The following is a 115,343-nucleotide window of genomic DNA, read 5'->3' as shown; positions in this document are numbered from 1 at the left end:
AGCGCGCAAGCAATCAGCTCTATGATCGGAATTGATTTCAAAGCGAGTCTGTTGCCACAAGACAAAGTGAACTATGTTGAGCAGCTTTCTCAACACGCCAATGTCGCCATGGTGGGTGACGGCATCAACGACGCGCCAGCAATGAAAGCATCCAGTATTGGTATTGCGATGGGAGGCGGCACTGACGTAGCGCTTGAAACTGCGGATGCTGCGATTACTCACAACCGATTGGTTGAACTTGCGGGTATGATTGAACTGTCCCGCGCTACGCTGAAGAATATCCGTCAAAATATTACCTTGGCACTTGGCTTAAAAAGCGTGTTCTTGGTGACAAGTTTGCTTGGTATCACTGGCCTTTGGGTCGCGGTGTTAGCAGATAGTGGGGCGACAGCCATTGTCACTTTGAACGCGTTGCGCTTGTTGAAGTTTAAGTCTCAGTCAAACGCATAAAGACTATCAGCCCCATGAATTTGATTCTGGGGCTGTTTTTTATGCAACGCTTTTCGATAAAACACGACAAAGTGTGATCAATGCTTGTTTTGCGTGTAATTGTTATGTGTTTTGCGATTGCCATTGTGAGGTTGATCACTATAAGGCAATGCTGAGTCGGCTAGAGTAAGCTCTGTACCCGATGAATGTATAGAGCAAGCGAATAGAACATACGGTTCGACTTGCCGAAATAAGGAGCCCCCTATGTCTCAAGCTGTTTTCCACCTAGGTGTTACTGAAGCGGATCTTGCTGGTGCAACATTAGCAATCATTCCTGGTGACCCAGCGCGTGTTCAAAAAATCGCTGAAGAAATGGAAAATCCAGTATTTTTAGCAAGCCACCGTGAATACACGCTTTACCGCGCTGAATTGGATGGTAAACCAGTTGTCGTTTGTTCAACAGGTATTGGTGGTCCATCAACCTCGATTGCTGTTGAAGAGCTTGCTCAGCTTGGTGTACGTACATTCCTGCGTGTTGGTACGACTGGCGCGATTCAACCAGACGTAAACGTTGGCGATATGATCGTTACCACAGGTTCTGTTCGTTTAGACGGTGCGAGCCTACACTTTGCTCCAATGGAATTCCCTGCAGTTGCTGACTTTGAAGTTGCGACAGCAATGAAAGCGGCAGTTGAAGAATCAGGCGCAGCAGTTCACATGGGTGTGACAGCTTCAAGTGATACTTTCTACCCAGGTCAAGAGCGTTACGATACCTTCTCTGGTCGCGTAGTTAAGCGTTTCCAAGGCTCTATGAAAGAGTGGCAAGACATGGGCGTGTTGAACTTCGAAATGGAGTCTGCAACGCTACTGACAATGTGTGCAAGCTCTGGTCTTAAAGCGGGTTGTGTTGCTGGTGTCATCATCAACCGTACACAGAAAGAGATCCCTGACCACGCAACGCTAAAAGAGACAGAAGCTCGTTCAATCAAAGTGGTTGTTGAAGCAGCACGTAAAATGCTTTAATTACTCTAAAGATTACAGAAAACAGCCGCCCTTGGGTGGCTGTTTTTTTATGCATGTTGGTTAACCACTGAAGGCTACTCTGGGCAACGGTTGATACAAGCTCTCTGTCATATCCGACAACATTTGGTCATAGACCTGCGAGATGATCAAAGAGATGTCGGTAGTCAATAAATACAACTCTCTCACCTCCATCGTAATCTCATTACACGAACCAATTTCGGTCAGCATGTGCATCGACTTTGAGCTGACTGGAGACGCTAACGCTAGCGGGCTGATGATCGACATCTGGTTGAGCTTACGCTTCATTTTCTCACAGTAGTATTTCACTCTCAGCATGCCTTCCGGATAGTGGCAATCCTGAATGGCAATTCGTAGCTGTGTCAGCACTTCCATACTGTCGAGAACCTGCTGCCAGTTGAGGTGGTACTCATCACTCAAATCTTCTCGACCCGACTCGATCAACCAAGCAATCGCAATTTCATCCATTAAGAATAAACAGTGACGGATGGTTTTGCCGTGTACTACCTGATTACGGGCAACCGAATTATTCTGCCAATCTTTATTGAGTGACTTAAGCTTAAGCTGCAAAATCCGGTACATAGGTTTGTTCTCAAAGTGAGCGATAGCGATCAGCTCGCTCGACTTTGCCATCATCGAATCGTAGGTTTCCTCTAGCTGTGGTGTCATGTCAAACTTGTCGGTCTTGCTCAGAATCAGATGGGTGATCGAACGATGTTGTCGGCTAAGTAACAACAGTTGGCGCAGCAGAACTAAGATTTCGTACTTGCGCTTCAGTGATGATTGGCGCTGTTTAGAAAAGTGAAAAAGACCCGCCAAAATGATGAGAGAAATACTGATTGAAATAAGCACGAACATAACCAACTCCTTGTTATTTAGTCGCTACAAAGAGCAGAGCAGTATTAGTGCCATGTTTTTATTGATTTTAAATCAATAGTTTATATTCTACGGTCCTAATTTTGAGAGAAAAATTGGTGCAACAAAGAACTATAGAGGTGAGTGAAAAAAAAAACCCCCGCCATAAGGCAGGGATTGAGAGGTTATGGATTGGTTGGCGAATTACATTACGCGCATACCAGGCTGAGCGCCTTCGTGTGGCTCAAGAATCCATAGCTCGCTACCACCAGGGCCAGCGGCTAGGATCATGCCTTCAGACATACCAAACTTCATCTTACGAGGTTTTAGGTTAGCGACCATGACGGTGAGCTTGCCTTCTAGCTCTTCAGGTTTGTACGCTGACTTGATGCCAGAGAACACTTGACGAGTTTCACCACCAATATCCAATTGGAACTTAAGCAGTTTGTTTGCTTTTGGCACTTCTTCACAAGAGATGATGCGAGCGATACGCATATCTACTGCAGCAAAAGCGTCGAACTCAATCTCTTCAGCGATAGGATCTTTGTCTAGCTCAGTTTGGCTAGCCTTGTTCTTTTCCGCTTCGGCTTTTTCTTTCGCTGCCATTTCTGCCGCCGCATCTTCTTTTGACGCTTCGATCATCGCTTCGATGTTCTTAGGATCAATACGGTTGAACAGTGCTTTGAACTTAGTGATCTCGTGAGCCGTTAGAGGTGCAGCGATGTTTTCCCATGTCAGTTCTTGGTTTAGGAACGCTTCAGTACGCGCAGCAAGTGCTGGCATCACTGGTTTTAGGTAAGTCATCAGTACGCGGAACAGGTTGATACCGACAGAACAGATTTCTTGTAGTTCCTGATCTTTACCTTCTTCTTTCGCGACAACCCACGGTGCTTTTTCGTCAACGTATTGGTTTGCTTTGTCAGCCAGTGCGGTGATTTCACGAATTGCACGGCCAAATTCACGCGTTTCGTAAAGCTCAGCAATACGGTCAGCAGCAGCTACGAACTCGTTGTACAGCTCAGGCTCTGCAAAGTTGTCAGACAGCTTGCCTTCAAAACGTTTTGCGATGAAGCCCGCGTTACGTGATGCTAGGTTAACGATCTTGTTCACAACGTCAGCGTTTACGCGCTGAGTGAAGTCTTCAAGGTTAAGGTCTAGGTCGTCGATACGGCTGTTTAGCTTCGCTGCGTAGTAGTAACGTAGACATTCTGGGTCTAGGTGCTCTAGGTAAGTGCTCGCTTTGACGAAGGTACCTTTAGACTTAGACATTTTCGCGCCGTTCACCGTTACGTAACCGTGGACGAATACGTTGTTCGGCTTGCGGAAACCAGAACCCTCTAGCATTGCAGGCCAGAATAGGCTGTGGAAGTAAACGATGTCTTTACCGATGAAATGGTAAAGCTCTGCTGAGCTGTCTTTGTTCCAGTACTCATCGAAGTCTAGGTCGTCACGCTTGTCACACAGGTTTTTAAAAGAGCCCATGTAACCGATAGGTGCGTCTAGCCATACGTAGAAGAATTTGTTCTTCTCACCTGGGATCTCGAAACCAAAGTAAGGCGCATCACGTGAGATATCCCACTGTTGCAGACCAGATTCAAACCACTCTTGCATCTTGTTCGCAGTTTCAGCTTGTAGCGAGCCAGAGCGAGTCCACTCTTTTAGCATGCTTTCAAACTGAGGTAGGTCGAAGAAGAAGTGCTCAGAATCCTTCATGACTGGAGTTGCACCAGAAACGGCAGATTTCGGATTGATCAGTTCTGTCGGGCTGTAAGTCTCACCACAGTTGTCACAGTTGTCACCGTACTGGTCTTCAGACTTACATTTCGGACAGGTACCTTTTACGAAACGGTCCGGCAGGAACATCTCTTTTTCTGGATCAAACAATTGAGAAATCGTGCGGCTAGAAATAAAGCCGTTTTTCTTCAGTTCAAGGTAGATGTGCGAAGCCAGCTCGCGGTTCTCTTCTGAGTGCGTGCTGTGGTAGTTATCAAAGCTGATATCAAAGCCAGCAAAGTCTTTCTGGTGTTCTTCGCTAACTGCGGCAATCATTTCTTCAGGAGTAATACCCATCTGTTGCGCTTTAAGCATGATTGGCGTGCCGTGAGCATCGTCAGCACAGATGAAGTTTACAGTGTTGCCACGTAGGCGTTGGTAACGAACCCAGATGTCTGCTTGGATGTGTTCAAGCATATGACCAAGGTGAATCGAACCGTTAGCGTACGGAAGGGCACAAGTTACCAGCATTTTCCTTGAAGGAAGGTTTCTTGGATCGTTTGCCATACTTAATATTCGCTTTTCTTGATAGGTATAAAAATTTTTGATGGATAATACTACCCCATGAGCTGATTAACTCCAAGGTGTCAAAGGGGTGATTACCTTAGTTTTTTCAGGGTTCAGTACTGACCTTGCTAGTGGTAGCATAGTGCTCAAAAGGAGGACCTATGCGTCAGTTCACTTCAAAGCAAGACTTTTGTGATTGGTTAAACCAATTTCAACACCCATGCCTAACAGAGCAATGGGCTTCACAGCCAAATGTCGTCAGCGTTGAAACGCAAGGATTTGCAATTGCGATTCCATTTGCTGCCAATTCACTGGTCGAAGAGTTATCTCACTGGATTGCGAACCAGCAACAAGCAGGCGCTGCCCCCGCGTTTGAATGCCAAATTGCGGTTAAGCCTAAATCGCTAGAAACCCACGTCGCGGCTGAAGTCAAAGGGGTGAAAAACATCATCGCGGTGACGTCTGCCAAAGGTGGTGTCGGCAAATCGACCACATCAGTTAACTTGGCTCTTGCGATTGCTCAATCAGGAGCGAAAGTCGGCTTGTTGGATGCCGATATCTATGGTCCTTCTGTCCCGATGATGATGGGCGAAATGAACGCTAGCCCACAGGTGCGAGACAATAAGTGGATGCAGCCAATCGCGGCGCACGGCATCTTTACTCAGTCGATTGGTTACCTCGTATCGAAAGACGAAGCGGCAATTTGGCGCGGGCCAATGGCAGCTAAAGCATTAGCGCAGCTATTGAATGAAACCGAATGGCCTGAGCTGGACTATTTGATCATCGATATGCCACCGGGTACGGGTGACATTCAGCTATCGTTAGCGCAGCAAGTCCCAGTGACCGGCGCTGTGATTGTAACTACGCCACAAGACCTTGCATTGGCAGACGCACGTAAAGGCGCGGCGATGTTTGAGAAAGTCCAAGTGCCCGTCATCGGGTTAGTGGAAAACATGAGCTACCATATTTGCAGTCACTGCGGGGAGAAAGAGCACATCTTTGGTGCAGGTGGTGCAGAGAAAATGTCTCAAGAATATGGACTTGACTTACTCGCACAAATCCCACTGCATATCTCGATGCGTGAAGACATCGATAACGGCAAACCAACCGTTGTTTCACGTCCAGATTCAGAACACGCTCAGCAATATAGGCAACTTGCCCAGTCAGTGTGTGCACGCCTGTATTGGAAAGGTAAAGAGAAGCCAGATTCGATCATGTTTACTATGGTTGAATAGCCGTTGCACTGATTATGATTGATTTCCACCGCTGATGTCGTCGCTCAAGTGATGAAAACGGTGGTGGAACTTTCAGCGATTTTGCGATCGGCTTATGCACCGAGTTCTGCTTTTTATATAGTGTAATCGTTTGCTTTAAATCTGGTTATTCCAATTGGAATAAAACCGTTAATCCTCTCTAGTAACTCCCCCCCGAACTCCCTATAATCAGGCGGTTTACCTAATTTACACTAATACAATGTGCGCTTAGTAGCGTACTGCTAGTATTAGCTTATGACACCAATTCAATTCATCGGGTGCAAGAATAATGTCTGATAATAATCAATGCGTAATCGTCGGTATTGCTGGCGCGTCTGCTTCAGGAAAAAGTTTAATCGCTAGTACTATTTACAATGAACTACGCGAAAAAGTGGGCGATCATCAAATTGGTGTAATTAAGGAAGATTCCTACTATAACGATCAAAGCCACTTGAGCATGGAAGAGCGTGTAAAAACTAACTACGATCACCCGAACGCGATGGACCATGAACTGCTTTGTGAACACCTTGAAAAATTGACAAAAGGTGAAGCGGTTGAAGTACCAGAGTACAGCTACTCAGAGCATACTCGTACTGAAGTAACAACCACCATGACACCAAAGAAAGTGATCATCCTAGAAGGCATTCTATTGCTGACTGACCCTCGTCTTCGTAACCTCATGCACGCGACCGTGTTCATGGACACTCCACTCGATATCTGTCTGCTACGCCGTATCAAACGTGACGTTGAAGAACGTGGTCGTACGATGGAATCGGTACTTAAACAGTACCAACAAACGGTTCGTCCAATGTTTATGCAATTTATTGAACCTTCTAAACAGTACGCGGACATCATCGTTCCTCGTGGCGGCAAAAACCGTATTGCGATCGATGTGCTGAAAGCTCACATTGCAAAACTTCTGAAAGCTTAAGTTATAATTCGAGCTAAACGCTTTATTTTTTTGAATATAAGTGGCACTTTAGGTGCCACTTTTTTTATGGTTTTAAGACATTTCTTAATGACCACTTATACTTGGAGTGGATGTATTTCTCACGCGTCACTCACCAAGCAAGGATAATGCTGATGAAGAAACTGTTCCTATTTATTGCAATTCCTGTTGTTGCTGTGATCGGTGCGCTGCTTGCACTGGTTCTGCTGGTAAACCCAAATCAATTCAAGCCGCTAATTGTTGAGCAGGCAAAGGCTCAGACCGGTTTAGATTTAGTCATTGAAGGTGATATCGGCTGGCAATTTTTCCCTGCGATCGGCCTAGAGATCGGTAAAACAGAATTGCGTAACCCAGAAGGGTTTAGCAAACCGAATATGTTCAAAGTGGACAGTGTCGTCGTAGAAGTGTCGGTGACCCCACTGCTGAGTAAGCAACTTGAGGTCGGTAATATTGTGCTCGACGGTGCTGAATTCTCAATGGAAACACTGAAAGACGGCACGAAGAACATCGACGCCCTGACCAAAGCACAATCGGCACAAACGACAGAAGAAACACCGCAGCCTGCAGCCTCTGAAGCGCCAGCGCAGACGACAGAAGACAGCTCTGCGAAAGGCGAGGAATGGAGTATTAACCTTGCGGGTGTCACCATTTCAAATGCGGCAGTAGAAATTCTGGATAAGCAAGCCGGTACGTCTCTGAAGCTTTTCGATGTGTCGTTGAGTTTATCTGAGTTCGCCTTCGACCGTTGGACTCACGTTGAGTTTGCGGCAAAAGGCGAGAACAACCAACAGAAGTTTGCTACACAAGGTGAAGCGGAGTTCCGTTTAGCCAAAGGCATGGCTGACTACGCGCTGCGCAACATTAAACTGGATAACAGCTTTAGCGACCCAGCGACAAAAATGGACAGCATCAAGCTAGCGTTAGATACGTTTGAGTTTGATAAAGTCAACGCGCTGACTTACTCAGTAAAAGGTCAAGCGGCTGAATTGGCGATCGACATGAAAGGTGCAGCGTCACTGACGGTTGATAAAGAGATCTCTAAAGTCGAGATGGGTGGTCTGAATTTTGAGGCAAACCTTGAAGGTAACTCTTTACCGCAATCACCAATGAAAGTGGCACTTAACTCTGATCTTACCTTTGACCTGACCAACAGCCACCTTGCTTTAGTGCTTAAAAAGCTCACGGCGAACGCGCTGGAGTTTGACGGCAAAGCGGACGTTACGTTAGGCGATATTCCTAGAGTACGCTTCTCGCTTCATAGCCCAAATATTGATTTGGATGAGTTCTTAGGTATGAATCAAGGCGGTGAAAAAGCGTCGGGTTCAGGTGAAGGTTCGACAGCGAAGGGCGGCGAACAACCTGCGAAAGAAGAAGTTGAACCAGACCTGTCTGCTTTGAAAACGCTGGATGTTAAAGGCGATATCAAGATTGATAAGTTCAAAGCGAACAACGCTAAGATGCAAAACGTGAAAGCCAGCTTCAGCGTTAACCGCGGTGTGGCGGAGTTGACATCATTCACTTCAAACCTTTACCAAGGTTCAATCAGTGCAAGCGGTAAGCTAGACGCGCGTAAATCGCCAGCGACCTACAGCATTGTTAACCGTGTCCAAGGTGTGTTGGTGCAACCGCTACTTATCGATGTGGCGCAGAACGACAAATTGGAAGGGACGGGTAACATCGACATGAACCTTGCTGGTCGTAGCCTCAAACCGAGTGCAATCCAAGAAAACCTCGCGGGTACCGTGTTGGTAAACTTTGCCGATGGTGCCGTGAACGGCATTAATGTTGCTCAGATGATTCGTACCAACTACGCGAAAATCAAAGGTCAAAAACTGGACGATAAAGAAGGCGTTCAGAAGACAGACTTTAGTGCGCTAAAGGCGACACTGAAACTGGATAAAGGCAACATCGTGACTAATGATATGACCATGCAGTCGCCACTACTGCGTATTCGCGGTAAAGGTAAAGCTAACTACATTAAGCAAGATGTCGACTTTACGGTTAGCACTTCTGTGGTTGGTTCGCTGGAAGGCCAAGGTGGTAAAGACATCGATGAGCTACGCGATGTGACGATTCCAATCAATGTCTCGGGTAGCTGGGATGATCCTAAGTTCAAGCTGGTCTTTGATGATGTGTTGAAGCAGAAAGCGGAAAAAGAGCTTGAGCGCGGCCTAGAAAAACTGGACGAGAAGCTTGGCGAAAAAATCAAAGATGAGAAAACCAAAGAAGCGGTAGATAGCTTAATCAAAGGTCTTTTCAACTAAGATTCTTAAGATAGAAAAAGCGGCGTTCTTAACCAAGAACGCCGCTTTTTTATTTGGCTTGTGCTCGTCGTTGTTTACCAGTCAACACCTTTGAGTGCCTTTACGCCAGATTCGAAAGCGTGCTTAACGTTCTTCACCTCTGACACGGTATCGGCCATTTCAATTAGCGTTCGGTGCGCACCGCGACCAGTAATCACCACGGACTGCATTTTAGGGCGGTTATTCAGTGCTTCGACCACTTCGTCTAAGTCGATATAACCGTAGCTCACCATATAAGTTAGCTCGTCAAACAAGATGACATCAATAGAGTCGTCTTGCAGCATGCGCTTACACTCTTGCCAGACACCTTGCGCTGCCTCGGTATCGGCAGCTTTGTTCTGGGTTTCCCACGTAAAGCCAGTCGCCATCACTTGGAACTCAACGCCGAGCTTTTCTAGTAGATTGCGTTCACCGTTGTCCCAAGTGCCTTTAATAAACTGCGCGACTGAACATTTTAGACCGTGTCCTACCGCACGCGCGATGGTACCAAAGCCCGATGTCGACTTGCCTTTGCCGTTTCCGGTGATGATGAGTAGCAGGCCTTTCTCTTCTTGAGCGGCCGCGACACGCGCATCCACCTGTTCTTTTACTTTCTGTTGGCGAGCTTTGTGACGGGCTTCTTTGTTGTCTTGTGCCGACATAGCAAATCCTTTTAAATTTAGCAAAACTGCACCTATCATAGCGTATACCGCTAAGCGCAAAAACCATTGGTTCTAAAGGGAAATTATGAAAAGAATTTTGGTCGTCTGTATGGGTAATATCTGCCGCTCGCCGACGGGAGAGGCGGTGTTACGTGCTAAAGCTCATGAGTTGGGCGTCGACGTAGAAGTGGATTCCGCTGGAACCATAGGCTATCACGAAGGGAATCCGCCGGATCCTCGTTCTAAAGCGGCGGGGGAAAAGCGTGGATACTCGTTTAGAGGCATTCGAGCTAGACAAGTCACCCGTGCTGACTTCGAAGATTTTGACTTAATTTTGGCGGCTGACAAAAGTAACCTTGCGGATTTGCATAATCGCTGCCCGGAAGCGCATCAACATAAACTTAAGTTATTTTTGAGCTACGCAGAGAGCCAATATGATGAAGTGCCCGATCCTTACTATGGTGGGGACAAAGGATTCGAGCTGGTGTTGGATCTGATTGAAGATGCCAGCGAGCGATTACTAAAAAGCTTATAGCCTTTGGGAAAGGCTACGCAGCCATCACCCGCCCACTGAAATAGTCATTCGAGACGATGTACTCTGTATTGCGGATTAGCTCGTCTCTGATTTCTGCCCAGTGGAGTGAATTCTTTTCGACCCCAGGGACAACACCGCCAACGCGAATGTTGAATGGTGTCAGTTGTTTTGCCCAGCTTTGGGTAAAACCGGCAACCATTGAAGTCGCGTTATCCAATCCGGAAAGATCTTGATAGTCGTTATGTGAAATGACATTGACGATCACACCGTTTTTCTTCTCTTCACGCATACGTTCTGCGGTCGCTTGGCCAAAGGTAAACAGTGTCGCGGCCATCAATGCAAGACTCTGTGTAAAGGCATCACTGGCGGCGTGGTCAAAGATGTTTGGCATTGCTTCGACCGTGATGGCGTTAATTAATACGTCTGGTGAACGGTGCAGCTCATGATCAATATATTCAAACAGAGCGGAAACAGACTCTATCGAATGGTCATTGATCGGAAATTTATGGATATGAGAGGAGACTTCATGACAAAGTTTGTAGGTGTCATTGAACTGGGAAGACTCTTTATCACATAGCACTATCGTCGCACCTAAGGTCGCAAAGTGGTAGGCGAGTGTGCTCCCGAGCTGAGAGCCGGCAGATGTGATTAATACTACCGAATTAGTAATATTCATTGGCTTTCCCCTAAGACCAATCCACACTTTATTGTTCACCTATCATGGTAGATGGATGGGGATTTAGATGTGAATAACATCAAAGTTAATCAATACGTCATAATGATAAAGTTGTTTCTTTGCGGTCTTTCACACTACGTAGGTCAATTACTGTATCGATACGAAAAATGATGCAGTGAGTTTGTGATCTTAATGGAAAACTTACTTCTGCACTTGACGCTCTACGTGTGAGCAGAAATTTGGAAAGTGCGTTGCGCTTCAACCAGTTTGTTGTACAAATCCGCAGGTAGTAATTGTTTAGGTTCGGCTTCGCTTAACTTTCGGCGTTGATGTCCCGAAAGGTTATGGTACAACTCTTCTGGCAGATCATGGGTATCTTCCGGTAAGTAGGCGAGAACTTCTGGTTTTAGGTAATGGCTGAGCTTTGCGCTCGGCAGACCCGACGCATGAAATAAGTTGGCTTGCTGGGCAGAAATCTCGTACGAGCTTTGGTCAGAGCGCAGTGGTTGAGGTGTCTGCAACTCAAACCTTTGGCGTAGCAGTTGATCAGTAGTATTGACGGCTTCGATCTGCTCAACTGGCGTGTTGTCACGTACGTCATCCGAAAACATCGACAGGATCAGCGCAAAATCAGCGCGACGTCCTTCATGAACAGCATGGTTGATACCATTGCCGAACTGAAGTTCGTTGATAATCGTTGCTTTGTCTAAAGTATGGACTTGCATATACACCCTCGTTTGATGCTTTTATAGCGACTCAAAGAGAAGAAACTTTAGTGAAATTAATCGTTAAAACGACTCAATCGCTCAAAGATTGCCCATCAAATGTTTATCAATAGGCAAAGCAGCCTAAAGCTTAGTTAAAGTTGAATATTGCTATCATCGCGTCCCGTTACAAGCCGTTCCAATCTCGCCTAACGCCATCCTCCGTGTATCCAGATTCTCACTCATTTCTTGAGCAAGGTGTTTAGGTTTAGTGGTTGTTTTCTAAACCTATTTTTATCTCTACCTGGGTAATTCATATCTTAAATATGAGAATGCCAACACAATTACTCAGGGAAATAAACTATGCGTCGAATAAATTCGTTATATAACAAATGCTTATGTTTGTGTGCGGTCGTTTTTGAAACGTGCTAAATCACGGATTTTGACAGCATGTTTTGCTATTTTGTCCACTAGATAGTGACAAAGTATTAAAAGTATTGCCGCTGGTAATAAGCGAAGTTAGGAGTGTTTATGGACGTAGAAGTATCTCGCCAAACCGCAAAAGTGGTAGAAGTCGTTGGTGACGTTATTGTGGTCAAAGTCGATGGCAGTCCGCGCAGAGTTACCGAAGGCGATGTGATTCAAAAGAATGAAATTGTCATTACGATTAATCAGTCTAGTGTACTGGTAGACACCTCCGAGCACTTGATCGCACAGGGTCAGAACTGTGTAGGTTGTGGCAACGAACAAGGAGGTTGGGTTAGCACTCCTGTTTCAGGTGAGTTGAGCGTTGATCCACAGCAACTTGCGAATGCAGCGACGGACGAAATCGATATCGCGGCGATTCAAGAAGCGATTCTCGATGGTGTCGACCCGACCGAATTACTCGAAGCAACCGCAGCGGGTGGAACCGTAACAGGTTCGGCTAATGCTGGGTTTGTTACCATCGAATACAATGGTGCAGAAGTGCTTGCGAGTACTTTCTTCGAAACCCAAGGCATTCCGCGAGATGAGTTTAATCAGCGTGATGAGGATGGCCGTTCATTGGCGTTTGCTGCTGGTGGTGAAAGCATCAGTGGCTCTCTTGTCGAAGGCTCAATCTCTTTAGAAACCTATCCGCAATCCGTGTCTAGTTCGGTCATTATCTCCGCAGGTGACCTGCCGCTTGATGCCACCTCTTTTGTACCACAAACACTCTCGCTCTCTTCACTACTGACTGAGCTCAATAGCGATATCACGTCAAACGGACAGGCTGTTTCGTTTACTTATGATGCGGCGGAAAACGCGATCGTTGGTGTGTCTCAAGGAGAAGAAGTTTTGCGTATTGATATCGATACGCAAAACGTCGGCAAAAACGTCAACTTAGAATTGACCACCTCGATATTTCAGCCTATTGACCATCTGCCGTCAGTCGGTGGAGGCCAAGTATCGTTCTCAAACGACCAGATTTCCATTCAGTTTAATATTGAAGGTAAAGACAGTGGCGGCAACTTAATTCAAGCGCCGATCAACGCTCAAGTGACGATTGGCGACGGGCCAGATCCTCAAATTGACGCGACATCGAGTGTTGAGCTTTCGGAGTCAATGCTTGAGCAAGGTTCGTCTCCTAGTGGTGGTGCGGTGTTTGTCACGGACACTATCTCTTTCAGTGAAGGTGGCGACTATATCAACCACTTCCGCCTTGAAAGCAGTGAATTTAACACGGACGGAGCGCTGACTTCAGGCGGTTTGACGGTGCAATTGCGTGAAGAGCCTGCCGATTCTGGCGAGTACCTAGGCTTTACCGTTGACCCATCGACAGGCGCTGAAACTGACATTTTTACACTGAATTTCAACGCAAGTGTCAAAGGCCAATACACCTTTACTTTGCTTGAAGCGCTCGACCATGCTGATGCCAGCGGTAATAACATCTTAAGTTTTGACTTACCTGTGTATGCGGTCGACAGCGACGGTGATGACTCGGTAATGAAGCCGCTGCAAGTGACGATTGAAGATGACGTTCACCTGATGCAAGGTGGCAATTGGACGATTGTCGAACCGACCCTTGGCACCCTAGAGGCTGAAAGCACCGCGACAATGGAGCTTTTTTCAGAGCAGAGCGCGGACGGAGCCATCATCACGAAAATCATGTTTGGCAATGAAACCAGAACGCTGGATTTGGATGCCTCAGGTGAACAAGCCTTTGGCTTTACCGAAGGAACGTTGTACATCACTCTCGAAGGCAGAATGCGTTTTGAGCCAGCCAGCGATTTAGACCATTCGAGCGGAGACATCGTTAAAACCATCGTAGTGACCTCAAGCGACTTTGATAACGATGCGCAAACGACGACGGTCACACTGACTATCACAGACGGTGCGAACCCGATTATCGATACGGTTCCAAGTGTGAGCGTGTCTGAGACACTCCTTGCCGACGGCTCTATCGGCGGTGCAACCCCCGTGTCATCGACGAATACCGTTAGCTTTACCGAAGGCAGCGACCATATCGACCATTTCCGTCTTGATACCAGCCAATTCAACACCGATGATGCGCTGACTTCTGACGGACTCGTCGTGCAATTGCGTGAAGAGCCTGTCGACTCAGGTAAGTACCTCGGCTTTACTATTAACCCATCGACCGGCGCAGAAAACCCAGTCTTTACGTTGGACTTTGATGCGAGTGTCAAAGGTCAATACACCTTCACCTTACTTGAGGCGCTAAACCACGCCGATGCCAATGGCTACAACACCTTAAGCTTTGATTTACCTGTTTATGCGGTCGATAGTGACGGTGACGAGTCGGCGACTAAGCCACTGAAAGTGACGATTGCAGATGATGTTCCCATCATTGATAACCTCGCCAGCGGTAGCGAATTAAGCGTTGATGAGAAAGAAATCAGCGGAGGTTCGCAATCTGCCGGCTCGACTTCCATTGCGCAAGGTTGGTTTGAAACCACCCAAGGTGCCGATGGGGTTGTGGCTTATCAACTGACTAACATTAGCAATACCGAAAGCGGTCTCAAATCCGGCGGGCTAGACGTCACCATTTCTACAGTGGCTGGTAATGCTGTGAGTACGGCTTATCAGGGCGTAGCGGGTAATCAGGTTATCTTCACCCTTGAGTTGGGCGATGACGGTCATTACACCTATACCCAATTTAAACCGCTAGACCATGCACAAGACTCAGACAGCCTGACAATACCATTCGAAGTGGTGGCGATTGATGGCGATATGGATGCTTCGGGCGCTATATCTTTACCGATTGAAGTTCTCGACGATCAGCCAGTGGTGATAGGAGAGCCGACAGGGGATAAGCGCGTCGATGAAGATGACATTTCCGCTATCGGTTCGGACCAGAATCAATCCACGCAAATCTCGGGCAACTTTACTCTGCTTGAGGGCGCGGATGGTGTGGTCGAATATGAACTGACCGATGCAGATACCATCTTATCCGGATTAACCTCGGGCGGAGAACCACTTGAGTGGGCGGCGGTAGAAACCAGTGGCACTACGTTTGTCTACACCGCACAAACCAGTTCGGGTAGTGACGTGTTCACCATGACGTTTGATACGTCAGACAACAGCTATACCTTCACGTTATTGAAGCCACTAGACCACGATGACGCTAATCAACAGAACGAACTAGAGATCAACTTTACCATCAAGGCAAATGACTATGATGGTGACCAAAGCTCGGTAATAAACCTACCGATCACGGTCGTTGATGATGTCCCAACCCTGACGACACAAACTATCACCCGAATAGAGGGGCAGGGTTATAACGGCTCTAAAATCGATATGTTTGCGGCAGAAACAGATAAAGGCGCAGACGATGCGGCGTTAACTCAGATTGAAGGGACGACCTCAGATGGCTCATCGATCGTGTTTGGTGGTACTGGCGGCGTGTACTCTGATTCGGTTGAACTGTCTGATGGTATACAGACCATTAATGTCTATCAACAAACCGACGATGGTAATGGTGGCCAAGAGACCCGTCAGCTGGGTATTTTACGCATCAACTCAAATGGTGAAGTGGAGTTCAGAGCCAACAACTATCTTGAGCACGATGGTGATGAGATTAACTTTACCGTCAAACTCACCGCAACCGACGGAGACTTAGATACCTCGGTTGCTCCGCTGGATATCACCATTACCGATAGAGAGTCACGACCAATCGCACTTAAAGTGACGACATTTGAAGATGCGGGACGCGATTCGAGCATCACATACGTAAGTGGTGATGAACCCGCGTTCGAAAACGCGCAAGATAACCAGACTGATTTGCCAGACGCGCCAGTCAAAGTAGCGTTACAAGTGAACTTGTATGACCAAGATAATGGAGAGGCAATCGGTGCGCTAACGCTGAAAAATGCCAATAAACACCACGGAACTTTCTATTATGAGCAAGATGGTGAGTTCCACAAGTTAGAGGTGACGTCTGGAAAAATAGTGATGGATGGGTCTCTGCTTGAACAGAGCTTCTCATTAAGCGGTAACAACACCATTGCGACGATAGAAAACCTCTATTTTGTGCCGGATCGCAACTACTCTACTGGTGAGAACGGCATTAAGATCAACTATCAACTGCAAATCGACAACAATGGGATTCCTGATCATAACGTCAATTCAAATTTCCGAATTGAAGTGGAAAGTGTCGCAGACATCGCCACGTGGAACGACTCTCAAAGCACTTATCAATACCAAGTGACTGAGGACCAGAGCAATGTTGAGCTCAAACTCCTCGCGGAAACACAAGATATCAGTAACCCAGAAACCATCAGTTATCAACTTGAAATCATCGAGGGTGAAGGGAAGTTTGAGTTGTTCATCGGCAACACGCTTATTACCCCACAAGACGGTGTTTATACCGTTTCTTCCAGTGACATTGATAACGTAGAAATCAATCCGATAGATAACTTCTCGGGTCAGATCCGCCTTGAGGCAACGGCTGTTACTGAAGAAACCGTCAACGCCTACAACGACGGCACAACCGATAAATCTACCGCGCAATCTGAAGCGAAAGAGATAGTGATTGATGTGCGTCCATCCGCTGATGCTGGCCGCTTTAGTGTCAGTCGCATTAAGATCAACGAAGACAACATCGCAGATCCAAACTATATCGGTGATGAGCCGAATTATGAGCCGTTTACTCTTGATGAAGTGATCGCGATGAACCCGTCTGTCGATGTGGATGGTTCTGAAACACTCTACGTGCGTATTTCAAATATTACCGAGAATGCAGAGCTAAATTGGGTCGGAGCGGGCGCTGATCAAATTACCGCCATCACAGTTGATGGTGTTGAGTATTTTGAGGTTCGATACGACCAGTTGAGCAACGTCGAAGTCAATCCTGAGCTACACAGCAACAAAGACTTTAGCTTTAAGGTGACGGGTGTAGTGAAAGACAGCGCGACCTTATCGGACGGCACATTGGACGTTGACGTCAAAGTTCTCGGAACGAAAACCGTCAATGTTGAAGTAAAAGGTGTTGCTGATATACCACAAGGTCATGTTACCGGTTCGCAATGGACAAAGTTCAGTGAAGGTGACGTTTCAGGGATTGAAACCACGATTCAGGAAAATGGTGAAGCGGAAATCGATTTTAAGATTGTTTCCGGTGAAGTTTTTGATAAACCAAGCGACAGCTCTGAATCGATTACGGTGTTGTTATCCAATATTCCAGACGGAGTGGTGATTGAAGATGGCAACGGTTCGGGGATCAATCTGAACTTTGTTGGTTACGAGAAAGGGGCAGACGGCAAACCCGATATGTCGAAACCTATCTATGAAGCCGATATCACCGATTTAAATGCCAATTCCGGCATTGTGATTAAACCAACGCACTCATCAACTGAAAATATCACGATTATCGGGACGATCGTGGTGACTGAAAATGACGGGCATACGCTGACGTTTGAAAAAGAAATTCGCGTCAATGTGGAACCGGTGATTGATACCTCACTGACATACACCAATCGTAGTGTTGGCAAAGAAGACTCCGCGATCAATATCGGTTGGCACCCGAAAGGTAGTGACTACTCAGATAGCGATGAACATTTCACCTCGATCACGATTAATGGTGTACCGGATGGTGCAACAGTCAATATCAATGGCAACGTGGATTGGAATTTTGACAGTTCGACGGGAACCATCACCATTGCGCCGTTGGACGGTCAAACACCTGAAGAGTTTACACAGATCGCACTGAGCAACAACTTTGTTCAGATCACACCGCCGGCTGACTCAAGTGCAGACTTTGACCTCACGACAGTCGTCGAGATTGAGGAGCGTGACCACGAGTACACCAGCGACACAATCGTTGGCGAAGGTGGTCGAGTCACCGCGACTATTACTGGTGATGTGCACGTTGTGGTTCGTCCGATTGTCGAGCCAGAAGACAGTAAAAATCGCTTAGTGGTGTCGGATGAAGCAGGCACGACGGAATACAGTAGTCTAGTTGCCGATGCCAACGGCCAGCTCCGCTTCACTATCAACAGTGATAACGCCCAAACTGACGGCTCAGGGAACGAAGTGTGGGACGGCGAGTATGTCATCAAATACAACGAAACCGATGCCTCATCTGTTGAGCGCGTAGAAGATGTGGTTATTCAACTGACCAATACTGATGGCTCGGCTCTTTCTGATGCGGTGCTGACGCAACTCGTGGTGACTGGTGCCGCATACGAAGGCGAAGGGCGTTGGGTTATCATCAACGAAGAGGCATTCAGTATCAGCGCACCGAATGGTTTAGACCTTGATGGCAACGCAAACAACAACAGCACAAGTAACGTCAACGATATTTCGCTGACGATTTACACCAGAGTACTGGATGAGGGCGAGGATACCAACGAGCAAACCGCGAAAGTGGTTAGAGAAACGTCGATTGACCTCTCGTTCCCTGAAGTCATTATTGGCAATGACCACGTTGCAGCGGAAATCAGTATTCAGGCTGATACTGTGGTTGAAGGCACCGAAGATACTCAATTAGACCTTGGACCGTATTTAGAAAGTGCGATCAGTTTTAATGCCGCCGATGATTCAGCCGATGAAGTCACGATTGTAATCGATAAGACTGTGACCATCGACGGCGTTGAGTATCCGATTTCTATCTCTGGCAGCGAAGTGGATTTCGTTAATGGCAAATTTGTCTTCCAAACAGGCATTTCATCGACGGGTGTTGCTGGTGCATTGGACGGGCTGCTGCTCAACTTGCCAGAGGACTATTCAGGTGACTTCAGATTACCGTTCACGGTGATCACGACTGATATCAGCTCCGGCGATGAAAACGTTCAAACCGGTGATGTAATTATCAAAGTGAATCCGATTGCGGACGTCAAAGATGGCATTGATTCGGAACCGGAAATGACTTTCAATGTTGTCGGATCATTAGATGCCAACATGAATCCGATTGACCAAGATGGTCAAGCTGGCGCCGACCGAGTAGGGTACGAAGACAGTTATATTCAGCTCAACTTGGGCTATCAGATCGTTGACCAAGTAACGGGTGTCGAAGGTGGTCACGAAGTTCTTTCTGGTATTACGCTCACTCTGGAAGATTCATCGATTGGCGAGTTTTATGACCAATCGGGCAATGCTTTAGGTTCAACCCTATCATTGAGCGAAAGTGAGATTGAGAATGGAGCGTTAGATAACATCCTCTTTAAACCAGCAGACAACTATCCAACTGGCAACGACGATAATACCGTAAGCATTCTGGTGTCGGGAACCGTAACGGATACCGCGACGTTTAATGAATTGGGTACCAGCGCGGAGCACTCAGATAACTTCTCGACCAGTGTGAGCTTTGACGTTGTTCCTGTTGTGGATAGTGTCACTGTCTCCGGTCCGGGAACAGACCCAAGCCAAGCGATTGAGATTAGCGGTAATGAAGATGAGTCCATCTCATTAGGCAATTCAGGAACAGTGTCTATCGCACTCAGTGATACCGACGGCTCTGAATCGTTCGTCTCAATTACCTTTACCAACGTGCCTGATGGCTTCTTGTTCAGTGCTGGCTCGGCAAGTGGGTACGTAGTAAAAAATAACGGCGGCGGTACTTGGAGCGTTAAATTACCAGCAGATGCAGGCGAAACACTCGACCTGAGTGCGATTAGCGTGCAACCACCGAAAAACTTCAGTGGTACGGCAGAGTTTGGTGTCACCGCGTATATCGAGGAATCTTTGCTGGGTGTGCCAACGCCAGTCACAAATCTACCTAAATTTGTACTGACGGTGACGCCCGTTGGTGATGCCGTCGATAGCGATCCAACCGATTCTGTTGAGGGCACAGAAGGCAGCAATATCGACATTGCTATTGATACGTCAACCTTAGACAACACCTTGTCTGCGACTGGCAACGGCACGTACAGCGAAAACGCGCCAGAAACGCTTCGTATTGAAGTGTCGAATGTGCCGGAAGATGCGCAGATTTTCTATCCAGATGGAACGACGTTGGCGACGTATAACGCGGTAAATGATGTTTGGACGTTGGATGTACTCGCGCAACAAATCGATAAGATAGTGTTTAACTCCGGTGAACGTAACAGCGATAATGGCAATGCCTTGGGTATTGATGGTCCGCTGCACATCTCTTTACAGGCAGTGGATAGAGACGCACAAGGTAACGAATATCTTGGTGCGAAGAGCGAGTTTGATGTTGAGCTTACGGTTGACCCTGTTAATGACCAACCGACATTCGTCAACGTCAGCGATCTAGCGACGACAGAAGATGTGGTCGGTGGTGTTGCGATTGACCAGTTCCAAATCGCCGACATCGATGTCATTTATGATGACCCAGACGCGACTTATACGCTGACACTTCAGGTGGATAAAGGCACTCTTGAAGCGAGTAGCTTTCCGGATGTGAGCTTTGCACTAAAACCAGACGGTAGCTTAGTCATAAGCGGTAAGCTGGCGGACATTAACACCGCGCTTGCCAATGGCGTCGTTGTTTTTACCCCAGATTCAAACAGCAATGATCTCAACTCGGGTGGTCCTGTTTTGGTGACGGCGACGGTCGATGATGGCGGCAACAATGGTGCGGTTGACCCAACTGATACATCAACCTCGAACAGCAATACCACTACCTTTGAGATCAATGTAACCGAAGTGAATGATCAGCCAGTTGCCGGAGACCTAGACTTGGGCGAAATCGACGAAGATGGCTCAATCCAGATCACCGCTGCGCAACTGATTGCTGCAAGCAGTGACATTGATGGCGATACACTGAGCGTGACTTCCATTACCGTGCCGGCAGAGCAAGGTGAGTTGATAGCAAACCTAGATGGTGTGTCGTGGACGTTTAACGCCAAGCCGAACTTTAACGGTGAAGTAACTTTCAATTACGTGATTGAAGACAATGGCACCACTAATGGGGTGAACGACTTCTTACAAGATACTGGCTCTGCGACACTGACGGTCAATGGCGTCAACGACGCGCCGATCATTGATTCTTCTTCAATCACCACACAAGTAGAAGAAAGTTCGGCTCAGCTTATCAGCGGTATTAACGTCAGTGATGTCGACTACGTTGATAGCGATGCCGATGATTTGATGATCGTCACTCTATCCGTGGATTACGGTACGCTTTCGGTTTCTCAAACCGCACCAGAGGAAGTGACGGTTACGGGAAACGGCACCGACTCTATTACGTTAACGGGTTCGTTGGCGGCGGTGAATGCGCTAATCGATACGCCAATTGCTCCAAACGGCGTCTTCCTCGACGCGAGTTACTCGCCAGTCGATACGATTAATTTAACCGTAGTGGCGAAAGACAACGGCAATCCTTCTGGAATTGCGATTGAAACAAGCACTGTGAGTTATCCGATTTCGGTGACACCCGTTGCCAACGCGCCGACGCTAAAAATTGACCCAGCGACTTTGTATGTGAGAAACACCACGGTGAGCGAATCCGGATTTTTAAACGGGTTCATGTTGGCGGGAATAGTGGCAGAGTTAGCCGATGCTAATGAAACGCTTAATCTCGTCATTAGCGGTGTGCCGGATAACGCAACATTATTTAGTGGAACGGAGACGGTCACATTCGATTCAACCAACAACCAATGGATAGTGCCACAGGCCGCGATTGACGACTTGCAAATACAAGGTACAGGAGTTGGTCAGCATACGATTAACGTGGTGGCGACGTCACAAGAGAGCAATGGCGATGTCGCGGAGTCTGCACCGGTCGAGATTAACCTCCATGTCGTGACCGAGAACAACCCGATTGATTTGTCGGCAAGTACTGATGATGTTCAACTGATCGGCGGTTCGAATCAGGATCTAACCAGTGGTAGCGGTGATGATCGATTGGTTGGAGGTGCTGGGGATAATACGCTTGTGGGTGGGGATGGTGACGACGTGCTGATTGGTGGTGTGGGCTCCGACATACTCACAGGTGGGGCTGGCATGGATATCTTCATTTGGAACGAAATTGATAATGGTGCGACCGATACTATCACCGATTTCAGCCTTTCCGAAGGTGACAAAATCGACCTGCGTGACGTGTTGCCAGAATTGAAACAGCCTGTGCTGGATATGGATGCGTTACTCGAAAATATTGATGCCAAAGTGGATGGAGACCACATTGAACTGACGATCTACGCCAATGGTGCAGGCAGTGATGAACAGACGATTTTGGTTGAAAGTCTTGCCCCGCAATTAACGATTGTCGGCAGTGGCGCGGCAGATATTGTGACGGCTTTGCTGGACCAGCACGTGCTTGTTCATGACAGCTAAGCCTAGGAAAACGAGCAATTAAAAAGCCAGCTAAATGCTGGCTTTTTTATCGACTAAATTTAAAACCCTAGGGGAAGGGAATTATTTAGCTAGGTTCTCTGCAACGAAGTCCCAGTTAACTAGAGCCCAGAAGCCGTTCATGTACTCTGGACGAACGTTACGGTAATCGATGTAGTACGCGTGTTCCCATAGGTCAACAGTTAGAAGCGGAGTAGTACCTTCTTCTGTTAGAGGAGTCGCTGCGTTAGAAGTGTTAACGATTTCTAGAGAACCGTCCGCTTTCTTAACTAGCCAAGTCCATGAAGAACCGAAGTTGTTGATTGCTGCGTCTGTGAATTTCGCTTTGAATTCTTCGAATGAACCGAAAGCAGCGTTGATTGCGTCTGCAACTGCGCCAGTTGGTTCGCCGCCTGCGTTTGGCGCTAGACAGTGCCAGTAGAACGTGTGGTTCCAGATTTGCGCTGCGTTGTTGAAGATGCCGCCAGTAGAAGTCTTGATGATCTCTTCCAGAGTTTTACCTTCAAACTCAGTACCAGGAATAAGACCATTTAGCTTAACAACGTAAGTGTTGTGGTGTTTACCGTGGTGGAAATCTAGTGTTTCAGCTGAGATGTGTGGTTCTAGCGCGTCTTTCGCGTAAGGAAGAGCTGGTAGTTCAAATGCCATTGCTCGATTCTCCATTAATAAGAAAGAGTTAGACTCTCTCGATTGCTTCCAGTGTTATTTGTTATTCATGGCCCGCTGAATCAGCCAACCATGGTCATACTGCTGACTTGAGCTATAGTTTAGCAAGTTTTTACTTTATTAAAAGGATAGATGTTCAATTTCTATATGAAATTTATTTATCTTATAAAACCACAAAGATTATAGGCTTTTTATTCTGCTCCAATGGTTTAGAATGTCCAGATAATTTGCAGTAACTCCATTAAGAGGAAGCAATGGAAACTATCGATAAAATCAAACAGCAAATCGAAGAGAACTCGATCCTTCTTTACATGAAAGGCTCACCAAAACTGCCTAGCTGTGGTTTCTCTTCTCAAGCTGCACAAGCACTAATGGCTTGTGGCGAAAAATTCGCATACGTAGACATTCTACAAAACCCAGACATTCGCGCAGAGCTTCCAGCTTACGCGCAGTGGCCTACATTCCCACAGCTTTGGATTGAAGGCGAACTGATTGGTGGTTGTGACATTATCATCGAAATGTTCCAAAAAGGTGAACTTCAGCCACTAGTTAAAGAAGCTGCGACACGCGCTGCAAGCAACGAAGAGTAATCTTTGTCGGAAAGTACTGTGTAAATTTACAGTTTTTCTTGATTTATAAAGGCCACATTCGATAATGTGGCCTTTATTGTATCTGTCTGAACGTATCTTATGTCCCGTCTGTTTATCGCCGAAAAGCCCAGCCTCGCAAGAGCCATCGCTGCGGCTTTGCCCAATCCCCAAAAGAAAGACCAAGGATTTATCCGTTGTGGTAACGGCGATGTGGTGACTTGGTGTATTGGTCACCTGCTAGAGCAAGTTGAGCCAGACGCTTATGATGAGAGATACAAAAAGTGGAATTTGGCCGACTTACCAATTGTTCCTGAACAGTGGCAGCTACGACCGCGAAAATCGGCCAGCAAACAACTGAGCGTCGTACGAAAACTACTTAAGGAATCCAACCAAATCATTCATGCCGGCGACCCAGACCGCGAAGGACAGCTCTTGGTCGATGAAGTACTCGATTACTGCAAAGTCAGTAAAACGAAGAAAGAATCCGCGCAGCGCCTGTTGATCAGCGACCTTAACTTACCTGCTGTCAAACGTGCTTTAGGGCAGATGCGCAGTAATCGCGAGTTTATTCCGTTGTCCGTTTCTGCATTGGCGCGCTCTCGTGCAGACTGGTTATATGGGATGAACATGTCACGCGCGTATACCTTGTTGGGACAAAAAGCAGGCTATCAAGGTGTATTGTCGGTCGGTCGAGTGCAAACGCCAGTGCTCGGCTTAGTGGTGCGACGCGACGAAGAAATTGAAAACTTTGTACCGAAAGATTACTTCACGTTGCACGCGTTGATCCCGTATCAAGATGGCGCACAGCAATTTGATATTCGAGCTCGTTGGAAGCCGAGCGAAGCTTGTAAACCTTGGCAAGATGAAGAGGGACGAATACTCAACCGTAAGCTTGTGGAAAACGTTGCGAACCGGATTGCAAATCAACCCGCAACCGTGGTTGAGTCGGAGCAAAAGCAAACCAAGCAATCCGCACCGCTACCTTACTCATTGTCCGCACTACAGATCGACGCCGCCAAGCGTTTTGGCATGAGCGCCCAGCAGGTTTTGGATACCTGTCAGTCTTTGTATGAAAAGCATAAGCTGATCACCTACCCACGCTCGGATTGTCGTTATTTGCCGTTGGAGCATTACGCTCAAGCGCAGAGTGTTTGCCAAGCGATTGGTAACAACGCCAAAGAATTGGGGCAGGCAGTACAAAGTGCGAATCTGTCGCTGAAATCCAAAGCGTGGAACGATAAAAAAGTCGACGCACACCATGCGATCATCCCGACACCGAAAAAAGCGTCAGTGAACGCGCTTTCCGGCAACGAAATGAAAATTTATCAGCAGATTGCTCGCCAGTATTTAATGCAGTTTTATCCCGCTGCAATCTACGCGGAAGCCAAGTTGGTGTTTGATATTGCTGGTGGAACCTTTATCGCTAAAGGTAGACAATTGGTTTCGGCGGGTTGGAAAGAGTTGATGGGCAAAGCAGACGAAGAGGACAGCGGCGTGGATGCAGTGCCACCGTTAGCGGAAGGTACCGTTTTGACTTGTCGTGAAGGTGAAATCAAAGACCGCAAAACCGAGCCGCCAAAACACTTTACTGAAGCTACATTACTGCAGGCGATGACGGGGATTGCGCGCTTTGTTGAAGATAAAGAGCTGAAAAAGATCCTCAAAGAAACCGATGGCTTAGGAACGGAAGCGACCCGCGCTGGGATATTAGATACCTTGTTTAAGCGCCAGCTACTAAAACGTCAAGGCAAAACGATTTTGAGCTCTCCCGCTGGGCGTGGCTTGATTCATGCGCTGCCAAGTGACTCCACTTACCCAGATATGACCGCGCATTGGGAACATCAATTGCAGGGCATGGCCGAGCGCAATCAAGCGTATCAACCGTTTATGCAATCGTTACTTGAGCGAATTAATGGGCTGATGGGGCAAGTGAAATCAGGCCCTGTCCCAGAGTCTTTGCGTCACTTGCCAAAAGTAGAGCGACCAGCGTTTAAGCGTAAACGCAAACCCGCGGCGAAAGGGTCAACAAGCAAACGCACCAGCAATAAAAAAGCCAGCAGTTAATGTTGGCTTAGGTCGCTTACCAAGGCAGGTGAGTGCCGTCGTAATTGATGAACTCACCGGAATTAGCCGTTGTGGCGTGTTCAATCACTTCAATCAATCCGCGTGCAGATGTCGCAGTATCAATCAAAGCGTTTGGCCCACCCATTTCGGTTTGCACCCATCCCGGATGCAGGGCGAGTACGGTAAAGCCGTCGTTGGTCAGATCATTGCTCAAGCTCTTTACCACCGAGTTCAACGCCGCTTTTGAAGAACGATAAATGTAACCACCACCGGATGTGTTTTCCGTCATACTACCGACTTTAGAAGAAATGCAGGCAATTTTCTTTAACGTTCCTAGCTGCAGTTTTGGATAGAGTGCTTCAACTAACTTGAGCGGAGCGATGGTATTAATTTCGAATACCTTGCGCCATTCTTCCTCATCGGTATGACCAAATCCGTAACCTTTTGGCCCGTAATATCCAGCGTTATTGATCAGTAAGTCGAGGCTCGGCAGAACGTCAACTAAGCATGAAACCGCTGCATAGTCGGTGATATCGAGTCGATGACAAATCAAGTCGCCTTTGTTCCCCAAACTTTTCAGCTTATCAGCGCTATCTTCATTGCGGTATGTCGCGTGGACTTGCCAGCCTTTCGACAACAACTGCTCGACGAGGCTTAAGCCGATGCCGCGATTCGCTCCTGTAACCAAAACGGTATTCATAGGGTTCCTTACGTTTGAAATGTTGAATGACAGACCAAGAAATTGTGCGAAGCCAATAAGATAAAATCAACCATTTTACCCATTATGAGCCGAAATCATTGAATATGGATGACAGTCGGGTGAACCAGAAAAGGTCGCGACGAGTAAAACAACTTGATAACATGACAGCGTATTTTTTCACTAATGAATCTTATGATCCCACTGATTTACCACTCGATTTATTCTGAGCTTACGCTCCCGGAAGGACATCGTTATCCCATCAACAAGTATCGCTTGCTGTATCAACAAATCGCCCAGCAATGTTCAAATGATGAGGATTGGCAACGTACGTTTCGCTTTGTCGAACCCAAAGCGCTTAGCGTAGAAGAAGTGTTGGAAACGCACTGCAGCGAATATGTTGAAGCGTTGGTATCTGGTTCACTTCCTGCGGCTAAGATGCGTCGAATTGGTTTCCCGTGGAGTGAGTGCCTGATCACTCGAACGCTGACTTCGGCGGGCGGGACTTGCGATACGGTCGAGCAAGCGTTGGCGCAAGGCATCGCGATTCATTTGAGTGGCGGTTATCACCACGCGCACTACGATTTTGGTAGCGGCTTTTGCCTGTTTAACGATCTGGTGTTGGCGGCGAAGCGAGCGCTTAAACAAGACGGCATCGACAAAGTTCTGATTGTCGATAGCGATGTGCATCAGGGCGATGGTACGGCAACCTTGTGCGCCGATGAGTCTGATATCGTCACGCTTTCGTTCCACTGTGCGAAAAACTTTCCCGCGCGCAAGCCCGATTCTGATATGGATGTCGCGTTGCCAAGAGAGACTCAAGACAAGGAGTTTCTTGAGTCGTTTTGCTCGGTGGTGGAAATGGCGGTGAATTTACATCAACCAGATATGATCATTTATGACGCGGGTGTCGATATTCATCAGGATGATGAGCTGGGTTATTTTAACGTCTCAACGCAGGCGATTGGGCAGCGTGACCGTTTTATGTTTGGCTTAGCACGCAATCGAGATCTGCCAATCGCGTGTGTCGTGGGTGGTGGTTATCGTAGCCAGCATCAAGACCTTGTGCCAATTCACCTGCAGCTCATCGAAGCCGCAAAGGCAATCTACGGCGAATAAGGACGAAGTGATGGAACACAGAATACGTGCAGCAGGGATCTTAATCGAACAAGGCGCGGTGTTGTTGGTGAAAGTGAAAGACTTCAGCGGGGAATATTGGATTCTTCCCGGTGGCGGAATGGAGCAGGGGGACACCAGCACTAAAGCGTGCTTAAAGCGAGAGTTTTTCGAAGAAACTGGTTTAGATGTGGAAATTGGCGAGCTGCTTTGTGTGCGTGAGTTTCTCGAAACCAATAAGGGGCGTTATAACGCGGAATTCTTTTACCAAGTGACGGGATACCACGGCCAAATACACATTCAAAACCTAAAGGGCTTAAGTGATGAAGACTACATTCAAGCGGTCGAATGGGTTCGCGTCACTGAGTTATCCGACAAACGGCTTTATCCAGTCGAACTCCAATCTCGTTTGCTCACCATGATTGAAGAGCGGGAGTATTCGACTCACCTTGGCGCGTATGTCCAAGGTGAGTTCGAAACCATCAACTATCTAGACCAATAACGCCTCGGCGTTGCAGGCGGTTATCCATGCAACTTTTGCGCTAAACCGATAAACATCGTGCCAGCGGTTTCTAAAATATCATCGGGGAAGTCATAGTCAGGGTTGTGCAGCTCAGGGTGCGCTTCTCCACTGCCAATACAAAATAGCGCGCCTTTCCACTGAGTTAGGAACTCGGCAAAGTCTTCTGACCAACGCATCGGCTCTTCAAGTTGATGTACATTGAGCTGGTTTTGCTTGGCGACTTGCTTGATCAGCTCGACATGAGAAGTCGAGTTCACCGCCGCATTGAACGGCTCATCCCAAGTGATTTCCATCTCTAAACCATGATTGACGGCAAGTTGCTCAACTTTGCTGGCTAGTTGATGTTTCATATCACTGAACGCGCGATTACATTCACTGCGCATTGTCGCCATCACTTTTGCCTCACCCGGCGCAATGCCAAATGCTTCTTCGCCAAGACTGGCGTGAACAATGGTCACTAAACAGAAAGCATCCTGATAGTTGTCCGCGAGGGATTGCAGAAAGCCAATAAGCTCTACCATCGCATTGGTCGGGCTTACTCCATTTTCTGGCCTCGCTGCGTGAGAGGTTTTGCCTTTTAAATGCACCAGAGTGCCGACTGACGCACAGGCAAAGGTGTTGTCCTTGATGATGATCTCATGCAGCGGAAAACCGGGTAAGTTGTGATAAGCAAAGACGTTATCAATCGCCTGATCGACAAGGCGTTTATCGCGAATCATCGCGTTTGCACCTGTGCCCGTTTCCTCCGCGGGTTGGAACAAGAGAATAACTTTGCCATGTTGGGGCGGATTTACACTTAAGTGTTTCGCGACTTTCAAAAGCGAGACGGTATGCCCGTCGTGTCCACACGCATGCATGATGCCGTCGTGGTGAGATACATGGTCATGGCTGGCTTTCTCTGTAATCGGAAGCGCATCAAAATCGGCGCGAAATAGCGTCGTTTGACCTTGTTTACCACTATCGATAACGCAAAACAGACCATGCCCACCGACACCGATAATTGGCTCTAGGTCAAAAGAAGCGAGTTGAGTAGCAATGACTTGTGAGGTGTTGATTTCGTTCCCCGATAATTCAGGAAAGCGGTGCAGTTGCTGGCGAAAAGCAATTGCATCAAAGGTTGGCGTGGTAGTTAGTTGCTCGCTCATCGATTATCCCTTCCATTAGTGCAAGCCCCATTTTTAGACCTCGAACAGCAGATGTTCAACCGTCTGATAGGAAATCTCTCGGTAGGATCAAAATTAATCTTATTGGCGGAGGAGGTAAGTTAATGTGGACAAACGAAAAAAGCCTGCTGATTTCTCAGCAGGCTTTTCGAATGTGGCGGAGAGATAGGGATTTGAACCCTAGATACGCTATTAACGTATGCCGGTTTTCAAGACCGGTGCTTTCAACCACTCAGCCATCTCTCCGTGTGAGGCGAATAATATAGAGGTTGCGAAAACTTGTAAACCCCTAAAATTATTGTTTGCTTTATTTGTAGGCACTTCGTGATAAATATCAGATTAAGTGCGCGTTTTTACATCAAATCTAGCGGTTGTGCCTCGCATTACTTGGTTAAACATTATCACATTTACCAATTGCTTCAATGGGATAAACTCCAGTACTTAACTCAATATAACCCCCAAACTTAGCAGTACCATCACCATCGCGGTCAGTATCGCCAATAGCGGGCCGATTGAGAAAAGAGAGCCGGAGCCCTCTTTGCTGCTGGGGGTAATAGATCGCTAACAGTTACCATTAGTCTTCTTGTCGCAGTACTTTCGCCAGCAGAGATAACGCTGCTGCTAGTAATACGATGTCTTTTAGGAGGAATTGACCCGGCACGACAGAAATTGCTGGGAAGCCACCTAAACTTGCTTCGCTGATTGGCGCGGTAAACAGAAAGCTTGTTGTAACGGCAAAGATAACCGTTGCACTAGCAGCACCGACGAGTGCAAACACGCGATGCACTGGTGCGAGCAACAAAGCCACCGCAGTTGCCACTTCAACCAAACCGATGAGGTTAGAAGCACCTTGTAAGCTGAAAACACTGTATAACCAGCTGGTGAGTGGGCTCGATGCTACAAGGCCTTGAATTGCATTCGCTTCGTAACTGGTAAACTTCATTGCACCGATCCATGCTAGGACGATGATGATAGAAAAGCGTACCGCTTGGTCAGCAATGTTAGTCAGTGATTGAGTGCCTGCTACTCGGTGACTCGTTGTGCTATTGATAGTTGTCATGGTCTTTCTCCTTATCTTTTCTATGCGCTATTTAGCTGTATGCGTGATGCCTTGGCGCTCTAATATCTGTTCAAAATCGCCACTTCTGATGCTGGCAACCAAATCATCGTTTCCACCAACGTGATGGTTGCCGACAAAGATCTGCGGAACGGTTCGTCGTTGACTACGATTCTTCATTTCGTTTAGTCGTGCTGTGTTATCACTGACTTCAATTTCTCGATACGCTAAACCTAAACGCTTCAAAGTGTGTTTTGCGGCTTTGCAATGAGGACAGTAGTGTTTGGTATAAATCTCGATTTTTGCCATGGTGTTACTCCGCTTGGTGTCTGTAGGATTAATTTAACCATTGCGGAAAATACTATCTATGCATGATAATCTTGATTTAATACACAGATCGTCTAATAAAGGGTGGGGCTAAAGATGGAAGTGATGAGCGACATGCTGCGCGCGATTCGTGTGGTAGGCAGCGTCTACTTTTGCAGTCAGGTGGAAGCGCCGTGGAGTAAAACCTTTAACGATTTAGATCACGCCAGTTTTCATTTGATTCGACGTGGTGGCTGCTGGGCGAATATTGACGGTCAAGTAGAGCGATTGGAAGCGGGAGATTTGATCTTTTTAGGCCCGGGACAAGACCATATATTGTCGAGTCAATCTCCGGATAAAGACAAGCCAGACCTAGAAGAACCAACGCTGTTACTTTGTGGCTCTTTTAGCTATACGCGCACAGTCACGACGCCGTTATTGGAGATCTTTCCTCGGGTGACGATAGTGCGTGATAAAGACTTAGCGCACTATCCTTGGCTGAGAAGCACTTTTGACCAGTTGAGTTCAGAGTACTTATCTCAAGGGCCAGGTTCGGAGCTTATCGTCAATAAGCTGACCGAAATCATCTTGGTCGAACTGATCCGAATTAACTTTGGTCGAGAGCAAAAAAGCCCGTTTTTAGAAGCGCTGAACGACAAACGTATTTCCCGTGCTTTGCAACTATTGCATGACCATCCTGAAAAGAGCTGGACGCTCGAATTGGTTGCAAGCGAGATCGGTATGTCGCGCGCCGCGTTTGCTAGCCGCTTTTCCGCTTTGGTTGGACAGCCGATGTTTGAATACTTAACCAATCTCAGAATGGCAAGGGCGCAAGAACTATTGCGTGAGTCGTTATTGTCGATTGATGATGTAGCTGAGCAAGTTGGCTATGACTCAGAGCGCGCTTTCACGCTCACGTTTAAAAAGCATACGGGCACAACCCCCAAGCGTTTTAGAGTTCAACAATAATTCGGTATTGCTCGATATACAGATAATAAAAAAAGAGAGCCTAAGCTCTCTTTTTTCGTGTCTGGTCGGACTGACTGGATTTGAACCAGCGACCCCCGACACCCCATGACGGTGCGCTACCAAGCTGCGCTACAGTCCGATGTCGATAATTTAGCGATTGGTTTCAGTTTCGTCAATTGCTAAGAATTTGATTTAGTTCCCTTTTGCATAAAAACGTTGCAGTTCTGTCAGGCCTTGCATCAACACTGGCAGCGTCGGGTTTTCGTCTTTCAAACGCTTGTAATTGCTGTCATACAACTTGTAGTTACCAAACTTATCAATCACCGTCGTGTCTTTCTGTGTGATAAGTGCCAGCTCTCTTGAATCACCTGCAAGAATCCATTTTCTCGCGCGCTCATCAAATAGGTTGCGTCCGCTACTGAAGTCATTTGGATTCGATGACACACCTAACAGGTCTTGCAATAGCGTGACCGATAAATCTAGGTGACTGGTGCGATGCTGATACTCAGAAGCGATCTTACCCGGCCAATGAATAACCATAGGTACTTGTAACTGGTAACGACTGTAGTTGGTATTTGCACCCCAGCTATTCGTATTGGTTTCGTTGAACTCTGTACCGTGATTTGAGGTAATAATCACGATCGTTGAGTCCTTCAAACCCAGTGCGTCAATCTCTGTAAACAAGGCCGCCAGTTCTTCATCGGCTTTCTGTGCCGATTTTTTGTAGCCCGCTTTGAGCGTATCTTCGTTGCTTTGGTTCTTCGTCGCGCGCTCGTAAGCATTGAAATTATTCAAGGTCGTAAGTTCGATAAAGCTGAACCAAGGTGATTTACCTTGTGCTTTCGCCCATTCTGACCACGCAGAAATGGTCTGGATATCAGCCGAGTCTTCAGCATTGAGCGGAATACCAGTGAAGTTCATACCACGGAAAACGGATTCACCGTAAAGCGGATCACTAAAGTTATCCGCGCTGAACAAACCAAACTGGTATTTTTTGTCGGTCAGCGTCTGGATGACGATAGGCTTGGTGCCTTGTGTCTTGATGCTCGGTGCATATGCGCTTGGCAAACCATAGAACAGGCCAAACACACCAAATGTATCGTTACTTGAACTGTAGTGGTTGGTGAAGTTGAGGTTTTGCTCAGCAAACGCGTAAGTTTCAGGCATCCAATCTTTGTTCAGCGCATCCGCACGCAAGTTATTCACGCTCACGACTAATACGTTTAGCGGGTTAGCACGGCGGTTAAACTCAAGTGGCTCTAGCGGGTAGCGAACGAGCTCAGCGTTCTCTTCTTGGTTTTCCTCAAGACGTTTGAGGTACTCTTCTTTGTCGAGTAGGCCGTGTTTCTCCATGAACGACTTCGCGGTCATTGGGTAAGACAGCGGGAAGTTAGCGCGCTGCGCAGTGATCGGATTGTAAAAATACGCATCCGCCCACACGTAAATAAGGTGGCTGGAGATAAAACTGATAAAGAACAACGCCGCAAACGGACGACCAATATGCTTGTGCGATAGCTTGCGTTGTTTGCGCCATACCCACTCAGACAGCCCGAGTTGAAGTAGGAAGATCAGTGGCATGACGATAAATAGGTGCTGAAGATCAGAGCTGACTCGAGAGCTTTCATCATTGAACAACACTTCCCACACGACAGGCGTCAGGTGGAGGTTGATGGTTTGATAAGCCTGAGTATCGATCAGCAGTAAGGTCAGTCCAAGCGTCGCGAAACAAACCGCGACCAGTCGGAACAGTTTCCGAGACGGGACAATAAATGTCAGCGGAAAGAGGACTAACAGGTAGAGAGCGAATACCAAAAAGCCAAAATGACCGACCCATGATACGGCTAAGTAAAATTGTCCGAGTAAGGTTTCAGGCCAAGGAGACTGAGAAATATAACGCGTGCCCACCAACATTGCTGCAATAATGTTGAAGAAGGCAAACCAATGTCCCCAGCCGACTAAACGTGATACACGTTCACCATATGTGTTTCCGCTATCTACCATGTATGTGTTCTATGTATTTTTATTGCTATTAGTGTGATTTGTCTTCAATAGAAGAAACAAGCGCTTGTGCAAATTTTTCAGCAATTACCTTGCGTTGTGAAGGCGCAACATCTTGATTTAAGACATTGGTAGCGATATTTCCCGCAATCATCAGAGAAAGCTCTGGGCCAGCTGAATGTTTCTCAAGAACCGCTGCAATCTCAGTTAAGATTTGTTCAACTTTCTCGTCGCTGTATTTAGAAGTAATTGGCATAAAAGTGTTCTAATGTTGATAGTAAAGCGGCTTATGATAACCTACAATGCCACGCAACTGAAACCTATGCAGCGATAAATTTCACCATGAGTCTTCAACTATCTAACGTTATCTTACACCAACTGCAAAAAAACGATTCAGACGAACTGATTGTTAACTTCAGAGCGGACTCTCTGAACAATGATTCTTCCACCGAAAACCTAGTTGCCGAATTGCATCGAGTGTTCAACTCGAAGGCAGGTAAAGGCTTTGGTTCATTCAAATCGGACAGCGAATTTCAGCATTGGTTGCAAGAGCTGCGCAAAGGTGAGAGAAACTTCTACGATTTTTCTCAAAGCAGTGCAAACCGTCTTAAAGAAGAGTTGGCTAAGTACCCATTCGCGGACGAAGGTATCTTAGTATTTGCAGAGTACCAGTCTCTGGCAACGGATTACCTGTTTGTCGCGATCATTCCGTCAAACCACAGTTTGAAAGTGACCGAAGGTCTGGACATCAGCGCAACTGAATACTTGGATTTGAGCAAGATGGATATCGCGGCTCGCATCGACTTAACCAGCTACGAAACCGACAAGGATTCAAATCGTTACTTAGCTTACATCAAGGGGCGAGTAGGGCGTAAAGTCGCAGACTTTTTCCTAGATTTCCTACAAGCAGAAGTTGGCTTAGACACCAAACAGCAAAACCAAGTGCTGATGCAGGCCGTCGAAGACTTCTGTACTGACTCTAAACTAGAAAAAGACGAAGCCCTAAGCTACAAAAAGCAAGTTGCCGATTACTGCAGTGAGCAGATCAAATCGGGTGATGAAGTGCAAATCAAAGAATTGTCGGGTGAATTACCCGCGGCACAAGATGGCACGAGTTTCCTCGATTACACCCAAGAGCAAGGCTACGAGCTGGAAGAAAGCTTTCCTGGCGACCGCACTGCCGTTCGCAAACTGACCAAGTACGTTGGCGCTGGTGGTGGTGTGAATATCAATTTTGACAGCATGCTGCTTGGTGAGCGTATCTTCTACGATCCAGAAACGGATACACTAACGATCAAAGGCACACCACCTAATCTGCGTGACCAATTAACGCGCAACAAGTAATCTTCCATATCTGGGGCTGAGTGCAATAAATGAGCACTTAGCCCTGCACTTCCTAAAAAATTACATATATTCTTGTATTCATAGCACTTTATTTGAGTTTAAAGGCATGGAACGCAAGTGGATTAAATTAGCTGTGTTGGTATCGGTCTGTTGGCTGATAACGTTAAGCGCAATTGTTGGTAGCTACCGTTCGGTAGAAAACAGTCAACTTCAAGTGGAAGAGCTGGGCTATGAAGTCGAAAAGTTGCGTAGCTCGTTTTATTTCGATAACAGCTTTCGCACCAAGTTACTTAATAGCCAAGAGTTGAACTTACAAATCCTCTATGCATTACGTTTACAGATTGGTGCAGACTATCGTGACAGTTGGCTCAGCCCTGATTTAAACCAACTTCTTTATACCATCGATAGGTTTATCGACCTTGCCAAAGCGTACGTCGACAATGAAGTCGCCGTCAGTGAACTTGCAGGACAAATCCGTCGCATCCGCACCCACTATCCTGACCAGCATCCTTTATCCGACTACTATTTTCAATTGAGCGCTAACGTATTCGAAACGCTCTACGACACCAGTAACCAAAGCATACAGGCCGCAAGGGACGTCGATCGAATTTATCAGCATTCGACGCTGCTTGAAGGCAAAGAGAAGAAAGAGCTGCAACAAGTCGTCGCCGAGGTCTCTCTTGTGCTTGGCAGCTATGCGCAGGGTAGTTATTTTGTCGATAACCTGATCGCACACGACGTCAGTGCTGAGCTCGCTATCATCGCCGGTAAATACCAAAAGTTACGCGAACAACATTTGATGCTGGCAATATTGGTGAGCTTGTTGGCGATGGGAACGCTGCTTGGCATCATTTTGCTCACTTACCAGCCAGCTCAATCGCAAGCGGCTGCTATACATAGAGAACAAGTGCCGCCAGTTAAAAGGAATCAGCAGGATAAAACGGTAGCGAACTGTGTAGACGATGAGATCAACTTTGATGACATGGTAACGTCGTTGAACGGTGATATTGAATCTGTGTGCATGTTGCTACAAGTTTTTGTTTCCGACCACGCGCAAGACATACAAGCGCTCCGCACGTTACTCACAGAATCTCCAGCAGATGCGCAGAGAAAAGCGCATAGCTTGAAAGGAATTGGCGGGAACTTGGGTGTGGCTCAACTTCGTGACGCGGCTGCAGAACTGGAAACAGCGATTGCGAAAGAGAGTGATACTGTGCCGTTATTGCTGGTCGAGCTAGAAAAACACCTCGATGCAACTATAAAAGCAGCTCAGACTTTTCTGAATATACATAATGTTGATTTAAATTAATCGATCCCTGACCGAATACCTATATTCTCCGGACAACATTATGCAATCCGGAGCACCTACATGGGGATTCGTCGTTTTCAATTCATTAGCGTGTTGATGATCTTTTTCAGCTTGAGCGGTTGCTCTCTGCTTGAAGTCAAAATAGATACGCAAACCACACCGCTGACTAAACAAGAGCTGACCATGAGGCTGCTGACTCGCGAATACGCACAGCAGTTCTTTTCTCAAGTAGAGCAAGCGGGTGACGCCACTTCGTCGCTTTACGACCCGCAAGATAAACTCAATCAATCTTACATTCTGTTGTGGAAGATAAACGCAGAAGAGGGCATCCAAGGTTCAGCGTATCAGGTATCGCCAATGGCAGCACTGATTGACAGCTGGGTGTTTACCAACCAAATGGCTAACTTCTTTGAAAGTGGTGCAGGTGCTAAGTTGTTTGAGAGTGACCACGCGCGTCAGGCGTCCATGCAACTGCTAGCCGAAATTAATGACTTGGCGAAGTCTGTACTCAAAGACGACAGCTATGCCTCGACGAAACAATTTGTCACGCAGTACGCCGAGGAGCATCCGTTTAATGACTTATCATTTATCCGTCAACCGGCTTATCGCGCTTGGCTTAAGTCGGAAGGCATCACAGACGAAGAAGCGGTTGCTAACTTAGGCACTATGCCTGAAGCACTGGGCGACGTGTCTGACAGGCTAAGTATCGTTTCAGAGCAAACGCCAAAATTGATGACCTGGAAAGCGCAATTGATTGCGATGAACAGCAACGTTTCTGGCCAGCAGTTGACCACCACCTTGGAAAGTCTCGAAGGGACGTCTCGGGCATTTCGCGACTTTGTCGAAAACAACCCAGAATACATGGAAAACCTCGCCAAACAGATGTCGATTCAGTTGCAGCCACTGGTGAGTGAGATCGACAATAGAACGGAAAAACGGCTCGAACAGTTAAGCAAAGAGCGTCAAGCATTGGAAAAAATGGTTGCCCGTGAACGTGCAGAAATTGCTTTAATCATTAGCGCCGAGCGAGAAAAGTTCACCAACAATCTTGATGCGCTTTCGCAAGACTTGGTTGCCTTAGCGATAGACAAAGTCGTCATGCTGATTAAGAGCACGATTATCTACTTCATCTTGTTTATTTTGGTGATTTTCTTCGCGCCACTCGGTTTGGGTTACATGCTGGGTAAGCGTGCGAAATCTACCTCATAACCAACTAAAACTAAGCAAAAAAAGAGCGCCTTGGTAGGCGCTCTTTTTGGTTTCGAATCTGAAGCGTTATGCCGTTTGCTTAGCGAACTCGACTTCGCTTTCTTCTGCACTCGCCTCTGCCGTTGGCTCGCACTTATCGACAAACCAACCCATGTAAGAGGTGAAGATGGTGACGATGATACAAGTGAAGCTCAGCCACATGAACGGTGCGTAAGACAGGGTTGCGACACCAAGAATACTCGCCATGTAGATACCGTTATCACTCCAAGGCACCATACCTGATGTGAGTGTGCCGCCGAACTCCGCATTTCGCGATAGGTTCTTACGCTGGTAGCCTAATCGGTCGTAGTTCTTCGCACAGATTTTTGGTGTCAGGATAAGAGACACGTACATTGCTGAGCCAAAAACGTTACCTAGGAATGCGGTACCGATGGTGCTGCTTGCCAGTGAACCTGCACTTTGTACGCGACGCTCGAACAGTTTCGCGATGGTTTCCAGTACGCCAACTTTATCCAGCAGGCCACCAAAGCCAAGACCAAAGACAATTACAGCTACCGAACCGAGCATTGAAGACATACCACCACGGTTTAGGATGGAATCGATGAACGCTACGCCAGACTCAATTTGGTACGGAGCCCAAGCGGTATTAAAGGCTTGTAGGAAATCCACATCTTGAATCATCACCGCCCAGATAATACCCAGCAGTGAACCAAAGCTGATGACCGGGAACGAAGGCATACGCATCGCCAACAGACCAAGCACGATAATTACTGGAACAAATGAATACGGAGTGATGTAGAACTGCTGTTCCATCGCGTCGATAACAGACTGTACCTGTGACATATCGACGTTACCTGCGTAGTGGAAACCGAACGCAGTAAACATGATGCCAGTGATGACGTAGCTGATCAGCGCGATCGGCAGCATGCCTTTGATGTGCTCCATGACTTCAACGTTCGACATTGAAGACGCTAGGATCACAGAGTCTGACAGTGGAGACATTTTGTCACCGAAGTAACAGCCAGACAGTACCGCACCAGCAGTGATAGGGGCTGGAACGCCAAGACCTTGGCCAATACCCATCATCGCAATACCCGCTGTACCCGCTGCGCCCCAAGAGGTGCCAGTCGCTAATGCGGTCAGGGAACAGATGATCATCGTTGCAAGAAGGAAGATAGAAGGGTGGATCGCATTCAGGCCGTAATAGATGATCGTTGGTACGATACCGCCAGAAATCCAAGTACCGACAAGAGCGCCGACAGCAAGCAAAATAAGTACTGCGCCTAGTCCGTTTGAAATACCTTTTAGTGCAGCTTTTTCTAAGTCTTTATATTGGTGGCCTAAACGGATACCAAGCACCATGATAATGAACCAGCCAATATAAAGTGCTAGCTGGATTGGAAGATCTAATTTTGCTGTGAATGAAAATGCCATCAGCAAAAATAGGCCAAGGGCAACAATAACCTGCATTAAGCTTGGCAGACGTGGGGTAAGTTGCGTCATACAGAGCCTCTTATAAGAATTATGAACCAATAGCTGTCATGAATGAGAGCCATCGAAGTGTTAACGCCTTTAGGGAACGGAGTGAACCTTACATGACTCAGAGTAATATTTCGAGTTTATGTGTTCTTTGTGTGTTTTTGATCTGCTTTTGCTTATTTGTTTGGTTAAAAGTTTTATTTTTGGTTAAATTTAATGATTATTAATGTTTTGTAATGTGAAATATGTGTGTTACATAAATTAGGGATTTGTTTTCTGCTTACTTTGTTTTGTTCTCAAAAATAACAACCGGTGAAATTCTGCTCAAAAACAGACTTTTATCTAAGCAATCGATGAATAGCGATAAAACTTCGTGTTTTTTTGTAAATACCTCTTGAGATTTTGCCGCGAAAATTGAACTATGGATTACTTCGTTTTTGTAAGGTTTACATGGAGAGTTGATGATGAGAGTAGGTTTAGTTGGCTGGCGCGGCATGGTTGGTTCAGTACTAATGCAACGTATGGTAGAAGAAAGAGACTTCGATTTTATTGATCCTGTCTTTTACAGTACTTCGCAAGTGGGCATTCCAGCGCCAAACTTTGGTAAAGAAGCCGGAAATCTACAAGATGCATACGACATCGACAGCTTAAAACAGCTTGATGCTGTTATCACCTGCCAAGGTGGTAGCTACACAGAAAAAGTTTACCCAGAACTTCGCAAAGCAGGTTGGAAAGGCTATTGGATTGATGCTGCTTCAACGCTGCGCATGGCAGAAGATTCCATTATTACGCTAGACCCAGTTAACTTAGCGCAAATCCAGCAAGGCATTCACGGCGGCACTAACACCTTTGTTGGTGGTAACTGTACTGTAAGTTTAATGCTGATGGGACTTGGTGGTCTGTTTGAAAAAGGCCTTGTTGAATGGACAAGTGCGATGACTTACCAAGCGGCGTCAGGTGCGGGTGCGCAAAACATGCGTGAACTTATCTCGCAAATGGGCGTGATTAACGACTCAGTGAGTTCTGAACTCGCAAACCCAGCAAGTTCTATTCTTGATATCGATAAGAAAGTTGCCGATACAATGCGCAGCACTTCGTTCCCAACGGATAAGTTTGGTGTACCGCTAGCGGGTTCTTTGATCCCTTGGATCGACGTGAAGCGCGATAATGGTCAAAGTAAAGAAGAGTGGAAAGCGGGCGTAGAAGCGAACAAGATTCTAGGTTTCCAAGACGCACCAGTGCCAATCGACGGCACATGTGTACGTATCGGTGCAATGCGTTGTCACTCACAAGCGCTGACCATTAAGCTTAAGCAAAATGTGCCGATGGACGAGATCGAAGAGATGATCGCCACGCACAATGATTGGGTTAAGGTTATTCCTAACGACCGTGATATTACAGCGGCTGAGCTTACACCGGCGAAAGTAACGGGTACATTGTCAGTGCCTGTCGGTCGTCTACGTAAGATGGCAATGGGTGATGAGTTCTTAAACGCATTCACTGTCGGTGACCAACTTCTGTGGGGTGCGGCTGAGCCGTTACGTCGTACACTACGTATCATTCTGGCTGAGAAACAATAAGTTAGAGTCGAGACAACCAGTATCAAAAGCGCCTTCATGGGCGCTTTTTTGTTTTTTGCTGACACGTTTCTGACCTTAAGCAACTACTTTCTTAGCGAATTTACGACTGGAGTTCAAAATGTCGAGAAAAGCGAAGGGTTTTACCCTGATTGAATTAGTGGTTGTGATCGTGATTCTTGGTTTATTGGCTGTCGTAGCCGCCCCGAGGTTTCTCAATTTGCAAAGTGAAGCCAAAAGTTCGGTGGTTCAAGGTCTTGCTGGAGCAGTCAACAACGCGGCTCAATTAGCGTTTGGTAAGACGTCGGTAGAGGGACAAGAAAACTTAGCCAGTTACTCGGTGGAAGGGTATGGCTACGTGCAATATGGTTATCCATCGGTCATCAAAGGCGGTATGGAAAACTTCCTACAGCTTGATACGGGTTATCACGATACGAGTAAAGAATGGGTGTGGGCAGCACACAATAATGGCACAGTGGAGAATCCGGACGCTTGGATTGTCACCCGCTCAGAATGGCTAAGCGAAGGAACGATCAGCGATTTCAATAAAGCGATTGAAGATAGCAAGTGCTACGTAAAATATACCGCTGCAATGGAAGCTGGCGCAGATTACCGAGTTGAAGTATTCACTGATGGTTGTTGATCTTAGCCAAGATTACATCACCCAACACACCGCCAATAAACGCTCGCTATGAGCGTTTATTTTTTTCTACCGATACAACTCTATTGTCAGGGTCAGCCAATTCGCTACCACAATGTTTGCAATGCATCGCATCCGAATCATGACCGCTTTGCGAACAGTTTGGGCATTTCACTAACACTTTGTGTGATTGCATCTCTTGGTGTAGCTCCGCGGTAAAGATACCCGTAGGCACCGCAAGGATCGAATAACCCAGTAGCATCGTCAGTGATGCCAATGCCTTACCCAAATCGGTTTGTGGTACTAAGTCACCGTAACCCACCGTTGTGATGGTCACAATCGCCCAATAAATACTTTTCGGAATACTGGTGAAGCCGTTTTCTGGTCCTTCAATCACAAAGATCAGTGCACCAAATATGGTGACCAAAATCGCAACCGTGCTGAAGAAAATAAAAATCTTTCTACGTGCCATCAACAGTGAACGCAGCAGAATGTTGGATTCTTGTAGGTAGCGAACCAGCTTTAAGATACGGAAAATGCGCATCACACGTAGCGCTCGAATCACGCCCATAAATGATGCGGACGGGAAGAAGAGAACAAGGTAGGTCGGTAATATCGCGAGTAAGTCGACCACCCCATAAAAGCTTTTCGCGTAAGCGGCAGGTTTTGGTGAACAGTAGAGGCGTACTATGTATTCGATGGTAAAAAGACCAGTGAACATGTATTCCAAATACTTGAGTTCTTTTGCCCATTCAGCTCGTACTGATGGAATCGAGTCGAGCACAAGCACGACCAAAGAACTGATGATCGTGATGATCAACGCGATATCGAAAGCTCGCCCCGCTTTTGTGTGCGTACCGAAGATGGTGACGTAAAGGGTATTTTTAAGCGTGTGATTGTTCATAAAAAAGCGATCCAAGGATGAATCGCTTTATCATACAGCCATTAAGAAAATCAGGCTAATCCAGGGAAGAGGTTACGTAAGCCGTTAGCAATAAACTCGATACCCAGCGCGCCCAAGATCAGACCCATAATACGGGTGATGACGTTGATACCAGTTTGACCGAGGAAGCGCACGATCAGCGGTGCTGAGCGGAACAACAACCAAGAACAGAAACAGAACACACCCACGGTGGCAGCAATGCCGACGGTATCGAGCATACTTGGGTAACGTGCACCGTAAACGATAGTCGAACTGATCGCACCTGGTCCCGCCATTAAAGGCATTGCCAGTGGTACAACACCAATCTGTTCACGACTGACGTATTCAGATTTTTCCTGCTTGTTCTGCTTATCCTCACCCAGCTTACCGCTCATCATCGAAAAGGCGATACTTAGCAGCAGTAAACCACCTGCCACGCGAAACGAGTCCAGCGAGATGCTGAACATATCCAACAGCATCTGACCCGCTAGTAAAGAAGCAATCAGGATCACCGCAACAGCGATGTTCGCGGTTGTCGCGGTTTTGTGTTTCTCTTCTAACGTCATATGCCCAGTAAGGGAGACGAATACAGGCATGATTCCCACAGGGTTAACTGCGGCAACTAAGCCGAGAAAAAACTGCAGAAAAATAGCGATTTCGATCGATTGCATGTCAGTGCATCCACGATAAGTAATAGGAGTGACGAGTTACACGCGGAATATAGTCTAAAATCTGAACGTCAACGAATGAAAAAAACTAACCTGTAGGGCATCCCATTACTGAGAAAATCTAATTTTTGAAAGTTTGGTAAATAAAAATGGCACGTTTTGTTAAGTAAAATCTAGGGTGAGATAACAACCTGGTTTACATAAACGTTAACATCTGCACATTTTTGATAAAAAACAGCAGGTTTTGTAGAGTGAGGGGAGTGATGCATATACTCTCAGTGGCACATAGTTTTCGGATCACATGTAAGTTTGTGGTCAAAAAATGAAACTTTTTTACAGGTTGTTGCCGTTTTTTCTGGCTAGGTATCTAGTTGCTGGTATTTTGCTCAACTATATAGTGTGATTTAAATCCTTTAAATTCATTTATTTAAGTGAATTTGTGCGATACTACTAACACTTATTGGGTATTTATTTTTTCATAACTGATCTGAGTCAATATTTTTCACAACCTGAAATAATATACTCAGCCCTGAAAGCAATTTACTAAGATAATCTGCCTGAATCGATGTCAATAACGCGCAGTTTGCTTAATAAAAAGTTTTTAATATTTTTTAATTTTAGGAGAATCCCTATGCCTGTAACTAATATGGCTGAACTAGATGCAATGATTGCGCGCGTTAAGAAAGCGCAAGAAGAGTTCGCTACTTACTCTCAAGAGCAAGTAGATGCAATCTTCCGCGCTGCTTCTCTTGCAGCTAACCAAGCTCGTATCCCGCTCGCTCAACAAGCGGTTGCAGAATCTGGTATGGGTATTGTTGAAGATAAAGTGATCAAGAACCACTTTGCATCTGAATTTATCTACAACAAATACAAAGACGAAAAGACTTGCGGCATCCTAGAAGAGGATGACAACCTAGGTACTATGACTATCGCAGAACCTGTAGGTATCATCTGTGGTATCGTACCAACGACTAACCCAACTTCTACAGCGATCTTCAAATCTCTAATCTCTTTGAAGACTCGTAACGGTATCATCTTCTCACCACACCCACGTGCGAAAAACTCAACTAACGACGCAGCTAAACTAGTTCTAGATGCAGCGGTAGCAGCAGGTGCACCAAAAGACATCATCGGTTGGATCGACCAGCCTTCTGTTGAGCTTTCAAACGCTCTAATGAAACACGATGACATCGCGCTTATCCTTGCAACTGGTGGTCCAGGCATGGTTAAAGCAGCATACTCTTCTGGTAAGCCAGCAATCGGTGTAGGTGCAGGTAACGTTCCAGTTGTTATCGACGAAACAGCTGACATCAAACGCGCAGTGGCTTCTATCCTTATGTCAAAGACTTTCGACAACGGCGTAGTATGTGCTTCTGAGCAGGCTGCAATCGTAGTTGACGAAGTTTACGACGAAGTAAAAGAGCGTTTTGCTTCTCACAAAGCTTACGTACTAAACAAAGCAGAAGCGGAAAAAGTTCGTAAAGTTCTTCTTATCGATGGTGCGCTAAACGCGAAAATCGTAGGCCAGCCAGCAGCAGAAATCGCTGAAATGGCAGGCGTTAAAGTTCCAGCAGACACGAAAGTTCTTGTTGGTGAAGGTCTAGGTAAAGTGTCTTACGATGACGCATTCGCTCACGAGAAACTATCTCCAACACTAGGTCTATTCCGCGCTGACAACTTCGAAGACGCGGTTGCACAAGCGGTAACTATGGTTGAGATCGGTGGTATCGGCCACACATCTGGTCTTTACACTAACCAAGACGTGAACGCAGATCGCATCCGTTACTTCGGTGATAAGCTAAAAACTGCACGTATCCTAATCAACATCCCGACTACTCACGGTGGTATCGGTGACTTGTACAACTTCAACGTTGCGCCATCTCTAACGCTAGGTTGTGGTTCTTGGGGTGGTAACTCTATCTCTGAGAACGTAGGTCCTAAACACCTAATCAACAAGAAAACTGTAGCGAAGCGAGCTGAAAACATGTTGTGGCATAAACTACCTAAGTCAATCTACTTCCGCCGTGGTAGCCTTCCTATCGCGCTTGGCGACCTAGAAGGCAAGAAACGTGCATTCCTAGTAACTGACCGTTTCCTATTCAACAACGGTTACGCAGATGACGTAGTAAGCCTACTTAAAGCTCAAGGCATGGAAGTTCAAACATTCTTCGATGTTGAAGCTGACCCAACACTCTCTGTAGTAGAAAAAGGTGCAGCTCAAATGGCTAGCTACCAACCTGACGTTATCCTAGCGCTAGGTGGTGGTTCACCAATGGATGCAGCGAAAATCATGTGGGTAATGTACGAGCACCCAGAAACTCACTTTGAAGAACTAGCAATGCGCTTTATGGACATCCGTAAACGTATCTACAAGTTCCCTAAAATGGGTAAAAAAGCTGAGCTTGTATGTATCACTACAACTTCAGGTACTGGTTCAGAAGTGACTCCATTCGCGGTTGTTACTGACGACAAGACTGGTGCTAAATACCCACTAGCTGACTACGAAATCACGCCAAACATGGCTATCGTTGATGCAAACCTAGTAATGAACATGCCTAAGTCTCTAACAGCATTTGGTGGTTACGATGCAGTAACTCACGCTCTAGAAGCTTACGTATCTGTTCTTGCGAACGAATATTCAGATGGTCAAGCTCTTCAAGCACTTAAGATGCTAAAAGAGTACCTACCATCAAGCTACGCGAACGGTGCAAATGACCCAATCGCTCGTGAGAAAGTACACAACGCAGCAACTATCGCTGGTGTCGCGTTTGCGAACGCATTCCTAGGTGTATGTCACTCAATGGCACACAAACTAGGCGCTGAGTTCCACTTGCCACACGGCCTAGCTAACGCACTACTTATCTCTAACGTGGTACGTTACAACGCGAACGACAACCCAACTAAACAGACTGCGTTCTCTCAATACGACCGTCCACAAGCACGTCGTCGTTACGCTGAAGTTGCTGACCACCTAGGCCTAAGCCAAGAAGGTGACCGCACTGCTCAGAAGATTGAACGTCTACTAGCATGGTTGGATGAACTAAAAGTTAACCTAGACATTCCAATGTCTATCCAAGCGGCAGGTGTTGCTGAGTCTGATTTCGTAGCGAAACTAGACGAGCTAGCGGTAGAAGCGTTCGATGACCAATGTACTGGTGCGAACCCACGTTACCCTCTAATCACCGAGCTGAAAGAAGTTCTACTAGCTTCTTACTACGGTAAAGCTTTTGTTGAAGGTGAAACTTTCGAAGGTACTACTGTAATCAAGAAGAAAGCAGACCAAGAATCAGCGAAAGAAGCGCCTAAAGCGAAAAAAGAAAAAGCAAACGCATAAGTAAGCGTGCGCTATGAGATAGGTTTTCGCTAGCACGAAACCTACTGATCGGGAAAAGAACAAAGCCCTAGTCGAAAGACTAGGGCTTTTTTTTGGAGAATACCGTTCTGCAATCACAGAAAGAAAATTTAGATATAAACTTTTGGACCAGTAACTAGACTTTAATAAAGTTGCATACATAACTTATATGCATATCTAACAAATTCATTGTTTGTAAAACTAAAAATAAGGAACGGACTATGACATTCAAGAACGTCCCGCTGCGTTACAAAATAGCATTGGGTTCTGGAGTCCCTTTACTTCTAATGATTTTGCTCGCATATGTTGCAATCACAAGTTCACGTTCACAAGTCGCAACCAATGCCATGGTTGGCCATACCCATAAGGTTATCGAGCAAGCCATGGAAATAGAGGCAGCAGCGGTCAATATGGAAACAGGTATGCGAGGTTACTTGTTGGCGGGGAAAGAAGAGTTTCTAGAACCTTACAAAAATGGTTTTCAACAATTTCAAGATAAAGTCTCTAAGCTAAAAAATACGGTCAGTGATAACCCAGCGCAAGTAACACGTTTAGAAGAGATTGAATTTACAATCGCAGGCTGGAAGAACAATGTTACTGAGCCTGTAATCGAACTTCGTCGCGCGATTGGAAACGGAAAAAACATGGACGATATCGCAGATTTTGTGAGTGAAGAAAGAGGCAAAAAATATATAGATAAATTCAGAGACCAAGTGGCGTTGTTCGTTGAACGGGAGTCAAAGCTACTCGCAGAACGTGAGGCAGAGAACGCTGTTTACGTCAATAGAAGTCAGCAATTGATGGATAGGCTGCGTAATCTAGGTACTCTTTCTAGCGCAGAAATTGAGACCTTGGGCCAGCAGTTGAATGAACTGAACGAAGCGAACGCTTGGGTTGATCATACATTCCAAGTTATTGCCTCGGCACAACAAATCTTGAGTACCGTTATAAGTATGGAAACCGGGATGCGTGGTTACTTATTAGCAGGCGAAGAGCAGTTTTTAGCGCCTTATCACCAGGGCAGCAAGCAATTTGAGCAATCTATTCGCATGCTAACAGAAAAGGTTAGCGATAACACCGAGCAAACAAAACTGTTGGCTGAAATGAAAGTAGTCATCGATGAATGGCAGAAAAATGTGGTTCAGCCTATGGTCGATCTAAGGTTTACGATTGGTGACTCACTGACGATGAACGATATAGCAGAGGATATTGGTAAGGAGAAAGGCAAAGCCTATTTTGATAAGTTCAGAAGTCAGATTGAGGAGTTTGTCGCCGTTGAATCGGAATTGATGGCTAAACGACAGGCCTCAGCCGACTCAGCCGCTCAAACCGCTCAGCTAGTGATAATGGCTGGTACGGTTGTGGCGATTATATTGGGTTCTCTAGTGTCATGGATAGTCTCAAAAGCGATTATTAAACCTGTCAGGGAGGTGGCGCTAGGCCTTGAAGCATTGGCTAAAGGGGATCTGACGTCGAAACTCAACATAGATTCTAAAGATGAGCTAGGCATGATGGCGGCCAGCTATAACCAAGCGGTCGACAAAACCAACCACGCGGTTACTCAAGTTCTCTTAACGACGGATGAAGTTGTCGAGGGATCCAGAACAATCACCGATGCTAATAGTGCCATGTCTAAAGAGCTTGAAGAACAAAACGGGAAAGTTGTACAAGTCTCTGCGGCTATTGAACAAATAGCAGTGAGCATTCAAGATGTGGCTTCCAATTCGTCAGAAGCGACTTCGACGGCTCAAGCGGCTGGCGTTGCAGCTAACTCAGGCGGTGAGGTTGTCAGAAACACCATAGCGGGAATGAACCAGATCAGCGAGGCTGTTGCTGCTTCTTCAAATAGTGTTGCAGAACTCGGTAGACGCGGAACGGAAATTGGGACAATTATTACCGTTATTAATGATATTGCCGAGCAAACCAACTTGCTCGCACTCAATGCCGCGATTGAAGCAGCTCGAGCGGGAGAGGCGGGGCGCGGTTTTGCAGTGGTCGCCGACGAAGTGCGTGCACTCGCTGATAGGACAACTGGTGCGACCAAAGAAATTGGTCAATCGATCGAAGCGATTCAAAATGAAACCTCACGTGCTGTAGAGCGTATGGAAGTAGGATCTGAACTTGTAAATGAAGGCTTAGATTTAGCCAAGAAAGCGGGTGCAAGCTTAGACGAAATCGTCAGCAGTGCTCAGAATGTAGCGACAATGATTGACAGTATCGCTACTGCTACGGAACAGCAGTCAACGGCAAGTAATGAAGTGTCTAGAAACGTCGAGTATATTTCTCATGCATCACAGTCAGCGAATGAACAAGCAAATGTTGCTGCTCAATCGGCAAATAGCTTAGCCGAAAGGGCGGAAGCACTACGTGAATTGGTGAACCAGTTTAAGGTTTAAACAATCACCTTAAAAAGTTCTGTAGGAATGACGAAGCCAGAAATAATTCTGGCTTCTAACAATTAAAAGGAATGCCAGATTACTTCTCGTCTTCTGGTAGCTTAACGTTAAGCTCCAACACCGAAATGTCGTCGTCTTTGTGTTCAAACGTTAGGTCAACCATAGAAGGGTCGATGGCTACATACTTACCGATCACTTTTAGGATGTCTTCTTTAAGTTGTGGTAAGTATGAAGGCGCTGGGTCGTCTTGACTGCGACGCTCCGCCACGATGATCTGTAAGCGCTCTTTGGCTAAATTTGCTGTTGTCTTTTTCTGTGGACGGAAAAATTCAAGTAATGACATGCCGGTTTAGCCTCCAAATAGTCGTTTAAAGATTCCTTTTTTCTGTTCAGTCAGGAAGCGGAAATCCACTTGCTCACCGAGCAGACGCTCTACGGTATCATTGTAGGCCATGCCAGCGTCAGACTCTTCGTCGAAGCTAACCGGAACACCTTTGTTTGACGCGTTAAGGACCGCCTGACTTTCAGGGATAACGCCTAAAAGAGAAATGTGTAGGATCTCTTCTACGTCTTCTACGCTCAGCATTTCACCTTGATTTACGCGCGCTGGATTGTAGCGAGTCAGCAACAGGTGCTGCTTCACTGGCTCCAAGCCTTGCTCTGCGCGGTATGATTTAGAATCCAAAATACCAAGGATTCGATCCGAGTCACGAACAGAAGAGACTTCAGGGTTGGTTGTGATGACCGCTTCGTCTGCGAAGTACAGCGCCATTAGCGCACCTTGCTCGATGCCCGCCGGTGAATCACAGATGATGAAGTCAAACCCCATCTCGTCCAACTCATCAAGAATGCGGCGCACACCGTCGATAGTCAGTGCGTCTTTATCGCGCGTTTGAGAAGCCGGCAAGATAAATAGGTTATCGGTGCGCTTATCTTTAATCAGCGCTTGGTTTAGCGTTGCTTCACCGTTGATAACGTTAACGAAGTCGTAGACTACGCGGCGCTCACAACCCATGATGAGGTCGAGGTTACGCAAGCCAATATCAAAATCGATAACTGCTGTTTTCTTTCCTTTTACCGCTAGACCTGACGCGATCGCGGCACTAGATGTGGTTTTACCCACACCGCCTTTACCTGACGTTACAACAATAATGCGTGCCATTATTTGTTCCTTATTATCTTAAATCGTTAACAGTTCGAACTTGAGAGAGTCTTCGTTCAAGCTAAACAATACTTTTTGTTGCCAATATTCTTCGGAAAATTGTTCCGTAAGCCAGTAATGACCTGCGATAGACATCAGCTCTGCGTTGAGCTTGTTACAGATGATCACCGCGTCTTTGTTTCCGCTTGCACCTGCGATCGCACGTCCACGCAAAGTGCCGTGAATATGGATAGACCCATCAGCGATGACTTCTGCACCTTCGCTAACGTGGTTAAGAACCACAAGATCGCAATCTTTAGCGTAGATTTGCTGCCCTGAACGCACTGGCGCACGAACAACTTTGGTCGGCGCCATTTTTGCTGGCGCCTGACTTGGAGATTTGCTTGCAGACATAATTGCAAAAGACGCTTCAGACGCTAAATTTTGGGTGCGCTTATCTTTACAGCCCGTGACACCGACCGGAATCATCCCTGCGTCAGCGATACCTTGTTTCAATGTATGAAAATCAATCTCACCATCAACGTTTGAAATATTGATGACAACCGGAGCGGATGCAAAAAACGCCGGCGCTTGTTCGACTTTTTCATTGAGGAAATTGACCGTTTTTTCTATATCATTGTCGTTAAGGTGTAAAACGGACAATGTAAAGCTACTGCCTTTTAGGTCGGGTGAATGTGACATCTTTTACTGAGAACCTCGTAAGGACGTTGCCTGAGACTAGGGTTGTCATGTTATATTCCCAAAATAAGCTCAGCAAGTTATCTTGCGCTCAATTGAGTGTTTTGCGTTAAAAAATAGCGAAACATTGACGTTCATTGAATAGAAACGGACAAAAGGCTTCCCAATGCTTTGTGCAATTTACAAAAGTTCTAAAAAAGAAGGCACTTACCTCTACATCCCTAAAAAGGATGATTTTTCACAAGTTCCTGACACATTGATGCAGATGTTTGGCAAACCTACCATGGTTATGATGATCAAGTTAGACGGGCGTCAATTTGCCTCAGTCGATATTGAAAAAGTGAAGCAGTCTTTGGAAACGGACGGGTTTTTCCTACAGTTACCGCCACCACCAAAGAATCTGTTAGATGAATACAAAGAGCAAAAGAAAGCTCGTCAGCAGTCCGAAGAATAATTACAGCGGACTCGCTTCAAGAAGTTGCTCAAGGAGGGCAATGTGAAGAAGTTATTGTCAGTGATACTAGGTACTACGATTGCTAGCTCAGTGTTTGCCAATGAGGCAGAGTTTGCTCAGTACGTCGAAGGATTAAAACAGGAAGCAAGAACCAAAGGGATTTCGGAACAGGTTATTTCTGTGGCGTTTGAAGATGTCACTTACAAACCAAGAGCGATTAAAGCGGATCGCAACCAGCCTGAGAAAAAGCTCACGCTGGATGAGTACATTCCGCGCGCGGTGCCAGATTGGAAAGTAAAACAAGCCAAAGAGCTGTACGAAAAGCACTACGAAGAGTTAGTGAAAATTGGTGAAAAATACGGTGTACAGCCAAGATTTATCGTCGCGCTTTGGGGTGTAGAAAGTAACTTTGGTCGCTTTACGGGCCACTACAGTGTGATTGATGCGTTGTCGACGATGGCTTACGACGGACGACGCGAAGAGTTTTTCCGCAAAGAAACGATGGCGGCGCTGACCATCCTCGAACAAGGACACATTTCGGCGCAAGAAATGAAAGGCTCTTGGGCGGGGGCGATGGGACAGTGCCAGTTTATGCCGAGTTCGTTCTTGTCGTTCGCTGCAGATGGTAATGGCGACGGGAAGAAAGACATCTGGAATACCGAAGCTGACGTGTTTGCCTCGGCTGCCAACTATCTGAGCCAATCAGGTTGGCAAGATATATACACTTGGGGACGCCAAGTAAAACTGCCTCATGGCTTTGATACCAGCATCCAAGGTCGTAGTGAAGAGAAGGGCAAGTATCTTCAAGAGTGGAGTAAAATGGGCATCACGCGTTACGACGGCCGCCCGTTGCCGAAACTCGATGAAGACATCAAAGCGTGGTTGATTGCACCGGATGATGCCAGTGGTCGTGTTTACCTCGTCTACAATAACTACAATGTGTTGATGAAGTGGAATCGCTCTTACTACTTTGCATTGGCGGTCAGCCATCTGGCCGATAGAATCGTATTATAATCGTCAATTCAGGGGGCTCAAAATGAGCCCCTTTTAATTTCTGGAGCTTTCGTGTTATCTGATCGTGCCTCTCAAATGGTGGTGTTTTCCGCGTTATTGACACACAAAAACTTTACCGCTGCGGCGCGCAGCTTAGGGGTTTCTGTATCGCATGTGAGTAAACAACTTGCCTTGCTTGAAGAATCACTCGGCGTGAAGCTGGTGCAGCGTACAACCCGCAGCTTTACGCCAACCGAAGCGGGCGAGCAGTTCTTCAATCATTGCCAGCGTATTGTTGAAACCGTGGAAGAAGCGCAGCGAGAAGTAGAAAGCCAACGCGATGAAGTGGCAGGATTGATAAAAATTGGTCTGTCGCAGTCGTTTGGCTCACTTCACATCTTGCCGGCAATAGATGCGCTCAGGGTGCAATATCCAAACTTACAAGTGGAGATGCATTTGTTCGACTATCGAGTCGATATGTTGCAAGAAGGCCTAGATCTTTGGATCACCAACAACGAAACCTTACCAGAAGGCTACGTCGCGCAGCGTCTGGCTGACAGCAAGTTTGTTGTTGCCGCATCACCGGAATACCTAGTAAAGCACGATACCCCTCATCACCCCAATGATTTGGTCGAGCACAACTGCCTTATCTATCGCAGTTGGGAGCGAGACTACACCAGTTGGTCGTTTTCTAAGCCGGATGAACAGCTCAACATCAAAGTCTCAGGCAACTACTCGGTCGATTTGGCCGAAGCGGTGCGTGATGCTGCGGTAGCAGGGTGGGGAATAGCGTATTTGGCGACCTATCTAATCCGAGATGAGTTTAAAGACGGGCAACTGATTCAACTGCTACCAGACTGGCAGCCGAGTCAGAACATGCCGTTTTACGCGGTGTCCCCGAGTCGTCGTTATTTGCCGAAGAAAACCGCCGCAGTCATTGAGTTTATCAAACAGAAAATCGGCTCGCCGTGCTACTGGGATAAGCGTTTAGCACCGTATCTCCAGCGTTCAAAAGCCTAATAATGAGCGAAACGATTGTTTCCTTTGTTAGAAACATATTTTCCATATAGAAATAATAAAAGTTAGCAAACGTTTATCTTCTTATAAAACAACTAGTTATTCTAATGGTTGTTTATTGAGCGGTGACTGGTACAGTTTATTAACAACTGTGATTTGCATCTCATTTTTATCCGCATATTATCCGACGCAATTTTTTATTCCCCATTTTTGTCGGATTTCCCATGAACTCACTACTCGGAATCGTAGCCATCTTTGCGCTAGCGTGGCTACTTTCTACAAATAGAAAAAATATAAAGATAAAAACAGTCGTTTTTGCGTTTGGTCTACAAGTCGCTTTTGCCTTAATGGTGCTTTACATTCCGGCAGGTCGAGAAGCACTAGCAGCAGTGAGTGGCGTTGTCTCTAACCTTATCGATTACGGTCAAGAAGGCATCGGCTTCCTGTTTGGTAATCTGGCAACCAGCGGCTTTACCTTTGCGATCAATGTGCTTGGTATTATCATCTTTTTCTCTGCGCTGATCTCTGGTCTTTACCATATCGGTGTTATGCCACGTGTGATTAATTTCATCGGCGGCGGGATTCAAAAACTACTGGGTATCGGGCGCGCAGAATCTCTCTCTGCCACGGCAAATATTTTTGTTGGTACTATCGAAGCGCCACTGATGGTGAAGCCGTATCTAAAACACATGAGCGATTCGCAGTTTTTCGCTGTGATGACGGGCGGTTTAGCATCAGTTGCTGGTGGCACGCTGGTGGGTTACGCGTCTTTGGGTGTTGATCTTAACTACCTCATCGCAGCAGCGTTTATGTCGGCACCAGCAGGTTTATTGATGGCAAAAATCCTGATGCCAGAAGCGGAAGTGACGACGCCGGATATTGATATCAACCAAGTGGAAATTCCGCGTGCGACTAACGTTGTGGAAGCATTGGCTGATGGCGCAATGGCAGGGGTGCGTATTGCGGTATCTGTCGGCGGTACCTTGCTTGCGTTTATCAGTGTAATTGCATTACTCAACGGTACGTTGGGCTGGTTTGGTGGCTTACTCGGTGTTGAGCTGAGCTTTGAATTGATCTTAGGCTATTTGTTTGCGCCAGTCGCTTGGTTGTTGGGTATTCCTTGGCACGAGGCGATGACGGCGGGTTCATTGATCGGCAATAAGATCGTGGTGAATGAATTTGTCGCCTTTATTCAACTTGCGGAAGTGAAATCTCAGCTAAGCGAACACTCACAAGCGATCGTGACCTTTGCTTTGTGCGGTTTTGCGAACATTTCCAGTATGGCGATGCTGATTGGTGGTTTGGGATCATTGGTACCGGAAAAGCGTGCTTTCGTCTCGAAACATGGTTTTCGTGCGATCACCGCTGGTGTAATGGCAAATCTAATGAGCGCTTCAATCGCTGGCGTCATTATGAGCTTGTAAACGTCGCTGGATGCAAAAACGGGTAGTCGATTAGACTACCCGTTTGTTTATCTGTCATGCAGTTTGCGCTTACTTCTTAGTATGGAACTGCTCACAAGCCAGCATGGTGTTTTCAATTAAGCTCGCCACTGTCATTGGACCAACACCACCCGGAACTGGTGTAATAAAGCTCGCGCGCTCACGCGCTTTATCGTATTCCACATCACCGATCAGCTTGCCAGAATCAAGACGGTTGATACCCACATCGACCACTACTGCACCTTCTTTGATCCAGTTACCCGGAATAAAGTTCGCTTTACCAACCGCAACCACGACAACGTCTGCTTGGCGAACGTGGCTTTCTAGGTCTTTCGTAAAGCGGTGACAAGTCGTTGTTGTGCAGCCTGCCAGTAGAAGCTCAAGCGTCATTGGGCGACCAACGATGTTCGACGCGCCGACAACAACCGCGTGTTTGCCACGTAGTTCGATATTGTAACGGTCAAGCAGGGTAATAATGCCTTTTGGCGTACATGAACGCAGTTTAGGAATACGCTGAGCCAGACGACCCACATTGTATGGGTGGAAGCCATCGACGTCTTTTTCAGGGTTAATGCGCTCTAGTACGTGCGTCGAATCGATACCCGCAGGTAATGGTAGCTGGACAAGAATGCCGTCGATTTCATTATCAGCGTTAAGCTCATCGATGAGTGCCAATAACTCTTCTTCCGTTGTGCTTGCTGGAAGGTCAAAAGACTTTGAAACGAAGCCAACTTCTTCACATGCGCGGCGCTTACTGCCAACATACACTTGAGATGCAGGGTCTTCACCCACTAGCACTACCGCTAGACCAGGCGCACGTAGACCAGCTGCGACACGAGCTTTGACTCGCGCAGCCACTTCTGATCGAACAGTTTGAGAGATAAGTGTTCCATCGATATTTTGAGCAGTCATGACTTTCCTTAAAATAGAGTGGCGAATTATTTGCTGCGCATTGTCGCAAATAATTTGATGAACATCTATAAGCAAACGTTTGCTTCGGGGTGTTTTTAATCAAAATATCTCTTTGTGACCTTTTTTTAGTCACTCAGATCAGAATGTTATGAAAAGCCCTTGTGTTACGAGTTTGAACTCGTATAATTCTGTCCCTGTAGCGCGCCCTTAGCTCAGCTGGATAGAGCACGTCCCTTCTAAGGATGTGGTCATTGGTTCGAATCCAATAGGGCGTGCCATTTATTCTAAAGCCCCGATAACTCGTCGAGTTGTCGGGGCTTTTTCGTTTTTTCGGATTAATAGACGTAAAAAAGCCAGCCTCGTATCAGACTGGCTTTCGGTTTGATCGGTTCTCTACTTAGCGAGTAGAGACAGAGACGTTGCGACGTTGAGGATGTTTGAAAAACACAGCCAGTGTCGCAGCAATCGCTAACGCAAAGCAGTAATACGAATTGGCGACGATCTCTAACGGTGACAATTGAAATACTGAGCCCAGTAGCAATACTTGAGCACCGTATGGCAATATTCCTTGCATTACACACGAGAAGATATCTAACAAGCTCGCAGAGCGGCGCGGTGTTACGTTATGCTCTTCTGCCAGTTCGCGTGCGACACTACCGGAAACAATGATCGCGACTGTGTTGTTGGCGGTACAGGTGTTCACCATCGCCACAAGACTTGCAATGCCTAATTCGCTTGCTCGGCTGTTCGCTTTCGACGAGTGGCTTGAACCAAACGCTTTGATAGTTCGGCTGATGAGGTTGGTTAAAAATGCTAGACCACCTTGGCGGCGCATCAGTTCACTCAAACCGCCAATCAACATCGATAGCAAAAAGATTTCCTGCATGTTGCCAAAACCAGCGTAAATATCTTTCCCTAAATCAGTCAGGGTGTAGCTATCGATAGACGTCAAGCTGACCGTACCCGCTAGGATAATGCCGATAGTTAGTACAACGAACACGTTGAGACCAGCAACCGCCAAGACTAGAATCGTGATGTACGGCAGCACTTTTAGCCATTCAATCGGGCTAGTTTCTGGAGTTTGGGTTGCTGAACTATTAAATGCAAACAAGACCAACGCAAAGAACGCGGCAGGCAAAGCGATGCGTACGTTCTCGCGAAACTTATCTTTCATCTCACAGCCTTGCGAACGAGTCGCTGCGATAGTGGTATCTGAGATGATAGAAAGGTTATCACCGAACATTGCGCCGCTCAGCACAACACCCGCAGTCAGTGGTAGGCTCATGCCCGCCGATTCAGCGATGCCAAGAGCAACAGGAGCAACCGCAGCGATAGTGCCCATTGAGGTGCCCATAGCGGTGGCAATAAACGCAGAGATCAAAAAGATGCCCGGCAGAATCATGCTCGTAGGAATTGCTGATAATCCTAGGTTTACTGTTGCGTCAACGCCACCAGAGGCTTTGGCAACGGCGGCAAAGGCACCCGCCAGCAAATAAATCATACACATCGCGATGATGTCTTGATGACCAACGCCACGAATGAACTGTTCGATAGATTGATTGAGAGAATCTTTACTCAGCAAAATTGCTACGATGATTGCAGGCAAGGCAGCAATCGGTGCAGGCAACTGGTAGAAAGCGAACTCAACTCCTTGAAAAGACAGGTAAGTACCGACGCCAATAAACAGCGCAAGGAAAATTACCAATGGAATAAGCGCGACCGCAGATGCGTTGGTCACTTTGGTTGAATCTTGGGAACAGGACATTTAAACGACAATTTTGACAATAAAGAGGGGGAGAAGACTAATGGCACGTCGAAGAGAAGTCAATATGGACGTCTAAACGTCTGGGTGTTTTTGAAGATTTTGACTCGATTCAGATGAGTTTATATGTTCGTATGCATTTTAAGCCGGGTTGCCCTTGATTAAAAATCATCTGGCCAGCAGCGCCAGCCAGATGATAATGATGAGTCGATTTACACCTTACGCTAGATTTGCGTTCGAAGGGAACAATGCTTTTTTCGCTTCCTCATCCATGGTGCTCTTAAACTCATGCTTGCTGCCAAAAGAACGAGCAACTTCTACCGCAGGACGAGCGTTGATTTGTTCAAACCATGCCTTGATGTTTGGGTATTCGTTCAAACGTCCTTCGCCTAGTACGCGCTCGGCTTTATCAATCCAGCCCCACGCTGAGATGTCTGCGATCGTCAGTTCGTCGCCAACAATGTAGTTTTTGCCTGCTAAATGTTGGTCTAGCACCGAGTAATGACGCTCAGTTTCACGCATGTAACGGTTCTTCGCGTAGTCCAACGACTCTGGCGCAGCGTAATGAAAGTGTACTGACTGACCTGAGAATGGACCTAACCCTGTACCAATAAACATCAACCAAGATAACAGCTGAGCTTTATCTTGCGGCTTACCTAGCAAAGTTTGATGCTTTTCCGCTAGGTAGAGTAAGATAGCCGTCGAATCAAATACTGTGGTGCCGTTATCGTCAATAGCAGGCAGTTTGCCGTTCGGGTTTACCTGACGAAACTCCGCGCTGTGTTGCTCGCCTTTCAGCGTGTCCACTGGTACCAGTTCAAATGGAATATCAGCTTCGGCTAAGAATAAAGCCACTTTCATTGGGTTTGGTGTTGGGTGGTAGTAAAACTTAAGCATATGTTATTTCTCATTATTTGTGATATATCAGTAATAAAATTGAGTCGTGATTAGTCAAAGTCTGCGCGGCTATGGCGTTCTGGAAGCTGCTCTTCTTCAGGCCCCCAGTTACGGTTGACACGTCGGCCTCGTTGAACAGCGGGACGATTAGCGATTTCATCTGCCCATCTTTGAACGTTTTTGTATTGGTCGACTTGTAAAAATTCGCCTGCGTCATACTGTAAGCCCCGTACCAGGTTGCCGTACCAAGGCCACGTTGCGATGTCTGCGATGGTGTACTCGTCGCCACCTAAGTAGCGGTTATTGCCGAGCTCTTTATCCAGAACATCAAGCTGTCTTTTTACTTCCATCGTGAAGCGATTAATTGGGTACTGGAACTTTTCCGGTGCGTAGTAATAAAAGTGCCCGAAGCCTCCGCCAAGGTAAGGTGCAGAACCTTGCAACCAGAATAACCAGTTGAGTGTTTCTGTTCGTTTGGCGATATCGCTTGGCAGAAATGCACCGAACTGCTCGGCTAAATATAAAAGGATGGAGCCCGACTCAAACACGCGAACGTTATTGTTATTGTCAAACAGCGCTGGGATTTTTGAGTTTGGGTTTAGCTCAGTAAAGCCTGAAGAAAACTGTTCTCCATCACCAATCTTAATCATGTACGCATCGTATTCTGCTGCTTCAATACCCAGCTCTAGCAATTCTTCCAACATGATGGTGACTTTCTGGCCGTTGGGTGTGGCCAAAGAGTACAGGCGCAATGCGTGTTCACCAGTGGGCAGGGCGGACTCGTAACGTGCTCCGGCCGTTGGGCGATTAATCTTTGCCCATTCTCCACCAGATTCAGCATCCCATGTCCATACTTTGGGTGGGTGGTACTCAGTCTTGTCCATTCGAACTCCTAGAGGTGTTATCCAAGTTTGATTAGTGAATAACAAACATTCTATTGTTAGAATTTATTGGATAATATAGCTAATAAATGAAAGCAGCTTTCTAAAATTTCGAAATGTATAGTGTTAATGATCTAGAAACTTTTGTCGCAGTTGCCAAGCACGGTGGTATCTCACCGGCCGCGCGGGTGCTCGGAATCTCGGTAGCGACAACCAGCCATCGCTTAGCCAAAATCGAACAGTCTTTGAAAGTAGCGTTGTTTCACCGTAGCAATCGCTCATTGAAACTCAGTGATGAAGGTGCCCGATTTTTGGAGCGAATCGAGTCTATCCTCGAAGATCTGCAAGAAGCTGAGTGCGCGATCAGCGGACGTTCTACACAGCTAAGAGGCCACCTGCGAGTGACGATGTCACCTTGGGTGTTGAAGCAGTTCATCATGCCGCGTCTGTACCAGTTTAAAGATGCCCACCCAGAACTGACACTCGAATTTAATGTGACTGACCGTTTTGTACCTTTGGCCGAAGAGATGACGGATTGCGCGATTCGTGTCGGTGAACTGACAGACAGCTCGATGGTTGGCTATAAGCTTGCGGAGAACAAACGTGTGATTTGTGCATCGCCGGATTATATCGCGCGTGAAGGTGTGATTGACTCAATTGCGACACTGCAGCAAGCATCTTGGGTGTGTTTACCGTGGCAAACTAAATTGTCGGTGAAGTGCGGTAATAAGAATAATCACTCAGTTCAAATGGCAAAGAAGCTGATTGTTTCGAGTTCAGATATGTTGACGGAAGGGGCATTGCACGGAAGTGGCCTGGCGATCAAATCTTATTTGGCGATTGAAGATGAGCTTGCTAATGGTTCATTGGTGGAAGTGATGCCGGGCAGTTTGTGCAACGATAATGCACCTATCTCGTTTCTTTATCCGGTTGGCGCTAAATCGGTGCGTAAAATTCAATATTTCAAAGAATTTGTCGCGGACATATTTAGGGCGTGTTGACCTTTCGCGGTTAAATTTTGTTTGAGATAAAAGCGTTTTAATCGCGGCGAGTGGCGGACGGCTAGTCGTTTGTCGCCTAGTCATTCTAAGCAAAACACCTCTCAACAAAGAGTCAAACGCTTTTAGCCGAAGCCTTTGGGCAGCGTTTGTGGGCCCTTTCTACTGCGTTATCGGCTTATCAGGTAGAACAACTACATTTCAAAGCCTCTGCCTTGTATAAATAACCCACAAACTGCTGCAAAAATCATCTCGAAAGGTCAACATGCCCTAAGCAGTAGTGATTGCAATCGTTACTATTCGTCTAAATAAAAGTGATTCTTTGATGAGTGATTCTAACTTGGTATTGGTTTTGCTTAGCGTTTGAACTGTACATACGCAATGCTTTTCGGTAGCATGTCGCTCCCTGACCGTCCGTGAACGTGTCAGTTCTCGTCGAGCACTATACGTCTAAGGCACCATGCGCAGTATCCATACCAAGATAAAACCTGAATTTGAACCTTTGTTATCGGACCTCGCGCTCCATGCGTTGCTGCACCTGCGTACCAATCATAGTGCCAAGTCGATTAGCCATAAAACTCGCGACGAGATCAACGACATCCTCTCCGCTTGGTTGAATAAGTCAGCCAACAGTAAGAAGTATAAGCCGTTTAAAAAGAAGATCCGTTCTCTGGTCACTCATGCGCGCTCGCAACGTCTTGATATGGAAGCGATGTTGAGTAACTTACTCACTCCGCTGCGTGGTGATGAACTACCGCATCTAGATAGCTTCCTACTGTTAATCAACATGATTGAAAAAGAGCTAAACACAACAGTATTAGTATCGAGTCCGGAGAAGGTTGACCTTAACTTCAACCCTAAAGGCTGCTTGCTGTGCGTGTTATCGAACGATCTGAACGCACACTTCGATAATCGAAACCGTCTTGTGAGCGACATTTCTATGTTGTTCCGCGGAACGCATGGTGAAAAGAGTGCGTTTATTCGCAACGTTTACTCGTCTTCAATCTTCGAGCATAAAGTTGAGTTTGAAGATGGTGATTTTGTAAGAATCTCGCTGTCATTGCGCTAGAGCATCTTTAAACGCCTTGAACCTTGACTAGTATTAGGTTTATTCGCTCGACTTGTGTCTCTCCTTAACTAATATATTTGTTAAATTTTTCTAGCCAAATTAATTGGCGGTTGTTTCTATTTTATATTTATTTCCTCTCTCTGAATTCAATTCGTCGACTTTCTATATTTGTGACTTCGGTAATAAATAATCTAACCCTAAAGCTAACACTCTGTTTCAAGAATGAGATGTCTCATTATTGCATCAATAATTTTATTAGTAACGGTTGAACTTGTTCGCGTGTAGTCTGATATTTGCTGCTCTAATAAACAGAAAGGGAAATCCTAATGGAGCGTAAGCTTATTACATTAACCGCAGCGTTAATGTCTTTGAATGTATTGCCTGCTTTGGCATCCGTTGCCGAAGGAGAAGGTTGTATTATCAGTCTAGAAACAGGTGAAAAATACTGTTTAAAAGTGGGAGAGCGCTCAGGTTACTCTCTGCCATCTTTTATCTATAAACATGAAGTTGATGTAGTGGCTGCACCAGGTACTGGTGTCATGTTAAGCGATTGGGATAACTTATCTTACAATCGTTTAGCTGTTTTTACTGGTTACACGCCAAACCAAGATCTCGAGTCGGTAAAAGCTTATAACGGTCAATTCCTAGACTTCTCTGCTCCTCGTTCGATGCGAGTCGTAGAGAAAGAACAAACGATCGAGCCTAAATTAACTTGGTCATGGCAAGGCAGCGACTTTATGCCTGAGTTTAACCAAGTGATGGTTTCGCCAGTTGTTGTGCAACTGAACGACGATAATAACGACGGCAAGATTAACAACCAAGACGTAGCGGATATTATCGTCGTTACTTTTGAAGACAATAAATATAAAGATGGTGCGTTGGTTCGTGCACTAAGTGGTGTCGATGGTTCCGAGCTTTGGAATTACGCGAATGGTGGCACTATCGCGGATGCTCGTTACTCAGTAGCGGCGGCAGATTTAGATGGTGATGGTATCGTCGAAATAGTCACGAGCAAGCTTGAAGACGATTTTTATAGCATTCTTGACCACCAAGGAAATATCAAAAAGAAAATTGACAAGTTTACTCAAGGTTGGTCTACCATCGGTCAGTTCTCTATTGCTGATTTAAATAACGACGGTTCAATTGAAATTATTGCACCAGACGGCGTGTATAACTACGACACAGGGATGCTGGTATACAACTACACATGGGCGTCTGCGCCGATTGCGGTTGATATTGATAGCGATGGTGAGCAAGAAGTCTTTGCCGCTAAGACGATGTTTGATACTGATGGCTCTGCACTATGGAGCTACCAGTCAAACGATCGTGTTTGGTTCTCTTCGGTGGCGAACTTAGACGGTGATGCTCAACCAGAGCTTGTGGTTTCTACGCCTGCAACTTACGCAACTGCTCAGAACAGCTCTTTCTCAGTACTTGAACACGATGGTACGACTAAGTGGACGGTCACCAATGTGAGCAACCCTGGTGGTGGTGTTCAAGCTATTGCAAACTTCTTGGGCGAAAGAACAAAAGTCACGGTAGAGAAATCGAAGCTATTTGGTTACGAATATGGTGAAGATGAAAACCTAACCGTAGAAGATAACAATCTACTATACGTGAACTCTGGTCTTGCGATCGATGCTGTTGGTACAACGTCTCAAAATCTATTTGGCGGAGATGGTGGTCACACCAATACTCCTGTCGACCTGACCAAAGTACAAAAGATTGCGATTACTTCTGGTGCGTATTACTGGGGTGGTAAGCATCTACTGGCGATGAAGTTCTTTATGAAAGATGGATCTTCAGTGATGTTCGGTTCTAAGGACTCATCTTACTGGCAGAGCACGGACTACTTTGTTGTACCACAAGACAAAAAGATCAGCGCAGTTAATGTATGGTCAAATGGTTGGTTGGTTGAAGCAATTCAATTTGAGTTGTCATCTCAGCAATCAGTCAACAACACAGGTATCGTTTATGCTGGCTACAACGCGGTAGATATGTATGACGTTGATGGCAAGTTGGTTTGGTCAGTACTGAATGACGACATTGCCAGCGGTAAGATTGGTGTTTCTGCTTACGACTTTGATGCGGATGGAATCGAAGAAGTCCTTGTTCAAGATCACGATCGCGTAAGAGTCCTTGACGGTCGTACTGGCCTAGTTTTAGCCTCGATTAAGCATTCGACTGGAACGTTGTGGGAAATCCCGATGGTAGTGGACTTAGCGGGTGATGATGACGCAGAGCTTATCGTTGTTGCAAACGACTACGACTCCCGTTACTCATACAACCATGGTGTGTACGTGTACAACTCTGCAAATACAGACAAACCATGGAAGAACGCAACTCGCATTTGGAACCAACACGCATTTAACCAGAGCAATGTCAACCAAGACGGTACGATTCCTGAAGAATACGAGCCAAGTTGGTCGACGCACAATACTTACCGCTCAAGTACTCTAGTCGAAGACGAAGGTAAGAGCTCTGGTATTTTTGGTTTCCCTTCAGGTAATCCAGTGAAAGTCGAGTTGGACGATGACTTGTTGATTCGTTCTGGCTGGATTATCGATGCTATGGGCGCTAACTACTACAATATGGTTGGTGGAAACGGTGGAGATTTGCGCTCGCCAGTTGATTTAGACCAAGTTGCTTCGATCGAAGTGACATCAGGTACTTATTACTGGGGGAGTAACCACATTGTGAAGTTAAAATTCACATACCATAATGGCACGGTTCTTTCTTTTGGCTATAAGAAATACTCGTACAACTTAAAAACAGAGACATTTACCCTCTCAGAAGATGACGAACTAGAGGCAATCTCGGTTTGGTCTTCAGGTGCTTATGTCGACGCAATTCAGTTCCACGTGGACTAAATGATAAAAAATGCCAGTCGTTAAGACTGGCATTTTTTCCACGAAAACAACTTGTAAATACATTGTTTAGGCTAACTTAAACTCTTGAAGTTGGTTTTGTACATCTTGCACTTCGACGCGATAGCTAGACACAACATCACCCATATTCTCTGCCAGTTCGCCGGTGTTTCTCGCAATCTCTGTTAGTACATCGACATCCTGATCGACAGCTTCACTTGCCTTTGACTGCTCAATGGTCGAGTTGGCAATCGTAGTGATGTGCTCGTTCACCGTCTCAATCAGTGATTCCAATTCAGAGACACTGCTATTTACAACGGACACTGACTCAAATGTTGAGTCTGTTGCATCACGGCTTTTACCCATGTTGTTTACTGCAGTTTGTGTGTTGGTGGTAATGTTCGCCAACAACTGAGAAATATGCTCAGTCGCACCTTTGCTGCGCTGCGCAAGGTCTCTCACTTCTGATGAGACAACCGCAAAACCTCGGCCGTGTTCGCCTGCTCTGGCCGCCTCGATGGCAGCGTTGAGCGCCAAAAGGTTGGTTTGTTCAGAGATGCCATTAATCGTATCAACAATCTTGCTGACGCTTTCTGCGTCTTTCTCGAGCTGATGCATACAGTTTTGGGTCTGTTCAATTTGGCTAACAAGACCACGGACAATATCGTATGACGCTTGGCTCTGTTTCTGACAGCTCAGCACCTGATTCGTCATCTGCTCGGTTTCCGCCAAAGCGCGTTCTGATGAGGTGGCAATTTCTAGACTCGATTGTGACAATTCAGTCATCGCGGCGGCAATATTTCCACATTTATCTGCTGTCGCTTGGCTACTTGAACCGAGATCATCGGCGCTTTTAACGATTTGATCGAGACGTGAGCTACTGTGTTCGTTGCTCTCCATGATATTGCTCAGCAGTTGTTTAATACTGTTGGTTAAGCCGTTGATGCTCTGAGCAACCTGCGACATTTCGTCACGTCCTGATGAAGGCAACGTAATGCCAAGGTTTCTGTCGTTGGACATATCCGCTAGCATCGAGGTTAAAGCGCCAACTCGACTCTTTAGGCTCTTCACGCACATTAAGACGCAGAGGATTAAAATCGCTGCGAGGCTGACGGATAAGCCAATGATTGTCATAGATTGAGTGGTCGCGGAAGAAGCAACACGGTCTGTCATTGCCAACATTTCTGCCTGGATACCATTGCGGATTTGGTTAATCAGTTTGATGCGTTCAGTCGCTGCTGCAAACCATTGGGTTGGCTCTGGGCCTTGCAGCGAGGCTAGGTTAGCTTTCTGACTTAAGTAAAGCTGTTGAACCTTTTCCACCTCTTTCCAGGTATTGTTTTGCGCCGCTTGTGTTAGTTGCGCAGAAAACTCCGGGGTGAGTGTCTGCTTGGCCTGTCGCTCTGCATATTTGCCTGCTGCCAAATATTGCTCGATCGCGGCGTATTGGCCAAGGTCGGAACTGCGGCGAGAGAATGCGCCATTGAGTGCACCACGGACCTGACCTGCGCGTTCTTTCATCTTGACAATCGCAATTAGCGCTTGGCCTAATTCAGAAATGCTTTCATTTGCAATATTCGAGGTGAGCAGAGACGCATTATCGATACTGAGCTGGTTCAAGTTAGAGTAATAAACGAAAGGTGAGATTTGAGGAGCTAACTTGTCGACTTGGGTACGAACTTGTTTGATTTGTGAAAGCTGACTAAATACATCTTCAGCGAGTGAGTTGGTGAATACGGGTAGTAAATATTCAGGGGTATACTGCTGCAGTGCGGCAATACGTGCATCGGTATTTGCTCGCTGCTTTTGCAATGCTTCGACTTGTTTTGGGTTGCCTTTACTACCAAGAACACCAGCTGTTAATCCGCGCTCCAATGCTAAATTATGAGCCAAATCATCATACAAAAGTACCAGCTTAATGGTTTCGCTATCTTTATGAGCTACATCAACCGTATGTTGATGAGTGGAGATAAGTTCAATAGCGGCGACCAACGCCAATACTATTGGAATCCCTGATAAGATTAACATTAAACGGTGCAGCGCAATATTCTGCATCCATTGATTCATAGTTACCCCCGGCAAAATCATCCAAAAACTACGGTCATTTTAGTTTAAACTTTAGCATGTGCGTACTGTAACTTTGCCGAATTTAGAGTGAATTATAAGTGGAATTAAGCCATTAGTTGATATGGTTAACATCTTGCGTGCGGGATATTAACTTATTTGCATTGCGGTGTGATTAAGCAGCTATGTATCGGCGTAATAAAAAGTTCACGCATTTCGCTGTTGAGTAATTTGCTAATTTTTATCATATTGTAATCAGGATGTAACAAAATGATGCTCAAGGAGGGCGATATGCAACACCAAGAAATGATAAGGCCTACTCATTTTGGCGTAATTAGCCGCACTTGTATTTTTGCACTAGTCGGTATGGTTGTGATGTTTGCGCTTGTCTAGTCAACAGGAACTATAGTTAAGCTAAGCCTTAGTAAGTTTGTGGTTACTTACTTCTCGATGAATTTATTAAGGCAGCTTAGTAGATTTTCTCACTGCCTCTATGGTACGTTCGGCGACAAATTCATGTTAAAAGATTGTATATGTCGTTTCTTCCATCTATTTGCCTGACTAACCGTTTCACCGAGTTGCCTCGTGCATTCTATACACCAGTACTTCCACAACCGTTAACGAATACTCGCTGGGTTGCTTGGAACAGTGCTTTAGCGAGTCAGTTTTCACTGCCAGAGCAATCGCCGCAAGGCGATTTAAAAGGTTTTCTGGCCGGAGAAATGGTCTTAGACTCTGCTCCTTCTATCGCGATGAAATACGCTGGTCATCAGTTTGGTGTCTATAACCCTGATCTGGGTGATGGTAGAGGGCTGTTGTTAGGAGAGTTGACAAGCAAAAGTGGCCAAGTTTTTGATTTACACTTAAAAGGCGCTGGTCTTACGCCGTATTCGCGCATGGGTGATGGTCGAGCAGTGCTACGTTCTACCATTCGTGAATACTTGTGTAGTGAAGCGATGACGGGGTTGGGTATCCCCACGACTCGTGCGCTAGGGATGTTGACCAGTGACACTCCTGTATATCGAGAAAAAACAGAGCAAGGCGCGTTGTTGTTACGCGTCGCGGAAAGCCACATCCGATTTGGTCATTTTGAACACTTCTTTTATACCAACCAGATGGCTGAATTAGCACTTTTGGTCGACAAAGTTATCGAATGGTACTGGCCTGAGTGTAATGAAGAATCTCAACCTTATGCGGCGATGTTCGAGAAAGTTGTCGACAAAACGGCAAAAATGATCGCGTACTGGCAAGCTTATGGTTTTGCTCACGGGGTGATGAACACCGACAATATGTCGATATTAGGTCAGACGTTTGATTATGGTCCATTTGGCTTTTTAGATGATTATGATCCTAGCTACATCTGTAATCATTCTGACTATCAGGGGCGCTATGCGTTTGACCAACAGCCAAGAATCGCGTTGTGGAACTTATCTGCCTTGGCGCACGCGCTTTCACCGTTGATTGAGAGAGAAGCATTAGAGTCTTCTTTAGGCCAGTTTGAAAGTAAGCTCGGAAAGCAGTTCAGCAAACTGATGCGCGACAAGCTAGGGCTGCATAGTAAGCTCGACCAAGATAGCCAGCTGTTTCAATCAATGTTCGAGTTATTGCAGCAAAACAGCGTCGATTACACGCGATTTATGCGTGAACTCTCTAATTTAGACCAACAACCTACTTCTGTTGTTGAAGACTTATTTGTCGATAGGCAAGCGGCCAAGGCTTGGTTAGAGCTTTATCTTGCTCGTTGCGACTGCGAGGTGAACCGACAAGGTGAGGCACTTTCCGCCCAGGAGCGCTGCGAAGCGATGCGGGCAGTTAACCCTAAGTACATTTTGCGCAACTACTTAGCGCAGATCGCTATCGACAAAGCGGAAGAGGGTGATTTCAGCGAAGTTCGTGCTTTAGCTAAGCTATTGAAACAGCCATTTGCTGAGCAACCTGAAAATAATGCCTACGCCAATCTACCGCCTGACTGGGGCAAGAAAATGGAAATCAGTTGCTCTTCATAAACCATTGTTCAAGGCATTTTGTTAATAAGATGTGATGTTGATCCGCAAAAAGTTCAAACTCTTAGAAATATCCACTGATCGCGCAAATTTGCGCGGATTACACTGGCGGTAGGTAATTAGTAATACTTGGATAAAAAATGTCAGCTAGAGTTCTCGTCGTCGATGACGATCAAGAAATTTGTGAGTTACTCGAAGAGTACCTGACCAAACAAGGATATGTCGTCAAATCCGTGAATGATGGTGAACAAATGAAACTTCACCTTGAGCAGAATGGGTTTCCAGACTTGATTCTGCTCGATGTGATGCTGCCCGGCGAAGATGGTTTCTCGCTATGCCAAGCTGTGCGTCGAACTTCATCAACGCCAATTATCATGCTAACGGCGGTCTCGGACGATACCGACCAAATCATCGGTTTGGAAATTGGTGCGGACGATTACCTCGCCAAACCGTTTAATCCTCGTCACCTTAACGCTCGAATCAAAGCGGTGCTGCGCCGAGTGAATGTTGCGAAAGAAGAACCCGCGAATAGCTTAACCGCCAAGTCGATCCGCTTTGGTGATTGGTGCCTTGATACCCTCTCTCACCGAATTACCCACCAAGAAACCCAACAATCTCACGATTTGTCAGGCAGTGATTTTTCACTGTTGATGCTGTTTCTCAAACGTCCGAATCAAATTCTTGACCGCGATACGATTTCGTTTGCTACCCGTGGGCGGGAGTCGCTGCCATTTGAGCGTGGCATTGATGTTCAGTTGAGCCGCTTGCGTCAACGTTTGGGTGATAGTGCTAAATATCCGCATTATATTAAGACAATGCGAGGGAATGGTTATTTACTAGCGGTACCAGTGAGTTATGAGTAGCCGTTGGTGGTTGTGGTTGAAACGATTTAAACCTAATTCACTGGTTAATCGTACTTTAGGGCTGACTCTGCTGGCCGTGATTTTGGCGCAAGGCGTTGCGACCACGATCTGGTACAGCGAGTCGAAGCACAAAGAGCTGGCGGGTATTCGCGATGCGTCACAAAGCATGGCAAACATGTTCTCTTCGACCGTGACCTTCTTTCAATCACTGCCTGTGAGATACCGCCATATTGTGCTCGACCAGATCCGCAATATGGGAGGGACGCGCTTCTTCGTCTCGTTTAACAAAGAGCAGTTGATCGTCGAGCCGATTGAAGATACGCCACTCAAATTGGCCTCGATCGAGGCAATACAACAAGTGCTCAATAAAAAATTGCCCAAAGTGGATACCATTTTGGTCGACTTCTCTTTGCCGGAAAATCTGCGTTTATTAAAAAACGACATTTATCTCAGCGACCTGCCCAAGTCCTGGGCTCATCATACCTTGACTCTGAGCCCGATTGATCCGCCAGTACTGGTGGTGCAGCTTGAATTGGCCACCAATGAGTGGCTGTATATCGCGGCTTTATTACCCGCACCTTATGTTGATCTTGATGACACCTTGATTGGTCGCGAGCAAATTCTATTCTTGATTTTTTCGACAACGATTCTGTTGATACTGACTTACTTGCTGATGAAAAGGCAGGTTAAGCCGCTGAAACGGTTGGCAAAAGCCGCCAATGAAATGAGTATGGATATCGAGCAAGCCCCAATTAAAGAAGAGGGGGCGACTGAGCTTATCACTGCCACCCGGGCTTTTAACCGCATGCAGCAACGTATTCGTCATTATGTCGCCGACCGCGAACATTTATTTTCCGCTATTTCACACGACTTAAAAACCCCGATCACGCGGCTTCGCTTGCGGGCTGAGTTGCTGGAAAGTGATACTAAGCGCGAAAAATTTAACCGGGATCTGGACGATCTGGAAATGATGGTCAAAGGAGCTCTGCAATGTGTACGAGATACCGACCTGCATGAGAATAATGCCTATGTTGACCTCAACGAAGTCATTGCCAGTGTGATTGAGCCATACAACCAGCCGAAAACACGGGTAAAATTTGCCCCTAGTCACATCGCTCCGATTGTTGCCAAACCACTCGCGATCAAACGGGTGATCGGCAATTTGGTCGAGAATGCAGTGAAGTACGGTGAAAAAGCAGAGATCACGCTAACTTGTGACGCCGACTGGGTGAAGATTGTCATCTGTGACCAAGGTCCAGGGATTCCTGAAGATCAACTGGAAGCGGTGTTTGAGCCTTACTATCGACTGGCGGAAGATGACCAAGGGCACGGTCTAGGACTGGGTATTTGCCGCAACATTCTCCACGGACACGGCGGAGATCTCATTATTGACAACTTGCCAAATAAGGGGTTGAGAGCGCAAGTCTTTGTTTCTTCGCTACTTGAAGTTTAATGTAACAACTGTGTTACATTGCAATTACGCTTTGTTTCAATCTAAATTTTCTTATTGGATAGACTCATTTTTAGTTCAAGCAAGAACGCTTGGGGTCATTAAGCGGTAGGCCTGAATGTCTAATCCAATACACGGAAGATAATAATGAAACTAAATAAAACCCTACTTACTCTCTCCCTTTTGTCTGCAGCGAATTTTGCTAACGCGGGCGAAGTTGAAGTGCTGCACTGGTGGACTGCCGGCGGTGAAGCGAAATCAGCTGCGGTACTAAAAGAGATGCTCGAGCAGCAGAATCACACTTGGAAAGATTTCGCGGTTGCTGGTGGCGGCGGTGAATCCGCAATGACGGTACTGAAAACGCGTGCGGTTTCAGGTAACCCTCCTTCAGCGGCACAAATCAAAGGACACGACATTCAGGAGTGGGGCAGTTTAGGCTTCCTGACTTCGCTAGATAGCACCGCCAAGCAAGAGAAGTGGGACGACATCCTGCCATCCGTGGTCACCAAAGTAATGAAGTACAACGGTGAGTATGTTGCAGTGCCAGTTAACGTTCACCGCGTAAACTGGATCTGGGCAAACCCAGAAGTACTGAAAAAAGCAGGCGTTGAGTTGCCAACCACAATGGATGAGTTCTTTGCCGCTGCAGAAAAAATCAAAGCGGCTGGTTTTATCCCGCTTGCTCACGGTGGTCAACCATGGCAAGACGCGACAGTATTCGAAGCGGTTGCACTCGATGTATTGGGTAGTGAAGACTACAACAAAGCGTTTGTTGATTTAGACATGGATGTATTGTCTGGTGACAAGATGGTTGAAGTGTTCACCAAATTCAAGAAGCTACGTGACTACATCGATGCCAACTCTCCAGGACGCGATTGGAACGTCGCAACGTCTATGGTGATCAACGGTGAAGCAGCCATGCAAATCATGGGTGACTGGGCGAAAGGTGAATTTACCGCTGCGGGTAAAATGCCGGGTAAAGATTACATCTGCGCGCCAGCGCCGGGTACTGCGGGGCAATTTACCTTCAACATCGACAGTTTCGCGTTTTTCGAGCTGAACGATGCGGAAAACCAAAAAGCGCAGCAAGACTTGGCGCGCACTATTCTAACCAAAGAGTTCCAAGAAGTGTTCAACCTAAACAAAGGCTCAATCCCAGTCCGTCTTGATATGGATATGGCGAAATTTGACCAGTGTGCGTTGGACTCTATGGATACCTTTAAAGCCAGCGCGAAATCGGGCGACTTAGTACCGAGTATGGCGCACGGCCTGTCTACAACGAGCTATGCACAAGGTGCAATCTTTGATGTCGTCACCAACTTCTTTAACGATGACAACGCGGATCCGAAACAAGCGGCGCAAAAACTTGCGAAAGCAGTGAAAGCGGCGATCTAATCCATCAAGACTGGTCACACCCCAAAGGGCGTACGGGCTTGTGGGGAGCCTGTATGCCCTTTCCTTTAAGACGTAAGGATTCGTTATGGAGCACGTTGTAAATCGGTATCCAAATAAGTCGCGCGCGAAACTCAGTTTTGCCGACAGACTGCAACATTGGTTACCGAAAATAGTCCTTGCCCCGACTGTCTTGGTCACCGTGGTATGTATTTACGGTTATATTTTCTGGACGGCGGCACTGTCATTGACCAACTCGCGCTTTCTACCAAGCTTCAACTTTGTTGGCTTTGCTCAATATGAGAAGTTGATGGAAAACGATCGTTGGATCACTTCAATTACTAACCTCGGCATCTTCGGCTTGCTGTTTATGCTTATCGCCATTGGTTTAGGCGTAGGTTTAGCCATATTACTCGATCAAAATATACGCCAAGAAGGTGCGATTCGAACCGTTTATCTCTATCCGATGGCGCTCTCGTTTATCGTCACGGGTACTGCGTGGAAGTGGATTCTCAATCCGGGCCTCGGTGTTGAGAAACTGGTGCAAGACTGGGGATTTACTGACTTCAAATTCGACTGGTTGGTGAACTCAGAAATGTCGGTATACACCTTAGTGATTGCCGCGGTTTGGCAGTCATCAGGTTTTGTTATGGCGATGTTCCTCGCTGGGTTACGTGGTATCGATTCATCCATTATCAAAGCAGCGCAAATCGACGGCGCGAGCCTGCCAACCATCTACTGGCGCATTATCATGCCTTGCTTACGCCCAGTATTCTTTAGTTCAGTGATCATCACGTCACACATCGCCATTAAGAGTTTTGACTTAGTCACTGCGATGACGGCTGGTGGCCCTGGTTACTCCTCGGATTTGCCGGCGCTATTTATGTATGCGCACTCATTCACGCGTGGCCAAATTGGCTTGGGCGCGGCGAGTGCGGTGATGATGTTGGCAGGTATTCTGGCCATCCTCGTGCCTTATTTGTACTCAGAGCTTAGGGAGAAAAAATCATGATGCGCAATGTGAATTTCTCTCGACTGTTTCTTTATTCGGTATTGGTGTTCTTTTGTCTATTTTATTTAATGCCACTGTTTGTGATGGTGATTACCTCATTCAAAACACTGCCTGACATCAAAGCGGGTAACTTGATGAGTTTACCGACCGAGTGGGTATTTGATGCTTGGCATAAAGCGTGGGACAGCGCTTGTACTGGCGTGAAGTGTGAAGGGGTGAAAGGCTATTTCTGGAACTCGTTCCAAATGGTGATTCCAGCCGTGGCAATCTCAACTTTATTGGGCGCGTTTAATGGTTACGTTGTGACCAAATGGCAGTTCCGTGGTTCAAATCTGTTTTTCAGCTTACTGCTGTTCGGTTGCTTTATCCCGTTTCAGGTGATCTTATTGCCGATGGCAGCGGTGCTGGGCAAGCTAGGTTTGGCAAATACCACTACTGGCTTAGTCATTGTTCATGTCATTTACGGCATGGCGTTTACCACACTATTTTTCCGTAACTTCTACATCAGTATTCCGGATGAATTGGTCAAAGCCGCTAAGTTGGATGGTGCGGGCTTCTTTACCATCTTCTTCAAAATTCTATTACCCATTTCGACACCAATCATCATGGTGACAGTCATCTGGCAGTTTACCGCGATTTGGAACGATTTCTTGTTCGGTGTGGTGTATTCAGGCTCCGAAACACAGCCAATTACGGTGGCGTTGAACAACCTCGTCAACACCAGTACTGGCGTGAAAGAGTACAACGTCGATATGGCTGCGGCGATCATTGCGGCGCTACCAACGCTGTTCGTTTATGTATTAGCAGGAAAATACTTTGTTCGCGGCCTCACGGCTGGATCGGTAAAAGGATAATTATCATGGCAACACTCGAACTTAAACAAATCCGTAAAACCTATCCAAAAGCGGAACAAGAGACTTTAAAAGGCATCGATATCAGTATTGATTCTGGTGAGTTTCTTATCTTGGTTGGCCCGTCGGGCTGCGGTAAATCAACACTAATGAATACCATCGCTGGATTGGAAAATATCAGCTCTGGGGACATTGTTATCGATGGCAATAATGTGTCGAATGTCGAACCGAAAGATCGTGATATTGCGATGGTGTTTCAGTCCTATGCGTTGTACCCAAATATGACGGTGCGAGGCAATATCGAATTTGGTCTCAAGATTCGTAAAATGGCGAAAGAGGCGATCAATGCTGAAGTGGAGCGTGTGGCAGAAATGCTACAGATTGACCATCTGCTTGACCGTAAACCTTCGCAATTGTCAGGTGGTCAGCGCCAGCGTGTTGCGATGGGACGTGCGCTTGCCAGACGCCCGAAGCTGTATCTGTTCGACGAACCACTTTCGAATCTAGATGCCAAGTTGCGGGTTGAAATGCGTCATCAAATCAAGCGCCTTCACCAGCAACTGAACACGACGATTGTGTACGTAACGCATGATCAGATTGAAGCGATGACACTGGCGGATCGCATTGCAGTAATGAAAGACGGCGAATTGCAGCAACTCGGTACGCCTCAAGAAATCTACAACAAGCCAAATAATATGTTTGTTGCTGGCTTTATGGGCTCGCCCTCGATGAACTTCATTAAGACCATGGTCGATCTTGATGAGCAGCAAAATCCGGTGATCAAAGTTAGAGGCAGTAACGCGCAAGAGCACCACATTAAGTTGCCTGCTTCGATGAGGGAACAAGACGGTAAAGAGATCGTGATTGGCCTACGTCCTGAACACATTACCGACAGTGAAAACCAAGATTCGGCCGCGACGACGAAACTCGACCTTCAGCTTGAAGTCCTTGAGCCAACGGGACCTGATACGATTGCGATGATTAAGGTCAACGACCAAGAAGTCGCGTGTCGCTTGTCGCCAGAGTTTGACGTTAAAGTCGGTCAGGTTGCGCCACTGCACTTTGACCTTTCCAAAGCGGTGTTTTTCGATGCGTCGACAGAGCAACGTATCGAGTTTCACTAGGGTATTTTCAAACAGTAAACAGGGCTCTCCAGAGAGTGTTACCTAATAAAGTTAAATGGCAGCGAAACCGCTGCCATTTGTTTTATCTATGCTTCGTTAATGTTAAATATGTGTAAACTCACCCATTTGCGAAAAACGTATGGGTGGGATTCTACCCATTTTGAAGAAAATTCTGTGAGCTTAGTAATGTATCCATTTTAAAGTGAATTATAACCTAATGATTTTAATGAATTAAATGGATAAATGAAAACTTGGCTTAGTTATTGCCCTTATAAATGTATCAACGCCCAGTGATGGGGTTGTTCATTTACTAAGGAGAACGATAATGCTAAAGCCTTTAACCCTACTATCTGCTTCTATTCTTGCTGTCACAAGTTTTAACGCTGCTGCGAACTGTGACCCAGGTGAAACAGTCATCAAGTTCAGCCACGTAACAAACACAGACAAACACCCGAAAGGGATTGCAGCTTCTTTACTAGAGAAGCGAGTTAATGAAGAGATGAATGGCAAAGCTTGTATGCAGGTTTTCCCTAACTCTACGCTTTACGATGATGACAAAGTACTTGAAGCGATGTTAAACGGCGACGTACAACTTGCTGCACCCTCTCTCTCTAAGTTTGAGAAATTCACCAAAAAGTTCCGCATTTTTGACCTTCCTTTCCTTTTTGATGACGTAGATGCGGTTGACCGTTTCCAAAGTTCAGACGCGGGTGAAAAACTGAAAAACGCGATGAACCGTCGTGGTATCCGTGGTCTGGAGTTCTGGCACAACGGTATGAAGCAAATTTCAGCGAGTAAGCCGTTGATTCTTCCTGAAGATGCAAAAGGTCTGAAGTTCCGTGTACAAGCGTCTGACGTGTTGGTTGCTCAGTTTGAACAACTTGGCGCAAACCCACAAAAGATGTCGTTTGCTGAAGTATACGGCGGTCTACAAACTAAAGTTATCGACGGTCAGGAAAACACTTGGTCAAACATCTACGGTAAGAAATTCTTCGAAGTACAGGACGGTATCACTGAAACCAACCACGGTATTTTGGATTACCTAGTCGTGACTTCAACTAAGTGGTGGGACAGTCTACCTGCAGACGTTCGTGACCAATTCGCGACCATCCTTCAAGAAGTGACTGAAACTCGTAACGCTGAATCTAACCGTGTTGAGAAGCAAAACAAACAATACGTGATCGAAGCGGGTGGTGTAGTTCGTGAACTTACACCAGAGCAGCGTCAAGAGTGGGTGACTGCGCTTAAGCCGGTGTGGAACAAGTTTGAAAAAGACATTGGTTCAGACTTGATCAACGCGGCACTAGCGGCAAACCAAAAATAACGAATACCTATCTGGATTGGTATAAACGGCTCCCGTAATTCGGGAGCCAAACTCACCTGATTCGAGCGATGTATCACATGGAACAGTCATTTTTTGCGAAAGTCGGACAGTTTACCGACAAGGTTGAAGAAACCCTTATCGCTTTCTTCCTCGGCACGATGACGATGCTGACTTTTGTCAACGTCGTTATGCGTTATCTATTCAACGACAACATTCTTTGGGCTCTTGAGCTAACCGTATTCCTCTTTGCTTGGATGGTACTGGTTGGTGCGTCATACGGTGTGAAGAAACACTTTCACATTGGGGTCGACGTAGTGATCAACATGGCTCCAGAAGGTCTGAGAAAGATCTACGCCCTGATTGCGGTAGCGTGTTGTTTGACATTTTCAATCTTGCTTCTGATTGGTTCATGGAACTACTGGTACCCGTTTGCAACCGAGCGTGCTTGGTACGAAACCGACGACATTCCAATGCCAGAAATGTTGCAGTTTATGGCGGATTGGCTCAATGAAGGTGAGCGTTACGAGAAGCTCCCTCGTTTTATTCCCTACATGGCACTGCCGATTGGTATGGCGCTGCTAACGTTCCGTTTTGCTCAGATCGCGTATCAGATTTTGACAGGCAAGCTGGACCGAATGATTTCAGGTCATGAAGCGGAAGAAGAACTTGAAGCATTAAAAGAAGAGCTCAAAGACGCGGGTGACGCAATGGAGCCTAAACAAAACAAACACAACAGCCAAGACAACGACAAGAGCAAGGAGAGCTAACCCATGGATATTTTATTGTTATTCGTGATGGTAATTGGCTTCATGCTCGTGGGCGTGCCAATTGCTGTATCACTTGGTTTATCCAGTATTCTATTTTTAATGTGGCACTCAGATGCATCTCTAGCGTCGGTTGCACAGACCCTATTTAACGCTTTTGAAGGCCACTACACACTTTTAGCGATTCCATTTTTCATTCTTGCCTCTAGCTTTATGTCTACGGGTGGTGTGGCAAAGCGTATTATTCGTTTCGCGATTGCGATGGTTGGCTGGTTCCGCGGCGGTCTAGCTATGGCATCGGTTGTTGCGTGTATGATGTTTGCGGCACTGTCTGGGTCTTCGCCAGCGACCGTAGTGGCGATCGGTAGTATCGTTATCGCGGGTATGATCAAAAACGGTTACTCAAAAGACTTTGCCGCCGGGGTTATTTGTAACGCAGGTACGTTGGGTATCCTTATCCCGCCATCAATCGTAATGGTTGTGTACGCCGCGGCGACTGATGTTTCCGTTGGGCGTATGTTCCTTGGTGGTGTTATTCCTGGTCTATTGGCTGGCTTAATGTTGATGGTCGCTATCTACATTGCAGCGCGTGTGAAGAACCTACCAAAGCAGCCGTTTGTCGGTTGGGGTGAAATGCTAGCCTCAGCAAAAGATGCGAGCTGGGGTCTACTGTTGGTTGTCATCATTCTTGGTGGTATTTACGGTGGTGTATTTACCCCTACAGAGGCGGCAGCGGTCGCGGCGGTTTACTCATTCTTAATCGCAAACTTTATCTACAAAGATATGGGACCATTTGCGGACAAAGAAAACACCAAACCAGCGGTAGTGAAAGTTCTAGAAGCCTTTGTCCATAAAGATACCAAGCACACGCTGTTTGAAGCGGGCAAGCTAACTATTATGCTGTTGTTCATCATTGCCAACGCGCTAATCCTCAAGCACGTACTGACGGAAGAACGCATCCCGCAAATGATCACTGAATCGATGCTCTCAGCAGGTTTAGGTCCGATTACGTTCTTGATTGTCGTCAACGTATTACTATTGATTGGTGGTCAGTTCATGGAGCCATCGGGTCTGTTGATCATCGTTGCACCGCTGGTTTTCCCAATTGCGATTGCGCTGGGTATCGACCCGATTCACCTAGGTATAATGATGGTGGTGAACATGGAGATAGGCATGATCACGCCGCCGGTCGGATTGAACCTCTTCGTGACCGCGGGTGTGGCGAAGATGTCGATGATGCAGGTGGTCAAAGCCGCATTGCCTTGGGTGGCAGTGATGTTCCTATTCCTCATCATTGTTACCTACGTTCCTTGGGTATCGACTTGGTTGCCAACCACACTGATGGGGCCAGAGATCATCACCAAGTAAACAAAAAAGAGGAGGTCGCTAGACCTCCTCATCTATTTTTTTCATCGGAATAAAACGAGGGTCGAAACCTCGTCGTCTCTCATAAAACCGCCATTTCCCACAATGACTTCTTCGCCTGTCTTTACCTGAACGTTGCTCCGTTTGGTAAATGCCGTCGAGTAGAATGGTATCTGTGATAACTCTGACTTTGGTTTTTTCGCCCATCGCCTTTTCTCCGCCCTTTCACGTTCTAAGTATTGGCGGAGATTGCAGAACACCCAATTAAATCGTTGAAATTAATCATAAGGTACTAGTTAGTCATCAGCTTTGTAGTTATTTTTGTCGAGGCCGTATTTTTGCATTTTGTCATACAGAGTCTTTCTCGCCACTTGCAGTAACTCTAGAGTTTCATTGATACGGCCATGATTGCTTGATAGCGCTTGCTCAATGAGCGTCTTTTCGAATTCGGCCACTTGGACAGCCAGCGGCGTCGTTACCTGGGAGCGAGCAGAAGGGTTAAGATGGCCCAAGTTCCCAAGTAAGACAAACCGCTCGGCGCTATTACGCAGTTCACGCACGTTGCCCGGCCAGTCGTGACTCATCAACGTTTGTAAATCAGCATCGGGTAGGGCGTTCACCGCTTTACCGTAGCGAGAAGCCGCCACTAAGAGAAAGTGATGGAACAGCGCAGGGATATCTTCCTTACGCTGGCGCAGTGGTGGCAGGTCTAACGTCACTACGTTAAGTCGGTAGTATAGGTCCTCGCGGAATGTGCCTTCTTCGGCGGCTTTTTTCAGATCCGTTTTTGTCGCGGCAATAACGCGAATATCGACCGGAATCAGTTCATTTGAACCGACACGCTCAATCACTCGTTCTTGTAACACCCTCAGTAAGCGGATTTGCGCTTGCATCGGCATGGATTCGATTTCATCTAAAAATAGTGTGCCGCCTTGCGCGTGTTCAAACTTACCGATGCGTTTGGCGTCGGCGCCGGTAAACGAGCCTTTCTCGTGTCCGTACAATTCACTTTCAATCAGATTCTCTGGTACGGCACCACAGTTGATGGCGACAAAGTTCGCTTCTCTGCGAGAACTTTGCTCGTGGATCGAACGAGCAAACAGCTCTTTACCCGTGCCCGTTTCGCCAAACAATAGAATGTCTGCGTCAGTGTCGGCGATATGTAAAATGGTATCGCGCAGCGCGCCAATGGCTGGTGTGTCACCGATGATGCGAGGCCCAAGTGCCTGACTGACTTTGAGGCTACGTTTTAACTCTTGGTTTTCTAAGGTCAGCTCTCTTTTTTCCAACGCTCGTTTGGTGGTATCGATTAATCGGTCGATGGCGAAGGGCTTCTCGATAAAATCATACGCGCCATTTCTCAGCGCGTTGACTGCCATTGAGATATCACCGTGACCAGTAATCAAAATCACTGGTACGTCTTTATCTTGCTGTAGCACCGTTGAGAGTAAGTTTTCGCCCGACAACCCTGGTAAGCAAATGTCGGTAATCACCACTTTAGGCATGCCATGTTGCTTGATTGCCAACATGGCATCTTCTGCGCTGGCAAAAAACTGCGCTGAAATTTCCTCTAACTCGAAGCTTTGTTCGATCGCGAGGCGAATGTCACTTTCATCGTCGATAAAAAATACGTCGTCCATCAACTGTCCTTAGTGTTCTGCTTAGCCGTTGAGCTAACGAGTGGCAGTGAAATCGTGAACCGAGCGCCGCCGAGCGGAGATTGGCCTACGGTCAGCTTGCCTTTCATTGTTTCTATAATCTGTTGTGAGATCGAGAGACCGAGTCCGAGCCCGTTTTTCTTAGTCGTAAAGAAAGGCTCAAACAGGTGCTCTGCCTTGGTGGCATCGATACCTGGACCATTGTCGTCAATATAGATCTCGATGGAATCTTCGAAGCTTTGCGTCGACAACTGCACCTTTCGTTCTTCCAAATCTTCCACCGCCTGAGCAGCATTCGTCATTAAGTTAATCAACACCTGTTCTACCTGAATCGCATTCACTTCCACTTTACCGAGTGGATGAGGAACATCGGCGATTAACTCAATCCGGCTCGCTTTGAGTTGTGGCATCACCAACTCTCTGGCGGAGACGATAATTGGCGCCAGATCGAGCACGTTAACATCGCTGCTGTCAGATTTGCGTGTAAACGCTTTTAGCTGGTTGCTAATGGTGGCCATACGGTCTGTCAGGTTTGAGATTCGTTCTAAGTTGTCATCGACTCGGTCGTATTTCTCTTTTGCAAGAAAACGACGGCCGTTATCGGCAAAGCTTCGGATTGCTGCCAGTGGATTGTTGAGCTCGTGGCTGATACTGGCGGACATTTGGCCCAATACCGCCAGCTTCGCTGCCTGAATCAATTCATCTTGAGTGTGTCGCAGCGCTTGCTCAGTGCGCGTACGTTCAAGTACTTCGGCGTGCAACTCAGACGTTCGCTCCATCACAAGAAACTCGAGCTTTTGTTTCGCTTCAGACTGAAGTTGTTCGAACTGGCGCTTTTTGAGCTGTCTTTGGTAGGTGAGTTGTAAGGTCAAAAAAACAATCACAAATACCAGCGTCATCACCATGGCAAAGCTGACCGTCAGCCAGAATAGCGTGACTTTTTCAGTCAATACGCGAATCGTCAGATCTAGGTTTGCCAGTTGGCGACTAGATACGATGTAATCGCCCTGAATCCAGCCGATTTTAGGGTTGCGTAACTCGTTGTTCACGTCGTCAAGTGATCCCACTAAGCCAAGTGATTCTATCTCGGTATCCAAATATTGGCGGCTGGCTATAATCGCTTCGCGTTGCTTAGCGGGTAGTGGTGTCAAACTCTTAAACAGCCAACTCGGATTACTCGACATGAACACGATATTATTCTCGTCGGTGGCGACAAAAGTGTTTTGTTTACTCTTCCAATTACTTTCAATCGCGCTGAGATCCATTTTCACCACGATGACGCCGATGATTTCCGCTGCATACACTACTGGGTAGGAGTAGTAATAGCCGCGTTGTCCTGAGGTTGAACCCAGTGCGAAGTATTGGCTCGCATTGCCCGCAATCGCATCTGAAAAATAAGGGCGCCAAGCAAAGTTGATCCCCACGAATGAGCGCTGCAGGTTCCAGTTGCTGGCGGAAATGGTATTGCCCCAACGGTCGAGTAAATAGGTATCTGCCGCTTGGATAATCGTGTTGACGTTTTCAAGGTAGCGGTTGGTCAAGTTGATTTGTGCGGGGTTGTCCGGGAGTTTAAGTGCCGCAATCAATTCGGCGTCTTTGGCAAGCAACTGCGGGAGGTGCGCGTACTTATCCAGCTTGGAAGAAACGTTGCTGGCGAAACGATCGAGTTGAGCTTGATGTTCATCGAGCAGCGATTGGTAGTGATAATTCCAGACAGATTGAGCACCAAGAATAAGACACAACAAGTAAAAAAGCAGTAGGTAGAGATTGGCTCTGCGAAATGGTGACATGACATTCCCTGTTTGGCACTACAACACTCGCTTAGAGTAATGTTTTTTGTTAAAAGAGTGTTTGCTGGTGTAACAAAAATGAGGAATAAAACCGGACTTAGATCTAGTTTTGTTCTTTAATTCGAAAAAAAGTCTAGTTTCTCTTGAAAAAGCCTTTAATGTCCCCATTTCTGATAGCAATATCCGCTGTATTGTTGTTTTTTTTAGCAATTAAATGAGTTTTTAGGAGAATGCCGTCGGTATTCTAGGGATTGGCTCGACAGCTATCGACTAGGTCGGTAGAATGCTGCGTCTAATTTTTATCTTGAGACTAATCGGAGATACCTTTAACGAATACTGTTCGTGAAGATATCGCTAATTAGTCCGGTAATCGATTTGTTCGATTTCCGATACTCGATTTACAAAGAGTACTCACAGAGTACAAACAAGGATGGGTCCTCGCTTAGCGCAAGGGCACATAAGCTCAGTGAGACTGAGCCAGTTTTGAGGTTAATGAATAATGCAAGTTACTGTTGAAACGCTAGAGGGCCTAGAGCGCCGTCTTAACATTACTGTTCCTGCTGCAAACATCGAAGATGCTGTAACAGCTGAACTACGCAACATCGCTAAGAACCGTCGTTTCGATGGTTTCCGTAAAGGCAAAGTGCCTCTAAAAATGGTTGCACAGATGTACGGCAAAGCAGTACGTCAAGACGTGATGGGCGAAGTAATGCAACGTCACTTCATCGAAGCGATCGTTAAAGAAAAAATCAACCCAGCAGGCGCGCCAACTTTCGCTCCAGTTGAAAGCAAAGAAGGTGAAGATCTAGTTTTCACTGCAACTTTCGAAGTATACCCAGAAGTAGAACTGAAAGGCCTAGAAAACATCACTGTTGAAAAACCAGCAACTGAAGTTAACGATGCAGACGTTGAAGAGATGATCGAAACTCTACGTAAGCAACAAGCAACTTGGGCTGAAGTTGAAGAAGCAGCTGAAGAAGGCAAGCGTGTAAACATCGACTTCGTTGGTTCTATCGACGGCGAAGAGTTCGAAGGCGGTAAAGCCGAAGGCTTCCCTCTAGAAATGGGCGCTGGTCGCATGATCCCTGGTTTCGAAGACGGTATCGCAGGTAAGACTGCTGGTATGGAATTCGACATCGACGTGACTTTCCCAGAAGATTACCACGCAGAGAACCTAAAAGGTAAAGCTGCGAAATTCGCTATCAAAGTAAACAAAGTTGAAGCTCGTGAGCTTCCAGAACTAAACGACGAGTTCGTTGCTAAGTTCGGTGTGACTGAAGGCGGTATCGATGCACTTAAAGCTGAAGTTCGTAAGAACATGGAACGCGAACTTAAGCAAGCAATCAAGAACCGTATCAAAGAGCAAGCTCTTGAAGGTCTAGTTAAAGAAAACGAAATCGACGTACCAGCTGCACTTATTGACCAAGAAATTGGTACTCTACGTCAGCAAGCTGCACAACGCTTCGGTGGTAACCCAGAAGCAGCTGCACAACTTCCACGTGAATTGTTCGAAGAGCAAGCTAAGCGTCGCGTAGTTGTTGGTCTTCTACTTGGTGAAGTAATCAAGTCTGAAGAGCTAAAAGCTGATGACGAGAAAGTGAAAGCACTGATCGAAGAAATGGCGACAGCATACGAAGATCCATCTGAAGTTATTGCTTACTACGAGCAGAACGAGCAAATGATGAACAACATGCGTAACGTTGCTCTAGAAGAGCAAGCAATCGACGCAATCATCGCTAAAGCTCAGGTTACTGAAAAAGCAGTTAGCTTCAACGAGCTAATGAACCAGCAACCTGCTGCTTAATAAGCAAGTTCGCGCGTAGAAGGTTGACTTAACGTTAACTATTCTGCTAACAATGGTCCGTATGATTATCATCATCCGGGCCATTTATTTTAGGGACATAAGAATATGAGCTACCAAGAAAAAAATGCAATGTCGCCAATTTTAGACGCGCTAGTACCAATGGTGGTTGAACAAACTTCCCGCGGTGAACGTTCTTACGATATCTACTCTCGTCTTCTAAAAGAACGAGTGATTTTCTTGACCGGTCAAGTTGAAGACCACATGGCAAACCTTGTCGTGGCTCAGCTGCTTTTCTTGGAATCAGAAAATCCAGACAAAGATATCTTCCTATACATCAACTCGCCAGGTGGTAGCGTTACTGCAGGTATGTCAATCTACGACACCATGCAGTTCATCAAACCAAACGTTAGCACTGTGTGTATGGGTCAAGCGTGTTCAATGGGCGCATTCCTACTTGCTGGTGGTGCTCCGGGTAAACGTTACGTGTTGCCAAACTCTCGCGTAATGATTCACCAGCCGCTAGGTGGTTTCCAAGGCCAAGCGTCTGATATTCAGATCCACGCACAAGAGATCCTGACTATCAAACAGAAACTGAATAAGCTGCTTGCAGAACACACAGGCCAACCGCTTGAAGTTATCGAGCGAGATACCGACCGTGACAACTTTATGGCAGCTGAACAAGCTGTAGAATACGGTTTGGTAGATGCGGTATTAACTCACCGCGGCCAATAATTGTTTCGCGCAATTCGGCTTAAATTGATATACACTCAAATCATATTGAGTAAAGGCTAAGAGGTTAGCGAATGACAGACAAAAGCAAAGAGAGCGGTAGTAGTAAGCTTCTTTACTGCTCTTTCTGCGGCAAAAGCCAGCACGAAGTTCGCAAGCTGATCGCCGGTCCATCCGTCTATATTTGTGACGAATGTGTCGACCTGTGTAACGACATTATTCGTGAAGAAATTAAAGATGTTCTGCCTAAGAAACAATCTGAGGCACTACCGACGCCAAAAGCGATTCGAGAGCATCTAGATGACTATGTGATTGGTCAAGATTACGCTAAGAAAGTGCTAGCAGTAGCCGTTTATAACCACTACAAGCGTTTACGTAATGGAGACACGACGAGCGAAGGTGTTGAACTTGGTAAAAGTAACATCCTTCTCATCGGTCCTACGGGTAGTGGTAAAACGCTATTGGCTGAAACACTGGCTCGTTTCCTAGATGTACCATTCACGATGGCAGATGCGACCACGTTGACCGAAGCAGGTTACGTGGGTGAGGATGTAGAAAACATCATCCAAAAACTTCTGCAGAAATGTGACTACGACGTAGCGAAAGCAGAACGTGGTATTGTGTACATTGATGAAATCGACAAGATTTCACGTAAGGCTGAAAACCCTTCAATCACACGAGATGTGTCGGGTGAAGGTGTACAGCAAGCGCTATTAAAACTTATCGAAGGTACGGTTGCTTCAGTTCCGCCACAAGGTGGTCGTAAGCATCCTCAGCAAGAGTTCCTGCAAGTAGACACATCTAAGATTCTGTTTATCTGCGGTGGTGCGTTTGCTGGCCTAGATAAAGTGATTGAACAGCGTGTGGCGACGGGTACAGGTATTGGCTTTGGTGCAGAAGTGCGCTCTAAAGACGAAACTAAGACCGTTGGTGAACTGTTTATGCAGGTAGAGCCAGAAGATTTGGTTAAATACGGCCTGATCCCTGAGTTTATCGGTCGTCTACCAGTAACCACCACGCTGACAGAATTGGACGAAGAAGCACTGATCCAAATCTTGTGTGAACCTAAGAACGCGTTGACCAAACAGTACGCAGCGCTATTTGAGTTAGAAAACTCAGAGCTTGAGTTCCGTGAAGATGCACTACGCGCTATCGCGAAGAAAGCGATGGAACGTAAAACAGGTGCTCGTGGTCTACGTTCAATTCTAGAGAGTGTGCTACTTGAAACTATGTATGAACTGCCTTCAATGGACGACGTCAGTAAAGTTGTGATTGATGAGTCAGTGATTAATGGTGAGTCTGATCCATTGCTGATTTACAGCAACGCAGATAATCAAGCAGCAGGCGCAGAATCTTAATCAGATTCACATAAACTGTTAAATCAATAAAGGAGGTAATCAATTACCTCCTTTTTTTTATTCTTTCATTGAATCCAAGCAATTAGCCCCCATATACTGCTCATAAGACTAAGCGGAAGAGAGATGAATATGAACTTGGAACGTTCCGAACGTATCGAGATCCCCGTACTACCTCTGAGAGATGTAGTCGTTTACCCGCACATGGTAATTCCATTGTTTGTTGGACGTGAAAAATCAATCGCTTGCCTTGAAGCGGCGATGGATCACAACAAGCAAGTACTCCTTGTTGCCCAAAAAGAAGCCGAAACTGACGAACCATCGAAAGACGATCTTTTTGAAGTCGGTACAGTAGCGACAATTCTGCAGCTACTTAAGCTACCGGATGGTACGGTGAAAGTATTGGTCGAAGGTCAACAGCGTGCAAAAATTAATCAGCTGACAGACGATGAGTTCTTCGTTGCGGACGCTGAGTACCTGATTACCGAACAGCTTGATGAACGTGAAGAAGAAGTGATCGTCCGCAGTGCGATTAACCAGTTCGAAGGCTTCATTAAGCTAAACAAAAAGATTCCGCCTGAAGTGCTGACGTCATTGAACGGAATCGAAGAAGCGGCGCGTCTTGCTGACACTATCGCGGCACATATGCCACTCAAGCTAGCTGATAAGCAAACGGTTCTTGAGTCTTTGGATGTGACCGAGCGTCTTGAATTCTTAATGGGTCAGATGGAGTCGGAGATCGACTTGCTGCAAGTTGAGAAGCGCATTCGCACTCGTGTTAAAAAGCAGATGGAAAAATCTCAGCGCGAGTACTACCTGAATGAGCAAATGAAAGCGATTCAGAAAGAGCTTGGTGAAACAGAAGACGGTGTTGATGAGTTTGAGACTCTGAAGCAGAAAATCATCGACTCCAAGATGCCTAAAGAAGCGCGCGAGAAAACCGAACAAGAACTACAAAAGCTGAAAATGATGTCGCCAATGTCGGCAGAAGCGACGGTAGTTCGTGGCTACATCGACTGGATGGTGGGTGTGCCTTGGAACAAGCGTTCTAAAGTGAAGAAAGATCTCGCCAAAGCCGAAGAGATTCTAAACGAAGACCACTATGGTCTAGAACGTGTGAAAGAACGTATTCTTGAGTATTTGGCAGTTCAAAACCGCATCAATAAGTTGAAAGGTCCGATCCTTTGTCTTGTTGGTCCTCCGGGTGTAGGTAAAACCTCGCTAGGTCGCTCAATTGCGGCAGCGACTGGTCGTAAATACACTCGTATGGCATTGGGTGGCGTACGTGACGAAGCGGAAATCCGCGGTCACCGTCGTACTTACATCGGTTCTATGCCGGGTAAGTTGATCCAAAAAATGTCAAAAGTTGGCGTGAAGAACCCGTTGTTCCTATTGGATGAAATCGACAAGATGTCATCTGATATGCGTGGTGACCCGTCTTCAGCACTACTTGAAGTGCTCGACCCAGAGCAGAACAGCTCGTTTAACGACCATTATTTAGAGGTCGACTACGATCTGTCTGACGTCATGTTTGTTGCAACGTCAAACTCAATGAACATCCCAGGTCCATTACTTGACCGTATGGAAGTGATTCGTCTATCCGGTTATACCGAAGATGAAAAACTCAACATCGCTAAACGTCACTTAGTGGACAAGCAAATCAAACGTAACGGTTTGAAAGACGGCGAAATTGAAATCGATGACTCTGCGATTATCGGTATTATCCGTTACTACACGCGCGAAGCGGGCGTACGTAACCTAGAGCGTGAAATCTCGAAAGTTTGTCGTAAGGCTGTGAAAAACATCTTATTGGACAAGAGCTTGAAGACGGTCAAAGTGAACATCGACAACCTAAAAGAGTACTTAGGTGTTCAGCGTTTTGACTACGGTAAAGCGGATGAAAGCAACCGTATCGGTCAAGTGACAGGTCTAGCTTGGACTGAAGTCGGTGGTGACTTGCTGACTATCGAGACGCAGTCAATGCCGGGTAAAGGCAAGCTAACCCAAACAGGCTCGCTAGGCGATGTGATGCAAGAGTCGATTCAAGCCGCGATGACGGTTGTACGTTCTCGCGCTGAAAAACTTGGCATCAACGCTGACTTCTACGAAAAACGTGATATTCACGTTCACGTGCCAGAAGGTGCAACACCAAAAGATGGTCCAAGTGCTGGTATCGCAATGTGTACGGCACTGGTTTCTAGCTTAACGGGTAACCCAGTAAAAGCAGAAGTTGCTATGACAGGTGAGATTACGCTTCGCGGGGAAGTTTTACCGATTGGTGGTCTGAAAGAGAAGCTGTTGGCAGCGCATCGTGGCGGCATAAAAACCGTACTTATCCCGAAAGATAACGAGCGTGATTTGGAAGAAATTCCAGACAATGTTATCGCTGATCTTAAGGTAATTCCGGTGCAATGGATCGACGAAGTACTAAAAGTTGCGCTTGAACAAGACCCTACAGGTGTCTCAATTGCTACTACAAAAGAGTGATGTGCAGCAAAAATAAGTAAAAGATTACGCTGATAAGCCCAAAAAGGCTTGTCAGCGTTTTTTTTGGAGGCTAACGTTAGCGACTATAGCTTCAGCCCTTGTTGTGTAAGGGATTGTCGCTAATTTGAAATGAAATGGAACGATAAACTGCCGTAATAACAACAACAGGCGGCACAAAGGGGAATCACAGTGAATAAAACACAATTAGTAGAAAAAATCGCAGAAAACGCAGAACTATCTAAAGCATCAGCGGGTCGTGCTCTTGACGCATTCATCGAAGCAGTGGGTGACACTCTACAGTCGGGCGACCAAGTTGCTCTAGTTGGTTTTGGTACATTTAGCGTTCGCACTCGTGCGGCACGTACTGGTCGTAACCCTAAGACTGGTGAAGAAATCCAAATCGCTGAAGCGAAAGTACCATCTTTCAAAGCGGGTAAAGCTCTTAAAGACGCTTGCAACTAATTAAATCGACACACTCAACGATTTTTTTAGAACCTTTTTAAATTATGCGCATCATACTGATGCGCATTTCTTTTTCTGATATTATCGCGCTATTCATTTTTTGTTTTAGTATTAAGCATTTTCAGGTCAGTACACTTAGACTGGTTTGGTATGTGAGCGGAGAGTAGTTTAAGTATGATGGATCGATTACGCGAAGGCGTTAACAGCATCGCGGTAAAAATTATCCTAGGACTTATCATCCTATCATTCGTATTTGCTGGTGTTGGTAGCTACATTATTGGTGGTACAGGTAACACAGCAGCAAAAGTTGGCAATGTTGAAATCGGCCGTGGTGAGTTTGAGCAAGCGTATCAAAATGAGCGCAACCGCATGCAAGCACAGCTAGGTGACTATTTCTCAAACCTATTAGCAGATCCAAGCTACGTAGAAACGTTCCGTAAGTCGGTACTGGATCGCATGGTTAACGACGTATTGCTTGAGCAGCACGCAGAGTCTTTAGGCCTACGTGTTAGTGACAGCCAAGTACGTACAATGATTTTGGAAATGCCTCAATTCCAAGTTGACGGCAAATTCGACCAAGAAATTTACCAAGCGTCGTTGCGTCGTGCAGGCTTCAACCCTGAGAGCTTTGCTGAGTACCTACGTCGTGATTTGGTTCGCAACCAACTACTGACGGCCATCCAAGCGAGTGATTTCTCGCTTCCAGGTGAAGTAGAAACTCAATCTAAGCTGCTGACTCAAACTCGTGATATCAAAACAGTGGTTCTACCACTCGCTGATTTTGCGAAGAACGTTGAGCTGTCAGAAGAAGACATCAATGGTTACTACAAAGACCATGCTGAGCGTTACACGCGCCCTGAGCAAGTAAAAGTCGCTTACATCGAGTTATCTGCGCAGCAGTTGAAAGAAGCAGTCAACGTTTCTGATGAACAAGCGAAGCAATACTACCAAGAACATTTGGATAAGTACTCGTCTCAAGCGCAACGTCGTGTTAGTCACATCCTTATCGAAGGTGACGATGAAGCGAAAGCGCAAAGCATCTTAGATGAACTGAACGCAGGTGCTGACTTCGCTAAGTTAGCTGAAGAGAAGTCGGATGACTTTGGTAGCGCATCTGAAGGCGGTTCATTAGGTTGGATCGAACGTGATGTGATGGACCCTGCATTCGAAGAGGCTGCATTTGCGCTTGTTAACGTTGGTGATGTAACAGGTCTGGTTAAGTCAGACTTTGGTTACCACATCATTAAGCTTGATGAAGTGAAGCCGCCAGTTGTTCAGCCTTATGAAGAAGTTGCGGCATCAATCAAATCAGAATTGCGTGACCAACAAGCGGTTGATCAGTTCTACGAGCTGCAAACTGAGCTAGAAAAAGTTGCATTTGAATACCCTGATTCATTGGATGACGCAGCGAAAGCAATCAATGCGAAAATCCAGACAACAGATTTTATCTCTCAAGTTGACGCGCCTGAGCTATTAAACTCGCCAGCGATTATCCAAGCGATTTTAAGCCCGGAAGTGAAAGAAGACGGTTTGAACTCAGAAGTCATCGAAGTAGCTCCTGAACACGTGATTGTTGTCCGTGTCGAAGACAGCCGCGATGAAACTTTGCTACCACTTGCAGATGTACGTGAAGACGTAGTGGCTTCACTGTCTAAAGTGAAAGGTGAGCAAACAGCCATCGAGCTTGCAGATAAACTGCTTGTTGGCCTTAAAGCAGGTGACACTTCTTTGCTTGAAGAGCACGATCTAGCCTTTGGTGAAAGCCAGTCGATTGACCGCAGCTCTCCGCTAGCAGAAACCGTATTCTCAATGCCAAAGCCTCAAGCTGATGCTGTCGAGTACGCGCAAACTAAAGACTTGGAAGGCAACATCGTTATCGTTGAATTGGATAAAGTGAGCGAAAAGCTCGAGCCACAATTCAGCGAGCAGATTGGAAGCCAGCTTGTTCAAATGAATGCTCAGCAAGACCTGTCAGGTTTAATTAGCATTCTGCGTAAGACGATTGATATCGAGTATTACGTTGTGAATCAGTAAACACATTTTGATGTAACTGATATATCGATAAAAACGGACTGCATTTGCAGTCCGTTTTGCTTTGTCATCATGCTAGTTTTCTCATTTCAATAGGCCGTTATTCTGACAAAAGTATATTGACCTAAAGGTGAACAACGATGATTAAGAAATGGCTTCTAGTAATGGTGTTGATGGCGGCAAGCCCGTTTAGTTTGGCGGAAAGTAGCGAGCAAGACCCCAAATACCAAGGTATTGAGATAACCGTGAATGTAAACCAAGCGTCTGCACAAGAATTGGCTGACTTATTGGTCGGCATCGGGATGAAAAAAGCAGAAGCAATCGTAGAGTACCGCAACCAGCACGGTAAGTTCGAAAATGTTGATGCTTTAGTCAACGTCAAAGGGATAGGGGAGGCGTTGTTAGAACGTAATCGCGAACGAATTAAGTTGTAGAATTATCAAAAAGGGCGCATAGCGCTCTTTTTTCTATTTGAGGCAAATCCTTCCTAGCACCCTCTGGCGAATACCACTATAATTTCTCGCCGAACAAGAACAGCAAGTTTGCTGAGCAGTAACTAAGGTGGAGTAAAACATGTCGTCTCATACACCAGTCGTGACCGTTGATGGCCCAAGTGGTGCGGGTAAAGGCACTCTTTGTATGCTTCTTTCGAAAAAGCTAGGTTTTCATTTACTAGATTCAGGTGCTATTTATCGTGTCCTTGCTCTTGCAGCGATTCATCACGGTGTAGACTTGGAATCAGAAGACGCTCTCGTCCCTCTAGCAACCCATTTAGACGTACAGTTTATTGCTGAAGGTGACCTAGTAAAGGTGATCTTGGAAGGTGAAGACGTATCAGGTGAGCTCCGTAAAGAAGAAACGGGTATGGCTGCTTCTAAAGTGGCAGCGTTGCCGAGAGTTCGTGAAGCTTTGTTACGTCGTCAGCGTGCGTTTGCAGAAGGTATTGGCCTTGTTGCAGATGGTCGTGATATGGGTACGGTTGTTTTTCCACAAGCTGAAGCAAAAATCTTCCTTGATGCCAGCGCTGAAGAGCGAGCGAATCGCCGCCTGAAACAGTTGCAAGGCAAGGGTTTAGATGTTAAATTTGACGACCTTTTGCGCGAGATCCAAGAGCGTGACGATCGAGATCGTAACCGCCCAGTAGCGCCATTACGCCCTGCTGAGGATGCGCTGTTGCTCGATTCTACTACGATGAGTATCGACGAAGTGGTAGAACAGGCACTACAATATATTGAATCTAAACTAGTCGCTTAGGCGCCTAGATAGAGCGTTGGTCGCAAGGATGATGACCGGCGAATTTAATAACCCCACGCGGTAGGATACCCGTGGACGTTTAATTTATTGAAGATTAAATAAATGACTGAATCTTTTGCTCAACTCTTTGAAGAGTTTCTAAACGAAACAGAATTCCAACAAGGCAGCATCGTTAAAGGTACTGTAGTAGCTATCGAGAACGGTTTCGTTCTTGTTGACGCTGGTCTTAAGTCTGAATCTGCTATCCCTGCTGAACAGTTCAAGAACGCTGCTGGCGAACTTGAAGTTGAAGTTGGCGCTGAAGTAGACGTAGCTCTAGACGCTGTTGAAGATGGTTTCGGTGAAACTCAACTTTCACGTGAGAAAGCTAAGCGTCACGAAGCTTGGATCGTTCTTGAGAAAGCTTACGAAGAAGCTGAAACTGTTGTTGGTATTATCAACGGTAAAGTTAAAGGCGGTTTCACTGTTGAACTAAACGGTATCCGTGCTTTCCTTCCTGGTTCTCTAGTAGACGTACGTCCTATCCGTGACACTGCTCACCTAGAAAACAAAGAGCTAGAGTTCAAAGTTATCAAACTTGACCAGAAGCGTAACAACGTAGTTGTTTCTCGCCGTGCAGTTATCGAATCTGAAAACAGCGTTGAGCGTGATGAGCTACTAGAAAGCCTACAAGAAGGTGCTGAAGTTAAAGGTATCGTTAAGAACCTTACTGACTACGGTGCGTTCGTTGACCTAGGCGGCGTTGACGGCCTTCTACACATCACTGACATGGCTTGGAAGCGCGTTAAGCACCCTTCTGAGATCGTTAACGTTGGTGACGAGATCCAAGTTAAAGTTCTTAAGTTCGACCGTGAGCGTACTCGCGTATCACTAGGTCTTAAGCAGCTAGGCGAAGATCCATGGGTAGCAATCGCTAAGCGTTACCCAGAAGGTCACAAACTATCTGGTCGCGTTACTAACCTAACTGACTACGGCTGTTTCGTTGAAATCGAAGAAGGCGTTGAAGGTCTAGTACACGTTTCTGAAATGGATTGGACTAACAAGAACATCCACCCATCTAAAGTTGTTAATGTTGGCGACGAAGTTGAGGTTATGGTTCTTGAAATCGACGAAGAACGTCGTCGTATCTCTCTAGGTCTGAAACAGTGTAAAGCTAACCCATGGCAATCTTTCGCTGAAGCGCAAGCTAAAGGCGACAAAGTTACTGGTAAGATCAAGTCTATCACTGACTTTGGTATCTTCATCGGTCTAGACGGCGGCATCGACGGTCTAGTTCACCTATCTGACATCTCTTGGAACGTTCCAGGTGAAGAAGCAGTACGTGAATACAAGAAAGGCGACGAAATCTCTGCAGTAGTTCTTGCAGTAGACGCTGAGCGTGAGCGTATCTCTCTAGGCGTTAAGCAAATGGAAAACGACCCATTCAATGCTTACGTAGCTGACAACAAGAAAGGCACTCTAGTTAACGGTACTGTTACTGCAGTAGACGCTAAAGGCGCAACTGTTGAGCTAGAAGACGGCGTAGAAGGTTACATCCGCGCTTCTGAAGTTGCTCGCGACCGCGTAGAAGATGCTTCTCTAATCCTAAGCGTTGGTGACAGCGTTGAAGCGAAGTTCACTGGTGTAGACCGTAAGAACCGCGTAATCAACCTATCTATCAAAGCTAAAGATGAAGCTGAAGAGCAAGAAGCAATGGCTTCACTGAACAAAGCAGATGATGCTTCATTCGGTAACGCAATGGCTGACGCTTTCAAAGCAGCTAAAGGCGAATAATTTAATCGCTTTTAAGAAAAAGGAGCCGTAAGGCTCCTTTTTTATGTTCAGTTGAAACACCAGTGGTAATACCAATCAGTGCAAAGTATTCATATAAGTTGTATTTCTTGTTGGGCAAATTGGTTAAACTCTGTCTAAAATTGAAGGCAAGTGTTTGTTGGAATTGGTATTACTTACTATAATAAGTGATAAATTACTCTATGAGGGAAACTATGACTAAGTCTGAGCTAATCGAACGACTCTGCGCTGAACAAACGCACCTTTCAGCAAAAGAGATTGAAGATGCTGTAAAAGACATTTTAGAGCATATGGCTTCAACATTAGAAAGTGGAGACAGAATCGAAATTCGTGGTTTCGGTAGTTTCTCTCTCCATTATCGCGAACCTCGAGTAGGGCGTAACCCCAAAACAGGTGATAAGGTAGAGTTGGAAGGTAAATACGTACCTCACTTTAAGCCAGGTAAAGAGTTACGTGAGCGCGTAAACATCGACTAAATGTCGAAAAAGTACATATGAAATAGCGGCATACTGTAGGTATGCCGTTTTTTTATTTATTGATTTACCGAGATAACCATGGTTTGTTCAGTGCTTTTACTGCATAATCGTAACAGCTAATTTTTCTCAGGTGATGGATTATGAAAATTATAAAAATCGTTATCGTATTGGCTTTATTTTTAATTGCACTGGCCTTAGGTTCTCAAAACCAAGAAATCGTGAATTTTAATTACTTGGTTGCTCAAGGTGAATTTCATCTTTCTACTCTTCTAGGCAGTGTATTTGTCATCGGTTTCGTACTGGCATGGACTATCTTTGGCAGCTTGCATCTAAAATCACAGCTCCAAGTGCGCAAACTTAAGAAACAAGTGAAAAAGCTTTCTCCCGCGATTAGCGAGTCCGAGCAATCTAAAGCTTAAAATAGGTTATAGGTAGGCTGTTCACTCGATGCTAGAAATACTGTTCTTGTTACTACCAATCGCAGCCGCATACGGTTGGTACATGGGCAATCGCAGCGCCCAGCAAGACAAGCAGAAACAATCGAATCAAATCTCTCGCCAATACGTGACGGGACTTAACCTGCTGCTATCAGATCAGTCTGATAAGGCGGTTGATCACTTTATCGAGCTGCTCCAAGTCGACAACGAAACGATCGATACCCACTTAGCTTTGGGTAACTTGTTCCGCTCGCGAGGAGAAGTAGACCGCGCGATTCGCATTCACCAGAACTTAATTTCTCGTTCTGGTCTCACTATCGACCAAAAAAATATCGCACTGCAGCAGTTAGCCAAAGACTATATGGCATCAGGCTTTCTTGACAGAGCGGAAAAGATTTTCGAGCAGTTGGTCGACGAACCAGATCACAAAGAAGCCGCACTGACCCAGTTAGTTCTTATCTACCAGCAAACGCGTGAATGGGCGAAGGCGATCCACTACGCCACCATCTTAGTTAAGCTAGGACGTACACGCATGCGCAATAGTATCGCCCATTTCTGGTGCGAACTGGCGATGCAAGAAAAAGCCGAAGGCAATGAAGCTAAAGCGCTGCAACACTTCAAGAAAGCGTTGTCTGAAGATCCTAAGTGTGTTCGGGCAAGTATTGCGTTGGGTAAGAGTTACCTAGAAAACGAAGATTACCAAAACGCGATCAAGTACATGGAGATGGTGCTTGAGCAAGACAGCGAAATGGTGAGTGAAGTCCTGCCGACTCTCGCCGACTGCTACTACCATTTAGGGCGTGAAGACGAGCTGCTCGACTTCCTACGCCAGTGCATTGTTGCTAAAGCTGGGGTATCTGCAGAATTGATGCTTGCTCAATTGGTTGCGCAGCTAGAAGGTACAGGTGCTGCACAAGAGTTGTTAACCCGCCAGCTTGTTAAGAATCCAACCATGAAAGGTTTCTATCGCTTGATGGATTACCATCTCGCAGAAGCGGAAGAGGGCCGAGCGAAAGCGAGTTTGGCAACCTTACAGAAACTGGTTGGCGAACAGTTAAAAGTCAAACCGCACTACCGTTGTAGGAAGTGTGGTTTCTCCACCCACTCAATGTATTGGCACTGTCCTTCGTGTAAAGGGTGGGGGACGATCAAACCAATCCGCGGATTGGATGGTGAATAGTTTTTTATGCAGCTGACAGAGTTTCTGTCCGCTGCATTTTTTTAGCCTTTTGTTTTACAGAAACCAAAATAGTTAGGAGATGAAATGATCGACCAAAAAGTTATTGTCGCATTGGATTATGACAACCAAGCAGATGCGCTTGCGTTTGTAGATAGAATTGATCCTGCGTCATGCCGCCTGAAAGTTGGCAAGGAGATGTTTACACTATTTGGTCCTGATTTCGTTAAAGAGTTACACAAACGTGGTTTCTCGGTATTTCTTGATCTTAAATTCCATGATATTCCAAACACTTGCTCAAAAGCGGTTCGTGCAGCGGCTGAGATGGGCGTTTGGATGGTGAATGTACATGCGAGTGGTGGTGAACGCATGATGACGGCATCTCGTGAAATCCTAGAGCCTTATGGCAAAGACCGCCCGCTGCTTATCGGTGTCACGGTGTTAACCAGTATGGAACAGAGCGACTTGGCAGGCATCGGCTTAGATGTTGCGCCTCAAGAGCAAGTGATTCGTCTTGCTACGTTAACTAAGAACTCAGGCCTTGATGGCGTGGTGTGCTCCGCGCAAGAAGCGTCGATGCTTAAAAGCCAGTTAGGTCAAGAGTTTAAACTCGTGACACCGGGCATTCGTCCGGCAGGTGCGGCCGTTGGTGACCAAAAACGTATTATGACGCCGGTTGACGCGATTCAAGCGGGTTCAGATTATCTGGTTATCGGTCGACCAATCACTCAAGCAGCTGACCCCGCCGCGGTATTGGCAGAAATTAATGCGACACTGAGTTAATTATTTACGCTGCAGATTTAAACTGAAAGGCCCGCTAAATGTGCGGGCCTTTTGCATTTTTAAAGCATTAGATTGCGGTTTGAGGGACGCCGCTGTGGAACTTGAAATCTTCATCAGTTGAAGAGATAAGCGAGGCCTCTAGTTCACCAAAGAACTGAACGCGCTCTGAGATATCTTTTCCGGCAATTTCTTCCGCCAGAGTTAGGTAATCTTGATAGTGACGAGCTTCTGAGCGTAGCAGCGATACGTAAAACTTCGCGATATCATCGTCCATATGCGGCGCCAGTTTGGCAAATCGCTCACACGAGCGTGCTTCTATATATGCACCGATAATCAACTTGTCTATCAGTGTTTGTGGTTCGTGCGTCGCCATTTCTGACAACATCCCCTTGGCGTAGCGACTGGCTTGTACTGGCTCATAAGCGATATCACGGCTGTCCATGATCTCTAATACTTGGTAGAAATGGTGCAGTTCTTCTTTAATTAATAGCACCATTTTATCAATCAAATCTTGGCTATAAGGTGAGTTTGATTTCGCCATGATAGCTTTGGAAATATTGCTTTTCCCCTTCAGTGTTTCAAGGCTGCCAGTTTTTCTATATGCGAAATCTTCGTATGGCTTAAACCAGTCGAGCAAGTTGTGGGCACTGCTTTTGTCGACGGCATACTTACGGATCAAATACATTGCCGATTGACCGGCTTTCAGCTCACAAAGCAAATGGTCAATGAGGACCGTTTTTAAATTTTCAGGCTTCTTAGCTTCATCTATCCAAGCGTCAGGTGTCGAGCATTGAAGAAAGTTGTTTATCGGTTCTAGCAGTGAGTCGTACGTTTTTAGGTCAATCATTGCGCCACTAATACAAATCGAGGTGTAGAAATAGAAAAGGCCGCATCAGCGACCTTTAAAGATGAAATTGAGGCAATTATATTACCATTTTTTCTTTTCACCAAAGATAACGTTCATGTCGTCCTGGCGTTCTTTATCTTCACGAATATGCAGTTCTTGAGCTTGCTTGTTCTGGCGAGAAAGTTCTAGTTCGTCGTGCATGCTCTGAAGCTTTTCACGCGCTTGAACAGAGTAGTTATCGTTCTTTGTGCTAAGTGCATCCAAACCTTTACGCAGGAGCTGCAGTGCAGTTCCTGGCTGACCGCGAACGGTTGCTTCTTTTGCTCTTTTGATAACATTTTCGATATTGATACGGATTTGGATCGTCTCTAAGCGTGAATTTTCTGCCACATACGCTTGAGTCTCGAAACGACCCTTATTGTGTTCACTGCGGATAGTGTCGCGCAGGCGCTTGACGAGCTTCAGCATCATGATTGCTTGCTTGTCGTTACTCGGAACTTTAAAGCTCATACCCTCGTTAACCGGGTAGTTTTCCTTAACTTGTGCAATCTGTTGCTTTACATTCTCGACGCGTTGTGCAAGTTGTTTGTTCTTCGGATCCAAGTCCAACATGCTTTGCAGCGCATCAAGAATACGTGTGTTTAGACATAGAATCAGTTCTTTGCTGTACGGAATATGATTAGCATGACCGATCAACTCTTCGGTCGCGTCGATGATTTGGATATAGCGCGAGCTTTCTTGCTTTTTCGCAGTTTCAACTTTGACCTTGTACTGCAACATGACGTTATAGCCAAGAACTAGAGCTAGTAATATGACGACTAAAGCTATGATTAAACCAATATACATAAATTCCGTATCTTTTCGTTTCCGGTGGCTAGCAAATTAGGATACACGATACTGCCAACGCTCTACACTGATTTTTGTATTATTACTCATGAGCTAGCAATTTCGAAATCAAAAACCTACCTAGTTTATAGAGAATGAGGAATTGATTGCAAATTCCCAACATTGTTTTCGGATCTTTCCGGCTTTATCACGTGATTCTAGACAGGACTATCAATTTTCTGCTGGAGGCGTTATAACTAAATATTATAAAATATGATGTCATAATCGTGGTGAGTCGCTAAGGGAGTGCGAGTTAGGAATGAAGTTACAGCAATTGAAGTATATTGTTGAGGTCGTTAACCACAACTTAAATGTGTCAGCCACCGCTGAAAGCCTGTACACCTCGCAGCCTGGGATCAGTAAGCAGGTACGTTTACTTGAAGATGAGTTGGGTATTCAAATATTCGAGCGCAGCGGCAAACACCTCACACAAGTTACTCCCGCTGGCGAAGAGATCATCCGCATATCGCAAGAGATATTAGCGCGAGTCGAGAGCATTAAATCGGTTGCCGGTGAGCATACTCATCCAGACATGGGAACGTTGAATATCTCTACCACTCACACCCAAGCACGTTACGCGCTCCCAGAAGTTATTAAAGGCTTCACTGCCCGCTATCCAAAAGTCACGTTACACATGCATCAAGGGACGCCTACACAGATGTCTGAATCTGTCGCCAAAGGCACTGCGAACTTTGCGATTGCTACCGAAGCGCTACACCTATACCAAGACGCGATTATGCTGCCTTGTTATCACTGGAGTCGCTCGATTGTCGTGCCTAAAAATCATCCTTTAGCGACTAAACAGAAACTGAGCGTTCAGGACTTAGCGTCTTATCCGCTAGTGACCTACATTTTTGGTTTCTCAGCGGGTACTGAACTCGATAACGCATTCCATCAACACGGTTTAACACCACGCGTTGTCTTTACCGCAACCGATGCCGATGTGATTAAAACATACGTACGCATGGGATTAGGTGTGGGTGTGATTGCCAGCATGGCGATTGATAAAGAGCTCGATTCTGATTTGGTTGTGCTGGACGCCAGTCATATCTTCGGTCGCACTACCACCAGTATCGGTTTCCGACGTGGCACGTTCTTGCGCTCTTACATGTACGACTTTATGGAGCGTTTTGCGCCCCATTTAACCAGACCTGTTGTTGAACAAGCAGTATCGCTAAAGTCGAATGCGGAAATCGAAGAAATGTTCAAAGATATTGAGCTACCTTTTCGCTAGATAGATGTATCTTCTGCATGCTTAAGTCGTTAGCGCGTTTTCTTATTAACGCGCGTTGGCTAGAATAGCCCATCAGTAGGGGGAAGCATGCAGCAACAATTTCAAAAACTCGATTCTGTTTTAAGTCGCTATCAATCATTTTGGCGTTTTGAACCATTCTTTCAAAGTCTAAGCCTAGATTTACCTTGGGTTGAGCAGTTTCCCCAGCTATGCGAGTGGCTGAGCTCGCTATCTAATCAGCAAATTGAATTTTATAAACAGCACAATGAAGAACTGGAACATGAGCTTGCTCGCGTGTTGCCAGAAATGCTTATCCTTTCTGAACTCACTTCGCTTCAACGATTGGCTTTAAATGGTATTAAGCTGCCTCGAGGCGTTGATGCAGGGATCCCGGGGAGAAAGCTAGAGCAAATCATTTCAATGAGCGAAGCCTCGATTACGCATCACGCAGGTAGTGAATGGCTTGAATGGTGCTCAGGGAAAGGTTTTCTTGGCAGGATATTAGCCAGCCAGAGCCTGCAGTCTGTCACTAGCTTTGAGTTTCAAGCAGCCCTGTGCCAATCGGGGCAAAAAGAAGCAGACAAACAAGGTTTACCAATGCACTTTGTGCAAGGTGATGCGTTATCAAACGATGCTGCCTCCGTGATGAACTCCAATCAGCATGCAGTCGCGTTGCACGCGTGTGGCGATCTGCACGTATCGTTGATTCGCCACGGTTGTCAAAAAGGACTACCAGCGATGACGATTTCACCTTGCTGCTATCACCTTATCCAAAACGACAGTTATCAACCTCTTTCGACTGTCGCTAAAGCGTCCGCTCTGACACTCTCCAAAAATGAACTGCGCATCCCGTTACAAGAAACAGTCACGGGCGGTGAACGAGTTAAGCGACATCGTTACCAAGAAATGAGCTATCGGCTCGGCTTTGATTTATTGCTGCGTTCGGAATGCGGTTTCCAGCATTATGAACCTGTTCCGAGTATCAAGAAATCATTACTAGCTGAAGGCTTTGATGCTTTTTGCCAATGGGCAGCGCAGCAGAAAGGGATAACGCTTCCTAAGCTTGACGCAGAACATTATTTGAGGCTTGGCAAAGCTCGCTACTGGCAAATGGAGCGCGTGAGTTTGGTGCAGCAGATTTTTCGACGAGCATTAGAACTGTGGTTGGTGCTTGATAAAGCTATCTACCTTGAAGAGCAAGGGTATAAGGTAGAGGTCAACGAGTTCTGCTCCAAGCAAATCACTCCACGCAACATATTGATCCAAGCGGTGAAAGTCTAACTCTACCCATCTCTGATTTTGTTTATATCTTGTTAAATCCTGCTTCCCTTTCTAGCAAGTTATTGGTAATAATGATTTATGCGTACATAAAGTGCGCAATTCATATAAAAAACTATATAACGATATTTGCACACAACATCATATTGCTGAAATCAAGGAGTTAAGATGAAAGCAGGAAAAGTCATTGCGACCGCAGTTCTAGCCGGCGCAACCCTACTGGCTTCGACAAGTATCATGGCAAAAACTGCCAAAGTTGCCGTTTCACAGATTGTTGAACACCCAGCGCTCGATGCAACCCGCCAAGGGTTGATTGATGGCCTTAAATCAAAAGGATATGAGCAAGGTAAAAACCTCGATTTTGACTACAAAACCGCACAAGGTAACCCTGCTATTGCGGTTCAAATTGCACGCCAGTTTGTCGGCGAACAGCCGGATGTGCTAGTTGGTATCGCGACACCAACCGCACAAGCATTGGTTTCTGCAACTCGTACTATCCCAGTGGTATTTACCGCCGTTACAGACCCTGTGGGCGCTAAACTGGTTTCAAGTATGGAACAACCAGGTAAGAACGTGACGGGTCTATCCGATCTCTCGCCTGTTGCTCAGCACGTTGAGCTAATCAAAGAAATCCTGCCAAACGCAAAATCAATTGGTGTTGTATTTAACCCGGGCGAAGCGAATGCTGTTGCTTTGGTGGAACTACTAAAACAAAGCGCTGAAGCTCAAGGCCTGAAAGTGATTGAAGCAACGGCGCTGAAAAGTGCAGATGTACAGTCGGCAACTCAAGCGATTGCTGAAAAATCAGACGTGATCTACGCACCAACGGATAACACGGTAGCCAGCGCGATCGAGGGTATGATCGTTGCGGCAAATCAAACAAAAACGCCGGTTTTGGGCGGTGCAACGTCTTATGTTGAAAAAGGCGCGATTGCGAGTTTGGGTTTTGACTATTACCAAGTTGGCGTTCAAACCGCAGACTACGTAGCGGCGATTCTTGAAGGCGCGGCACCTGGTTCGCTAGATGTTAAAGTTGCGAAAGGGTCAGACCTAGTCGTGAATACTAGTGCAGCTAAGATGCTTGGTGTGACAATTCCTGACTCGGTTTTAGACCGCGCAACCAGCGTGAAGTAAGCCTCTAAGAAGGAGAACACAGAGACGTGTTCTCCTTTCCTCTAGCAGAAAAGGGAGTTTGTATGTCTGCTTTTGCATTTTTTGGTGCGCTGGAGATTGGGCTACTTTACGGCTTAGTTGCTCTTGGTGTTTACCTTACCTTCCGTGTTCTTGATTTCCCCGATTTGAGTGTTGATGGCAGTTTCCCAATGGGGGCGGCAGTAGCAGCAACGGCGATTGTTTCCGGTATCAATCCTTGGGTTGCGACGGGTATGGCGATTATTGCCGGTGGTATGACGGGGTGGGTCACTGCATTTCTTGCTGTACGTTGTGGCATTTTGCATCTGTTAGCTTCTATTTTGACGATGATTGCTGCGTTTTCGATTAACATTCGTATTATGGGGCGTCCAAACGTCGCGCTACTGGGCGAAGAAACCATCCTGACTCCGTTTGAGTCGATGGGTGACCCTATGCTGATGCGTCCGTTGGTCATCGGTTTACTGGTCTTGATTTCCGCTTGGTTTGTGGTTCGTTTGCTCAACAGTGACTTCGGTCTAGGCTTGCGCGCGACGGGTGTTAACGCTCGCATGGTGAAAGCTCAAGGTGCAAGTACCGCGTTTTACACTTACTTTGGTTTAGCACTGTCGAACGGTTTTGTTGGTTTTTCTGGTGCCTTGTTTGCGCAAACCAACAGTTTTGCCGATGTGACATCTGGTGTAGGTACGATTGTTGTTGGTCTCGCGGCGGTTATTCTTGGTCAAACGCTAATTCCAGGCCGTAAGATATGGGTGGCTGTACTCGCGGTTATTCTTGGTTCGGTGTTGTACCGTTTGGCTGTCGCATTTGCGTTAAGTTCAGGCATGTTCGGTCTACAAGCTTCTGATTTGAATTTGGTTACGGCGGTATTGGTAGCGTTTGCTCTGATTGCTCCGAAGCTTAAAGGAAACTTAAAAGCAAAAAAGGCTCTCGCGCCTGAATCAGGTGCCAGCGGAGTAAAACCAAGTAAGAAATCAGGAGATGTGGCATGATTCGTCTGGAAGATATCCAAGTAACCTTTAACCCAGGTACCATTTTGGAAAACAAAGCGCTTAGAGGTGTCTCGCTGGAAGTGCCTGAGCACGAGTTCCTGACCGTAATTGGTTCCAATGGCGCGGGTAAGTCCACCTTATTAGGTGCGGTGACGGGTGAGACACCGATGATTGGTGGTAAAGTGATCATCGATGAGCTTGACGTTACTCGCCAAAGTGTTGACCAACGAGCGAAGCAGTGCGCGCGCGTGTTCCAAGATCCGCTAGCGGGAACGTGTGGCGATTTGACCATTGAAGAAAACATGGCGCTTGCCTACATGCGTGGTAAAAGACGTGGCTGGAACTTGTCGCTCTCTTCTCAGCGCAGAAAACTGTTTCAGGAGCGAATCAGTATTTTAGGTTTGGGTTTGGAAGACCGATTGGGTGACAGTATTGGTCTGTTGTCTGGTGGTCAGCGACAAGCAGTCAGTCTTGTGATGGCGACGCTATCAGACAGTAAACTGTTGCTACTCGATGAACACACCGCGGCACTTGATCCAAGAATGGCGGCATTTATCATCGATCTAACCAAAAAAATTGTTAAGGAGTTTAACCTAACAGTCATGATGGTGACTCACTCGATGAAAGACGCGTTAGCTTGTGGAGACCGAACCGTGATGCTTCACCAAGGCGAGATTGTGCTTGATGTAGCGGGCGAGCAACGTGCAAATATGCAGGTCGCTGACTTGCTGGAGATGTTCTCGAAGGTGAGAGGTGAAGAATTGGCCGACGATAGCCTGCTACTAAACTAAGAATTTAATGGCATTATCGTGTCAGAAAATTCTCAAATTTCGTGGCATAGTTTAGAATAATGGCCCATTTCCTGTCAGGATATGGGCTTTTGTATTTTCTTCCGCACAGGGTAAAGCGATTTAATGCAGTTTACGAGACACTTCAGTCTAGGGTTCGTAGTTTCAGCGCCAGCGTTATTGTCATTGGTGATTGTTGCGCTGATCTTGAGAAACCATATCGATACCGTGAATCGAGAAATCGATGACGCGTACCGATGGATTGAAACATCGCTTATCCGTGCGACAAAGATCATTACGGTTTTGGACTACAGTTTTAGTAACTACTCATATCCAGACTCCGACCTGCTCTCTGAGCACAGCAAAAACATCAACGACAACGTCTGCCAAATGTGGCCAATCGACAAGTCGTTGCTGCGTGAAGACAATCACGCTGAAAACGTTCCGATTGATGTCAAATATCTGATTGTTGGGGAAAAGGAACTGTGTGACGAGCAGAGTTACCTTTATCAACGAGCTTCAGAACAAGTGTCTATCGCACCAGTGTTGTCATTTTTGCATGATATCGATGACTATCTGTATGGGGTGCACTACATCGATAAAGAAGGCTATTTGATGTCAGCTCCTGTGACGTATGCTAAAGGGGTAAATGCGGAACTACTGGCGACCATCAAAGCTCGCTCAGCATGGCGCGAAACGTTGCAAAACGGCGATGTGATTACTTTGCTCGGCCCAAACCCGTTGATTGGTACCAGCAAACGCGTGTTTTACATGATGATGCCAGTTTATGTACAAGGCGAACATCAAGGGGTGCTCTCGCTCGATATCTCTGCTGACATTTTGCTAAACAATTACAGCAATCTGGTGACGGGCTCTATCCGAATGATAGATGTGTCCGCGCAAGAGATTCCCGAAAACTCAGTCCACATTAAACCGATTGAAATTGAAGGCGTGCATAGTAATCACTCATTGTATTACGAACTAGATTTGGTTAAGGAAACCAAGTTCTTTTTTTATGAAGAGCGCTACAACTTAACAGTGATCCTGATCCTATACGGTTTGTCGGTGCTGACCCTTTTCTATATCAATACGAGAGTTGAACGACGCCACTTTAAAGAGCTTGCGGCGAAAGACCCAATGACGGGATTGCTGAATCGTCGTGGTCTAGAGGAATACATTGCTACCGCGAGTAGCAACCAATATGTCGCCCTTGCCGTTTTGGATATCGACAACTTTAAATCAATTAACGACAACTACGGTCATGACATGGGTGACAACGTGATTTGTTATGTCGCAGACCAGATCGCCAGTAGTACCCGTGACAGCGATGCGGTTGCCCGATTTGGTGGTGAAGAGTTCGTGATCTATTTACGTGGCCGTGACCAAGAACAATTGATCGCGACGCTAGAGCGAGTGCGTACCATTATTGGTCAAGAGTCTAAACGTATCCTAGACGCGGGGTTTACGGTTTCTGGCGGTGTGGTTGTGACCAGTTATGAAGAGAGCCGCGACTTTGATAAGTTATTCAAAGCCGCAGACGAAAAACTTTATATTGCCAAAACGACTGGCAAAGATAAGTTGGAGTGCTAAGCGGCGATCAGTCGCTTTTGGTACTCAGTAATATGCGCAACAATCGGCTCCGCTTTGTTGTAGGTGCGGATTTCGCGGAACAAGTCCGCCGCTTCTGAATACTCTTGACGTAAGTAAGAGAACCATTGTTTGACGCGGTTCGGATAGTAGAGCCCCTTGTCACCTTTCATTTCGTACTGAGAGTAAACCAGTAGCAGTTTTACTACTTCATCCCAAGGCATTTTACTGTGATTGTGCTTGACCACGTTGCCCAAGTTAGGAACGTTAAATGCGCCGCGGCACACCATCAATGAGTCTACACCCGTTGTTTCAATACAAGCCTGACCATCCTGATAGTTCCAGATTTCGCCGTTGGCAATCAATGGAATAGAAAATCGCTGACGGATCTGGTTAATGTAATCCCATTTAATTTCACTGGCTTTGTAGCCGCCTGTCTTGGTTCGAGCATGCACAGTTAACTCATTGGCGCCCGCTTGTTCAACCGCGTCAACAATTTCAAAGCAATCTTCTGGATTGTCCCAACCAAGGCGAATCTTGGCTGTGACCGGAATGGAGTCAGGTACCGCTTGACGACACGCTTTCACGACGTTATGAATCAGTTCTGGATGTTGTAAAAGTGCCGCGCCGCCTTTGCTTTTATTGACCAGTTTTGCCGGACAACCAAAGTTAAGGTCGATGCCACGCGCGCCTAAGTCTGCTGCGCGAATTGCGTTTTCTGCCATCCAGTTCGGGTCTTGACCGAGTAATTGAATATGCACAGGTACGCCAGATTTGGTTTGTGAACCTTGATGTAATTCAGGGCAAAGACGATGAAATACGTGATCAGGGAGAAGTTGATCGACGACGCGGACAAACTCAGTGACACATAAATCATAGTCATTGATATCTGTCAGGATCTCTCGCATCAAATGATCTAACACGCCCTCCATCGGGCCCAGCACTACTCGCATACAAACATACCTCTGTTTAAGGAGGCGTGATTTTAGAGTGTCACGAAGCAAATGTCACTTTCGATACCTAATTCGGTCGTGATATTCGAAAAGGAAAACGCTAATTCGAGGAGTTTTCTCGATGCACAGTGACCTCAGTGCGTGCATAAGGCTATAATACGCCGAGTTTTAGAAGAAGCATCAGAAGCAAAACATGAAGTATCAATTATTGGCACTCCCTGAATCTATTAGTGAAGAGTCTGGGTATTTTTTCGAAGGTCTCACGTTAGCCGCAAATATGGCGACGAAACCTCTCGCACCAGAGAGCTGGTTAGCGGATGTCTTTGCTGAACAAGCCGTAGAAGTGTGTAAGCCGATTGAAGAGCACATCACACATCAATATCAACTGCTGAAAAGAAACGAATATTCTCTAATGGCGCTTCTTGAGCCACAACATCAGTTAGAACAGCTTGCCGACGTTGCAGAAGGCTTTATGACTCTATGGCCAACGGTTGAACAACAGTGGCAAGAAGTCCAAGTTGGTGACGGCACGTTACGCATGCTGCAAGCGATGCTGACGACGATGATGCTTGCCATTGACGAAGAACAAACCCACGAGCAAATGAAAGCTGCGGGTATCGAGACACCGCCTGCGTTGGCTGATTTGATTGACCAACTTGACCTGATGATCGCCGAAGTCGCGCAAGCGGCAGACGAAGCCATGATTGGGGCAAAATCGCAGAGTGTGAACCCGTTTAAGGACATTGGTCGCAATGATCCATGCCTATGTGGCAGCGGCAAAAAATACAAACAATGTTGTGGGAAATAGAACAAAGTTAACTTTGCTCGGTCAAACTTAGTCGTTATCAAAGCTATAAACGCTTTATCTGCGTCTAAAAAGGAAAGATTAAATGAAGAAACTAGCCGCATTGCTTTTTATGAGTTGTTCAGTATTTGCTGCGCCGAAAGATGAGCTCAACCAGCGCTTACAACAGACGGAAGGCTTTAGTGCCGAGTTTACTCAGAAAGTGACTAGCCCAGATGGCGACGTTGTGATGGAAGGGGAAGGGAACGTTGAGATCTCACGTCCAAGCCTATTCCGTTGGACGACCACAATGCCTGATGAAAATGTATTGGTTTCTGACGGCAAAACCTTGTGGTACTACAGCCCGTTTATCGAACAGGTAAGTATCTACTGGCAAGAGCAAGCGACAGAGCAAACACCGTTTGTTCTACTGACGCGTAATCGTGCGAGTGACTGGGACAACTATAAAGTCTCTCAACAGGGTGACGTGTTTACATTAATTCCAACCGCAGAAGACAGCAATCAAGGTCAATTTAAGTTGGAAATTGATAAAAAAGGTGCGGTAAAAGGCTTTAGTGTGATTGAACAAGACGGGCAAAAAAGCGCGTTTGTGTTTAACAGCCTAGACCTAAGCAAACCCAAAGCCGACCGCTTTACCTTCACCATTCCGCAGGGTGTTGAGGTTGACGACCAAAGGAATTAACCGTGAGTAACTACTCGTTAGACTTTTCAGGGGACGAAGATTTTCGTCCCCTTGCTGCTAAAATGCGTCCTCAAACTTTGGAACAGTATATTGGGCAGCAGCACATTCTCGGTCCTGGAAAGCCTTTAAGAAGGGCGCTGGAAGCGGGGCATATTCATTCCATGATTCTGTGGGGACCTCCGGGCACCGGTAAAACCACCCTTGCAGAAGTGGCGGCGAATTATGCGAATGCGGAAGTTGAACGAGTCTCAGCGGTGACCTCGGGTGTGAAAGAGATTCGCGCGGCGATTGAAAAAGCGCGTGAAAATAAAATGGCAGGTCGACGCACCATCTTGTTTGTGGATGAGGTACATCGCTTCAACAAATCGCAGCAAGATGCGTTTCTGCCGCACATTGAAGATGGTACCGTTACTTTTATTGGTGCGACTACAGAAAACCCTTCCTTCGAGCTCAATAACGCACTGTTATCCAGAGCGCGTGTTTATAAACTCACCTCGCTCGCTACCGCAGATATCAGGCACACGCTCGACCAAGCGATTGCGGATCCTGAACGTGGTCTCGGCAAAACCAAAGCGGAGTTTGTCGATAATGTGCTAGATAGGTTGGCTGAACTGGTCAACGGTGACGCGCGTATGTCGCTCAACTATCTTGAGTTGCTCTACGATATGGCGGAAGAAAACGCCCAGGGCGATAAGCAGATTACCTTGCAACTTTTAGCCGAAGTCGCGGGAGAGAAAGTGTCGCGCTTCGATAACAAAGGCGATATTTGGTACGACTTGATCTCCGCAGTTCATAAATCGATTCGTGGCTCCAATCCTGATGCGGCATTGTATTGGGCGGCGAGAATGATCTCAGCGGGTTGCGATCCGCTTTACATTGCCCGGCGCTTATTAGCGATTGCATCGGAAGACGTCGGCAACGCCGACCCTCGTGCAATGCAAGTCGCACTTTCCGCTTGGGACTGTTTTACCCGCGTTGGACCTGCTGAAGGCGAGCGAGCGATCGCCCAAGCGATTGTCTATTTGGCGTGCGCACCAAAAAGCAACGCCGTGTATTCTGCTTGGAAACAAGCGCTCAGCGATGCGCACAACCAACCTGAATACGAAGTTCCGCCACACTTACGCAATGCTCCGACCAACTTAATGAAAGATCTCGGCTATGGCGCCGAGTACCGTTATGCACACGATGAACCGGGGGCTTACGCTGCGGGTGAGAAATATTTACCATCAGAAATGGGCGATACACGCTACTATTTTCCGACAAATCGCGGTTTAGAAACGAAAATTGGCGAGAAGTTAGATTACTTGGCTAGTTTGGACGCAAAAAGCCCACAAAAGCGCTATGAATAAGGGCCCATTTTAGATACATTTATCCAATTATCCCTTCATACTTGAAGCCGCAGTTTTGTGAACTGCACCAATTCACCGGAACGCCGGCCGCCCTAATCACATAGAGCATCTATGTTCATAGGGCTGAATTGGTTTGTTGCCGCGCTGCAACTCCAATTATTTGGGGAAATATTTTTTGACGCTTGAACAAGCTGTTCGGGCGCGATTTCACAACTACAAAAGCATAGGATTAACAATGCTGGATTCTAAATTACTTCGAACAGAGCTGGATGAAACAGCTGCTAAACTGGCACGTCGTGGCTTTAAGCTAGACGTAGAGACTATTCGTAAACTTGAAGAGCAACGTAAGTCCATTCAAGTAGAAGTTGAAAATTTACAATCCACGCGTAACTCCATCTCCAAGCAAATCGGCCAAAAAATGGCGGCTGGCGATAAAGAAGGCGCAGAAGAGATCAAGAAAAAAATCGGTACACTTGGTAGCGATCTAGACGCGAAAAAAGTTGAACTTGACGCGGTAATGGCGCAACTTGAAGAAATCACTCTATCTGTTCCAAACTTGCCAGCTGATGATGTGCCAGACGGTAAAGATGAAGAAGACAACGTAGAGATCTCTCGTTGGGGCGAACCAAAAACTTACGATTTCGAACTGAAAGATCACGTTGACCTAGGTGAGATGGGTGACGGTCTTGATTTCGCAAGCGCGACTAAAATTACCGGTGCTCGCTTTATCGTAATGAAAGGTCAATTTGCTCGTCTGCACCGTGCAATCGCTCAGTTCATGCTCGATCTTCATACCGAAGAGCACGGCTACACAGAAATGTACGTACCGTACCTAGTGAACTCTGACAGCCTATTTGGTACTGGTCAGCTACCTAAATTTGGTAAAGACCTTTTCCATACAGAACCGCTTGAAGAGAAAGTGAACGACGAAGAGCCGCGTCGACTATCGCTTATCCCAACGGCGGAAGTACCAGTAACCAACATGGTGCGTGACACGATCTCTGACGAAGCGGATCTACCGCTTAAGATGACGGCGCATACACCGTGTTTCCGCTCAGAAGCCGGCTCTTACGGTCGTGATACTCGTGGTCTTATCCGTATGCATCAGTTCGACAAAGTTGAATTGGTACAAATCACGAAACCAGAAGACTCAATGGATGCGCTTGAAGAGCTAACAGGTCACGCGGAGAAAGTTCTGCAGTTGCTAGAGCTTCCTTACCGTAAAGTGGTTCTATGTACGGGTGATATGGGCTTCGGCGCTCGTAAAACTTACGACCTAGAAGTTTGGGTCCCAGCACAGAAGACTTACCGTGAAATCTCATCTTGTTCAAACATGTGGGACTTCCAAGCGCGTCGTATGCAAGCTCGTTTCCGTCGTAAAGGCGAGAAGAAACCTGAGCTAGTACACACGCTAAACGGTTCTGGTCTAGCGGTTGGTCGTACTATGGTTGCTATTCTTGAAAACAATCAAGAAGCAGACGGTCGTATTGCCATCCCAGCAGTGCTACAGAAGTACATGGGCGGCGCAACGCACATCGGCTAAGCACAAGACTATGTATCAAAAGGCGACTCAATGGAGTCGCCTTTTTTGTTTCTATTCTTGGTCGCTACTTATACCAATCACGGTAAGTAAATGGTTAGAAATAGCGTAGTAAAATGCTTGAGAACAAGGCTAAATTTTTCGATAAGTAGTTATTCTACAATCAAAAATATTAACACATCCAGACAACAAAAAAGCCAGCGGGTTACGCTGGCTTTTGTCGTTTAATGGTGGAGTTAAATACTCATCTCACCGCGCAGGACTTGCTGCATTTTCACTTTCACTTGCTCATAAGAGAGGTCTTGGCTAAGTAGGTAATGCAGTTTTGCTAGTGCCGCTTCAGGAGTCATATCGTAGCCGCTAATTACGCCTGCTTCTGCCAAAGCACAACCTGTCGCGTAGCCGCCCATGTTGACCTTGCCCGCTAAACACTGCGTTAAGTTCACCACGATCACACCACGCTCAGAAGCGTCTCTTAGATGTCCAAGTAGCTCTGGATTTTGCGGCGCATTACCGACACCAAACGTCAGCAAGATCATAGCGTTAACTGGCTGAAGTAAAGTATTGCGGATAACTTCATGCGAAATACCAGGGTACATGGTGATGACGCCAATCGGTTGTGGCGTAATATCGTGAACCTTGAACTCGCCTTCTGGCTTCTCGTCGACTCGCACATCACTACTGATTTGGATATTGATACCCGCTTCCAAAAGAGGTGGCAGGTTTGGCGAGGTGAAAGCGTTAAAGCCGTCAGCGTGCGATTTCGTACTGCGGTTACCACGCATCAATTTGTTGTTGAAGAACAAGGTGACTTCGTTGATTGGGTAGTTCGCCGCAATGTGTAACGCGTTTAACAGGTTGGCTTGGCCGTCAGAGCGGAGCTCCGCAAGAGGGATCTGTGAACCTGTTACGATAACCGGCTTGCCGAGATTCTCCAGCATAAAAGAAAGCGCAGAAGCTGTGTACGCCATGGTATCCGTACCATGAAGAATGACAAAACCGTCGTACTTATCGTAGTTATTACGGATATCATCAGCAATTTGCTGCCAATCTTTTGGAGTCATGTCCGAAGAGTCGATCAGTGGATCGTATTCATGGATGGTGAATTCTGGCATTTCTGGACGGTGGAATTCCGGCATGTTTGCCAATTGCTTTTCCATAAAGCCAGCGACTGGGACGTAACCATGGTCATGCGATTTCTGCATGCCAATGGTGCCACCGGTGTAAGCGATATAAATGTGTTTTCTTGCCATTGCTTAGAGACCAGTTTTTGTAGGGGAACAGAGTGGTGGATTATATATCAAACGTCACCAATAAAAAGGGGCATCCGGTATCGGAATGCCCCTAATTGGTGACTATCTAGTGAAATGTGCTACAAGCGTCCGGTTTAGCGGATATGCACGCTCTTTATTCGACCAGACAATTCAAACAGAACGCGTACTGACCTTTTGGATCGTTGAAGCTCTGTAGCAAATCCGCATCGGCGCTCATTTGGTTAACCACCGGTTGAAGTGCTGATGGCACAAGCGCCGATACATCCAAGCCCAATGACACTTTAACTTGGTTCATAAAGTCTTGAATAAACTGCTGTGCTGGCGATAGTGGTTCTTCAACCCAGTAGAGGTTGTAGTCTTTCAGCTCGGCCAGTTCAGCCGCCACTTTCACCGCATCGTCGAAATCACCGATGCTATCGACTAAGCCATAGTTCAGCGCATCTTGACCTGTCCATACCCGGCCTTGAGCAATCTTATCCAACTCGTCGATTGGGATATCGCGATTAGTGCTGACAAGATTCGTAAAGCGCTGATAGCCGTGCTCAATACCCATTTGGAACGCTTGTGATGCGCCTTCCGATAGGCCAGTGGTTAAACCCACATCAGAGAATGGCGACGTACCTACACCATCGGTGTAAACGCCAAGCTCGTTGAGACCTTTCTCAAATGTCGTGATCACGCTAAAGATACCGATTGAACCCGTCAGCGTTGTAGGCTGCGCGACAATGCGATCGGCACTCATTGAGATCCAGTAACCACCAGATGCTGCCAAACTCGACATTGATGCGACTACTGGCTTACCTGCTTCTTTCAGTGCTTCAATTTCATTGCGAATTACTTCTGAGGCAAACGCGCTGCCGCCCGGGCTGTCCACGCGTAATACAACCGCCTTCACCTTGTTGTCGGTGCGTGCTTGGCGCAGCAACGAAGCGACCGTATCACCACCAACGGTACCACGCGGTTGAGAACCATCCATGATGGCACCACTAGCAACAACCACGGCGATATCATCTTGGGTGACGTTGAAATCGGGTGAAATGGTCGTCTGGTATTTGTAGTAACCAATATGGTTGTAGCTGTCGTCATCGTCGCTACCAAATACGTCGATGAGGTCTTTACGTACTTGTTGGCGTGTGGCGAGTTGGTCAACTAAACCGATATTCTTAGAAAGGGAGGCAAGGTCGCCGTTGTTCTCTTTCAGTAATGCAAGGAACTCATCCATATCTGGGTTGAGTGATTCTGCGTTGACTTGGCGATTGGCTGCGATGTCATCTACGTACGCGCCCCATAATTGACCTAGCCAACGAGAGGCAGACTCGCGTGCAGCGTCAGACATATCATCACGAATAAACGGTTCAATTGCCGACTTGTAGGTGCCAACGCGGAATACGTGTGTATTGACGTTGAGTTTTTCCAATAGTGTTTTGTAGTACAGCGAATAGGTACTGTAGCCTTTAAGTAACACCGCCCCGTCTGGCGACATGTAAATTTTGTCGGCGTAGCTGGCTAGGTAGTACTGGCTTTGATTGTAGAAATCGCCTGCGGCATAAATGGGTTTGCCCGCAGCCTTAAACTCGTTGAGTGCTTTAGCAATATAACGCAGTTTGGTTAGGTTGGTTTCTGGCATGTCTTGTAGTGCGAGCACCAAGCCGCTGACTTTAGGGTCATCTTTGGCATAGCGAATCGTATCAACGATATCGAACAGCACGTTCTCTCTTGGTAAATCTTGCCCAAAGATTGAACCTGTCAGAGAGTCCATAGGGTTGACGTATTTTGGCTGTTCGACGATAGGACCAGTCAGATTTAGGATCAGGGCTGACTCTTTTGGCACTGTCGGTTCAGGTGTTTCTGCACCGATATAGATAAAGTAAATAACAGCAATACTTGCCAAGAAAATCAGATTGGTCAGAGCGAGTCGGATAAATGAGATCAGTTTCCATATCCCTTTAAACACCAACCCTATAAACTTAAACATTTTTTTCATTTCATCTCCGCTGCGATGACCGCAGTTCAAGGCTTAATCGCTGTAAGACCTTATAAAACCAGCAAAGTTACATCCTACTGAAACTAGTTGACGCAAACAACTGTAGATTGATCGGTGTTACAAAAATGTAAACGCTTGTTTGATTTTTATTACAGACATGCTTATCGTGGTCAGACCTCAATAAGAAAAATATAAGTGATGTCTGCCATGTACCCAAACTTGTTAAAGCCGTTGGATCTCGGATTCACACAAATCCGCAACCGAGTCTTGATGGGCTCGATGCACACTGGCCTAGAAGAGCACAAAGAAGGCCTAGGTAAGCTCGCTGCGTTTTATGCAGAACGTGCCAAAGGCGGTGTTGGTCTTATAGTAACAGGTGGTTTCTCGCCGAATTTACGCGGTCGTTTACACCCGTTTAGCGCCGAGTTCAGCAAGCCTAAGCATGCAAACGCTCACAAAGTGGTAACAGACGCAGTACATCAGCACGGCGGTAAAATTGCGTTGCAACTCTTGCACGCTGGGCGCTATGCGATGCATCCATTTTCCCAAAGTGCGTCGGCCATCAAAGCGCCAATTGCTCGTTTTGCTCCGAGCGAAATGAGCACTCGCCAAATCAAAAATACCATTGACGCATTTGCCAACAGCGCGTCTTTAGCGAAAACGGCGGGTTACGACGGTGTCGAAGTGATGGGCTCAGAAGGGTATCTGATCAACCAGTTCATCTGTAAACGCACCAACATGCGTTACGACGAATGGGGTGGCAGCTATGAGAACCGCATTCGTTTTCCATTGGAGATCGTCAAGTCTATCCGTAAAGCGGTTGGCGAAGAGTTTATTATTATCTTCCGCCTTTCGATGCTCGATTTGGTCGAAGAGGGCAGTACCTTTGATGAAGTGGTGCTGTTGGCAAAAGAGCTCGAAAAAGCAGGCGTAACCATCATTAACACTGGTATCGGCTGGCACGAAGCACGTATTCCGACCATCGCGACGCAAGTTCCGCGCGGTGCGTTTACTTGGGTGACAGAGAAAGTTCGTCCGCACGTCAATGTGCCGATTGTCACCTGTAACCGAATTAATACGCCGGATGAGGCGGAGAAAACCCTAAGCAGTGGTCACGCAGACATGGTATCGATGGCGCGTCCATTCTTGGCTGATCCGGAATTTGTTATCAAAGCAGAAAACCTGCAATCGCACCTAATTAATACTTGTATCGGTTGTAACCAAGCGTGTCTAGATAATGTGTTTAAAGGCAAACGCGCTAGCTGTCTGGTTAATCCGCTTGCGTGTCGTGAAGATGAGTTGAAAGTTACCGCAACGGATAAACCAAAGAACATCGCAGTGGTCGGTGCGGGCCCCGCCGGTATGGCGTGCGCGACAACATTGGCAAAGCGAGGGCACCATGTCGATTTATTTGAACGCAACGACCGAATCGGTGGCCAATTCCGCTTGGCGATGCAGATCCCGGGCAAAGAAGAATTCCGCGAAACTATCCGCTACTTCGCGAATCTGATTGATGAAACGGGCGTGAAATTGCACCTAGAAACCGAAGCAAATTTCGACTTACTCAGCGAATACGATGAAGTGGTCATGGCGACGGGTGTTGAGCCGCGTAAAGTGAAGATTGATGGCATCGATAACCCTGAAAAAGTCGTTGACTACCAGACGCTGATCCGCGACAAAACTTATGTTGGTAACAAGGTTGCCATTATTGGTGCTGGCGGTATCGGTGTTGACGTCGCGACCATGTTGACAGAACCAACTGGTCATAACCTTGATGATTGGCTGCATGAGTGGGGCATTGATAAAGAGATTTCTCATCCGGGTGGTTTGTACCCATACCCTGATTCGTTGAGTGACAAAGAAGTTTGGGTGCTACAACGTAAGAAAGGGCGTGTAGGTAAAGGTCCGGGTAAAACCACCGGCTGGATTCACAAGCGCACTCTAGAAAAGCGTGGTGTTCATCTGCTTGGTGG

The 115,343-nt window shown here is 46.4% G+C and carries 90 protein-coding genes and 3 tRNA genes (2 of these 93 cut by a window edge); 61 read left to right on the top strand and 32 right to left on the bottom strand.

Translation table 11 applies throughout. The features are described 5' to 3' along the window. Together HCZ42_RS04510 and udp are read left to right on the top strand one after the other, a co-directional pair. Window positions 1-450, top strand: partial view of a zinc/cadmium/mercury/lead-transporting ATPase gene (locus tag HCZ42_RS04510; protein WP_167419555.1) — the final stretch only. The gene continues 1,860 nt to the left of window position 1, outside the view; only the last 450 of its 2,310 coding nucleotides appear in the window; its start codon lies off the left edge, out of view; its stop codon occupies window positions 448-450. Window positions 451-693: 243 nt separating this feature from the next. After that, window positions 694-1,452, top strand: a complete 759-nt coding sequence (gene udp / locus HCZ42_RS04505; protein WP_167419554.1) for a uridine phosphorylase — start codon at window positions 694-696, stop codon at window positions 1,450-1,452. 60 nt (window positions 1,453-1,512) lie between these two features. Here udp and HCZ42_RS04500 read toward each other — a convergent pair whose 3' ends face one another. Together HCZ42_RS04500 and metG are read right to left on the bottom strand one after the other, a co-directional pair. Further along, on the bottom strand, window positions 1,513-2,328 hold the full coding sequence (locus HCZ42_RS04500; RefSeq protein ID WP_167419553.1) for a hypothetical protein: 816 nt from the start codon (window positions 2,326-2,328) through the stop codon (window positions 1,513-1,515). Window positions 2,329-2,529: 201 nt separating this feature from the next. After that, the gene (gene metG / locus HCZ42_RS04495; RefSeq protein ID WP_167419552.1) at window positions 2,530-4,605 is read right to left on the bottom strand and encodes a methionine--tRNA ligase; all 2,076 of its coding nucleotides are present in this window, start codon (window positions 4,603-4,605) and stop codon (window positions 2,530-2,532) included. Between the two features lie 161 nt (window positions 4,606-4,766). Between metG and apbC the strand changes: the two genes are divergently transcribed. The 3 genes from apbC to HCZ42_RS04480 all read left to right on the top strand — a co-directional run bounded on the left by apbC (window position 4,767) and on the right by HCZ42_RS04480 (window position 9,071). Beyond that, a complete protein-coding gene (gene apbC / locus HCZ42_RS04490; RefSeq protein WP_167419551.1) occupies window positions 4,767-5,840 on the top strand; it encodes an iron-sulfur cluster carrier protein ApbC in 1,074 nt (357 codons plus the stop codon). 307 nt (window positions 5,841-6,147) lie between these two features. Then, the gene (gene udk, locus HCZ42_RS04485; RefSeq protein WP_167419550.1) at window positions 6,148-6,789 is read left to right on the top strand and encodes a uridine kinase; all 642 of its coding nucleotides are present in this window, start codon (window positions 6,148-6,150) and stop codon (window positions 6,787-6,789) included. A gap of 152 nt (window positions 6,790-6,941) precedes the next feature. After that, window positions 6,942-9,071 (top strand): AsmA family protein, encoded by a 2,130-nt coding sequence (locus HCZ42_RS04480; RefSeq protein ID WP_167419549.1) that lies wholly within the window; start codon window positions 6,942-6,944, stop codon window positions 9,069-9,071. A gap of 74 nt (window positions 9,072-9,145) precedes the next feature. Here the strand turns inward: HCZ42_RS04480 and cobO are convergent, their stop codons facing one another. Continuing rightward, window positions 9,146-9,751, bottom strand: coding sequence for a cob(I)yrinic acid a,c-diamide adenosyltransferase (gene cobO, locus HCZ42_RS04475; protein WP_167419548.1), 606 nt, complete (start codon window positions 9,749-9,751; stop codon window positions 9,146-9,148). An 85-nt stretch (window positions 9,752-9,836) separates the two neighbouring features. Between cobO and HCZ42_RS04470 the strand changes: the two genes are divergently transcribed. After that, window positions 9,837-10,286, top strand: a complete 450-nt coding sequence (locus HCZ42_RS04470; protein WP_167419547.1) for a low molecular weight protein-tyrosine-phosphatase — start codon at window positions 9,837-9,839, stop codon at window positions 10,284-10,286. A 13-nt stretch (window positions 10,287-10,299) separates the two neighbouring features. Here the strand turns inward: HCZ42_RS04470 and HCZ42_RS04465 are convergent, their stop codons facing one another. Together HCZ42_RS04465 and HCZ42_RS04460 are read right to left on the bottom strand one after the other, a co-directional pair. Continuing rightward, complete coding sequence (locus HCZ42_RS04465; RefSeq protein ID WP_167419546.1) at window positions 10,300-10,962, bottom strand: SDR family oxidoreductase; 663 nt, start codon at window positions 10,960-10,962, stop codon at window positions 10,300-10,302. Between the two features lie 221 nt (window positions 10,963-11,183). Continuing rightward, on the bottom strand, window positions 11,184-11,687 hold the full coding sequence (locus HCZ42_RS04460) for a VC2046/SO_2500 family protein (RefSeq protein ID WP_167419545.1): 504 nt from the start codon (window positions 11,685-11,687) through the stop codon (window positions 11,184-11,186). Between the two features lie 510 nt (window positions 11,688-12,197). Between HCZ42_RS04460 and HCZ42_RS04455 the strand changes: the two genes are divergently transcribed. Beyond that, window positions 12,198-22,382 (top strand): retention module-containing protein, encoded by a 10,185-nt coding sequence (locus HCZ42_RS04455; RefSeq protein ID WP_167419544.1) that lies wholly within the window; start codon window positions 12,198-12,200, stop codon window positions 22,380-22,382. A gap of 81 nt (window positions 22,383-22,463) precedes the next feature. On the opposite strand, the gene sodB is transcribed toward HCZ42_RS04455, so the two are convergent. Beyond that, a complete protein-coding gene (gene sodB / locus HCZ42_RS04450) occupies window positions 22,464-23,048 on the bottom strand; it encodes a superoxide dismutase [Fe] (RefSeq protein ID WP_167419543.1) in 585 nt (194 codons plus the stop codon). Between the two features lie 272 nt (window positions 23,049-23,320). On the opposite strand from sodB, the gene HCZ42_RS04445 reads away from it, so the two are divergent. Next, window positions 23,321-23,656, top strand: coding sequence for a Grx4 family monothiol glutaredoxin (locus HCZ42_RS04445; RefSeq protein ID WP_167419542.1), 336 nt, complete (start codon window positions 23,321-23,323; stop codon window positions 23,654-23,656). A gap of 99 nt (window positions 23,657-23,755) precedes the next feature. Then, entirely contained in the window at window positions 23,756-25,720 is a 1,965-nt protein-coding gene (locus tag HCZ42_RS04440; protein WP_167419541.1) for a DNA topoisomerase III, read from the top strand. Window positions 25,721-25,736: 16 nt separating this feature from the next. On the opposite strand, the gene HCZ42_RS04435 is transcribed toward HCZ42_RS04440, so the two are convergent. After that, window positions 25,737-26,420, bottom strand: a complete 684-nt coding sequence (locus HCZ42_RS04435; protein WP_167419540.1) for an SDR family oxidoreductase — start codon at window positions 26,418-26,420, stop codon at window positions 25,737-25,739. Between the two features lie 192 nt (window positions 26,421-26,612). Here HCZ42_RS04435 and HCZ42_RS04430 point away from each other — a divergent pair, with 192 nt between their 5' ends. Both HCZ42_RS04430 and HCZ42_RS04425 read left to right on the top strand, forming a co-directional pair. Continuing rightward, a complete protein-coding gene (locus HCZ42_RS04430; protein ID WP_167419539.1) occupies window positions 26,613-27,536 on the top strand; it encodes a histone deacetylase family protein in 924 nt (307 codons plus the stop codon). A gap of 10 nt (window positions 27,537-27,546) precedes the next feature. Then, window positions 27,547-28,035 carry an NUDIX domain-containing protein gene (locus tag HCZ42_RS04425; protein ID WP_167419538.1) on the top strand — a complete coding sequence of 163 codons (489 nt, stop codon included), beginning with the start codon at window positions 27,547-27,549 and terminating at the stop codon, window positions 28,033-28,035. A gap of 20 nt (window positions 28,036-28,055) precedes the next feature. On the opposite strand, the gene HCZ42_RS04420 is transcribed toward HCZ42_RS04425, so the two are convergent. From HCZ42_RS04420 to grxC, 4 genes are all read right to left on the bottom strand, one after another. After that, the gene (locus HCZ42_RS04420) at window positions 28,056-29,201 is read right to left on the bottom strand and encodes an amidohydrolase (RefSeq protein ID WP_167419537.1); all 1,146 of its coding nucleotides are present in this window, start codon (window positions 29,199-29,201) and stop codon (window positions 28,056-28,058) included. A gap of 173 nt (window positions 29,202-29,374) precedes the next feature. After that, a tRNA-Ser gene (locus tag HCZ42_RS04415) sits at window positions 29,375-29,465 on the bottom strand. Window positions 29,466-29,793: 328 nt separating this feature from the next. Further along, window positions 29,794-30,279, bottom strand: coding sequence for a YkgB family protein (locus HCZ42_RS04410; RefSeq protein ID WP_167419536.1), 486 nt, complete (start codon window positions 30,277-30,279; stop codon window positions 29,794-29,796). A 27-nt stretch (window positions 30,280-30,306) separates the two neighbouring features. After that, a complete protein-coding gene (gene grxC, locus HCZ42_RS04405) occupies window positions 30,307-30,585 on the bottom strand; it encodes a glutaredoxin 3 (protein ID WP_167419535.1) in 279 nt (92 codons plus the stop codon). A gap of 114 nt (window positions 30,586-30,699) precedes the next feature. On the opposite strand from grxC, the gene HCZ42_RS04400 reads away from it, so the two are divergent. After that, window positions 30,700-31,551: an AraC family transcriptional regulator gene (locus HCZ42_RS04400; protein ID WP_167419534.1), complete on the top strand. Its 852-nt coding sequence runs from the start codon at window positions 30,700-30,702 to the stop codon at window positions 31,549-31,551. A gap of 62 nt (window positions 31,552-31,613) precedes the next feature. Here the strand turns inward: HCZ42_RS04400 and HCZ42_RS04395 are convergent. The 3 genes from HCZ42_RS04395 to HCZ42_RS04385 form a co-directional block, all read right to left on the bottom strand. Beyond that, a tRNA-Pro gene (locus HCZ42_RS04395) sits at window positions 31,614-31,690 on the bottom strand. A 53-nt stretch (window positions 31,691-31,743) separates the two neighbouring features. Further along, window positions 31,744-33,552: a DUF3413 domain-containing protein gene (locus HCZ42_RS04390; RefSeq protein ID WP_167419533.1), complete on the bottom strand. Its 1,809-nt coding sequence runs from the start codon at window positions 33,550-33,552 to the stop codon at window positions 31,744-31,746. 28 nt (window positions 33,553-33,580) lie between these two features. Beyond that, window positions 33,581-33,805: a YejL family protein gene (locus tag HCZ42_RS04385; protein ID WP_167419532.1), complete on the bottom strand. Its 225-nt coding sequence runs from the start codon at window positions 33,803-33,805 to the stop codon at window positions 33,581-33,583. An 86-nt stretch (window positions 33,806-33,891) separates the two neighbouring features. Here HCZ42_RS04385 and yejK point away from each other — a divergent pair, with 86 nt between their 5' ends. The 3 genes from yejK (at window position 33,892) to HCZ42_RS04370 (ending at window position 37,411) form a co-directional block, all read left to right on the top strand. Beyond that, window positions 33,892-34,893: a nucleoid-associated protein YejK gene (gene yejK, locus HCZ42_RS04380; protein ID WP_167419531.1), complete on the top strand. Its 1,002-nt coding sequence runs from the start codon at window positions 33,892-33,894 to the stop codon at window positions 34,891-34,893. Window positions 34,894-34,999: 106 nt separating this feature from the next. Next, complete coding sequence (locus tag HCZ42_RS04375; protein ID WP_167419530.1) at window positions 35,000-36,202, top strand: Hpt domain-containing protein; 1,203 nt, start codon at window positions 35,000-35,002, stop codon at window positions 36,200-36,202. A gap of 60 nt (window positions 36,203-36,262) precedes the next feature. Beyond that, window positions 36,263-37,411 (top strand): chemotaxis protein, encoded by a 1,149-nt coding sequence (locus HCZ42_RS04370; protein WP_167419529.1) that lies wholly within the window; start codon window positions 36,263-36,265, stop codon window positions 37,409-37,411. Between the two features lie 66 nt (window positions 37,412-37,477). Here the strand turns inward: HCZ42_RS04370 and nhaC are convergent, their stop codons facing one another. Then, window positions 37,478-38,914, bottom strand: coding sequence for a Na+/H+ antiporter NhaC (nhaC, locus tag HCZ42_RS04365; protein WP_167419528.1), 1,437 nt, complete (start codon window positions 38,912-38,914; stop codon window positions 37,478-37,480). A 440-nt stretch (window positions 38,915-39,354) separates the two neighbouring features. Between nhaC and asd the strand changes: the two genes are divergently transcribed. After that, window positions 39,355-40,470: an aspartate-semialdehyde dehydrogenase gene (gene asd / locus HCZ42_RS04360; RefSeq protein ID WP_167419615.1), complete on the top strand. Its 1,116-nt coding sequence runs from the start codon at window positions 39,355-39,357 to the stop codon at window positions 40,468-40,470. Window positions 40,471-40,588: 118 nt separating this feature from the next. Further along, window positions 40,589-41,110 (top strand): type II secretion system protein, encoded by a 522-nt coding sequence (locus tag HCZ42_RS04355; protein ID WP_167419527.1) that lies wholly within the window; start codon window positions 40,589-40,591, stop codon window positions 41,108-41,110. Between the two features lie 46 nt (window positions 41,111-41,156). Here the strand turns inward: HCZ42_RS04355 and HCZ42_RS04350 are convergent, their stop codons facing one another. Next, window positions 41,157-42,011 (bottom strand): ion transporter, encoded by an 855-nt coding sequence (locus tag HCZ42_RS04350; RefSeq protein WP_167419526.1) that lies wholly within the window; start codon window positions 42,009-42,011, stop codon window positions 41,157-41,159. 50 nt (window positions 42,012-42,061) lie between these two features. After that, window positions 42,062-42,700 (bottom strand): YchE family NAAT transporter, encoded by a 639-nt coding sequence (locus tag HCZ42_RS04345; RefSeq protein ID WP_167419525.1) that lies wholly within the window; start codon window positions 42,698-42,700, stop codon window positions 42,062-42,064. Between the two features lie 628 nt (window positions 42,701-43,328). Here HCZ42_RS04345 and adhE point away from each other — a divergent pair. Further along, window positions 43,329-46,031, top strand: a complete 2,703-nt coding sequence (gene adhE, locus HCZ42_RS04340; RefSeq protein WP_167419524.1) for a bifunctional acetaldehyde-CoA/alcohol dehydrogenase — start codon at window positions 43,329-43,331, stop codon at window positions 46,029-46,031. A 239-nt stretch (window positions 46,032-46,270) separates the two neighbouring features. Continuing rightward, a complete protein-coding gene (locus tag HCZ42_RS04335) occupies window positions 46,271-48,445 on the top strand; it encodes a CHASE3 domain-containing protein (protein WP_167419523.1) in 2,175 nt (724 codons plus the stop codon). A gap of 79 nt (window positions 48,446-48,524) precedes the next feature. Here the strand turns inward: HCZ42_RS04335 and minE are convergent, their stop codons facing one another. From minE to minC, 3 genes are read right to left on the bottom strand one after another with little or no spacing between them, the layout of a single operon-like run. After that, on the bottom strand, window positions 48,525-48,788 hold the full coding sequence (minE, locus tag HCZ42_RS04330; RefSeq protein ID WP_053408242.1) for a cell division topological specificity factor MinE: 264 nt from the start codon (window positions 48,786-48,788) through the stop codon (window positions 48,525-48,527). A gap of 6 nt (window positions 48,789-48,794) precedes the next feature. Continuing rightward, complete coding sequence (gene minD, locus HCZ42_RS04325) at window positions 48,795-49,607, bottom strand: septum site-determining protein MinD (protein ID WP_167419522.1); 813 nt, start codon at window positions 49,605-49,607, stop codon at window positions 48,795-48,797. Between the two features lie 18 nt (window positions 49,608-49,625). Next, window positions 49,626-50,288, bottom strand: coding sequence for a septum site-determining protein MinC (gene minC, locus HCZ42_RS04320; RefSeq protein ID WP_167419521.1), 663 nt, complete (start codon window positions 50,286-50,288; stop codon window positions 49,626-49,628). 163 nt (window positions 50,289-50,451) lie between these two features. Between minC and HCZ42_RS04315 the strand changes: the two genes are divergently transcribed. The 4 genes from HCZ42_RS04315 (at window position 50,452) to HCZ42_RS04300 (ending at window position 54,173) form a co-directional block, all read left to right on the top strand. After that, window positions 50,452-50,739: a YcgL domain-containing protein gene (locus HCZ42_RS04315; RefSeq protein WP_167419520.1), complete on the top strand. Its 288-nt coding sequence runs from the start codon at window positions 50,452-50,454 to the stop codon at window positions 50,737-50,739. Between the two features lie 42 nt (window positions 50,740-50,781). Beyond that, entirely contained in the window at window positions 50,782-51,753 is a 972-nt protein-coding gene (locus tag HCZ42_RS04310; protein WP_167419519.1) for a lytic murein transglycosylase, read from the top strand. Between the two features lie 51 nt (window positions 51,754-51,804). Next, on the top strand, window positions 51,805-52,752 hold the full coding sequence (locus HCZ42_RS04305; RefSeq protein ID WP_167419518.1) for a LysR family transcriptional regulator: 948 nt from the start codon (window positions 51,805-51,807) through the stop codon (window positions 52,750-52,752). A 221-nt stretch (window positions 52,753-52,973) separates the two neighbouring features. Further along, window positions 52,974-54,173 (top strand): NupC/NupG family nucleoside CNT transporter, encoded by a 1,200-nt coding sequence (locus tag HCZ42_RS04300; protein WP_167419517.1) that lies wholly within the window; start codon window positions 52,974-52,976, stop codon window positions 54,171-54,173. 69 nt (window positions 54,174-54,242) lie between these two features. Here HCZ42_RS04300 and folD read toward each other — a convergent pair whose 3' ends face one another. Next, window positions 54,243-55,103 carry a bifunctional methylenetetrahydrofolate dehydrogenase/methenyltetrahydrofolate cyclohydrolase FolD gene (gene folD, locus HCZ42_RS04295; RefSeq protein WP_053408235.1) on the bottom strand — a complete coding sequence of 287 codons (861 nt, stop codon included), beginning with the start codon at window positions 55,101-55,103 and terminating at the stop codon, window positions 54,243-54,245. A 201-nt stretch (window positions 55,104-55,304) separates the two neighbouring features. On the opposite strand from folD, the gene HCZ42_RS04290 reads away from it, so the two are divergent. Next, a tRNA-Arg gene (locus HCZ42_RS04290) sits at window positions 55,305-55,381 on the top strand. Between the two features lie 119 nt (window positions 55,382-55,500). Here the strand turns inward: HCZ42_RS04290 and HCZ42_RS04285 are convergent. The 3 genes from HCZ42_RS04285 to yghU all read right to left on the bottom strand — a co-directional run bounded on the left by HCZ42_RS04285 (window position 55,501) and on the right by yghU (window position 58,646). After that, a complete protein-coding gene (locus tag HCZ42_RS04285) occupies window positions 55,501-56,868 on the bottom strand; it encodes a Na+/H+ antiporter NhaC family protein (RefSeq protein ID WP_167419516.1) in 1,368 nt (455 codons plus the stop codon). 216 nt (window positions 56,869-57,084) lie between these two features. After that, window positions 57,085-57,762, bottom strand: coding sequence for a glutathione S-transferase family protein (locus HCZ42_RS04280; protein ID WP_167419515.1), 678 nt, complete (start codon window positions 57,760-57,762; stop codon window positions 57,085-57,087). Between the two features lie 50 nt (window positions 57,763-57,812). Beyond that, window positions 57,813-58,646: a glutathione-dependent disulfide-bond oxidoreductase gene (gene yghU, locus HCZ42_RS04275; protein ID WP_167419514.1), complete on the bottom strand. Its 834-nt coding sequence runs from the start codon at window positions 58,644-58,646 to the stop codon at window positions 57,813-57,815. Between the two features lie 113 nt (window positions 58,647-58,759). Here yghU and HCZ42_RS04270 point away from each other — a divergent pair, with 113 nt between their 5' ends. The 3 genes from HCZ42_RS04270 to HCZ42_RS04260 all read left to right on the top strand — a co-directional run bounded on the left by HCZ42_RS04270 (window position 58,760) and on the right by HCZ42_RS04260 (window position 63,580). Continuing rightward, window positions 58,760-59,644 (top strand): LysR family transcriptional regulator, encoded by an 885-nt coding sequence (locus HCZ42_RS04270; protein WP_167419513.1) that lies wholly within the window; start codon window positions 58,760-58,762, stop codon window positions 59,642-59,644. Window positions 59,645-60,101: 457 nt separating this feature from the next. Continuing rightward, window positions 60,102-60,710, top strand: a complete 609-nt coding sequence (locus HCZ42_RS04265; protein WP_167419512.1) for a DUF2913 family protein — start codon at window positions 60,102-60,104, stop codon at window positions 60,708-60,710. A 326-nt stretch (window positions 60,711-61,036) separates the two neighbouring features. Further along, a complete protein-coding gene (locus HCZ42_RS04260) occupies window positions 61,037-63,580 on the top strand; it encodes a beta-prism lectin domain-containing protein (protein WP_167419511.1) in 2,544 nt (847 codons plus the stop codon). Between the two features lie 66 nt (window positions 63,581-63,646). Here the strand turns inward: HCZ42_RS04260 and HCZ42_RS04255 are convergent, their stop codons facing one another. Continuing rightward, window positions 63,647-65,644 carry a methyl-accepting chemotaxis protein gene (locus HCZ42_RS04255; protein ID WP_167419510.1) on the bottom strand — a complete coding sequence of 666 codons (1,998 nt, stop codon included), beginning with the start codon at window positions 65,642-65,644 and terminating at the stop codon, window positions 63,647-63,649. 530 nt (window positions 65,645-66,174) lie between these two features. On the opposite strand from HCZ42_RS04255, the gene HCZ42_RS04250 reads away from it, so the two are divergent. The 10 genes from HCZ42_RS04250 (at window position 66,175) to HCZ42_RS04205 (ending at window position 77,792) form a co-directional block, all read left to right on the top strand. Next, the gene (locus tag HCZ42_RS04250; protein ID WP_167419509.1) at window positions 66,175-67,647 is read left to right on the top strand and encodes a protein adenylyltransferase SelO; all 1,473 of its coding nucleotides are present in this window, start codon (window positions 66,175-66,177) and stop codon (window positions 67,645-67,647) included. Window positions 67,648-67,784: 137 nt separating this feature from the next. Continuing rightward, a complete protein-coding gene (locus HCZ42_RS04245) occupies window positions 67,785-68,507 on the top strand; it encodes a response regulator (protein WP_167419508.1) in 723 nt (240 codons plus the stop codon). Further along, the gene (locus HCZ42_RS04240; protein WP_167419507.1) at window positions 68,500-69,960 is read left to right on the top strand and encodes an ATP-binding protein; all 1,461 of its coding nucleotides are present in this window, start codon (window positions 68,500-68,502) and stop codon (window positions 69,958-69,960) included. Before HCZ42_RS04245 ends, HCZ42_RS04240 begins: the two co-directional genes overlap by 8 nt. Before the next feature lie 144 nt (window positions 69,961-70,104). After that, window positions 70,105-71,352: an ABC transporter substrate-binding protein gene (locus HCZ42_RS04235; RefSeq protein WP_167419506.1), complete on the top strand. Its 1,248-nt coding sequence runs from the start codon at window positions 70,105-70,107 to the stop codon at window positions 71,350-71,352. Between the two features lie 85 nt (window positions 71,353-71,437). After that, on the top strand, window positions 71,438-72,361 hold the full coding sequence (locus tag HCZ42_RS04230) for a carbohydrate ABC transporter permease (RefSeq protein WP_167419505.1): 924 nt from the start codon (window positions 71,438-71,440) through the stop codon (window positions 72,359-72,361). Continuing rightward, window positions 72,358-73,215: a carbohydrate ABC transporter permease gene (locus tag HCZ42_RS04225; protein ID WP_167419504.1), complete on the top strand. Its 858-nt coding sequence runs from the start codon at window positions 72,358-72,360 to the stop codon at window positions 73,213-73,215. The genes HCZ42_RS04230 and HCZ42_RS04225 overlap by 4 nt, the downstream gene beginning before the upstream one ends. A 5-nt stretch (window positions 73,216-73,220) precedes the next feature. After that, entirely contained in the window at window positions 73,221-74,336 is a 1,116-nt protein-coding gene (locus HCZ42_RS04220; protein WP_167419503.1) for an ABC transporter ATP-binding protein, read from the top strand. A 325-nt stretch (window positions 74,337-74,661) separates the two neighbouring features. Beyond that, entirely contained in the window at window positions 74,662-75,660 is a 999-nt protein-coding gene (locus HCZ42_RS04215) for a TRAP transporter substrate-binding protein (RefSeq protein WP_167419502.1), read from the top strand. Window positions 75,661-75,737: 77 nt separating this feature from the next. Beyond that, window positions 75,738-76,427 (top strand): TRAP transporter small permease, encoded by a 690-nt coding sequence (locus HCZ42_RS04210; RefSeq protein WP_167419501.1) that lies wholly within the window; start codon window positions 75,738-75,740, stop codon window positions 76,425-76,427. Between the two features lie 3 nt (window positions 76,428-76,430). After that, on the top strand, window positions 76,431-77,792 hold the full coding sequence (locus tag HCZ42_RS04205) for a TRAP transporter large permease (protein ID WP_167419500.1): 1,362 nt from the start codon (window positions 76,431-76,433) through the stop codon (window positions 77,790-77,792). Between the two features lie 293 nt (window positions 77,793-78,085). Here the strand turns inward: HCZ42_RS04205 and HCZ42_RS04200 are convergent, their stop codons facing one another. Continuing rightward, the gene (locus HCZ42_RS04200) at window positions 78,086-79,429 is read right to left on the bottom strand and encodes a sigma-54-dependent transcriptional regulator (protein WP_167419499.1); all 1,344 of its coding nucleotides are present in this window, start codon (window positions 79,427-79,429) and stop codon (window positions 78,086-78,088) included. Next, a complete protein-coding gene (locus tag HCZ42_RS04195; RefSeq protein WP_167419498.1) occupies window positions 79,429-81,237 on the bottom strand; it encodes a sensor histidine kinase in 1,809 nt (602 codons plus the stop codon). Before HCZ42_RS04195 ends, HCZ42_RS04200 begins: the two co-directional genes overlap by 1 nt. 499 nt (window positions 81,238-81,736) lie before the next feature. On the opposite strand from HCZ42_RS04195, the gene tig reads away from it, so the two are divergent. From tig to pyrF, 13 genes are all read left to right on the top strand, one after another. Continuing rightward, the gene (gene tig, locus HCZ42_RS04190; RefSeq protein ID WP_053408214.1) at window positions 81,737-83,041 is read left to right on the top strand and encodes a trigger factor; all 1,305 of its coding nucleotides are present in this window, start codon (window positions 81,737-81,739) and stop codon (window positions 83,039-83,041) included. Window positions 83,042-83,146: 105 nt separating this feature from the next. After that, on the top strand, window positions 83,147-83,773 hold the full coding sequence (gene clpP, locus HCZ42_RS04185) for an ATP-dependent Clp endopeptidase proteolytic subunit ClpP (protein WP_053408213.1): 627 nt from the start codon (window positions 83,147-83,149) through the stop codon (window positions 83,771-83,773). A 71-nt stretch (window positions 83,774-83,844) separates the two neighbouring features. Next, a complete protein-coding gene (clpX, locus tag HCZ42_RS04180) occupies window positions 83,845-85,128 on the top strand; it encodes an ATP-dependent protease ATP-binding subunit ClpX (RefSeq protein WP_167419497.1) in 1,284 nt (427 codons plus the stop codon). A gap of 129 nt (window positions 85,129-85,257) precedes the next feature. After that, window positions 85,258-87,612 carry an endopeptidase La gene (lon, locus tag HCZ42_RS04175; RefSeq protein WP_167419496.1) on the top strand — a complete coding sequence of 785 codons (2,355 nt, stop codon included), beginning with the start codon at window positions 85,258-85,260 and terminating at the stop codon, window positions 87,610-87,612. A gap of 189 nt (window positions 87,613-87,801) precedes the next feature. Continuing rightward, window positions 87,802-88,074, top strand: coding sequence for an HU family DNA-binding protein (locus HCZ42_RS04170; protein WP_053408210.1), 273 nt, complete (start codon window positions 87,802-87,804; stop codon window positions 88,072-88,074). Between the two features lie 174 nt (window positions 88,075-88,248). Next, entirely contained in the window at window positions 88,249-90,108 is a 1,860-nt protein-coding gene (gene ppiD / locus HCZ42_RS04165) for a peptidylprolyl isomerase (RefSeq protein WP_167419495.1), read from the top strand. 137 nt (window positions 90,109-90,245) lie between these two features. Further along, window positions 90,246-90,539 carry a ComEA family DNA-binding protein gene (locus HCZ42_RS04160; RefSeq protein ID WP_167419494.1) on the top strand — a complete coding sequence of 98 codons (294 nt, stop codon included), beginning with the start codon at window positions 90,246-90,248 and terminating at the stop codon, window positions 90,537-90,539. Window positions 90,540-90,678: 139 nt separating this feature from the next. After that, entirely contained in the window at window positions 90,679-91,359 is a 681-nt protein-coding gene (gene cmk / locus HCZ42_RS04155) for a (d)CMP kinase (RefSeq protein WP_167419493.1), read from the top strand. 102 nt (window positions 91,360-91,461) lie between these two features. Beyond that, window positions 91,462-93,132: a 30S ribosomal protein S1 gene (gene rpsA, locus HCZ42_RS04150; protein ID WP_167419492.1), complete on the top strand. Its 1,671-nt coding sequence runs from the start codon at window positions 91,462-91,464 to the stop codon at window positions 93,130-93,132. Window positions 93,133-93,344: 212 nt separating this feature from the next. Beyond that, window positions 93,345-93,626: an integration host factor subunit beta gene (gene ihfB, locus HCZ42_RS04145; RefSeq protein ID WP_053408205.1), complete on the top strand. Its 282-nt coding sequence runs from the start codon at window positions 93,345-93,347 to the stop codon at window positions 93,624-93,626. Between the two features lie 140 nt (window positions 93,627-93,766). Then, window positions 93,767-94,045 (top strand): LapA family protein, encoded by a 279-nt coding sequence (locus HCZ42_RS04140; RefSeq protein ID WP_053408204.1) that lies wholly within the window; start codon window positions 93,767-93,769, stop codon window positions 94,043-94,045. Between the two features lie 28 nt (window positions 94,046-94,073). Then, window positions 94,074-95,243, top strand: a complete 1,170-nt coding sequence (lapB, locus tag HCZ42_RS04135; protein ID WP_167419491.1) for a lipopolysaccharide assembly protein LapB — start codon at window positions 94,074-94,076, stop codon at window positions 95,241-95,243. A gap of 84 nt (window positions 95,244-95,327) precedes the next feature. Beyond that, window positions 95,328-96,023 carry an orotidine-5'-phosphate decarboxylase gene (pyrF, locus tag HCZ42_RS04130; RefSeq protein ID WP_167419490.1) on the top strand — a complete coding sequence of 232 codons (696 nt, stop codon included), beginning with the start codon at window positions 95,328-95,330 and terminating at the stop codon, window positions 96,021-96,023. A gap of 67 nt (window positions 96,024-96,090) precedes the next feature. On the opposite strand, the gene miaE is transcribed toward pyrF, so the two are convergent. Beyond that, window positions 96,091-96,870, bottom strand: coding sequence for a tRNA isopentenyl-2-thiomethyl-A-37 hydroxylase MiaE (gene miaE, locus HCZ42_RS04125; protein WP_167419489.1), 780 nt, complete (start codon window positions 96,868-96,870; stop codon window positions 96,091-96,093). Window positions 96,871-96,951: 81 nt separating this feature from the next. Further along, a complete protein-coding gene (locus HCZ42_RS04120) occupies window positions 96,952-97,716 on the bottom strand; it encodes a DNA repair protein (protein WP_167419488.1) in 765 nt (254 codons plus the stop codon). A gap of 298 nt (window positions 97,717-98,014) precedes the next feature. On the opposite strand from HCZ42_RS04120, the gene cysB reads away from it, so the two are divergent. From cysB to HCZ42_RS04090, 6 genes are all read left to right on the top strand, one after another. Then, complete coding sequence (gene cysB, locus HCZ42_RS04115; protein ID WP_167419487.1) at window positions 98,015-98,989, top strand: HTH-type transcriptional regulator CysB; 975 nt, start codon at window positions 98,015-98,017, stop codon at window positions 98,987-98,989. A gap of 87 nt (window positions 98,990-99,076) precedes the next feature. Then, window positions 99,077-100,270: a methyltransferase gene (locus HCZ42_RS04110; protein WP_167419486.1), complete on the top strand. Its 1,194-nt coding sequence runs from the start codon at window positions 99,077-99,079 to the stop codon at window positions 100,268-100,270. 165 nt (window positions 100,271-100,435) lie between these two features. Next, a complete protein-coding gene (locus tag HCZ42_RS04105; protein ID WP_167419485.1) occupies window positions 100,436-101,401 on the top strand; it encodes an ABC transporter substrate-binding protein in 966 nt (321 codons plus the stop codon). A gap of 62 nt (window positions 101,402-101,463) precedes the next feature. After that, entirely contained in the window at window positions 101,464-102,408 is a 945-nt protein-coding gene (locus tag HCZ42_RS04100; RefSeq protein WP_167419484.1) for an ABC transporter permease, read from the top strand. Next, entirely contained in the window at window positions 102,405-103,199 is a 795-nt protein-coding gene (locus HCZ42_RS04095; protein WP_167419483.1) for an ABC transporter ATP-binding protein, read from the top strand. The genes HCZ42_RS04100 and HCZ42_RS04095 overlap by 4 nt, the downstream gene beginning before the upstream one ends. Before the next feature lie 123 nt (window positions 103,200-103,322). Then, window positions 103,323-104,786, top strand: coding sequence for a sensor domain-containing diguanylate cyclase (locus HCZ42_RS04090; protein ID WP_167419482.1), 1,464 nt, complete (start codon window positions 103,323-103,325; stop codon window positions 104,784-104,786). Here HCZ42_RS04090 and dusC read toward each other — a convergent pair. Then, entirely contained in the window at window positions 104,783-105,736 is a 954-nt protein-coding gene (gene dusC, locus HCZ42_RS04085) for a tRNA dihydrouridine(16) synthase DusC (RefSeq protein ID WP_167419481.1), read from the bottom strand. The genes HCZ42_RS04090 and dusC overlap by 4 nt on opposite strands. A 193-nt stretch (window positions 105,737-105,929) precedes the next feature. Between dusC and HCZ42_RS04080 the strand changes: the two genes are divergently transcribed. The 4 genes from HCZ42_RS04080 (at window position 105,930) to serS (ending at window position 110,115) form a co-directional block, all read left to right on the top strand. Beyond that, window positions 105,930-106,544: an SEC-C metal-binding domain-containing protein gene (locus HCZ42_RS04080; RefSeq protein ID WP_167419480.1), complete on the top strand. Its 615-nt coding sequence runs from the start codon at window positions 105,930-105,932 to the stop codon at window positions 106,542-106,544. An 82-nt stretch (window positions 106,545-106,626) separates the two neighbouring features. Further along, the gene (gene lolA / locus HCZ42_RS04075; protein ID WP_167419479.1) at window positions 106,627-107,223 is read left to right on the top strand and encodes an outer membrane lipoprotein chaperone LolA; all 597 of its coding nucleotides are present in this window, start codon (window positions 106,627-106,629) and stop codon (window positions 107,221-107,223) included. A gap of 2 nt (window positions 107,224-107,225) precedes the next feature. Next, window positions 107,226-108,572, top strand: a complete 1,347-nt coding sequence (locus HCZ42_RS04070) for a replication-associated recombination protein A (RefSeq protein WP_167419478.1) — start codon at window positions 107,226-107,228, stop codon at window positions 108,570-108,572. A 235-nt stretch (window positions 108,573-108,807) separates the two neighbouring features. Continuing rightward, the gene (gene serS, locus HCZ42_RS04065) at window positions 108,808-110,115 is read left to right on the top strand and encodes a serine--tRNA ligase (protein WP_167419477.1); all 1,308 of its coding nucleotides are present in this window, start codon (window positions 108,808-108,810) and stop codon (window positions 110,113-110,115) included. Window positions 110,116-110,348: 233 nt separating this feature from the next. On the opposite strand, the gene ansA is transcribed toward serS, so the two are convergent. Together ansA and sppA are read right to left on the bottom strand one after the other, a co-directional pair. Further along, on the bottom strand, window positions 110,349-111,365 hold the full coding sequence (ansA, locus tag HCZ42_RS04060) for an asparaginase (protein WP_167419476.1): 1,017 nt from the start codon (window positions 111,363-111,365) through the stop codon (window positions 110,349-110,351). Window positions 111,366-111,519: 154 nt separating this feature from the next. Next, entirely contained in the window at window positions 111,520-113,370 is a 1,851-nt protein-coding gene (gene sppA / locus HCZ42_RS04055; protein WP_167419475.1) for a signal peptide peptidase SppA, read from the bottom strand. Window positions 113,371-113,577: 207 nt separating this feature from the next. On the opposite strand from sppA, the gene HCZ42_RS04050 reads away from it, so the two are divergent. Next, window positions 113,578-115,343, top strand: partial view of an NADPH-dependent 2,4-dienoyl-CoA reductase gene (locus HCZ42_RS04050; protein WP_167419614.1) — the 5' portion only. It continues 238 nt past the right edge of the window; the window shows 1,766 of its 2,004 coding nt (coding positions 1-1,766); it begins with the start codon at window positions 113,578-113,580; its stop codon lies off the right edge, out of view.

Origin of the sequence: Vibrio hepatarius (assembly GCF_011806575.1) — a bacterium.
Lineage (GTDB): Bacteria > Pseudomonadota > Gammaproteobacteria > Enterobacterales > Vibrionaceae > Vibrio > Vibrio hepatarius_A.
The sequence above is the reverse complement of the archived record's forward strand: the minus strand, read 5'-3'. Positions and strand labels throughout refer to the sequence as shown.

Excerpts from the sequence above, each read along its gene's own strand:
- udp (WP_167419554.1), top strand. The coding sequence starts at position 694 with ATGTCTCAAGCTGTTTTCCACCTAGGTGTTACTGAAGCGGATCTTGCT.
- HCZ42_RS04500 (WP_167419553.1), bottom strand. The coding sequence starts at position 2,328 with ATGTTCGTGCTTATTTCAATCAGTATTTCTCTCATCATTTTGGCGGGT.
- metG (WP_167419552.1), bottom strand. The coding sequence starts at position 4,605 with ATGGCAAACGATCCAAGAAACCTTCCTTCAAGGAAAATGCTGGTAACT.
- apbC (WP_167419551.1), top strand. The coding sequence starts at position 4,767 with ATGCGTCAGTTCACTTCAAAGCAAGACTTTTGTGATTGGTTAAACCAA.
- udk (WP_167419550.1), top strand. The coding sequence starts at position 6,148 with ATGTCTGATAATAATCAATGCGTAATCGTCGGTATTGCTGGCGCGTCT.
- HCZ42_RS04480 (WP_167419549.1), top strand. The coding sequence starts at position 6,942 with ATGAAGAAACTGTTCCTATTTATTGCAATTCCTGTTGTTGCTGTGATC.
- cobO (WP_167419548.1), bottom strand. The coding sequence starts at position 9,751 with ATGTCGGCACAAGACAACAAAGAAGCCCGTCACAAAGCTCGCCAACAG.
- HCZ42_RS04470 (WP_167419547.1), top strand. The coding sequence starts at position 9,837 with ATGAAAAGAATTTTGGTCGTCTGTATGGGTAATATCTGCCGCTCGCCG.
- HCZ42_RS04465 (WP_167419546.1), bottom strand. The coding sequence starts at position 10,962 with ATGAATATTACTAATTCGGTAGTATTAATCACATCTGCCGGCTCTCAG.
- HCZ42_RS04460 (WP_167419545.1), bottom strand. The coding sequence starts at position 11,687 with ATGCAAGTCCATACTTTAGACAAAGCAACGATTATCAACGAACTTCAG.
- HCZ42_RS04455 (WP_167419544.1), top strand. The coding sequence starts at position 12,198 with ATGGACGTAGAAGTATCTCGCCAAACCGCAAAAGTGGTAGAAGTCGTT.
- sodB (WP_167419543.1), bottom strand. The coding sequence starts at position 23,048 with ATGGCATTTGAACTACCAGCTCTTCCTTACGCGAAAGACGCGCTAGAA.
- HCZ42_RS04445 (WP_167419542.1), top strand. The coding sequence starts at position 23,321 with ATGGAAACTATCGATAAAATCAAACAGCAAATCGAAGAGAACTCGATC.
- HCZ42_RS04440 (WP_167419541.1), top strand. The coding sequence starts at position 23,756 with ATGTCCCGTCTGTTTATCGCCGAAAAGCCCAGCCTCGCAAGAGCCATC.
- HCZ42_RS04435 (WP_167419540.1), bottom strand. The coding sequence starts at position 26,420 with ATGAATACCGTTTTGGTTACAGGAGCGAATCGCGGCATCGGCTTAAGC.
- HCZ42_RS04430 (WP_167419539.1), top strand. The coding sequence starts at position 26,613 with ATGATCCCACTGATTTACCACTCGATTTATTCTGAGCTTACGCTCCCG.
- HCZ42_RS04425 (WP_167419538.1), top strand. The coding sequence starts at position 27,547 with ATGGAACACAGAATACGTGCAGCAGGGATCTTAATCGAACAAGGCGCG.
- HCZ42_RS04420 (WP_167419537.1), bottom strand. The coding sequence starts at position 29,201 with ATGAGCGAGCAACTAACTACCACGCCAACCTTTGATGCAATTGCTTTT.
- HCZ42_RS04410 (WP_167419536.1), bottom strand. The coding sequence starts at position 30,279 with ATGACAACTATCAATAGCACAACGAGTCACCGAGTAGCAGGCACTCAA.
- grxC (WP_167419535.1), bottom strand. The coding sequence starts at position 30,585 with ATGGCAAAAATCGAGATTTATACCAAACACTACTGTCCTCATTGCAAA.
- HCZ42_RS04400 (WP_167419534.1), top strand. The coding sequence starts at position 30,700 with ATGGAAGTGATGAGCGACATGCTGCGCGCGATTCGTGTGGTAGGCAGC.
- HCZ42_RS04390 (WP_167419533.1), bottom strand. The coding sequence starts at position 33,552 with ATGGTAGATAGCGGAAACACATATGGTGAACGTGTATCACGTTTAGTC.
- HCZ42_RS04385 (WP_167419532.1), bottom strand. The coding sequence starts at position 33,805 with ATGCCAATTACTTCTAAATACAGCGACGAGAAAGTTGAACAAATCTTA.
- yejK (WP_167419531.1), top strand. The coding sequence starts at position 33,892 with ATGAGTCTTCAACTATCTAACGTTATCTTACACCAACTGCAAAAAAAC.
- HCZ42_RS04375 (WP_167419530.1), top strand. The coding sequence starts at position 35,000 with ATGGAACGCAAGTGGATTAAATTAGCTGTGTTGGTATCGGTCTGTTGG.
- HCZ42_RS04370 (WP_167419529.1), top strand. The coding sequence starts at position 36,263 with ATGGGGATTCGTCGTTTTCAATTCATTAGCGTGTTGATGATCTTTTTC.
- nhaC (WP_167419528.1), bottom strand. The coding sequence starts at position 38,914 with ATGACGCAACTTACCCCACGTCTGCCAAGCTTAATGCAGGTTATTGTT.
- asd (WP_167419615.1), top strand. The coding sequence starts at position 39,355 with ATGAGAGTAGGTTTAGTTGGCTGGCGCGGCATGGTTGGTTCAGTACTA.
- HCZ42_RS04355 (WP_167419527.1), top strand. The coding sequence starts at position 40,589 with ATGTCGAGAAAAGCGAAGGGTTTTACCCTGATTGAATTAGTGGTTGTG.
- HCZ42_RS04350 (WP_167419526.1), bottom strand. The coding sequence starts at position 42,011 with ATGAACAATCACACGCTTAAAAATACCCTTTACGTCACCATCTTCGGT.
- HCZ42_RS04345 (WP_167419525.1), bottom strand. The coding sequence starts at position 42,700 with ATGCAATCGATCGAAATCGCTATTTTTCTGCAGTTTTTTCTCGGCTTA.
- adhE (WP_167419524.1), top strand. The coding sequence starts at position 43,329 with ATGCCTGTAACTAATATGGCTGAACTAGATGCAATGATTGCGCGCGTT.
- HCZ42_RS04335 (WP_167419523.1), top strand. The coding sequence starts at position 46,271 with ATGACATTCAAGAACGTCCCGCTGCGTTACAAAATAGCATTGGGTTCT.
- minE (WP_053408242.1), bottom strand. The coding sequence starts at position 48,788 with ATGTCATTACTTGAATTTTTCCGTCCACAGAAAAAGACAACAGCAAAT.
- minD (WP_167419522.1), bottom strand. The coding sequence starts at position 49,607 with ATGGCACGCATTATTGTTGTAACGTCAGGTAAAGGCGGTGTGGGTAAA.
- minC (WP_167419521.1), bottom strand. The coding sequence starts at position 50,288 with ATGTCACATTCACCCGACCTAAAAGGCAGTAGCTTTACATTGTCCGTT.
- HCZ42_RS04315 (WP_167419520.1), top strand. The coding sequence starts at position 50,452 with ATGCTTTGTGCAATTTACAAAAGTTCTAAAAAAGAAGGCACTTACCTC.
- HCZ42_RS04300 (WP_167419517.1), top strand. The coding sequence starts at position 52,974 with ATGAACTCACTACTCGGAATCGTAGCCATCTTTGCGCTAGCGTGGCTA.
- folD (WP_053408235.1), bottom strand. The coding sequence starts at position 55,103 with ATGACTGCTCAAAATATCGATGGAACACTTATCTCTCAAACTGTTCGA.
- HCZ42_RS04285 (WP_167419516.1), bottom strand. The coding sequence starts at position 56,868 with ATGTCCTGTTCCCAAGATTCAACCAAAGTGACCAACGCATCTGCGGTC.
- HCZ42_RS04280 (WP_167419515.1), bottom strand. The coding sequence starts at position 57,762 with ATGCTTAAGTTTTACTACCACCCAACACCAAACCCAATGAAAGTGGCT.
- yghU (WP_167419514.1), bottom strand. The coding sequence starts at position 58,646 with ATGGACAAGACTGAGTACCACCCACCCAAAGTATGGACATGGGATGCT.
- HCZ42_RS04270 (WP_167419513.1), top strand. The coding sequence starts at position 58,760 with ATGTATAGTGTTAATGATCTAGAAACTTTTGTCGCAGTTGCCAAGCAC.
- HCZ42_RS04265 (WP_167419512.1), top strand. The coding sequence starts at position 60,102 with ATGCGCAGTATCCATACCAAGATAAAACCTGAATTTGAACCTTTGTTA.
- HCZ42_RS04260 (WP_167419511.1), top strand. The coding sequence starts at position 61,037 with ATGGAGCGTAAGCTTATTACATTAACCGCAGCGTTAATGTCTTTGAAT.
- HCZ42_RS04255 (WP_167419510.1), bottom strand. The coding sequence starts at position 65,644 with ATGAATCAATGGATGCAGAATATTGCGCTGCACCGTTTAATGTTAATC.
- HCZ42_RS04250 (WP_167419509.1), top strand. The coding sequence starts at position 66,175 with ATGTCGTTTCTTCCATCTATTTGCCTGACTAACCGTTTCACCGAGTTG.
- HCZ42_RS04245 (WP_167419508.1), top strand. The coding sequence starts at position 67,785 with ATGTCAGCTAGAGTTCTCGTCGTCGATGACGATCAAGAAATTTGTGAG.
- HCZ42_RS04240 (WP_167419507.1), top strand. The coding sequence starts at position 68,500 with ATGAGTAGCCGTTGGTGGTTGTGGTTGAAACGATTTAAACCTAATTCA.
- HCZ42_RS04235 (WP_167419506.1), top strand. The coding sequence starts at position 70,105 with ATGAAACTAAATAAAACCCTACTTACTCTCTCCCTTTTGTCTGCAGCG.
- HCZ42_RS04230 (WP_167419505.1), top strand. The coding sequence starts at position 71,438 with ATGGAGCACGTTGTAAATCGGTATCCAAATAAGTCGCGCGCGAAACTC.
- HCZ42_RS04225 (WP_167419504.1), top strand. The coding sequence starts at position 72,358 with ATGATGCGCAATGTGAATTTCTCTCGACTGTTTCTTTATTCGGTATTG.
- HCZ42_RS04220 (WP_167419503.1), top strand. The coding sequence starts at position 73,221 with ATGGCAACACTCGAACTTAAACAAATCCGTAAAACCTATCCAAAAGCG.
- HCZ42_RS04215 (WP_167419502.1), top strand. The coding sequence starts at position 74,662 with ATGCTAAAGCCTTTAACCCTACTATCTGCTTCTATTCTTGCTGTCACA.
- HCZ42_RS04210 (WP_167419501.1), top strand. The coding sequence starts at position 75,738 with ATGGAACAGTCATTTTTTGCGAAAGTCGGACAGTTTACCGACAAGGTT.
- HCZ42_RS04205 (WP_167419500.1), top strand. The coding sequence starts at position 76,431 with ATGGATATTTTATTGTTATTCGTGATGGTAATTGGCTTCATGCTCGTG.
- HCZ42_RS04200 (WP_167419499.1), bottom strand. The coding sequence starts at position 79,429 with ATGGACGACGTATTTTTTATCGACGATGAAAGTGACATTCGCCTCGCG.
- HCZ42_RS04195 (WP_167419498.1), bottom strand. The coding sequence starts at position 81,237 with ATGTCACCATTTCGCAGAGCCAATCTCTACCTACTGCTTTTTTACTTG.
- tig (WP_053408214.1), top strand. The coding sequence starts at position 81,737 with ATGCAAGTTACTGTTGAAACGCTAGAGGGCCTAGAGCGCCGTCTTAAC.
- clpP (WP_053408213.1), top strand. The coding sequence starts at position 83,147 with ATGAGCTACCAAGAAAAAAATGCAATGTCGCCAATTTTAGACGCGCTA.
- clpX (WP_167419497.1), top strand. The coding sequence starts at position 83,845 with ATGACAGACAAAAGCAAAGAGAGCGGTAGTAGTAAGCTTCTTTACTGC.
- lon (WP_167419496.1), top strand. The coding sequence starts at position 85,258 with ATGAACTTGGAACGTTCCGAACGTATCGAGATCCCCGTACTACCTCTG.
- ppiD (WP_167419495.1), top strand. The coding sequence starts at position 88,249 with ATGATGGATCGATTACGCGAAGGCGTTAACAGCATCGCGGTAAAAATT.
- HCZ42_RS04160 (WP_167419494.1), top strand. The coding sequence starts at position 90,246 with ATGATTAAGAAATGGCTTCTAGTAATGGTGTTGATGGCGGCAAGCCCG.
- cmk (WP_167419493.1), top strand. The coding sequence starts at position 90,679 with ATGTCGTCTCATACACCAGTCGTGACCGTTGATGGCCCAAGTGGTGCG.
- rpsA (WP_167419492.1), top strand. The coding sequence starts at position 91,462 with ATGACTGAATCTTTTGCTCAACTCTTTGAAGAGTTTCTAAACGAAACA.
- ihfB (WP_053408205.1), top strand. The coding sequence starts at position 93,345 with ATGACTAAGTCTGAGCTAATCGAACGACTCTGCGCTGAACAAACGCAC.
- HCZ42_RS04140 (WP_053408204.1), top strand. The coding sequence starts at position 93,767 with ATGAAAATTATAAAAATCGTTATCGTATTGGCTTTATTTTTAATTGCA.
- lapB (WP_167419491.1), top strand. The coding sequence starts at position 94,074 with ATGCTAGAAATACTGTTCTTGTTACTACCAATCGCAGCCGCATACGGT.
- pyrF (WP_167419490.1), top strand. The coding sequence starts at position 95,328 with ATGATCGACCAAAAAGTTATTGTCGCATTGGATTATGACAACCAAGCA.
- miaE (WP_167419489.1), bottom strand. The coding sequence starts at position 96,870 with ATGATTGACCTAAAAACGTACGACTCACTGCTAGAACCGATAAACAAC.
- HCZ42_RS04120 (WP_167419488.1), bottom strand. The coding sequence starts at position 97,716 with ATGTATATTGGTTTAATCATAGCTTTAGTCGTCATATTACTAGCTCTA.
- cysB (WP_167419487.1), top strand. The coding sequence starts at position 98,015 with ATGAAGTTACAGCAATTGAAGTATATTGTTGAGGTCGTTAACCACAAC.
- HCZ42_RS04110 (WP_167419486.1), top strand. The coding sequence starts at position 99,077 with ATGCAGCAACAATTTCAAAAACTCGATTCTGTTTTAAGTCGCTATCAA.
- HCZ42_RS04105 (WP_167419485.1), top strand. The coding sequence starts at position 100,436 with ATGAAAGCAGGAAAAGTCATTGCGACCGCAGTTCTAGCCGGCGCAACC.
- HCZ42_RS04100 (WP_167419484.1), top strand. The coding sequence starts at position 101,464 with ATGTCTGCTTTTGCATTTTTTGGTGCGCTGGAGATTGGGCTACTTTAC.
- HCZ42_RS04095 (WP_167419483.1), top strand. The coding sequence starts at position 102,405 with ATGATTCGTCTGGAAGATATCCAAGTAACCTTTAACCCAGGTACCATT.
- HCZ42_RS04090 (WP_167419482.1), top strand. The coding sequence starts at position 103,323 with ATGCAGTTTACGAGACACTTCAGTCTAGGGTTCGTAGTTTCAGCGCCA.
- dusC (WP_167419481.1), bottom strand. The coding sequence starts at position 105,736 with ATGCGAGTAGTGCTGGGCCCGATGGAGGGCGTGTTAGATCATTTGATG.
- HCZ42_RS04080 (WP_167419480.1), top strand. The coding sequence starts at position 105,930 with ATGAAGTATCAATTATTGGCACTCCCTGAATCTATTAGTGAAGAGTCT.
- lolA (WP_167419479.1), top strand. The coding sequence starts at position 106,627 with ATGAAGAAACTAGCCGCATTGCTTTTTATGAGTTGTTCAGTATTTGCT.
- serS (WP_167419477.1), top strand. The coding sequence starts at position 108,808 with ATGCTGGATTCTAAATTACTTCGAACAGAGCTGGATGAAACAGCTGCT.
- ansA (WP_167419476.1), bottom strand. The coding sequence starts at position 111,365 with ATGGCAAGAAAACACATTTATATCGCTTACACCGGTGGCACCATTGGC.
- sppA (WP_167419475.1), bottom strand. The coding sequence starts at position 113,370 with ATGAAAAAAATGTTTAAGTTTATAGGGTTGGTGTTTAAAGGGATATGG.